Below are 113,513 nucleotides of genomic sequence, written 5' to 3'. Positions count from 1 at the left end.
GTTGCCGCGCACAGCCCGCCAGATGATCTCGGCGATCTCAGCATCGGGGTCGGGCACGGGTTGGACGAGAAGCCTGACCTTCTCGGCGGTCGCGCGCGCCTCCTCCAAGGCTCGCGCGGGCATCGCCGCGACGATCTTCTGCATGGCGCTGCGGGCGTCGCGCGTGAAGAGCACGTGTTCACTGCGGCTAAGAGCGACGGCGACCGCGGCCGCCTCGCGCGGGGTGAAGTTGAGCGGCGGCAGGCTCATCGAACGGTCCAGCGTGTAGCCGCCCGTGCGTCCCTGCTTCGTCGCCAGCGGCACCCCAGCCTGCCCCAACGCGCTCAGGTCGCGCTCGACAGTTCTGACGCTGACCTCGAAGTGCCCGGCCAACTGCCGCGCCGTACGCCCCCGGGAGCCGGCCGCCCTCAGCTCCTCGACCAGGGCGTAGAGCCGGTCGATGCGGTTCATGTTCGGAGTCTAGGGGCGAGCGGGGACAGTCCGATGGGGCCGCTGCGTGGGTCCGATTCCTACGGGCCGGCCCTCGGGGGAGTCGCAGTTGCCTCATTGCGTCTCTTTCTGCGGAGACTTCTGTGGGGTGGACCCGGTAGCAGCGCGATCGCGACCAGCACGGCCAGGACGACGGCCAGGCCGGTGTAACCGATCGCCTCGGTGCGGCCGGCCAGCCACTCTTGGACGGGGGACGCGGCCGAGACCACGGGGTCGGTGCCGGCGCCGGCATGCAGGACCCGGAGCTCCCACACGCCGTACCACGCGACGTATCCGCCAGCGGCGGCGAGCATCAGTCCACCCAGACGGGGTACGACGCTCCCAGCGCGCCGCATCGCGGTCACCAGCTCCCGGCGCGAGAGTGCGACGGACGTCGCCGCAACCCCGACGGTCAGGCCCATGCCCGCGGCGTAGGCGGCGAACAGGACGACCCCGTCGGCCGGGGACCTGGACCGGAAGCTGGTCACCACGACGGCGAGGAACGGGGCGATCGTGCAGCCCAGCGACGCGACCGCGTAAGACACGCCGAACCCCGCCATGGCCGGCCAGCTGGCCACCACCGGCGTGCCCGGCCCGGGCCGGCGGCGGCCGGGCCACGCGAGTGTGGGCAGCGTCCTGCCTGCCAGCAGCCACAGACCCGCCGCGGCCAGCGCCAGTCCCAGCCCCACAGTGAAGCCGGGCAGGAAGGACTGGACCGACGCCGCCACGGGTGCGATCGCGAGCCCGAAGATCAGGAACACGCCCGCGAAACCCAGCGTCAACGCGGTCGTCGCCCGAAGCGCCCGGCCGACCGCAGTCAATCGCGACCGGGGAGGATCACCGAGCACGAACAAGGAGAGATATGCCGGCAGCAACGCGAACCCACACGGGTTGACCGCGGCCACCATCCCCGCGGCCAGGGCGAGCCCGACGGTGCCGGTCGACAGCTCGAGCATCGTCAGTCCGCCAGCCGGGCCACCAGGTCGCCAAGCTCCTCGTTGTCGAGATAGCCCTCGGACATGACCTCACCGTCGGCGTCGATCACCGTGAACGTGCTCTGCGCAGTGACGCGGAAGTGCTGCCAGACCGCGCCCTCAATGTCGACGAGGTGGGTCACGTGCGGAATCTGACCGGCCAGGTCAAGGATCGCGGACTCGCTGTCCAGCCCGCCAACCCCGATCACGGCGACCCGACCGTCGTACTCCTCGGCCAGGTCGGACACGAACGGGCTCTGCGCCCGACAGGTGGGGCACCATGGCGCCCAGAACCACAGCACCGCCGGCTTGCCCTTCAGGCTGGCGCCGTCGAACTCGGAACCGTCGACCGTTGTTCCGCTGAAGTCGAGGTCGGCGACCTTGCCGGTGCCGATCACCTCGGAACCAGGCGCAGGTGAGGAAGACTCCTGGGTCCCGCATGCGGCGAGCAGGAGGGCGAGAGAGGCAACGATCGCGAGTACCCAGCGCATGTATCGAGTCTTACCCATGGCCGGTCGCCCGACTGTGAGCGCCCTTACCGAAACAGTAGGGCTACTCAGCCCGGATCAGGCCAGGGCGATGGCCAGGGCGAGCAGCACGATGCCGGCGATCAGCAGCAGCCAGGCCGCGATCGGCACGTCCGGCCTGCTCCGGGTCGGGTGCTCCTGCACCAGCTTCGGCAGCGCTGGGGTCGGCTCGGGCTCCGGTTCGCGGTTGAGTACGACGGTGTCCGGGTCGTTGTGGGTCGGCGAGGTCGCCGGATGCGCGCTCGCCGACCGGGCGAACGGACCGGTCTCGCCCCACTCCGCCGGCAGTGGCGGCACGTGGTCGAAGACCTCGACGGGGTCGGTCGGGTCGGCACCGTGCTCCAGGCTGCCGGCACCGGACAGGTCCTGCAGCCGGTTGAGGACCTCGTACGCCGAACCCGGCCGGGCGGTCGGGTCGTCGGCGAGCATCTCGTCGACCAGCGTCAGCAGCTCGTCGGAGGCGACCAGGCCGTCCCGGCCGCGGCTCTCGGGCGGCGCGTTGCCGGCCAGCATCTGCCGCATCACCACCCCGAGCGCGAACAGGTCCTGAGCCGGCGCCGGGTCGGCGCCGCGGTAGGCCTCCGGCGACAGGTAGCCGGGGGTCCCGAGCACCGCGTTGGCCATCGTCAGCCGAGGTGCGTCGAACGCGGCGGCGGTGCCGAAGTCACCGAGCCGCAGCCGCGGCCGCTCCCGGCCGGTCGCGTCGAGCAGCAGGTTGCTGGGCTTGACGTCGCGGTGGGCGAAGCCGGCGGCGTGTACGGCGACGAGCGCGTCCGCAGCCTGTCCCGCCAGCTCGATCACCCAGCCCTCCGGCAGCGCGCCGAAGTCGCCGAGCAGCGTGGCCACCGAGCCGCCGCGCACCAGCTCCATCGTGAACAGCACCCGGTCGTCCTCGCCGGTCCAGTTGCGCGGCGCCAGCGTGTGCGGGTGCTGCACCACGCGCTTGGCCTCGCGGATGAACCGGATCAGCGAGTCGGAGTCGCCGGTGCGGAGCACCTTGGCCGCGACGTAGGTCCGGTCGCGGTGGTCCCACGCCCGCCAGACCGTCCCGGAACCGCCGCCGTCGAGGACGTCGATGAGCTCGAAGCGCCCACCCACGATGTCGCCCACGCCGTACCACCCTCGTCGTCAGTCAGCACTTGGACCGTTGGCCAGAATGCCACAGCGTAGAGGGGCGCAGGCACTGGTGGGGTGAGCGGTATGTCCTAGCCGCCGGAGACCTGGCGGAAGTGCTCGACGGCGTCGCGGGTGCGGCCGTTGCCGTAGACCCGCAGAACCTCGGCGAGGGCCGGGTAGTCGGTCGCGAGCAGGTCGGCGGCACCGGCGAGCTCGTCGGCACTCGCGGCCCAGCGCAGCACGTCCTGGACGTTGGTGGCGCCGTCGTGGCGGAGCGCCGCGGTGGTACGGGTCAGCACCTTGCCGGTCGCCTCGGACTCGACGTCGGCGAGGGCCGCGGCGGCGTCCATCCGGCGGGTCCTGACCTCGGGCGCGAGCTGCATCATCCGCTGCAGCCGCTGGACCGCGGAGGGGTTGCCGATCTTGAGCCGGTTGCCGGAGGCGAGCTGGCTGATCATCGGCGCGGAGAGGCCGAGTACCCGCGCGAGCTGGGCCCGGGAGATGCCGAAAGTGTCGGTGAGTTCGTTGACGACGTCGACCAGCGGAGCGCCGTACAGTCGGGCCTGCTCGGCGCGGTTGCGCTCGGCGGGCGACTCTGGGTTGTCGCTCATTGCTCACCTCCGTCTGCATTGGCGTTTCCGGTAGTGAATCACGATAGCCCAGGCGCACGCGGGGTTTGAGGACTTGACGTACGGGAACAACCCCTCTACGTTTACAAATGTAAACGGTTCCAGGCCAAGGAGGATGGTCATGACCACTCGGGTAGCACGGTTGGGCGCGGGGGCGCTGGTCTCCTGGCGGCTGCCGGTCGCCGCGCTGGCACTGCTCGTCGCAGCCTTCGGCGCGATCATGAGCGCGCCGGACAGCGGCGCCGCGACGGCACCTTCCACAGCCGACGAGGGACCAGGCAAGGTGCTGCTGGTGCTCGACTCCTCCGGCTCGATGAAGGCGTCGGCGGGCAGCGGCGAGACTCGGATCCAGGCCGCGAAGAAGGCGCTGCGCCAGGTCGTCGGCGAGATGCCCGAGGACCAGGACGTCGGCCTCCGGGTGTACGGCGCCAAGGTGTTCTCCAAGTCCGACGCCGGCGCCTGCACCGACTCCCAGCTCGTGGTCGAGCCCGGCACCGGCAACCGCAAGCAGCTGCTGACGGCCATCGACACGTACAAGCCGTACGGCGAGACTCCGACCGGCTACGCGCTGCAGGAGGCCGGCAAGGACCTCGGCAGCGAGGGCCGGCGCAACATCATCCTGGTCTCCGACGGCGAGCCGACCTGCGACCCGGACCCGTGCCTGGTCGCCAAGGAGCTCCGCAAGCAGGGCATCAGCATCCGCATCGACGTGGTCGGGCTAGACGTCAACGACGCCGCCCGCAAGGACCTGCAGTGCGTGGCCCGCGCCGGTGGCGGCGTCTACTACGACGTCGACAGCAGCGAGGAGCTCGCCGACTCGCTGAGCGCGGTCGCCAAGCGCGCGGCCCGTCCCTATGAGGCGATCGGTGAGCCGGTCACCGGCACCGAGGACGCGGAGAGCGCGCCCGAGATCACCGCGGGCGACTGGATCGACGCCGTCGACTCGCAGACCCCGGAGAAGCACTACCTGGTCAAGCGGGAGCTGGCGAACTCCACCATCATCGCCAGCGCGGCGTACCGCTCCAGCCAGGCCGGCAACGACCTGATCGACGTCGAGCTGACCACGCCGTCCGGCGAGACCTGCCAGCTCAAGACCGGCGTCTCCAGCGAGGGGAAGCTCACCGCGACCAGCGCGTCCGCTTCGCCGTACACGCTCGCGGAGGAGTGCCTGACCAGCCCCGAGCTGATCCTCGCCGTGAAGTACCGCGGCACCGACTCCGACGGCACCGCCCTGGAGATCAAGGTCAGCGAGCTGGCCGAGGTGGTCGACCCGGAGTCGCTGCCCAAGCCGCGGACGATGACCGACTGGAAGAAGCCGGCGGCGGGCTCTCGGACCGAGGTGACGGGCGGTACGTCGTTCGCGGACGCCGAGCCGATCGAGCAGGGCAGCTTCAAGGGCACGATCGTGCCCGGCGAGACGCTCACCTTCTCGGTCGACGCCGAGTGGGGTCAGCAGGTCGACGCGGCCGTTCACTACCCGCCGCTGCGTGGCGGATACGCCGACGCCGCCGACGGCACCCTTGCCGTCGCCGAGCTGTACGCGCCGAGCCGGGCACCGTCGAGCGTCACCTTCACCACGCCGACCACCAGCAAGGACCGGGTGCTGCTGACCAACGGCCAGACGCTGCTGGAGACCTCGAGCGGGACGGTCGCCTACCAGCGACTGGCAAGCCCGACTGACAACGGCGCCGCGCTCAACGGCTCGTACATCGTCGCGGTCTACCTCCAGGACACCCCGAGGAACGCGTCGGTCGCGGTGCCGTTCGAGCTCGACCTCGCGCTCTCCGGCGACCCGGGCGGCGAGCCGACGTTCAACGAGCAGCCGATCGACGGCGCAACCGAGGACCCGTCGGAGTCGGCGACCGACGAGCCCACCGACGAGCCGTCCGACGACAGCTCGAGTGAGTCATCCGGCAAGGGTGAGGAGGGCGGCGGCATGTCGGGCACCAGCCTGGCGATCGGCGGCCTGGGCCTGGCCGCGCTGGCGGCGGCCGCGTTCCTCTTCCTGCGTCGGCGTGGCGGCGGCGACCCGGCCCAGACCTAGCGCCGTTTCTGCTTCCCTAGGTATGGAGCCCGGCCCGCGCCGGGCTCCATGCTGGGGAGAACCAGGTTTCCCGTCTCGCCATCGCGCACCATTCCCCGGAGGGGGTCCGGGGTGGTGTCCCCCAGCGCGGTGGCGAGTCGGGCTCAACTTCCAGCTATCAGTGCGGCGTACTCGGGCTTGATCACGCCGTCGATGATCGCCAGCCGCTCGTCGAACGGCAGGAAGGCCGACTTCATCGCGTTGATCGTGAACCAGCGCAGGTCGGCCAGCGTGTAGCCGAACGCCTCGACCAGCGCGTGCATCTCATCGGTCATCGAGGTCCGGCTCATCAACCGGTTGTCAGTGTTGACGGTGACCCGGAACCGGAGCTTGGTGAGCAGCCCGATCGGGTGCTCGGCGATCGACTCGGCCGCGCCGGTCTGGACGTTGGAGCTCGGACACATCTCCAGCGGGATCCGCTTGTCCCGGACGTACGCCGCCAGCAGGCCGAGCGTCGGGGTGCCGTCCTCGGCCACGGTGATGTCGTCGACGATCCGGACGCCGTGGCCGAGCCGGTCCGCGCCGCACCACTGGATCGCCTGCCAGATCGACGGCAGCCCGAAGGCCTCGCCGGCGTGGATCGTGAAGTGGGCGTTCTCGCGCTGCATGTACTCGAACGCGTCGAGGTGCCGGGTGGGCGGGAAGCCGGCCTCGGCGCCCGCGATGTCGAAGCCCGCGACGCCACGGTCCCGCCAGGAGACGGCCAGCTCGGCGATCTCCATCGAGTTGGCCTGGTGCCGCAGCGCGGTCAGCAGCTGGCGAACCACGATCCGGCCGCCGCTGGCGGCGACGCCCTCGTTGAAGCCCTCCTGGACGGCGGCCACCACCTCGTCGAGGGTCAGCCCGGTGTCGAGGTGCTGCTCCGGCGCGTAGCGGACCTCGGCGTACACGACGCCGTCGGCGACCAGGTCCTCCACGCACTCGCGCGCGACACGGGTCAGCGCCGGCGCGGTCTGCATCACCGCGACGGTGTGGTCGAAGGTCTCCAGGTAGCGGACCAGCGTCCCGGAGTCCGCGGCCTCCGCGAACCAGGTCCCGAGCGCCTCGGCCTCGGTCTCCGGCAGCTGGTGGCCGCAATCCGCGGCGAGGTCGATGACGGTCTGTGGCCGCAGCCCACCGTCGAGGTGGTCGTGGAGCAGCACCTTCGGCGCCCGGCGTACGGCGTCTCTGCTCGGCAGTGTCTCGGCGCTCATGGGGACATCCTTGCTCACGGTCGGTCGAACCCCGAGGATGGGCGACATGCGCGTCTTCACCACCTTCGACCAGCTCACCGAGGCGGCCGGCACTGACCTCGGCACCAGCGACTGGCTGACCATCGACCAGCGGCGGGTCAACCAGTTCGCCGACGCCACCGGGGACCACCAGTGGATCCACGTCGACGTCGAGCGCGCGAAGGAGGGGCCGTTCGGCGGCACCATTGCCCACGGCTACCTCACACTGGCGCTGGTCCCGTGGCTCGGGAGCCAGGTGTTCACGCTGCAGACGCCGGGCGCCAAGCTCAACTACGGCGTCAACAAGGTCCGCTTCCCGAACCCGCTGCTGGTCGGCAAGCGGGTCCGATCGCACGTCAGCATCGCCACGGTCACCGATATCCCCAAGGGCAAGCAGATGACGGTGCGGCACACCATCGAGATCGAGGGCGAGGAGAAGCCCGCCTGCGTCGCGGAGACCGTCGTACTCCTGCTGCCGTAACTACGGACCGACCGGCCAGGTCCAGTCGGGCACGCCCACCAGGCGGCGCGGGTCCTGGAAGTGGTGACCGATCGAGGTCAGCGACGAGACCGTCACCTGGTCCCCCTCGGTGCGGATCGCGACCAGGTCCGCGGCGCGATCGCCGCGCAACATGAGCCCGTGTACGGCGATCGTGCCGTCGCCCTGGGCACCGATGCTGAGCCACGGCTGGGCCGCCCGGAAGCCCCGCCCGTCGGAGCGGAGTACGTCGATCGTGACGCCGCCGCTCATCGGCCGGATCACGGCCAGGTCGCCCATGCCGTCGCCGCTGAAGTCCGCCGCCGCGACTCCCCAGCCGTGGTCGACCGGCCCCCACGACGCCGGCTTGGCGAGGCCGTTGCGACGACCGCGCAGCACCACCGCGTCGGTCGCCTTCTCCGCGCCGCCCGGAAGCGCGACCAGGTCCGGGACCCGGTCCGCGTCGGTGTCGACCAGCCGGATCGGCGTGGTCGCGGCAGGCCAGCCGAGCCCGGACGCCCACGGCTTGGCGGCCGCAAAGCCGGAACCGCGAGCGACCAGCACCAGTACCTGTGAGCTCGAGGCGTTGCCGGCGAGGACGACGGCGTCGTCCATCCCATCGCCGGTCAGGTCGCCGACCGCGAGCTGCCCGCCGTCGGTGTCGGGCAGCTGTGCCCAGGTCCGGAACGCACTGAACTTGCGTCCCGTGGAGAGCGCGACGGCGACCGTCCGCTTCCCGGCCTGGCTCTCGGCAACCAACACCAGGTCCGCCCGGCCGTCGCCGTTGACGTCGCCGGCGGCGAGCGGACCGTCGGGCACCACGCGTACGCCGTCGGCCCAGGTCGCCGGCTTGCCGAGCTTGGCACCGGCCGCGCGCATCACCTCGACCTGGGCGGTGTCCTCGGATGCGCCGACCAGGGCAGCGACGTCGACCAGGCCGTTGCCGTCGAAGTCGCCCGTCAACAGCCGGCGGTCGACCTGGCCCGCGACCCACTTGGTGCGGTCGACCGGCGTGGTCGGCATCGTGCTGGCGTCCGCGGAGGCGGTCGGGCTCGGCTTGGTGGTCGCCGCGTCGGAGTCGGGGTCGTCGCCGCCTCCGAACAGCAGGGCGCCCAGCGCCATCACGATCACCACGACGACCAGCACGATGCCGGTCGCGGCCGCGGCCAGCACCGCCGTACGGAACCGCGGTCCGCGCTCCCGCTCCACGCCGTACGTCGCGGAGCTGATCCTGACCTCGGGCTGCGGCGGCGGCGCGGGCGGCGTGGGGTCGCCGGGCGCCGGCTCGGGTGCCCAGGAGGGCGGCGCGCTCGGACCGCTCGGCGCGCTGGTGTGGGTCCCGCTGCCGCCGCTGTCACCCGTGCCGCTCGAGCTCTGGGCGGGCAAGGCCGGCGCGGTCGACACCACGCCGAGCCGGCGCGCCATCGAGGCGATGTGCTCCATCTCGGTGCGTACGTCGCCGGCGTCGCTGATCCGGGCCACCGGCTGCTTGGCCATCGCACGGAGCAGGAAGCCGTTGATGTCGCTGCTGACCGGGTCGGTGCCGCTGAGCTGAGGGATCGGCGCGTTGAGATGCTGGAGGGCCTGGTGCGCCTCGTTGCCGGAGTACGGGATCCGCCCGGTCAGCATCTTCCAGACCAGGCAGCCGAGCGCGTAGATGTCGGTGGCCGGGGTCGCGTCGGCGCCCTGACAGCGCTCGGGGGCGAGGTAGGCCCAGGTGCCGGCGATCGAGCCGCCCGCGGTCAGCCGCTCGTCGCCGGTGGTGGCGATGCCGAAGTCGCACAGGTAGGCGTGCGGCTTGCCGTGAATGGTGCGTAGCAGCACGTTGCTGGACTTCACGTCGCGGTGGATCACGCCGGCCTCGTGGGCCTCTCCGAGCGCACTGGCGACCTGGGCCGCGATCGTGCACGCCTTCTCCGGCACCAGCGGTCCGTGCTCGCGCAGGAAGGCGTCGAGGTCGCCGCCGGTGACCAGCTGGGTGGCGATGTAGAGGCAGCCGTCGTGCTCGCCGTACTCGTAGATCTGGATGATGTGCGGGGAGTCGATCCGGGCCATCGACTCGGCCTCGCGGTCCAGCCGCGATCGGTACTCCGGGTCGGCGGCGAACTGCGGCAGCAGCACCTTCAGCGCGACCTCACGGTTGGGACGGGCCTGCGTGGCGGCGTACACCGCTCCCATCGCGCCGCTGCCGAGGAGTCGCTCAAGGCGGTAGCCCGCGAACTCGTCCCCCAGCCCCGGAAGCCCCGCCATGCTCACAAACTAGAGCAAGCGAGGTAACCCTTGCGTCGGGTTGCCGATGATTGTCAGGAGACGCGGTCGACAATCAGCGGTGCCGGTGTGTACGACGCGCCGCCATCAGCCCCGGCGATCGAGCTTGTCGAGATCTCGTAGCCGCCGTCGAGCGACTCAAGCGCTCGGTCGAACCGCTCCGGCTCATCGGTCAGCAGCGTGAACAGCGGCGCGCCCTCGGTGACCTCGTCGCCCGGGCGCGCGTGCCAGACCACGCCCGCGCCGGCCTGCACCGGATCCTCCTTGCGGGCCCGGCCGGCACCCAGCCGCCAGGCGGCCAGCCCGACCGCCATCGCGTCCAGCCGGGTGAGTACGCCGCTGCTCGGCGCGGTCACGACGTGCTGCTCGCGGGCGGTGGGCAGCGCCGCGTCGGGGTCGCCGTCCTGGGCGCGGATCATCGCCTTCCATGCATCCATCGCCGAGCCGTCGGCGAGCTTGTCGGCCGGGTCGACGTCGTCCACGCCGGCGCCCGCCATCATCTCCCGCGCCAGCGCGAGGGTCAGCTCGACCACGTCGGCCGGACCGCCGCCGGCCAGCACCTCGACCGACTCGGCGACCTCGATCCCGTTGCCTGCGGTGAACCCGAGCGGGGTGTCCATGTCGGTCAGCAGCGCGACGGTGTGCACGCCGGCGTCCTTGCCGAGCGCCACCATGGTCTCGGCCAGCTCACGCGCCCGGGCGGCGTCCTTCATGAACGCGCCGCTGCCGACCTTGACGTCGAGGACCAGCGCGCCGGTGCCCTCGGCGATCTTCTTCGACATGATCGACGACGCGATCAGCGGGATCGCCTCGACGGTGCCGGTGACGTCGCGCAGCGCGTAGAGCTTCTTGTCGGCCGGAGCCAGCCCGTCGCCGGCCGCGCAGACCACCGCGCCGACCTCGCCGAGCTGGGCCAGCAGCTCGTCGTTGGACAGCGCGGCCCGCCAGCCCGGGATCGCCTCCAGCTTGTCGAGGGTGCCGCCGGTGTGGCCGAGCCCGCGCCCGCTGAGCTGGGGTACGGCGACGCCGCAGGCCGCGACCAGCGGCGCGAGCGGCAGGGTGATCTTGTCTCCGACCCCGCCGGTGGAGTGCTTGTCGGCGGTCGGCCGGTCCAGGGAGGCGAACGACATCCGCTCCCCCGACGCGATCATCGCCGCGGTCCACCGGGCGATCTCGCGGCGGTTCATCCCGTTGAGCAGGATCGCCATCGCCAGCGCCGACATCTGCTCGTCGGCGACCCCGCCCCGTGTGTAGGCGTCGATCACCCAGTCGATCTGGCTGTCGCTCAGCTCGGCGCCGTCTCGCTTGGCGACTATGACCTCGACCGCGTCGTGCTTGCTCACAGTCAGCACCCTACGTGGAGCCAACTTTGACCGAGCGGTAGCCACGGAGCACGAACGTCCCGCGCGGTTCCGGCTCGCCGACCAGGCCGAGGTCCGGGAACCGCTCGAAGAGCAGGCCGACCGACTCGACCAGCTCCATCCGGGCGAGCGGTGCGCCCAGGCAGAAGTGCAGGCCGGCCCCGAACGCCAGGTGCGGGTTGGGGTCGCGGCGTACGTCGAACGTGTCGGGGTCAGCGAACACCGCCGGGTCCCGGTTGGCCGCCCCGAGGAGCGCGGCAATCTTCTGACCGGCCTCGATCCGCACCCCCCGGACCGTCACGTCCTCGGTCGCGGTGCGCTCGAACAGCTGGAGGGCCGAGTCGTACCGGAGCATCTCCTCGACGGCGAGCGCGGTGTCGGCGCCGGGCCGCAGCCCGTGCCGGAGCATCGCGACCAGGCCGTTGCCGAAGACGTTGACCGACGCCTCGTGGCCGGCGTTGAGCAGGAGTACGACGGACGCGACGACCTCGTCCTCGCTGAGCCGGGCGTCGCCCTCGCCGGCCGCCACCAGATGGCTGACCAGGTCGTCACGCGGGTGATGGGCGCGGTCCCTAGCCAGCTCGCGGACCGACTCGGCGAACTCGGTGGCCGCGCGCACAGCCTCCTCGACCACCTCGGGCGGCGGCGCCGGCTCGTACATCCGCACGATCGCCTGCGACCAGCCGCGGAGCTCCGGCACCAGCGTCGACGGCACGCCGAGCAGCTCGGCGATCACCAGCACCGGCAGCGGCTCGGCGTACTCCGCGAGCACGTCGAACCCGGCCGGGTCCACCTGGTCCAGCAGGTCGGTGGCGAGGGTGACGACTCGCGGTCGGAGCCGCTCCAGGTGGCCGCGGGCGAAGGCGCCAGCGACCAGCCGCCGCAGCCGGGTGTGGTCCGGCGGCTCGTTCTCCATCATCTGGTTGCGGTGCAGCAGGTTGAACGGCTCCAGGTACGCCGCCGGCTCCCGGTCGTGCCAGATCCGGCCGAGCCGCCGGGTCCGGAGCACCTCGCTGGCCGCAGCGTGCGAGAAGGTCAGGAACATCCCGGTCGGCTCGTGCCACGCGACCTCGGCCCGCTCCCGCTCGCGCTCGAAGTGCGGGTACGGGTCGGCGACGACGGCGGGGGCGCTGAGGTCGAGCACTCCGGGCTCAGCGGAGATTCTCGGGACCGAACGCGTCGGGCAGGATCTCGTCCATCCGGCGCACTCCGGATGCGGTCAGCAGCAGCAGGTCGGGCCCGCCGTTCTCATGGAGCAGCTGGCGGCAGCGCCCGCACGGCATGATCAGCTCGGCCTCGCCGTTGACGCACACGAAGTGGGTCAGCCGGCCGCCGCCGGTGAGATGCAGCTGCGACACCAGGCCGCACTCGGCGCAGAGCGCGACGCCGTACGCCGCGTTCTCGACGTTGCAGCCGGCGACCACGCGGCCGTCGTCGACCAGGGCCGCGGCTCCCACGGAGAATCCCGAGTACGGCGCGTAGGCGTGTGTCGCTGCCTCGTTCGCCGCCGCGGTGAGCGCGTCCCAGTCGATCTCGTCGGCCACTAGCCGGCCGATCCCTTGCGATATATCTTCCCGTCGGCCGCTGGCATCCGTAGCCGTTGGGCGGCGAAGGCCAGCACCAGCAGGGTCAGGATGTACGGCGTCATCGAGGTGAAGTCGCGCGGCACGGAGTCGGTGAACGCGAACCACGCCAGGAACAGCAGGCCCGTGGTCCCGAGGACGATCGCCGAGCGGCGCGCGCCGCGGTAGGCCTGCCACGCGGCGTACGCCAGCACGCCGATGGCCACCAGCAGCAGCAGAGCGTGGATGGTTGACGGGTCGCGCAGCCGGAGGCTGTCGGTGTAGCCGAACATCCCGGAGCCGAGCACCACACCCATCGGTCGCCAGTTGCCGAAGATCATCGCCGCCAGGCCGATGTAACCGCGGCCGTTGGTCTGGCCGGCGCTGAAGCCGCTGGCCGCGACCAGCGCAAGGTAGCCGCCGCCGAGACCGGCGAAGGCGCCGGAGATGATGACCGCGACGTACTTGTGGAGCAGCACGTTGACGCCCAGGCTCTCCGCGGCCTGCGGGTTCTCCCCGCAGGAGCGCAGGCGGAGGCCGAACGGAGTGCGCCACAGCACCCACGCCGTCAGCACCACGAGCACCACGGTGATCACGGTCAGGATGGACACGTCGGTGGTGAGGGCGGCGCCGAGCGCAGCGAGGTCGGACACGAGGAACCAGTGCTTGGTGGCCAGGTCGGAGAGACCCTCGGAGACCCCCGGCACGGTGAACGACCATGGGTCGTAGAGCCCGTCCAGCTTGTTGGGGCCACCGGTGCCGCGCTCGGACTTCAGGTCGCTGAAGTAGACCTCGGCGAGGAAGCTCGCCAGCCCCAGCCCGATCAGGTTGAGGGCGACGCCGGACACGATGTGGTCGACGCCGAAGCTGACCGTCGCGATCGCGTGGATCAGGCCGCCGAGGGCACCGAACGCGGCCGCCCCGATGATGCCGGTCGTCGGGCCGTACCAGTAGGTGAAGTACGCCGCGCCCCAGGTGCCGAGGATCATCTGGCCCTCGAGGCCGATGTTGACCACGCCGGCCCGCTCGCTCCACAGGCCGCCGAGAGCGGCGAGCAGGATCGGGCAGGTGGCGAGGATCGCGGCGTGCAGGCTGCCGCGGGAGTCGATCTCGTTGGCGCCGGTCATCACCCGAACGGCCGACACCACGACCACGACGCCGAGGACGACCAGTGCCCAGATCCAGGCGGCGTTGCGGGCCCGGACGAGGCGCTGCACCGGCTCGCTGCCGGATGGCTTGGTGAGCACGCTCATGACGCCACCGCCTCCTCTGGTGTGCCGGGTCTCTGCAGGGCGCGCTGGATCTGCCGCTGCTCGAGCCGCTCACGCCAGCGGCTGACCACCTCGTAGGCGATCACGATGGTCAGCACGATCACTCCCTGGGCGACCAGCACGATGTCCTTGGACACGTCGACATGCTCGAACTCCAGGTCGCCGGCCTGCACGCTCAAGAAGGCGAACAGCACCGCGCCAAACGCGATGCCGACCGGCTGGTTGCGGCCGAGCAGTGCGACCGCGATCCCGGCGAAGCCGAGCCCGGTCTGGAACTGGCTGCCGGAGTAGAAGCTCGCCGTTCGCGACTCGTGGAAGAGCTCGGGCAGCCAGACCAGCCCGGCGACCGCGCCCGACAGCGCCATCGAGATCACGACCATGCGCTTGACGTTGACTCCGGACGCGACCGCGGCGGACTCGTTCATGCCAGTGGCCCGCAGGTCGAACCCGAACCGGGTGCGGTTGATCACGAACCAGAACGCGGCCCCGGCGAGGACGGCCAGGATCGTGAGCGTCCAGATGGCACCGTCGGCGGGCTCGAACGGGGTCCAGCCCGTGAAGGTGGTGTCGGCCTCCAGCGGCGTGGTGCGCCGGTCGTTGCCGATCTCCTGGCCGTAGTTGAGCAGCAGATAGCCGACCAGGAAGCCGGCGATCGCGTTCAGCATGATCGTCGAGATCACCTCGGACACACCACGGGTGACCTTCAGTAGCGCCGGGATCGCGGCCCAGACCGCGCCCGTGACCATCGCGGCCACGATCGCCAGCCCGGCGGTGAACAGGCCCGGCCCGATGGCGGTGCCGGCCACGATCGCCCCGACGTACGACGCCACCCGGTACTGACCCTCGACGCCGATGTTGAACAGGTTCATCCGGAACCCGATCGCCGCCGCCAGGCCGGAGAGGTAGAGCATCGACGCCTGGTTGGTGATGTTGACGATCTCGTCGGCCTCCGGCCACGAGAGCATCACCCGCCAGAAGTCCACGGGCGGACCGCCGACCGCGATGATCACGGCCGAGGTGATCGCCATGGCGGCCAGCAGCGCGGCCACCGGGGCAACCAGCGCGATGCCGACCTTCTTCATGATGTTCACTGCGTCTCCTCGCCGGCCTGCTCGTCGCGGCCGCCGGTCATCGCGGCGCCCAGCTGCTGCGGAGTGACGGTTCGCGGGTCGAACTCGCCGACCAGCTCACCGCGCAGGATCACCGTGATCCGGTCGGAGAGGCCGATCAGCTCGTCGAGGTCGGCCGAGATCAGGAGTACGGCGAGGCCGTTTCGTCGTGCGGTCTTGATGTGGTCCCAGATCGCCGCCTGGGCACCGACGTCGACGCCGCGGGTCGGGTGCGCCGCGATCAGCAGCACCGGGTCGCCGCTCATCTCGCGACCGACGATGAGCTTCTGCTGGTTGCCGCCGGACAGCGCGCGGGCATGGGTCTCCCGGCTCGGGGTTCGCACGTCGAAGGCGGCGATGATCCGGTCGGTGTCGGCGCGGGCGGCGCGCTGGTCGATCAGCATGCCCTTGCTGGACGGCGACCGCGTCTGGTGGCCGAGGACCCGGTTCTCCCACAGCGTGGCGTCCAGCAGCAGGCCGTGCCGGTGCCGGTCCTCGGGGATGAAGCCGATGCCCGCCTCGCGCCGCTCCCGGGTGTCGCGACCGGCCAGGTTGCGGTCCGCGAGCGTGACCTTCCCGGTGGCCTTGCGCATGCCCATGACCGACTCGACCAGCTCGGCCTGTCCGTTGCCCTCCACCCCGGCGATGCCCAGGACCTCGCCCTTGTGAATGGTCAGGTCGATGTCCTTCAGCAGGTGCCGGCCGCGATCGTCGACCAGGGTCAGGTCGGCGACGTCGAGGAGGACCTGGGTGGTGACGGTCGACTCCTCGGTCTCCGGCGACGGCAGCTCCGAGCCGACCATCATCTCGGCGAGCTGGTGCTTGGTGACCGTGCCGGGCTTGGCCTCGCCGACGGTCGTGCCGCGCCGCATCACCGTGATGTCGTCGGCGATCGCGAGTACCTCGTCGAGCTTGTGGCTGATGAACAAGATGGTGTGGCCCGACTCGCGCAGCCCGCGCAGGTTGTCGAACAGCGCGTCGACCTCCTGCGGCACCAGCACCGCGGTCGGCTCGTCGAGAATGATGATCTCGGCCCCGCGGTAGAGGACCTTGAGGATCTCGACCCGCTGCCGCTGACCCACGCCGAGCTGCTCGACGAGCTGGTCGGGGTCGAGGTTGAAGCCGTAGGCGTCCGACAGCCGGCGGATCTCCGCGCGAGCCTTGTCGCCGATGCCGTGCCGGCCCTCGGCGCCGAGGACGACGTTCTCCAGCACGGTGAGGTTGTCGGCCAGCATGAAGTGCTGGAAGACCATCCCGATGCCGGCCTTGATGGCGTCGGTTGGCGAGCTGAAGTTCGCATCGGTCTGGTTGACCGTGATTGAGCCCTCGTCGGCCCGCTGCACGCCGTACAGGATCTTCATCAGCGTGGACTTGCCGGCGCCGTTCTCACCGATCAGCGCGTGCACGGTGCCACGTCGGATGGTGATGTCGACATCGTGGTTGGCCACCACTCCGGGGAACCGCTTGGTCACCCCACGGACCACCACCGCATCGGGTGCGGTCGACGGATCGGCGCCCTTGACGAGCGTTGCCATAGCCCTCCTCAGCTTGCCCGGTTAACTGACGCGAGACGGGCTCGGCCACACGCTATCGCGTGCGCCCGAGCCCGTCTGCGGGAAACGCTACGGCTTGTCCGGAACCGTGACCTCGCCCGACTTGATCTGCTCCTTCGCCTCCTCGAGCTGGGTGGCGATGTCGTCGACGAAGCCGCCGGAGGTGGAGTAGCCGACGCCGTCCACCTTCAGGTCGTAGACCTGGTAGCTGGTCAGCGGGCTGCCGTCGGCGACCGACTGGATCATCGCCAGTGCCGCGACGTCAACGCGCTTGAGCATCGAGGTCAGGATGAACGGCTGCTGGTCCGCCGGGGCCGTGAGGTACTGGTCGGAGTCGACACCGATCGCCCAGTTGCCCTCACCCTTGGCGGCGACGGCCTCGAACACGCCCGAGCCCGAGCCACCGGCCGCGTGGTAGACCACGTCGGCGCCCTTGTCGAGGATGCCGGTCGCGGCGGCCTTGCCACCGGCCGGGTCACCGAAGCCCGACAGGTCGCTCTCCTCGATGTACTGGATCTCGACCTTGACGTTCGGCTTGACCGACTTGGCACCGGCGACGTAGCCCGCCTCGAACTTCTTGATCAGGTCGTTGTGCACACCACCGACGAACCCGATGTGGTCCTTCTGGGTCTTCAGCGCCGCTGCGACACCGACCAGGTAGGAGCCCTCGTGCTCGGAGAAGCCGAGGTAGGCGACGTTCTCGTTGGGCTGGTCGTCAGGGTCGAAGCCGTCGACCACCGCGAAGCTGAGGTCGGGGTAGTCGGGGGCGACCTCGTTCACCGAGGTGCTGTACGCGAAGCCGACGCCGATGATCGGGTTGTAGCCCTGCTCGGCCATCTGGCGCAGCCGCTCGACGCGCGCGGACTCCGGCTCGCCTTCCTCCGCCTCGCCCTCGAAGCAGGTGGCGTCGACCTCGGCGGTGGCCTTCTCGACACCGGCGTACGCCGCGTCGTTGAAGGACTGGTCACCGCGACCGCCCACGTCGTAGGCGAGTCCGACCTTGGGCCCGTCCCCGTCGGCCGACTCGCAGACGCTCCCGCCGCTGCCGGTGTTGTTGCCGTCATCGTCGCCGCCGTTGTCGTCGTCCTGCCTGCCGCAACCGGCGAACGTCAGGGCGAGCACCGCGACGGCTGCTGAGATCTTGGTCATCCGACGCAAGAGAGCCTCCATGTGTTACCAAGGCGCCCGCCAACGGGCGCATGTCGGAGTCACCCTAGTACTCGGCGCGGGGTTTGCCTGGCGTTGCCGCCGAACTGTTACCTGTCGGCCCTTGCGCAGTTCAGGCCGTCGTGGAGGTGGTCACGGCGACCTCCGCGAGCACGCGAGCGCCGATGCCGATGGCCCGCTCGTCGATGCGCAGGTTGCCTTGGTGCAGGTCGTACGTCGGCCCGCCCGGCGTCCGGGTGCCGAGCCGGCCCATCGCGCCGGGCACCCGGTCGAGGTACCAGCCGAAGTCCTCGCCGCCGAGGCTCTGCTGGGTCGAGACGCTGCCCACCTCGCCGAGCACCCGCTGGACGGCTTTGCCGAGGAGGTGGGTGGAGAGGTGCTCGTTGACGACCGGCGGTACGCCGCGGGTATAGGTGATGTCGGCCTTCACGCCGTACGGCCCGATGATCTGCTCGACCAGCTCGCTGACCAGCCGCTCCGCGTCCGCCCAGGCCACCGCGTCCAGCATCCGCACCGTGCCGGCAACCCGGCCGGTCGCCGGGATGACGTTGTGGGCGGCGCCCGCGCGGACCACGCCCCAGACCACGCTCGCGCCCGCGCGCGGGTCGAGCCGGCGGGACAGTATTGCCGGCAGCTCGGTGACCAGCTTGCCGAGCGCGAAGGTGAGGTCCTCGGTGAGGTGCGGCCGCGAGGTGTGGCCACCCGCGCCGGTGAGGTGTACGTCGAGCGCGTCGGCCGCGCCGGTCAGTGGCCCCTCACGCAGGCCCACCTCGCCGACGTCCAGGCTCGGGTCGCAGTGCAGGCCGAACACCCTGCCCACCCCGTCCAGGGCGCCGTTGCTGATCAGGTCCAGCGCGCCGCCCGGCATCACTTCCTCGGCCGGCTGGAACAGCAGCCGGACCCGGCCGCTCAGCAGGCCGCGGTCGTGGACCTCGGCCAGCGCGAGCCCGGCGCCGACCAGCGAGCTGACGTGAACGTCGTGGCCGCACGCGTGCGCCACACCGTCGACGCGGCTCGCCCAGGGGTCGCCGGTCAGGTCGTCGACCGGCAGCGCGTCGAGGTCGCCCCGCAGCGCGACGATCGGGCCGGGGGTCGCGGGATCGCCGATGTCCGCGAGCAGTCCGCTGCGCGGGAGCTTGGTCACCTTCAGCCCCGCCTCGCGGAGCCGCTCACACACGATGCCAGTCGTGCGCTGCTCGCCCCAGCTGAGCTCGGGGTGTGCATGCAGGTCGCGCCGGAGGTCGATCAGCTCGTCGGCGTACTTGTCGACGACGTGCTCGATCAAGCGGGACGCGTCGTCGGGGTGGGCTTCATCGGGAACAAGCGACATGGACATATCAGATCTAGGTTAAGCCAGCCCACCTACGCATCGTGGGTATTGGCGAAGGCTGAGACTAGCGGCGACAGGCCGCGGTACCGAAGAGTATGCCGGTGCAGAGCGTTCGTAACCCTCTACTCTTCGGTACCGCGCGCCGTACCCCGCCGCCACCGACGCCCGGCTCGCTACGCGGCGGTGTTCTGGTTGGTGTCGTTGATCTGCTTGGCGATGCCCTCGTACTTCGCCTGCGCGGCCTGGTCGGCCAGCCCGATGGTCCGGGCCGCGCTCAGCAGCGCCGCACCCGCCTCGTCGAGCTCGGTCGCGGTGTTGCCGAGCAGCCCGATGACGGTCTCCTGAAGGGCCTTGAACTCGGGCTGCGGCCCGTTGAAGCCGACGCCGATCCCACCCGGCCGGTCGAACGACCCTGCCGTGTCCACGCCCAGCTTGGTCCGGGCCAGCCGGAGGTCGCCGGCGATGCAGGGGATCCACTGAGCGGTGATCGCGGCGATGATCTCCGCGGTCACGACCACGTCCTGCTCCTTGCCCAGCACGGTGCCCTCGGCCGCAGCGGGCGGCAGGTCGAAGGCCCCCCGCTTGCTCCCCGCGACCTCGTTGGCCCCCCGGAGGATCTGCTGGAGGAACTCCTCCTGGGTCCGGATGCCCTCGTTCAGCTTCTCGAGCGCCTTCTCGATGTTCGTGCGTACGTCGCGCGGGTGGCCGGCGCCGAGCGGGACCGGCTCCGGCTCCTTCTTCGGCGGGCTCTCGAGCAGGTTCGACCAGGCACCCGCGCCGGCCGCGGTCAGCGCAGCGGTCACGGCAAGCGAGCCGCCCGCGGTCGCGAACGCGGCGACGGCTCCGGCCAAGGCCGCGAACACGGTCACGATGACCTTCGCGTCGACGCCACCACCACCGGTCTTCGGCGCCGAGGCACGCATCGCGTTCAGTCCGTGGTGCCGGATCGAGTCCAGGTCGCGCGAGGTGTTCAGCCAGATCTCCTTCTCGGCCTCGAGCGAGATGGCCAGCACCGAGCCGAGCGCGAACTGGCCCTGGAGCACGGGAGGCAGCGGCGTCACGTAGTTGTCGGAGAAGGCCCGGGCGTAGTTGCCCGCGAGCTGGCCGGTGCGCTTCTCGAGGTTCCCGAGGTCGGCTGTGAGCCGGGCGTTACCGACCTGCAGGTTCGACCCGTTGTCGTCGATCGTGGTGCCGGGTCGGATCTCGTCCGCGCCCTCCTTCGCCCACGAGGCGTTCATCGCCAGCCCGCCCCAGCTGGGCAGGCCCGCGTCCTGCCACTTGCGGAACAGGTCGTCGATCGCCCGCGGCCAGTAGTTGAGGACCTCGCTCTGCAGCCGGGAGAGCATCGACGACGCCTGAGCGGTCAGGTCCTCGTTGTCGACGTTGGGGCTCTTCTCGATCCGCAGGCCCTCCTTGGTCAGGTGGTACTCGTAGTGCGGGTGTACGCCGTTCTTGCTGCTGCCGAACTCCTGCTTGTAGTACGAACCGTTGCCACCGCTCCAGCCACGGTGCTCCATGTCGGCCTTGATCGCCGCCTCGGCGATCTGCTCCTCCATCGAGACGCCACCGCCGCCGCCCTCTTCCGCCATCTTCCGCTCCTACCGAACTCATCGACTCGCTGACGCCAGCCTTCTGCCCGATGATTTGCGATCGCAAACTGAGTACGGGTGCGGGTTTGTGGAGCGGGTCGCGCTGCTATCAGGAGAGGTGTTCGTCGTACGCCGCGAGGATCCGGTCGGCGGCGACGGGAGCGGTGAGGTCGCCGCCGAGTACGGCGGTGCGGACGTCGTCGCGGATGGCGGCGACCGCGGGCGAGCGGCGCAGCCGCTCGGCGAGCTCGTCGCGCACCAGCGCCCAGGTGAACTCCAGCTGCTGGCCGGCGCGCTTGCGGGCCAGGCCGTCGGGGCCGAGGTGGTCGCGGTGAGCGAGCACCCGCGTCCAGACATCGTCGACATGAAGGTCGTGCAGGCCGGAGCAGGTGACGACCGGCGGTGCCCACTCGCTGTGGCCGCGGACCAGCCGCAGCGCGCCGGCGAGGTCGCGCGCCGCCACCTTCGCCTCGGCCTCCCCACCAGCATGGCCGTCGTCGTCCGCTTTGTTGATAGCGATCACGTCGGCGATCTCGAGGATGCCCTTCTTGATGCCCTGCAGCTGGTCGCCGGTGCGGGCGATGGTGAGGAACAGGAAGGTGTCGACCATGCCGGCGACGGTCACCTCGGACTGGCCGACGCCGACCGTCTCGACCAGCACCACGCCGTACCCGGCGGCCTCCAGCACCGACATCGCCTGCGAGGTCGCCCGGGCGACGCCGCCGAGGGTGCCGGCCGACGGTGACGGCCGGATGAAGGCTTTCGGGTCGACCGCCAGCCGCGCCATCCGGGTCTTGTCGCCCAGCACCGAGCCGCCGGTGCGCACCGACGATGGGTCGACCGCGAGTACGCCGACCTGGTGGCCGTCGCCGGTGAGGTGAGTACCGAGGGACTCGATGAACGTCGACTTGCCGACCCCGGGGACGCCGGAGATGCCGACCCGGACCGCGGGCGGCCGCTCGTCGCCGGCGAGCTCGGCCAGCAGCTCGCGCGCCGCCGCCCGGTGGTCGGGACGAGAGGACTCCACGAGCGTGATCGCGCGGGACACCGAGGCGCGATCGCTGCGCCGCAGCCCCTCGGCCAGACCAGCCACGTCGACGGGACGAACCATCAGCTGTGCAGCTGCTTGCTCAGCTTGTCCAGCAGGTCCAGGGCGGAGTCGGCGATCACGGTTCCGGGCGGGAACACGGCCGCGGCGCCCATCTCCTTCAGCGTTGCCACGTCGTCGGGCGGGATCACCCCGCCGATCACGATCATGATGTCCGGGCGGCCGAGGTCGGCCAGCGCCTGCTTCAGCGCGGGCAGCAGGGTCAGGTGGCCGGCGGCCAGCGAGGACACCCCGACGATGTGTACGTCGGCGTCGATCGCCTGCTGGGCGACCTCCTCGGGCGTGGAGAACAGCGGGCCCACGTCGACGTCGAAGCCGAGGTCGGCGAAGGCGGTGACCACGACCTTCTGGCCACGGTCGTGGCCGTCCTGGCCCATCTTCGCGACCAGGATCCGCGGCCGGCGGCCCTCGGCCTCCTCGAACTCGTCGGTGGCCTTGAGCACGGCGGCGACCTTGCTGTCGCCGGCGGAGGCGGACTCGTCGCGGTACACGCCAGAGATCGTACGGATCACGGCCTGGTGCCGCCCGTACACCTTCTCCAGCGCGTCGGATATCTCACCGACCGTCGCCTTCGCGCGGGCCGCGTCGACCGCGAGCTTGAGCAGGTTGCCGTCCAGCGAGCCGCCGTGCACGTGGCCGTCGGCCGCCGACTTGGTCAGCGCCTCCAGCGTGCGCCGTACGTCGTCGTCGCTGCGCTCCTCGCGCAGCCGCTCCAGCTTGGCGACCTGCTGCTTGTAGACCTCGTTGTTGTCGACCTTGAGTACGTCGAGGGGCTCTTCATCTGCGAGCCGGTAGGTGTTGACGCCGATCACCTTCTGGGCGCCGGAGTCGATCCGCGCCTGGGTGCGGGCGGCCGCCTCCTCGATCCGCATCTTGGGGATGCCCTGCTCGATCGCCTTGGCCATGCCGCCGGCGGCCTCGGCCTCCTGGATGTGCGCCCAGGCGCGCTCGGCGAGGTCGTGGGTGAGCCGCTCGACGTAGTAGGAGCCGGCCCACGGGTCGATGATCTCGGTCGTGCCGCTCTCCTGCTGCAGCAGCAGCTGGGTGTTGCGGGCGATCCGCGCGGAGAAGTCGGTCGGCAGCGCGATCGCCTCGTCCAGCGCGTTGGTGTGCAGCGACTGGGTGTGACCCTGGGTCGCGGCCATCGCCTCGATGCAGGTCCGGCCGACGTTGTTGAAGACGTCCTGGGCGGTCAGCGACCAGCCACTCGTTTGGCTGTGGGTGCGCAGGGAGAGCGACTTGGGGTTCTTCGGGTCGAACTCGCGCACCAGCCGCGCCCACAGCGCTCGGGCCGCGCGCAGCTTGGCGACCTCCATGAAGAAGTTCATGCCGATCGCCCAGAAGAAGCTCAGCCTGGGCGCGAAGGCGTCGATGTCGAGGCCGGCTTCGAGGCCGGCGCGGATGTACTCCACACCGTCGGCCAGCGTGTACGCGAGCTCCAGGTCGGCCGTGGCTCCGGCCTCCTGGATGTGGTAGCCGGAGATCGAGATCGAGTTGAAGCGCGGCATCTTCTGCGCGGTGAACGAGAAGATGTCGGAGATGATCCGCATGCTCGGCACCGGCGGGTAGATGTAGGTGTTGCGGACCATGAACTCCTTGAGGATGTCGTTCTGGATGGTCCCGGTCAGTTTCTCGGGAGCGACACCCTGCTCCTCGGCCGCGACGATGTAGAGCGCCAGCACCGGCAGTACGGCGCCGTTCATCGTCATCGACACACTCATCTGGTCCAGCGGGATGCCGTCGAACAACGTGCGGGCGTCGTAGATCGAGTCGATCGCCACCCCCGCCATGCCGACATCGCCCCGCACCCGCGGGTGGTCGGAGTCGTAGCCGCGGTGGGTCGCCAGGTCGAACGCGACGCTGAGGCCCTTCTGACCCGCCGCGAGGTTACGCCGGTAGAACGCGTTGGACTCCTCCGCCGTTGAGAACCCGGCGTACTGGCGGATCGTCCACGGCTGGGTCGTGTACATCGTCGGGTACGGCCCGCGCAGGAACGGCGACAGTCCCGGCCAGGTGTCGAGGGCATCCAGGCCCTTGAGGTGCTCCGGTCCGTAGACCGGCAGGATGTCGATGCCCTCGGGGCTCGCCCAACCGCCGCCGGTTCCTTGGTTTCGAGACGGTTGCTGCGCAACCTCCTCAACCGGCGGTACCAGCGGCAGGTCGGCGAAGCTCTTCGGGACGGTCATGAGAGGTGCTCCCTCGTGCGGGTCAGGAAGGCGAGGGCGTCGACGCCGACGGCGCAGGAGTCGTCGACCGCGATCTCTCCTCGCCCCAAGGATGAAGGGAGTCCGGCCAGGATGATATGCCGGGCGCCGGCGTCGCGGAGGGCGGCGACCAGGTCGCTGCCCCACTCGGCGTACGCCGCGTCGGTGCCGGCGAGGCAGACCACCGCCTGCCCTGAGTACGCCGCAATCACGGCCGCGACGTCCGCGGTGGCGCCCGCCGCGTCGACGGCGATCCCGCCGGCCGCGAACAGGTTGCTGGCGAAGGTCGCCCGGGCGGTGTGGGCGGCGACGGTGCCCATCGTCGCCAGGAAGACAGGGGCGGCGGCCGGCTCGTCGCGGAGCGCCTCGAACGGCGCGCCGTAGCGGCGGACCGCGTCGGCCGCCGGCGTGGCGGCGCGGGCGGGCAGCGCCTCGCCGAGGTTCGGGAACTCACTGACGCCGGTGAGCGGCCGCTTGCGGCGGGCGATCTCCGTGTCACGCCGACTCACAACCTCCGAGATCCGGGCGGCCAGCGAGCCGTCGGCCAGTGCCGCCACGATGCCGCCGGCGGCCTCGATCCGGCCGAACTCGGCCCAGCCAGCGCGGGCGAGGTCGTCGGTGAGTCTCTCGACGGCGTAGGAGCCGCCGGCCGGATCGGCCACCTTGGCGACGTGCGACTCGGCGATCAGCAGCGAGGAGGTGTTGCGGGCGATCCGGCGGCCGAACGCGTCCGGTACGCCGAGCGCGGAGTCGAACGGCAGCACGGTTACCGCGTCGGCCCCGCCGACGCCGGCCGCGAACGCGGCCACGGTGACCCGCAGCATGTTCACCCACGGGTCGTACTTGCTCATCATCGGCCGCGAGGTCACGACGTGCTGGCGCTGGACGCGAGCGTCCTCGGACGCGCTCGACAGCTGGGCCACGCGGGCCCACAGCTGGCGCGCGGCGCGCAGCTTGGCGATGGTCGGGAACTGCTCGGCGGTCGCGGCGTACCGGAACTCGACCAGGCCCAGCGCCTCGTCGACGCTCAGCCCGGAGTCCACCAGCGCCCGCAGGTACGCCGCGCCGACCGCGAGGCTGTAGCCCAGCTCCTGCGCGTCCGAGGCGCCCTGGTCGTGCACCGCGGTGGCATCGACCACAGCGCCGAGACAGCCCGCCTCGCGGGCGAGTCCGACGATCTCGACCAGGCCGTCGGCGAGCGGGTCGGCGCCCAGGTTGGTGCCCTCTGCCGGCGCCACCTCCCGGTCGCGCAGCAGCGCGACGTACGCCTCGGCGGCGGCGACCCGGCCGCCAGATCCAGTCGGAGCGTCGAGCACGACCGGCGCCAGGTCGACGTACACGCCTTCGAGCACGGCCTCCAGATCGGCGGGGCCGAGCCCTTCGCCGAGGGTCAGCCACAGCGAGGTGGCGCCGTTCTCGAGGTCGGCGAGGGCGGCCTGGTTGGCGCTCTTCGGGTCCGGGCCGGCGAGCTGGGGCCGGATGTCCCATCCGGTCTCGGCGTGGCCGGTGACCGGCCCGCGCGCGACGGCGTGCTCCGAGGGGACGCCCAGGGGCGCGACGGTGATGCCGTCGAGCGTCGTGCGCGACAGCTTCTCCCAGACCAGGGAGTCGGGGTCGGTGTCCGTGAGTCGTCCGGACTTGCGCAGCACCGCAGCGGCGATCTTCTCCCAGTCGCTTGCTGCGTGCTGGTCCGCGTCGGACGCCAGCTCCAGACGGTCCAGTTCAGGGCCAGTCATGCTGCGCATGCTAGGAGCCCCAGGAACCCGGGGCCACTCAATGTGATGTTTTCGATCACCACTGCCAGTCCTCGACCGACCGCAACGGCGCGGGCGGCGCGAACTCCTCTCCGTCCGAGAGCAGCGCGCTCAGGGCCACATGGTCGCTCTCCTGGTGCAAGACCATCAGGTCGACCACGCTGTCGTCGTCAATGCTGGCCCGCGCCACCCACATGGTGGCGACGGTCCAGTCGGGGATCGTGAGCCACGTTTCGGCGGGCTGGTACTCGTCCCCCTCGGACCGGGCCACCCGGACCTCGGCACCGTCGTCCCCGTCGACCACCACGGCCAGGTCAGCGCGCCGGTCGCCGTCGAAATCGGTCGTCACGATATGGCTGTCCGGCTGGCGCTCCACGCTCCCCCACAGCTCGCCTTCAGCCAGCTGCCCGCCATCGGCACGGAACACCCACACCTCGTCGGTCTCGGCTGGCAGCGCGACCACGTCACCATCACCGTCACCGTCGACATCGGCGACCCGGATCACGGTCCCTTCGGCCGGCCATTCCGGGTGCCAGGCCTGCGGTTGTGCCTCGCCGTACCCGGCGAGTTCCTCGCTGTAGGTCAGTAGGAACAGCTGCGAGCGGCCGGCGTCGTCGGTCGCCATCGCCACCAGGTCGGCGAAAGCGTCGCCGTTGAAGTTGCCGGCCACCATGGCGACCGAGCCCTCGACCGGGAGTACGCCGACCTCGGCCGCATCACTGAGCCCCGCCGGTCCGCCGGTGTACAGGTAGACCATGCGTTCGCCGTCGCCTCGCCACAGGCCGAGCACGTCGGCGACCTTGTCGCCGTCGACGTCGCCGGCGGTGAGCGCGCCGCCGAGCGGGATCCGGGTGTCCTTCGCCCAGACGCTCGGCGGACCGGACTCGGCGTCGGTGCCGGGCACCAGCATCAGGTCCGACGACCCCTTTCCGGCCGCGACCTGTACCAGCCCATCAGCCTGCTGGTCGCCGTTGAAGTCGCCGGTGGTCAGCCGGTGCGAGATCTGCACCTTCGACCCGCCCGCGGACGGCGGATCTTCGTCGTCTTGGTTCCGGTCGAGCAGCAGCCAGGCGCCGAGGCCACCGACCACGCCAAGTACCGCGGCGAGCGCGAGCGCGATGAAGGTACGCCGCCGGCGGCGACGACGGGGCCGGCCGTCGACGGCTGGTAGCGCCAGGTCCGGGGTGCCGCCGCCGAGCGGGTCGGTGTCCACCTCGGCCGCACCCAGCCTCGGGCTGGACGCCCACTTCGGCTCGGCGTCCGACGGCGGTGGTGCGGTGCGCTTGGCCGGCCGCGCGTGGCCGGCGTCGCCGTGCGCCGCGAGCCGGCCGATCCGCTCCAGCTCCACGCTCGCCGCCGCCGCGTCTGACTCTCGCTCTTCGACCTCCTTGGCCAGCAGGCGGCGGAGCAGAGCGTTGAGCGAGTCGGTCGTCTCGTCATCGTCCGCTGCCATCTGCGGGATGGCGGCGGTCAGGTGCTGCATGGCGACGTGGGCCGGGCTGCCGACGTACGGCGGGCTGCCGGTGAGCAGCTGCCAGAGCAGGCAGCCGAGCGCGTAGACGTCGCTGGCTCGGCTTGCGTCAGCACCCTCGCACCGCTCGGGCGCCAGGTAGGCCCAGGTGCCGGCGACGGCGCCGGTCGTGGTCAGGCCCGGGCCGCCGTCGGTCGCGATCCCGAAGTCGCAGAGGTAGACGTGCGGCCGGTCGCCGCTTCCGCGCAGCAGCACGTTGCCGGGCTTCACGTCGCGGTGGATCACGCCGGCCTCGTGGGCGTCGGCGAGGGCGGCCGCGATCTGGGCGGCCATCAGGCAGGCGGCAGCGACCGGCAGCTCGCCGCGCTCGTGCAGGTACCGGCCGAGGTCGCCGCCGCTGACCAGCTGGGTCGCGATGAACAGTCGGCCCTCGTGCTCGCCGTAGTCGAAGATCTGGATGATGTTCGGCGAGTCGACCCTGGCCAGCGCGGCCGCCTCCCGCGCGAAGCGGGCTCGGTAGTCCGGCGCGTCGGCGTACATCGGCAGCAGCACCTTGAGCGCCACGTCGCGATCGAGGGTGCTCTGGGTGGCGACGTACACCGCGCCCATCCCGCCGCTCCCGAGCGGCCGGCTGATGAGGTAAGGCCCGAACTGGTCGCCGGGCCCTGGCATCGTCGACATGCCGGACAACTTAACGTCCGCGGCCCAGCCCACACCGGCAGACCACGACTTCACCTCTTGTTCGTTATGCGTTGGCGCCCGCGTGGCGACCGCGCACTACCGCGGCCTCACGGTGGGGACAGGGCTTGTCTCCTTATCTGTGGCCGTCGCGAGCGTCGTCCGGCGCGTGCGCTGGCAAGGCGGAGGAGGGAGGCAGGCCGGAGGCCTGGCGACTGACGACAACGCAGCCAGCGTGCGTGCCGGGCGGCGCGCAGCAGGCCAGAGATAAGGAGACAAGCCCTATGGCCCCGCACAAGATCGCGGTCGTCACCGAGTCCTTCTACCCGGCGACCGACGGCACCACCACGACGGTCAAGAACGTCGTGGACCGCCTCATCGACACCGGCCACGAGGTGATGATCGTGGCACCAGGCCCCGGGCTGGCGACGTACCGTCGGAGCACGGTCGCCCGGATCCGGCCGCTCGACAAGCCCGGCGGACAGGTCCGCGACGCGCTCGCGGCGTTCGGCCCGGACCTGGTCCACGTCACCTCCCCCGGCACGCTCGGCCGCAAGGCGCTCAAGCACGCCCGCCGGCAGGGAGTGCCGGCGCTGGTCGTGCAGCAGTCCGAGGTCGCCGAGCTGACCGAGGAGTACTGGCTGCGCAAGGTCGCCGCCCGCTCCGACCTGACCCTGGTCACCTGCCGCTCGATGCAGGCCCGCCTGGACGGGCTCGGCGTGGCCGCTCCGCTGTGGGCTCCCGGGATCAGCGCCACCGCGTTCGGCCCGCAGCTGCGCGACGAGTGGCTGCACGGCAAGTGGTCGCGCAAGCGCTCGCGCGGCGGCCCGCTGGTGGTGATCGGGTACGTCGGCAGCCTGCACAAGCGCAACGGCGTACGCCGCCTGGTCGACGTCGCGAAGGTCCCCGGCGTGCGGCTGGTGGTCATCGGCGACGGGCCGCAGCGCGCCTGGCTGCGCGGCAAGCTGCCGGGCGCGAAGTTCACCGGCGCCATCTCCGGCGGCGAGCTGGCGACCGCGTTCGCGACCTTCGACGTCTTCGTGCACCCTGGCGAGCGCGAGACCGACTGTCACGCGCTGCGGGAGGCGTCCGCGAGCGGCGTACCCGTGGTCGCGCCGGCCGCCGGCGGCACGCCCGACGTGGTCCGGCACGACAAGACCGGCCTGCTCTACGACCCCACCGACGAGCGCGGCCTGCGCCGTGCCGTCGCCGCCCTAACGTCCGACGCCGCCACGCGGACCTCGATGGGCTCCCGCGGCCGTGACCACGTCGCCATCCGCGACTGGCCGACCGCGGTCGACGAGCTGATCGAGACCCACTACCCCGCCGCCGTCGCCCGGCACCACGAGGCCTTCGCACCCGCCGCCGCTGGTTGATCAGCCGCCGAGGGTACGGCGCAGCATCGCGTCGGCGACCGGCGTCGGCAGGTGGTGCAGGAACCGCCGCCCGCGGTCCGGCCGCACCGAGTACCGGCGCCGCGGCCGCGCCGTGGTCGCCGCGGTCCAGATCACCTCGGTGAGCTCGGCCGGGTCGGCCCCGGCGGCGGCACGGCCGGCGAGCCGGGCCGTCCTCGCGGTCAGCGCCTCGAACGGCGAGCCGGGACGCACCGCGGCGTTCAGCGCCTTCGCCGCGCCGCCGGTCAGCTCGGTGCGGAACGGACCCGGCTGGATCACCACCACCGGGACACCGACGAACATCAGCTCCCGGCGGAGCGCATCGCTGTACGCCTCGATGGCGTGCTTGCTCATCGCGTAGGGGCCGTTGAGCGGCAGCGCCCGCTGCCAGCCGACCTCCGAGCTGATATTGAGGATCCGGCCACCACCGGCGCGGAGCAGCGGGAAGGCCGCCTTGTTCACCCGGTAGGTGCCGAGGACGTTGACGTCGAGAACCCGTCGGAGCAGGTCCTCCTCGATCTCCACCAGCGGCCCGACGCCGAGCACCCCGGCGAAGTTGACCACGCAGCCCAGCCCGTCGGGTACGCCGGCGGCGACGGTGTCGATGGCCGCGGACACGCTCGCCGTCGAGGTCACGTCGAGCGTCAGCGGGGTCTGGTTCGGGGCCGGCTCCGGCGGCACCAGGTCGGCGGCGAAGACCTGCCAGCCGCGTTCGGCGAAGACACGGGCCGCAGCGGAGCCGAGCCCGCCGCCGGCACCGGTGATCAGCACCGACCGCGCCTCAGCCCGGATCCACCGATAGGCGCCGTAGCGAGCGTCGCCAGGCGGGTGTGGTGGCAAGGCGGCGGAGCGAAGGCGGGCCGGAGGCCCGTCGAGTCTTCGCCAACGCAGCCAGCGCGCCCGCATGGGGGCGCTCGGTAGGCGGCCATCGGTGGATCCGGGATTAGTCACGAGACCACCGCGCGCACCACTTCGGCGATCGCCGCTTCGGCCTGGTGCGGGTCGCTCTCGCCGAAGACGGTCATCAGGTGCGGCCCGAACACCAGCCAGCCGAACACCACCGACCCCGCCGCGATCGCGGCCGCGCGCCGCTCCTGGTCACCGGTGATCCGCTCGCCGAGCTGGTCGAGGAAGGCGGTGGCGACCGGCATTCGCTCCGCGAGCAGCTCGGGCTCGTCGAGGACGGTGCGCGCCAGGATCCGGAAGTACGCCGGATGCTCACCGAGGATCCGCACCACGTCCGCCGGCGCGACCCCGGGCCGCGCGGCCACGGCCGCCACGGCGGCCGACTCGGTCTCGAGCACCGACCGGACCAGGGCCTGCTTGCTGCCGAAGTGGCGGTGTACCAGCGCGTGGTTGACGCCGGCCCGCTCGGCGATCTGGCGGACCGTCACCTCGCGCGGCCCGCGGTCGGCCAGCAGCTCGACCGCGGCCTGATGGATCGCGGCGGTCACCTGCTCGCGCCCGTGCGGCCGCTCGCTCGTCGTACTCGTCGTCATTGACAGGAGTGTAGTCGCTCGACTACATGTAGTCTGTGGGTTACAAAGCCGGCTTCACCCTTGCCACGGTCGCCGCCGTCCTCGCCTGGGCCAGCGGCGCGCTCGCGACCTGTGCGCTGCCGATCCCGCCCGGTCCCGGAGTGCTGCTGGTCCCCCATTTCGTGGGCGCCGCCGCCGAGCCGCGGCCCGTCGACAGCTACGACGTCCCGCAGCACCCGCACCTGTCCGCCAACGGCACCAGCAACATGCACAACGACCCGTACGCGACCAAGGCGTACGCCGGCCCCGGCCCGCTCGGCCGCGACCCCGAGGTCCGGACCGCGTCGTACGGCATCTCCGAGTGCGCGACTGTCACCTTCGACCGCGCGGGGCGGCTGGTGGCGCTGTGCGGCGACCCGGTCGGGCCGGAGCTGAAGGTGATCGACCCGGACACCCTCGACCAGCTCGCCAGCCACCGGCTCCCTGCCCGGCAGTTCCGGCCCGGGTCCTCACCGCTGTCCGACCTGTGCGGCGGCGCCTACTTCTACCTCGACCAGGCCGACCGGGCCGTGGTGGCCACCACCGACCGGCACATCCGGGTCGTCGCCGAGCAGCCGGGGCCGGAGCTCGTCCCGACCCGCAGCTACGACCTGACCGACGTCGTACCCGAGGACGACTGCCTGATCGCGCTGATGCCGGACTGGGCCGGGCGGATCTGGTTCGTGACCTCGGCCGGCATCGTCGGCAACGTCGACCCGGACTCCGGCACCGCGCGGACGACCACGCTGCCCGGCGAGGGCATCGTCAACTCGCTGTCGACCGACGACACCGGCGGGGTGTACGTCGTCTCCGACCACGCGCTGTACCGCTTCGACGCCGACGGCCCGTCGGGCGCGCCGGCGATCAGCTGGCGCCAGCCCTACGACCGCGGCAGCCGGCAGAAGCCCGGCCAGCTCTCCCAGGGCTCCGGCACCACCCCGACCCTGATCGGCACCGACCTGGTGGCGATCACCGACAACGCCGACCCGCGGATGAATGTCCGGGTCTTCGAGCGCGGCCGGTCCAGCGGCGGCCGGCCGGTCTGCCAGGCAGCCGTCTTCGACGCCGGCACCAGCGCGACCGAGAACTCGATGGTGGCGGTCGGCAACGCGCTGTTCGTCGAGAACAACTACGGGTACGCCGGCCCGCAGTCGACGCTGCTCGGCAAGACCACCGCGCCCGGCATCGCCCGGGTCGACGTCGCGGACGGCGAGTGCCGGGTCGCCTGGACCAACCGGTCCAGCGCACCGACCTCGGTGCCCAAGGCGTCAGCGGCGTCGGGGCTGCTGTACGCCTACACCAAGCCAGCACATCACGCCGGCGTCGACGCGTGGTACCTCACCGCGATCGACCTGCGCACCGGTCGCACCGCGTTCAGCCGGCTGGCCGGCACCGGCCTGCTGTTCAACAACCACTACGCCGCGATCTACCTGGACCCGGCCGGAAGCGCGTACGTCGCCACGCTGGGCGGGCTGGTCAGGGTGCGCGACGGGAACTAGGAGAAGAACACCGACGGCAACAGCTCGGCCGCGGCCGCCAGCGCCTTCTGGTCGTTGTCGAAGACCACGTCGAGGACGACGCTGTCGCCGCCCTTGAAGACGTAGCCCTGCACGCCCGGCCCGGCCTTGCAGACGAACGCGTCGTCACCGGCCTCGACCTCGGTGACCTTGCCCTTGCACTTGCCCCGCGCCGCGGCGGCGTTGCCACCCGTCCCCAGGTTGATGGTGACCGAGCTGTCGGTCATGCCCTCGGTCGGCGTGAACACGCACAGCTCTGGGCTGGCGGTGAGCACGCCCATCGGCCGGCCGAAGACCTTGGTCACCGCGTCGTCGCCGAGCATCGGACAGTCCCCCAGCGGCTCCGGGGGCAGCGTCTCCTCCGGCGTCTTGCTGGTCTTCTTGGTGGGCTTGGGTGTGTCGTCGGTGGTCGGCGAGTCGGATGGGGTCGGCGTGTCCGACTCGGTCGGCGTCTCCGAGGACTCCTCGGCGCGCGGCTCGGGATCGTCGTCGCCCCCACATCCCCCGAGCACGAGTACGGCGGCGGTCAGAGTGGCGATCCAGATGGGCTTCGGCACGGCGTGCAGCCTAACCCGCAGACCCGTGGTTGCTCACCAGACGCCGCGGGCGAGCGGCCCGCGCGTGCGGGCGGTTCGGCCTTGGACGCCTGCGGGCTGCGTCAAGCCGCTTGGCCGCGGCGCGCGCCAACGGCGCGCAACCAACAGCGCTGACCATGCGCGCGACGCGCCGCCGCCGCGCCCGCAGGCGTCCGAGGTCGGACCGCCCGCACCGCACCCACAGCCGCTGGCTGCACGACGGGCCGCCCGCGCACCATCTCGACGACGCTCGCCCACCCGGACGACCGTGTGCCAGCGTCGGCCACCGGTCCGTTCCTCGTCATCGGACCCGGCGGGTGACCTCGGCGGCGTACTCGTCGAGGACCGCGAGCACCTCTGGAGAGCGCCAGAGGGTACGGCGGGGCTTGTGGTGCTGCCGGGCTCGCAGCACCCCCGCCTCGGTGAGCACGGCGAGGTGCCGGTGGGCGTTGGTCTCGCCGACCCCCATCAGCCGGGCAGCAAGGGCCGCGTCGACAACCGGATGGGCGACCAGCTCGTCGAGCAGCCGCCAGGCCGCGGAGTCGGCCCGGAGCGTGAGCCGACCCGACCAGCCGGCCTTGATCTCGTCCAGGCGGCTCCACATCGCCCGGGCATGCTGCACTCCGCGCAGCGAGGAGAGCGCGAACGCCGACACGATCGGCTCCACCGACCCGTCCCGGTAGGCGTCGAGCGCGTCCAGGTAGCCGTCGCGGTCCTGGAGCAGCCCGCCGGACACCGGAATCGTGATGTGGTTGGTAACGCCCTTGGCCCGGAGCAGCGCATGCACGAGTGCGCGGCCGGTGCGGCCGTTGCCGTCGGCGAACGGGTGGATGGTCTCGAACTGGGCGTGCGCGATCGCGGCCTGGACCAGCACCGGCAGGTCGTCGCGGACCATGAATGCGACCAGGTCGTCCAGGCACGGCAGCACGCGTGAGTAGACCGGCGGCACGAACTCCGCGGTGAGCGGCGTACTCCCGGCGCCGCCGATCCACACCGGCTGCCAGCGCAGGCCGACCAGGTGGGGCGCAGCCTCGGCCAGCAGCGTCTTCTGCATCCGCAGGATCGCGTCGACGTCGAGCCGGTCGGCCAGGTCGAGGGCGGCACGCATCGCCTCGCTGTTGGCCGCGATCACCGATGCGTTGCCGCGGCCGGTACCGGTCAGCTCCACCTCAGCGATCGCCCGGGCCGACGCCGTCAGCTCCTCGATCTGCGACGACGACGCGGACTCGCTGCGGAGCAGGATCGCGGCGAACGACCCGACCTCACCCTTGGCCTCGTCGAAGGCCCGCATCTCCGCGACCGCCTCCTCGGCCTGGGCGAGGACCCTTGACGCGACGACCGGGTCGAGCCCGGCGATCTGGGCGGGTACGGCGGCCTGATAGGTCCGCCCGACCGCGGAGCGCTCGGCGCGCGTCGGCCCCACGGCATCGGCTCGTGGTTCCCATACCGCAGGCTCGCTGCCGACCGCAGGCCACATTCGCGCCCCCTCGATGTGATAACGAGACGCGCTTAGATTATCACTTATTCAACTAAGTGATAACTACTTGCTCGGAGCGCGCAGCTAGGGGCCAGAACTGCGCAATTCAGACCTCGGTGCGGCCGTCGTAGTCCTTGGTGCGGATGCCGATCTTGTTGCCGAGCCAGACCAGCGGGTCGAACTTGCGGTCGGCCACGCGCTCCTTCATCGGGATGATCGCGTTGTCGGTGATCTTGATGTGCTCGGGACAGACCTCGGTGCAGCACTTGGTGATGTTGCACATCCCGATGCCCGCCGCCTCCTGCGCGAGCGCCCGCCGGTCGTGGGTGTCGAGCGGGTGCATGTCCAGCTCGGCGTACCGCAGGAAGAACCGAGGCCCAGCAAACGCCGACTTGTTGTCCTCGTGGTCGCGGACGACGTGGCAGGTGTTCTGGCACAGGAAGCACTCGATGCACTTGCGGAACTCCTGGCCCCGCTCCACGTCGATCTGCGCCATCCGGCGCTTGCCGTCGGCGTCGCGCGGCCCGAGCTCGGCGCTCGGCAGCTCCTTGGCCTTCTCGTAGTTGTACGACACGTCGGTCACCAGGTCGCGGATCACCGGGAAGGTGCGCATCGGGGTGACGGTGATCGTCTCGTCCTCGGCGAAGTCCGACAGCCGGCACATGCACATCAGCCGCGGCTTGCCGTTGACCTCGGCGGAGCAGGAGCCGCACTTGCCGGCCTTGCAGTTCCACCGTACGGCGAGATCCCCGGCCTGGGTGCCCTGCACCCGGTGGATCGCGTCCAGGACGACCTCACCCTCGGAGACCTCGACGGGGTAGTCCTTGATCTCGCCGCCGTCCTTGTCGCCGCGCCAGATCCGCAGCTTCAGCTGGTAAGCCATCTCAGCTCTCCTCGAAGTACTTCTTGAGCTCGTCCGGCATCTCCGGCAGTGGCTTCTCGCTCAGCTCCACACCCTCGCCGCTCTCGTTCAGGGTCACGATCAGGTTCTTCTTGCCCCACACCTCGTGGTCGGTCTTGGGGAAGTCGTCCCGGGTGTGGCCGCCGCGCGACTCTTCACGGGCCAGCGCCGCCTTCGCAATCGCCTCGGAGACGATCAGCATGTTCCAGAGGTCGATCGACAGGTGCCAGCCGGGGTTGTACTGCCGGTGCCCCTCGACCACCATCGACCTGGCCCGCTTCTTGAAGGCTTCGATCTCCTGCAACGACTGCTCGAGCTCCTCGCCGTTGCGGATGATGCCGACCAGGTCGTTCATCGACTGCTGCAGGTCGCTCTGGATCGTGTACGGGTTCTCGCCGACCCCCGCCAAAGAATCGGACACAGTGAACGGCGCCAGCGCGTCCACCGAGGCCGCCTTCACGTCGTCCTCGTTGATCGCCGGCCGCGTCTCGCCCAGCGAGTTGGTGTACGCCGTCGCCGCCTCGCCCGCGAGTTTGCCGAAGACCAGCAGGTCGCCGAGCGAGTTGCCGCCGAGGCGGTTGGAGCCGTGCATGCCGCCGGAGCACTCGCCCACGGCGTACAGGCCGGTGACCGCGCTCTCCTGGGTGTCCGGGTCGACCTCGACGCCACCCATCACGTAGTGGCAGGTCGGCCCGATCTCCATCGGCTCGGCGGTGATGTCGACATCGGCCAGCTCCTTGAACTGGTGGTACATCGACGGCAGCCGCTTGCGGATGAACTCCGGCGTACGCCGGGACGCGATGTCGAGGAAGATGCCGCCGTGCGGTGAGCCACGACCGGCCTTGATCTCGGAGTTGATCGCGCGCGCGACCTCGTCACGGGGCAGCAGCTCGGGTGGCCGGCGGTTGTTCTTCTTGTCGTCGTACCACCGGTCGGCCTCCTCGATGGTGTCGGCCGTCTCGGCCTTGAAGAAGTCCGGGATGTAGTCGAACATGAACCGCTTGCCCTCGGAGTTCTTGAGGACGCCGCCGTCGCCGCGCACCGACTCCGTGACCAGCAGGCCCTTCACCGACGGCGGCCAGACCATGCCGGTCGGGTGGAACTGCACGAACTCCATGTTGATCAGGGCCGCGCCCGCACGCAGGGCGAGCGCGTGGCCGTCGCCGGTGTACTCCCAGGAGTTCGAGGTGACCTTGAACGACTTGCCGATGCCGCCGGTCGCGAGGATCACCGACGGCGCTTCGAAGACCACGAACCGGCCGGTCTCGCGCCAGTAGCCGAAGGCGCCGGCCATCTTGTCGCCGTCCTTCAGGAGGTCGGTGACCGTGCACTCCATGTAGACGTCGATGCCGAGCGCGACGGTCCGCTGCTGCAGGGTGCGGATCATCTCCAGGCCGGTGCGGTCGCCGACGTGGGCGAGGCGGGCGTACTTGTGGCCGCCGAAGTCGCGCTGGGAGATCAGCCCGTCGTCGGTGCGGTCGAACAGCGCGCCCCAGTCCTCGAGCTCCTGGACCCGCTCCGGCGCCTCCTGGGCGTGCAGCTGGGCCATCCGCCAGTTGTTGAGCATCTTGCCGCCGCGCATGGTGTCGCGGAAGTGGACCTCCCAGTTGTCCTCCGGCCAGCGGTTGCCCATGGCCGCGGCGATGCCACCCTCGGCCATCACGGTGTGCGCCTTGCCGAGCAGGCTCTTGCAAACCACGGCGGTCTTGGCGCCCGCGTCGTGGGCGGCGATGGCGGCGCGCAGCCCGGCCCCGCCCGCCCCGATCACAACCACGTCGTACTTGTGCCGCTCCAGCCCGCCCTGCTCGTCGCCACTCATCTCGTTACCCGTCATCGGGTGACGGTCGCTCATCTAGAAGAACCTCAGATCATCGATCGTGCCGTTGGCCACCAACATGATGTAGAGGTCGACCAGGGCCACGGAGAACAGGGAGTACCACGCGTACTTGGCGTGATGGGCGTTCTGCTTGGACACCCAGGTCCACATCTTGTAGCGGACCGGGTGTTTGGAGAAGTGCCTGAGCCGGCCGCCGACGGCATGTCGGCACGAGTGGCACGAAACCGTGTAGAGCCAGATCAGGACGACGTTGATCGCCATCAGCACGGTGCCGAGGCCCATATGGCCCCACTCGTGATGCTCGTCGCGGAACGCCAGCACCACGTCGTAGGTGAGTATGGCGGCCACCACGACCGCGGCGTACCAGAACCAGCGGTGCAGGTTCTGCAGGATCAGCGGGAACCGGGTCTCGCCCGAGTAGCCCTTGTGCGGCTCGGCCACCGCGCAGGCCGGCGGGGACAGCCAGAACGCCCGGTAGTAGGCCTTGCGGTAGTAGTAACAGGTCATCCGGAACCCGAGCGGGAAGATCAGGATGAGCAGCGCCGGCGACAGCTGCCACCACGAGAACGGCTGCCCGAAGTCGGACGACCCCTCGGTGCACGAGTCGGTCAAGCACGGCGAGTAGAACGGCGAGAGGTACGGCGACGCGTAGTAGTCAGCGCCGACGAACGCCCGCCAGGTTGCGTAGACGACGAACGCGGAGAACACCAGGAACGTCAGCAGCGGGCTCAGCCACCACCGATCCGTGCGCAGGGTCTTCGCTTCGATCCGGGCCCGGGTCGGACCCCTTACGCCGGTGTCGGTCACCGCCACCTCGTGCACCTCCATGGCTCACCTGTGATCCGGACTGTCGTCCGGGCAATGCAGGGCAGTCTGTCGCCTACATCACAAGAGCGGAAGGGGCCTCGCCGAATTCGCTCGTGGTCATCTGGTCCTACTTGTCGCGGACGCCGACGCCGTCGAAGGCCAGCGCCAGCATCCCCGGCACCTGCTTCGGGCTGATCGGCCGGGTGTGCAGGAACAGCCGGTAGTACAGCGGCGCGTAGAGCAGCTCGACGACGTCGTCGAGGTCGACGTCGGGCCGGAGCTGACCCTCCTTCTGGGCGAGCGCCAGCCGCTCCCGGCAGGCCTGGGCCCGCGGCGCAATGATGCTCTGGAGGAGCGCGGCGGCCAGCTCGGCGTCGTTCTGGGCAGCGGGCAGCAGGCCCTTGGTGTACGGCGCGAACTCATCGCTGACCAGCAGCCGCGCGACCCCGCTCATCTGCTTGGTCAGGTCAGCGACGACGTCGCCGGTCGACGGGAAGTCGGTGACGTCGCCGACGTGCTCGTTGAGCGCCTCGAGGATCACCGCGGCCTTGGACGGCCACCAGCGGTAGATCGTCTGCTTCCCGACCCCGGCCCGGGCGGCGATGCCCTCCATCGTGGTCTTGGGGAACCCGCGCTCCTGGCACAGCTCCATGGCCGCTTCCAGGATCGCGGTGCGGGAGCGCTCGTTGCGGCGGTCGGGGTTCGGCGTACTCATGCACCCCAGGTTACAACAAGACGAGACGGACCGTCTTGACACATTTCGCCAGGCAGGTCTAGCGTCTCGTGACGAGACGATACGTCTCGCTCCGCCACGTAGTTCTGAGTCCAGGAGGGCCCCATGCATGAAGCCTCTATCCGCCGCAACGTCGGCCTGTTCGGGATCGTCGCCAGCGTCATCGTCTTCGCGGTCGTGCCGCTCTACTTCATCTACTCGGGAGCGCCTCCCGACTGGAACATCCTCACCCGCAGTCTGGTCGGGATCACCGGCTGCACGGTGTTCCTGGTGTTCTTCGCCGGGCTGCGCCAGCTCGTCCACCAGGTCGACCCGCCGTCGGACTGGCACGGCAGCGTCCTGCAGATGGCCGGCTCGCTGTGGGTCGCCGTTGTCTACGTCCCACAGTCGATGGAGGTGGGCGCCGCGATCTCCGTGGAACGCGACATCGATACCACCACTGAGGGGCCGTTTGCCGCGGCGCAGTATCTCCTCCAGGGCGGTGTCTCGCGGCTGCTGATGGCGCTGTTCCTGATCACGCTGGCCCTCGTCGTACGCCGCACCGGGATGCTCCCGAGCTGGGTCGCGACCTCGGCGTTCGTGCTCGCGGTGATCAACCTGGCGTTCCTGCCCGCGGTGTTCTTCGGCGACGACGCCGCGGACTTCTACAGCGCGCAGGGCTGGGGCACCACCGCCACCATGGGCGCCCTGTGGAGCCTGTGGGTGCTGGCGCTGAGCATCAGCATCCTGCGCAGCGCGAAGAACGTCTGGCACCTCGAGGCGGCGCCCGCTCCCCGCGAGCCGGCCCACATCGCCTGAGGGCCGACGTGGCCGGGCGGCGGGGCGTGTCCCGGCGTCCCTGGCCGTCGCGGCGCGGCGTCCGGTGCGTGCGATGGCAAGGCGGCGGAGGGAGGCGGGCCGGTGGCCCGTCGACCGACGCCAACGCAGCCAGCGTGCGTGCCGGGCGTCGCGCCGCAGGGCAGGGGCGCCGGGACACGCCCCGAGGGGGCCGCCCGGCCACGAGGCCCTCTCCTGAAACGGCCACGCCGGAGGCCGTCTGATCGATATGATCCGGCGCGTGCGCGAACTCGCTCCCGGGGTGCACCAACTGCTGGGGAAACCGCCCCATTTCGTCAACGCCTATCTCGTGGGCGACGTACTCGTCGACGCCGGTACGCCGGCCTCGCGGCGCCGTATCCTCCGCGACCTCTCGGGCCACAAGGTCTCCGCGCACCTGGTCACCCACGCGCACCCCGACCACTTCGGGTCCAGCGCCGCGGTCTGCGAAGAGCTCGGCGTGCCGCTGTGGACCGGCGCCAAGGACGCCGAGGCGATCGAGACCGCAACGCCGGTGACCGGCCCGGGCCGGATCCCCAAGCTCATGAGCAAGATGCCGATGCCGCCGGCCTGGCAGGTCGGCCGTGGCCTTGCCGAGGGCGACGAAGTCGCCGGCTTCGAGGTGCTGGACACCCCGGGCCACTCCCCCGGCCACATCGCGCTGTGGCGCGAGTCCGACCGGGTGCTGCTGTGCGGCGACGTGTTCATCCGGCTGCCGAAGGTCCGGGAGCCGTGGTCGTTCCTGACCGTGGACATCGCCGAGAACCGCTCCTCGATGCGGCGGCTGGCCGAGCTGCGGCCGGAGCTCGCGCTGTTCGGCCACGGCAAGCCGCTGCGCGATCCGGAGCGCCTGAGTCGCGCCGTACCCTCAGGGTCATGACGGGGACCCTCGAGCGCGAGACCGAGCTCGCGCGGATCGCGGCCGCCCTGGATGCGTCCGCCACCGGGACCGGACAGGTGCTGGTGATCGAGGGCGAGGCCGGGATCGGCAAGACCCGCCTGGTCGAGGAGACCCGGCGGCTGGCGAAGGAGCGCGGCTTCGGCCGGCTGCAGGCCACCGGCGACGAGCTCGAGAGCGCGATGGCGTGGGGCGTGGTCCGGCAGATGGTGGAGCGCTCGATCTCGCGGTACTCGGGAGCCACCCGGGAGGCGATCGTGGCCGGCCCGACCGGCAACGCGCTCTCCGCGCTCGACACGGCGCCGGCCGGTCCGGGCGCCGGCGACGCCGAGGTGGCCCGCACCCTGCACGCGCTGTGGTGGGTCGCGGTCGACCTCTCCTCGACCCGGCCGCTGCTGATCACCGTTGACGACGCGCAGTGGTCCGACCCGCCGTCGCTGGGCTTCCTCAACTACCTCTCGCGCCGGGTGGCCGACCTGCCGATCGCGTTGGTCGTGGCGACCCGGCCGCCGGCGGACCGCACTGGCGCGCTCGCGGAGCTGACCTCGTCGCGCCACGCCGAGCTGCTGCTGCCGCGGCCGCTGACCCGGGCGGCGGTCGAGGCGTTCGGGGCGGACCGCGGTACGCCGCCGCACGAGGCCGTGATCGCGGCGGTCCACCTGGCGTCCGGCGGCAATCCGTTCCTGACCAGCGCCCTGCTCGACGAGCTGGTCGCGACAGGCCATCCGCTCGACGACCCGGCGTCGGCGATCGCCGTACGCGGGCTCGGGCCGACGACGGTCTCCCGCGCCCTGCTGAGCCGCCTCACCCCGGACGCGCTCGCGCTGGCTGGTGCGGCGGCGGTGCTCGGACACGGGCACGGGTACGACGCACTGCTGGCCGGCGAGCTCGTCGAGCTACCGCCCGACCGGCTGCAGGAGGCGCTGGACCGGCTGGTCGCCGACAACGTGCTGATCCGCCAGCGCACCCTGGCCTTCGTCCATCCCGTGATCCGCGAGGCCACGCTGGCGGCGCTGGGGCCGGTCGAGACCGCCCACCTCCATGCCCGGGCCGCCACGACCCTGCACGCCGGGCGGGCTCCGGCGGCCGTGGTCGCCGCCCATCTCGCCTTCGCGCCGGCCGGCAGCCTGGCGGAGGCGGCCGACCTACTCCGTGAGGCCGCGGTCCTCGCGACCGCGGCCGGCGACCATGCCACCGCGGCCCGGCACCTCGAACGGGCCACCGCCGAGCAGCCCGACGACCAGACACTCGCGGCCGAGCTCGGCCGAGCCCAGCTCCGAGCCGGCGACGTACGCCGCGCCCGGCCGATCCTGCGCAGCGCCGCGGTCGAACACGACGATCCGCTCGAACGCGCCCGGCTCCACGGGCAGGCCGCGTCGGCCACCGCCGTACTCGACGGCGGTGCGGCGGCAGTCGCCGAGCTGACCGACCTGCTCGCTGGGATGCCGGCCACCCTCGACCCGCCGCGGCTGGTGCTGGAGGCGCGGCTGGGCGTGATCCGCTCGTTCCTCCCGGAGGAGCGCCGTACCGCCGCCGCCCGGTTGCGGGACTTCGCCCACCTGCCCGGCACCAGCCCCGACGAGCGGACGCTGCTGGCGCTCTCGGCCCAGCGCGGCCGCTATGAGGCCGACCCGCACGACGAGGTGGCCCGGCTCGCGGCTCGGGCGCTGTCGGAGGGCGCGCTCTTCGACGACGCGTCCGGGAGCATCGAGGGCATGGTCGGCTGGGTGGTCGCGGTGATGTCACTGGTCGCCGCCGACGGCGTCGCGATGGCCGGCGCCGAGATCCGCCGGGCCCGGGAGCGGGTGCAGCGGCACGGCTCGCCGGTGGAGTTCGCGATGGTCGCCAACACCGCCCAGTACCTGGCCTGGCGCCTCGGCGACGTCGCCGGCGCCGAGGTGGAGTCCGACAGCGCGCTGGCCGCCGTCGAGCCGGAGGACAACTCCTCCCACGTCGTGGCGCTGCGGGCGACGGCCGCGCACTTCGGCGCGCACGCCGCCCTGGAGCGCGGTGAGGTCGCCCTGGCCCGGCGCTACCTGGACGACTTCGACCGGCGCTGCGGGCAGGCGAGCGCGGTCATCCCGGCGATGTGGCTGCTGGAGGCCAAGGGCCGCACCGCGCTGGCCGAGCAGGACCCGACTGCCGCCCGCGCGGCCGCGCAGCAGCTGCGGAAGGCGACCGAGCAGGCCGGGCTCGACCCCGCGAGCGTGCCGTGGCGATGGAGTGCCGCGCTCGCCGCGCTCCGGCTCGGCGACGAGGACGAGGCGCGCACCCTCGCCGAGGAGCAGGTCGAGCTGGCGCACCGGTGGGGCGCCCCGACCGATGTGGGCGCGGCGCTGCGGCTGCGCGGCATGGTCAGCACCGGTGAGCCGGCCAGCCAGGTCAAGGCCTTCGAGCAGGCCGTGGACTGGCTCGAGATGTCCCCGAGCCGGCTCGACCTCGCGAAGGCGCTGGTCGACCTCGGCGAGTGCTACCGGGTGACCAGGCGGCGGACCGACGCACGCGACGTGCTCGTGCGCGGCGGCGAGCTGGCCGCGGACTGCGGATCCCGGGTGCTGCGGGACCGCGCCGCCGACGCCCTCGAGGCGATCGGCGACCGGCCGCGCCGGACCCTGGCCGTCGGCCCGGACGCGCTGACCGCGAGCGAGCGCCGGGTCGCGGACCTCGCGGTCGGCGGCCGTACCAACCGCGACATCGCCCAGGAGCTCTTCGTCTCCCCGAAGACCGTCGAGAACCACCTCGGCCGGATCTACACCAAGCTCGGGATCGCCGGCCGCCGCGAGCTGGTCGACGCCCTGTCCTGAGCCACCGCGCTCGGAGAAAGGTCGGTGGCTCCTCGGCAGGTGGCTCACGTACTGTCGGCGGGCTCCCCACGCCTTCGGAGGCCTTCGCATGCCCGATCCTGAGCTCACCCACGAGCAGGGCCACCTCGCCGCGTCCCGGCAGGCGCTGGCCCGGATGCGGGCGAAGACGGAGAGCATGGACGCGTCGGCGGCCGGCGACTGGGTGAGCCGGCAGTTCCTGGAGTCGGCGATCTACCGCCGGATGAAGGCGCTCGAGGACGACCCGACCGTGCCGCTGTTCTTCGGCCGCCTCGACTACGCCGCGGGCGAGGACTTCTACGTGGGCCGCCGCCATGTCACCGACGAGCTCGGCGACCCGATGGTGGTTGACTGGCGCGCGCCGATCAGCCTGCCCTTCTACCGGGCACAGGCGAAGGCGCCGATGGGCGTCGCCCGGCGCCGGCGGTTCGGGTTCCAGACCGGGATGCTGACGGCGTACGAGGACGAGCGGCTCGACCGGCCGCGCGACGAGGAGTACAGCCGGATCCTCGAGGAGGAGATCGAGCGTCCGCGCGTCGGCCCGATGCGCGACATCGTCGCCACCATCCAGCCCGAGCAGGACGTGATCGTCCGCGCCGACCTGACGGAGTCGGTGCTCGTGCAGGGCGCACCCGGCACCGGCAAGACCGCCGTCGGCCTGCACCGGGCGGCGTACCTGCTCTACACCCACCGCGACCAGCTCACCCGCCAGGGCGTCCTCGTGGTCGGGCCGAACGCGAGCTTCCTGCGCTACATCGGCGACGTGCTGCCTGCCCTCGGTGAGATCGACGCGCGGCACTCCACGATCGAGGACCTGGTCGCCGAGCGGGCGCCGATCCGCGGCACCGACGATCCGGCGGTGGCCACGCTCAAGGGTGACGCGCGGATGGCCGAGGTGCTGTCGCGGGCGATCTGGGGCTCGGTGCGGCAGCCGAACGAGCCGCTGGTGGTGCCCCGTGGGTCGGCCCGCTGGCGGGTGCCGGCGTACGAGATCGAGGAGATCCTCGCGTCGCAGAAGAGTCGCGGCGTCCGGTACGGCGCCGCGCGGGCGATGCTCGCACAGCGGTTCGCCCACGCCGTACTCGTGAAGATGGAGCTGGCCGGCAACTCTCCTGACGACCGGGTGCAGGATGCGGTGGCGCGCAGCCGCCCGGTGAAGGCGGCGGTCGACGAGGTCTGGCCGCGGGTGTTGCCCGCCCGGATCGTGAAGCAGCTGCTGACCGAGCCGGACTTCCTGGCGACTGCCGCCGACGGGGTGCTGTCCCCGGAGGAGCAGGCTCTCCTGCTGCGCGACCGGCCGAAGCGCTCGCTCGCCGACGCGGTGCTCGTCGACGAGGCGGCCGATCTCGTCGAGCGCACGCCGAGCCTCGGCCACGTCGTCGCCGACGAGGCCCAGGACCTGTCGCCGATGATGCTGCGGGCGGTGGGCAGGCGGTGCTCGACCGGTTCGGCCACCGTGCTCGGAGACCTGGCGCAGGCGACCACGCCGTGGGGTGCCCGCTCGTGGGAGGCGGCGCTGGGCCACCTCGGACTGAGACACCCCGGCAGGGCCGCGCACATCGAGGAGCTCACGCAGGGGTTCCGGGTGCCCGGCGCGGTGATCGAGTACGCCGCGCGGCTGCTGCCCGTGATCGCGCCCGAGCTCCGGCCGCCGACGTCGTTACGACGCACGCGCGGTGAGCTCCGCTTCGAGACCGGGCTCGACCTGACCGGGGCGCTGGCCGAGGAGCGGATCGGGTCGGTCGGGGTGATCGCTCCGGACGCGCTGGTCCCGCGGTTCACGCGGTGGCTGGAGGGCCGACAGATCGCCCACCAGGTCCTCGGCGTCGACGAGCCCGCGCTCGACAAGCAGGTCGACCTGGTGCCGGCGTCGCTCGCCAAGGGCCTGGAGTTCGACCACGTCGTGCTGGTCGAGCCCGCGGACATCGTCGACCAGGAGGCCGACCGGATGACCGGGCTGCGGCGGCTCTACGTGTGTCTCACCCGGGCGGTCACCAGCCTCGTCGTACTCCATGAGCGCGAGCTGCCGCCCGAGCTCGGCGCGTCCTGAGCACCTCGGGTGGTCGAAGTCGTCAGCCGACGGGAGGCGCCGCCTCGAACCAGTTGAGGCCCTCCACGAACTGGAACGTCGACGCTTCGTACTCGGGGCCGAGCAGCCGCCAGTAGGTGTGCACCTGCCAGGACGCCGGCTCGGTCTCGGTCGCCTCGGTCTTGCGGTTGATCTGCATCCGGTAGAGCGTGACCGTCTCGTAGCGGACGGCGGACTGCGTGCTCAGGTAGTCGCCCTGGCCGTGGTCACCGGCGCGGCCCGGGTCGGCGAGCGTGAGCTCGACCTTGCCGCTGCCGAGGTCGCCCTTGGCCGACACGACGGTGACGATGTGGCCGCCGCCGCGGGTCACCGACTTGTCCGCGTTCTGGGTGTAGCGGCCGTACCAGATCTGCACCGGCGCGTGCTGCAGCCGCTTGGCGATCTCGTAGCCGAACTCCGGCGTGGAGTCGGTCGAGATGCCGCCGGTCTCGGCGTGCCAGCCCTGGTTGCGGGCCTGGCTCGTGGCCTTCTTGAACGCCTCGCGAAGCCCGGGCGAGGTGGTGCTGCCGCCCTCGGGCGCCATCCCGGCCGCCCAGCCGAGCCAGCCCAGCCACGCGGTGACCTCGTCCTGGTCATTCGGGTCGTAGGGGTCGTACGTCGTCAGCGGCTGGCCGTTGTCGACGATCTTGCTCTTCAGGCCGCGGTGCTCCTCCAGGTAGTGGAGGACGTTGTAGAGGGAGCCAGGACCGCAGTTGCTGCGTTGCCGTTCTTCGGCAGGTTGACCCGGAACTGGTCGACGTCGGTGACGTCGCACAGCTTGACGTTGTAGCTGGCGCCCGCGGTGTCGCCGACCTCGCTGCAGACGTTGCCGATCACCACGCCGTCGGCGCTGGCCTGGGTGGGGGCCAGGACGCCGGCGGTCAGGGCCGCGGTAGCGGTGAGGATGGCGATCTTCGCGAAGCGGTTCATGGTCTTTCCTTTGCCGTGGGAGGACCCGGCTCCGATGCCGGTGACCTGATGCCTCAAGCCTCTGGCGTACGGCGGGAAAGGGCATGAGGGGTGATCCCTCAACCTGCGGCGTGGGGGTGTCCTGGGGTGCTCCGTTCGCTCAAGCCACCGTCAGACCCGCTCCGCGAGAGTGACGGCGAAGTCGCCATCCGGGTCGGTCCAGAGTTTCCGCACGGCGAGTCCGGCGTCGGCGAGCTCCCTCCGGATGCCGTCGGGCCGGAACTTCGTGGAGATCTCCACCCGGATCTCCTCGCCGCACGCGACGTCGAAAACCACGTCGGCGCCGGGGATCGACACCCGCTGTGGCATCTCAGCCCGTAGCCGGAGGTCCATCCGGTCCATTCGCGGATCCCAGAAGGGCACGTAGGAGAAGGCATCGGTGTCGAAGTCGGCGCCGAGCGACTCGTTGAGCACCTTCAGGCAATTGCCGATGAACGCCTCGGTCACTCGTCCGGGGTCGTCGTACGCCGCGATCAGCCGGTCGCTGCTCTTGACCAGATCCGTGCCGAGCAGCAGCCAGTCGCCCGGCTCCAGGGAGTCGACCAGGGCACCGAGGAAGGCCGCCCGCTCCTCGACGTACAGGTTGCCGATGGTGCCGCCGAGGAACGCCACGACCCGCCGCCCACCGCGCGGCAGGTGGCCGAGGTGGAGCGTGAAGTCACCGACGACGCCCTGCACCTGCAGGCCCGGGTAGGTCTTCGACAGCAACTCGGCGGCCGAGCGAAGCGTGCCCTCGGACACGTCCACCGGAACGAACGTCTCCAGGGTGCCGCCGGCCCATAGCGCGTCGAGCAGCATCCGGGTCTTGTCGCTGGTCCCGCTGCCCAGCTCGACCAGCATCGACGCCCCCGTCAGCTCGGCGATGTCGGCGGCGTGAGCCTGCAGGATCGAACGCTCGCGCTCGGTCGGGTAGTACGCCGGCAGCCGGGTGATCTGGTCGAAGAGGTCTGAGCCGCGGTCGTCGTACAGCCACTTGGGCGGCAGCGTGCGCGGCTGCTGGGAGAGCCCGCGGCGGACGTCGGCGACCAGGCTGGTGGCTGCCCAGTCCGGATCAAGGAGCACCTCGACCTCGGGCTGACGCACCGTGGTCATGCGGCGTCCGTCCCACGTCGGGAGCCGACTCCGCCGTCGGCCAGGCGCACCCCGGAGAGTGCCCAGCGGGCGCCGGGCGGGAAGAAGTTGCGGTACGTCGCCCGCGCGTGGTCGGGCGGCGTCAGCGCGCAGCCGCCGCGCAACACCATCTGGCCGGACATGAACTTGCCGTTGTACTCGCCGATCGCACCGTCAGGCGGATGGAAGCCCGGGTAGGCGTGATAGGCCGAGGAGGTCCACTCCCAACAGTCCCCGAACGCCTGCCGCAGCCGGCCTGCCGCGGCCGGCCCGGCCGCGCGCGGGTGCCAGGTCTCGGTGTCGGCGAGGTTGCCGCCCGCGCCCTCGGCGGGCACACCAGCCCCGTCGATCACGGCGTGCTCCCACTCGGCCTCGCTCGGCAGCCGCTTACCGGCCCAGCTCGCGAACGCCTCCGCCTCGTAGAAGCTGACATGGCTGACCGGGAGGCCGGGATTGACCGGCCAAGTGCCGTTGAGGGTGTGCTCGAACCAGCGGCCGTCGACCTCGGTCCAGTAGAACGGCGCCCGCCAGCCCTCCGCGTTGACCTTCGCCCAGCCGTCGGAGAGCCAGAACTCGTGACGTCGGTAGCCGCCGTCGGCCATGAACTCCAGCCACTCGCCGTTGGTCACCAGCCGGTCGGCCAGTCGGTACGGCTCCAGCCACACCTGGTGGCGGGGCAGCTCGTTGTCGAAGCAGAAGCCGTCCCCCTCGTAGCCAAGCTCCACCAGGCCGCCCTCGACGTCCACCCAGCCGAGCTGGTCGGACTCGGCCGGCTCGCCGGGCCGCCCGGCATACACCGGGCGCATCGGGTTCAGCGACAGCACGTGCTTGATGTCCATCAGCAGCAGCTCCTGGTGCTGCTGCTCGTGGTGGAAGCCGAGCTCGATGGTGGGCAGCAGCTTGTCTAGGGTGCCGCCGTCGAGCGCGGCGACCAGGTCGCGGAACCGCTCGTCGACGTTGGCGCGGTAGCTCCCCACCTCGGCCACACCCGGCCGGCTGACCAGGCCGCGGTCGGGACGCGAGTACCGCGGCCCGACGGTCTCGTAGTAGCTGTTGAACAGAAACGGGTAGTGCTCATCGAACGGCTTGTGGCCTGGTTCGTGATCGGCCAGCACGAACGTCTCGAAGAACCAGGTGACGTGGGCGCGGTGCCACTTGGTGGGCGAGACGTCGGGCATGGACTGCACGGTCTGGTCCTCCGGCGACAGTGGCGCCGCCAGGGTCTCGGTGTGGGCTCGGACCTCGTCGTACCGCTGGATCAGCGTCTCGCCGTCCCAGCCTGAACCCCCCTGCGAACTCATCGAGCCAGCCTCCTCGGCGCGCTCCGCGCGGGGCACCCTGCCCGGTCGCGACAACACGGCCTCGAGCCTAGGGAGCACCACCGACAGTTCTGAGGTGTTCACGGCCGACGTCATCAACCGGTAAGGATCCGTTCGGCAGGATGTCCGGTGTGATCGACGTCGATGCGGAGCGCGCCCGGACTCCGGGCTGCCTCGACCACGTCTTCCTGGACAGTGCGGGCTCCTCGCTGCCGCCTCGGAGCGTGGTCGACGAGATGGTGGCTCATCTGCGGCGGGAGGCCGAGGTCGGCGGCTACCGCGCCGCCGCCGAGCGGTCCGCCGATCTCGCCGCGCTCCCCGCCCTGGTCGGCCGCCTGCTCGGCGCCGAGCCGGAGACGATCGCCCTCACCGACAGCGCGACCCGGGCCTGGAACCAGTTCATGACCGCACTCCCGTGGCGCGAGGGCGACCGGGTGCTGATCTCTGGTACCGAGTACGCCAGCAACGCGATCGCACTGCTACAGCGGGTCCGCGCGGATGGCGTCTCGGTCGAGGTCGTGCCGTCCGACCCGCTCGGGCGGATCGACCTCGAGGCGCTCGAGCGCGCCCTCGACGAGCGGGTGCGGCTGGTGTCGGTCGTGCACGTGCCGACCAACCGCGGCCTGGTCAACCCGGTGCGCGAGGTCGTGGATCTTGCACACCGAACGGGAGCCCTGGTGCTGCTCGATGCCTGCCAGTCGATCGGTCAGCTCGCCATCGACGTTGCCGACCTCGGCGTCGATGGGCTCTCGGCGACCGGCCGCAAATGGCTGCGCGGCCCCCGCGGGACCGGCGTCCTCTACGTGGCGCCACACCTGCTCGACTCCCTCGAGCCGCTCGCCGCCGACATGCGTGGCGGTACCTGGTCCGGCGAGACGGCGTACTCACTCCGGCCGGATGCCGCGCGCTTCGAGCTCTGGGAGTACGACGTCGCGGCCCGGCTGGGGCTCGGTGCCGCGGTCGCGCACCTCCTCGATCTCGGGGTCGCGGCCGTCGAGAGCGCGGTCCGGGCGCGGGCCGCTGGGCTGCGCGACCGGCTGCGCGGGCTTCCCGGGCTGGTGATCCACGACGTACCCGAGAGCGACGGCCCGGGCGGGATCGTCGCCTTCACCCTCGCTGGAGTCGAGGCCCCGGAGGCCAAGGCGCGGCTGGCCGACGCCGGCGTCACCGTGAGCGTCAGCCACCGCGAGTCCACGAGGCTGGACATGGCCGCCCGCGGGCTGGCCGGGCTGGTCCGCGCCTCGCCGCACTACTTCAACTCCGACGCCGACCTGGACACCGCCGCCGACGCGGTACGACGCAGCGGTGTGACGAGCCGGTAACAGGGGATATCTCACAGTCCTGATGGCGCCCGCGCGTCTCGGGCAGCGATACGGTTCCTTTGTGGCAACCCCGACTCTCGTCAAAGGCAGCCGGTCCACGCGATCCACGATCGCGCTGAAGCTCCTGATGGCCGTCACCGGCCTGATCTTCATCGGCTACGTGCTTCTGCACATGTACGGCAACCTCAAGGCGTTCTCCGGGCACGACGCGTTCAACGAGTACGCCCACCACCTGCGGACCTTCGGGGAGCCGATGCTCCCCCACGAAGGGCTGCTGTGGATCATCCGCGTGGTGCTCCTGGTCTCGGTCATCCTGCACGTCTACGCCGCGGTGATGCTGTGGCGGCGGGCGCAGAAGGCCCGGACCGTGAAGTACGTCGTGAAGAAGCACACCGGCGCGATCTTCGCGAGCCGGCTGATGCGCTGGGGCGGCGTGACGCTGCTGCTGTTCGTGATCTGGCACCTGCTGAACTTCACCGTCGGCAAGGTCAACGTGAAGACCGGCGAGACCGGCGACGCGGCGGGCGACCCCTTCAACCTGCTGGTGGACAGCTTCGACACCTGGTGGCTGACGCTGATCTACCTGGTCGCGATGGCGATGCTCGGCGCCCACCTGCACCACGGCATCTGGAGCGCGGCACAGACCCTCGGCTTCGCCGGGAACGCGCAGGCCCGCTGGTTCTGGCGCAAGGTCGCGTTCACGACCGCGCTGGTGATCACGGTGGGCTTCGCGCTCGTGCCGGTCTCCGTCCTCGTCGGCATCATCGAGAAGTAAGGGCCCTCCATGACCAACGACATGCCCGACACCACGCTGGCCGCGGACCCCTCCCCCGACGCTCCCGGTGACGCGACCGACGACGCGGTCGGCTACTACACGCCCGGCGACCCGATCCGCGACACCAAGGCCCCGGAGGGCCCGATCGCGGAGCGCTGGCAGACCCGCAAGTTCGAGGCCCGGCTGGTCAACCCGGCGAACCGCCGCAAGCTGTCGGTGATCATCGTCGGCACCGGCCTGGCCGGCGCCTCCGCCGCCGCGACGCTCGGCGAGGCCGGCTACGAGGTCAAGTCCTTCTGCTACCAGGACTCCCCGCGCCGCGCCCACTCGATCGCCGCCCAGGGCGGCATCAACGCGGCCAAGAACTACAAGGAGGACGGCGACTCGGTCCACCGTCTCTTCTACGACACCGTCAAGGGCGGCGACTACCGCTCGCGGGAGTCCAACGTCTACCGGCTGGCCGAGGTGTCGACCAACATCATCGACCAGTGCGTCGCTCAGGGTGTGCCCTTCGCCCGCGAGTACGGCGGCCTGCTCGACAACCGCTCCTTCGGCGGCGTCCAGGTCTCCCGGACCTTCTACGCCCGTGGCCAGACCGGCCAGCAGCTGCTGATCGGCGCCTACCAGGCGCTGGAGCGGCAGGTCGCGGCCGGCACCGTCACGACGTACACGCGCCACGAGATGCTGGAGCTGATCGTTGTCGACGGCAAGGCGCGCGGCATCATCGCCCGCGATATGGTCACCGGCGAGGTCCAGACCCATCTCGCCGACGTCGTGGTCCTCGCGAGCGGCGGCTACGGCAACGTCTTCTACCTGTCGACCAATGCGATGGGCTGCAACGTCACCGCCACCTGGCGGGCGCACCGCAAGGGCGCCTATATGGCCAACCCGTGCTACACCCAGATCCACCCGACCTGCATCCCGGTGTCCGGCTCGCACCAGTCGAAGCTGACGCTGATGAGCGAGTCACTGCGCAACGACGGCCGGATCTGGGTGCCGAAGAAGAAGGCCGACTGCGCCAAGGACCCGCGGGAGATCCCCGAGGAGGACCGCGACTACTACCTGGAGCGGATCTACCCGTCCTTCGGTAACCTGGTCCCCCGCGACATCGCCTCGCGCGCCGCGAAGTACCAGTGCGACGACGGCCGCGGCGTCGGCCCCGAGGTCGACGGCGTACGGCGTGGTGTCTACCTCGACTTCGCCGACGCGATCGCCCGGCTCGGCCGGGACGCGGTCGAGGAGAAGTACGGCAACCTCTTCGACATGTACGCCCGGATCACCGGCGAGGACCCGTACAGCTTGCCGATGCGGATCTACCCGGCCGTGCACTACGTGATGGGCGGTCTCTGGGTCGACTACGACCTGCAGTCCACGATCCCCGGGCTGTTCGTGACCGGCGAGGCGAACTTCTCCGACCACGGTGCCAACCGGCTCGGCGCGTCCGCGCTGATGCAGGGGCTGGCCGACGGCTACTTCGTGCTCCCGCACACCATCCGCGACTACCTCGCCGACGGGCCGTTCGAGAAGTTGGCGGCCGACCACCCCGCCGTACTCGAGGCCGAGCAGTCGGTGAAGTCGCGGATCGACCACTTCATGACCGTCGGCGGCAGCCGGTCGGTGGACAGCTACCACCGCGAGCTCGGCCACATCATGTGGGAGTACTGCGGGATGGAGCGCTCCGAGGACGGCCTGAAGAAAGCCATCGACCTGATCCGCACCCTCAAGGACGACTTCTACCGCAACGTCAAGGTGCTCGGCACCGCGGACTCGCTGAACCAGTCGCTGGAGAAGGCCGGCCGGGTCGCCGACTTCTTCGAGCTCGGCGAGCTGATGTGCATCGACGCGCTCAACAGGCGCGAGTCCTGCGGCGGCCACTTCCGGGCCGAGTCGCAGACCGAGGACGGCGAGGCGCTGCGCCACGACGACCAGTTCGCGTACGTCGCGGCGTGGGAGTTCGGCGGGGACGACGAGCAGCCGATCCTGCACAAAGAAGACCTGGTCTACACCGCCATCGAGATGAAGCAGCGGAGTTACAAGTGAAGCTCACCCTCAACATCTGGCGGCAGGCCAGCGAGGCCGACAAGGGTGCGATGCACACCTACGACCTCGACAACGTCTCGCCGGACATGTCGTTCCTCGAGATGCTCGACGTCCTCAACGAGGAGCTGAACGCCAGCGGCGAGGAGCCGATCGCGTTCGACTCCGACTGCCGCGAGGGCATCTGTGGCATGTGCGGGCTGATGATCAACGGCGAGCCGCACGGCCCCGAGGTCACCACCACCTGCCAGCTGCACATGCGCTCGTTCAAGGACGGCGACGAGATCACCATCGAGCCGTGGCGCTCCTCGGCGTTCCCGGTGGTCAAGGACCTCTGCGTCGACCGCTCGTCGTTCGACCGGATCATCCAGCAGGGCGGCTACATCTCGGTCAACACCGGCTCGGCCCCCGAGGCGCACTCGATCCAGGTCCCGAAGGAAGCCGCCGACCGCGCCTTCGACGTCGCCACCTGCATCGGCTGCGGCGCCTGCGTCGCCGCCTGCCCCAACGGCTCGGCCTCGCTGTTCATGGGCGCCAAGATCACCCACCTCGGCGAGCTGCCGCAGGGCCAGGCCGAGCGCGACACCCGCGTGGTCAACATGGTCGGCCAGCACGACCACGAGGGCTTCGGCGGCTGCACCAACATCGGCGAGTGCACCGCTGCCTGCCCCAAGGAGATCCCGCTCGACGTGATCTCCCAGCTCAACCGGGACCTACGTATGGCGATGAAGCACGGTCACTAGCTGCTGCTAGCCCGCAGGCGGCTGCATCACGTCGTCCGGCTCCTCGGCCTCGACGTTCTCGTTGTAGTCGGTGAAGGTGAACGAGCCGGGCTCATCACCGCCCTTGCCCTCCATCTTGAGGACGTGGTGGTCGCCGTCGGTGGCGATGGAGACGATGGTGGTCTCCTTTTCGTCCTTGGAGATCAGCTCGATCGCGTCCTCGCCGTCGACCTCGGTGGTGTCGCCCTTCGTCACCTCGCGGTCCTCGTCCACGTCCTCGAACTCCTCGAGGAACTTGTCGAGGTTGCAGAAGTTGTCGGTCTGCTCGACGGGCTGCTCGATCCACTTGTCGGCCATCAGGGCGACCTGGGCGGGGTCTGTCTGGCCGGTCGAGGTCAGGAGTGCTTCGTCGGCCTTGAAGAAGGACTTCTCGCCCTTGACCACGATGAAGTCGGCGGTGCCGCCGGACCGCTTGAGCGTCCCTACGCAGTCGCCGTCTTCGTCCATCGAGAACTTCAGCTCGGACTCGCCGCCGTCCTGATCGATCGTTCCGGCCATGGTGAACGCCGAGACGTCCTTCATGTCCTCGATGGTGGCGTCCTTGATCTCGTCGGCGGACTTGTCCGCGAACGAGCTGCAGCCCGTCATCAGCATCGCCGTGGCTAGGGTGGCCAAGCCGGCCATCACGCGCCTGGACGTTGTCATCGTTGCTCCTGCTGCTCGTCTGTGGTGGGTCCGGATCTGCGAAGTCTCACACACCGGTTCTGGTGGGGTGGTTTCGGCAAGCCGCGGCTACGGCTTGGGGAGCTCGAAGACGTCATCCGGCTCCTCGGCTGCGACGTCCTCGTCGTAGTCGCTGAGCAGCATCGATCCCGGCTCGTCGCCGCCCTTGTTCGCGACCTTCAAGATGTAGTGCTTGCCGTCGACGGCGACCCATACGGTCGTGGTGCCGCCGTGGTCCTTCTTGTCGACGAGCGCGATCGTCTCATGGCCGTCGATCTCTGCCGGGTCGCCCTTCTCGGCGTCCACCTGCTCGCCGTCGTCCTCCGCGAACTCGTCGAGGAAGCCGTCGAGGTCGCAGAAGCTCTTGGTCTTGGCGACGTCGTGCTCGACCCACCGGTTGGCGAGCAGGTCGACCATCTCGTCGTTGTCGGACGTCGCCTGCCGGAGGTAGGACTCGTTCGCCTTGAGGAAGGCCTTGTCGCCCTTCACGACGATGAAGTCGGCCGCTCCGCCACCCTCCGGCCGCATCGTCACCAGACAGTCGCCCTCGTCGTCCATCGAGGCACGCACGTCGATGCCGTTGAGCGTGCCCTCCATGGTGAGTGCGGTCGCGTCCTGCATGTCCTTGCGGACAGCCGCCTCGATCTCGTCCGCGGACTTGTCCGCGAAGGAGCTACAGCCCGCCAGTGCGAGCGTGGCCACGGCACACGTGGCACCCGCGACCCATGGTGCGGTCATCTGTCGTTCCAAACTGTGTTGTCAGCCCTCGGCCGGCGCTCGGCGAGTCTCGCGGAGCGCGCGCCACCCTAGCGCGCCAAGCACCCCCGCGATCAGGAAATTGACGACAATTAGGACAGTATGTGCGATCCAGTAGCCGGCGGCCCGGTCCTCGCCGTCCTGGGCGGCCTGGATCAGGTTCATTGCGAGGTTACCGAAGGTGATCACGTTCCAGACCGCGACGGCGAGCAGCAGATAGGCGTGCTTGCGTTCGAACCTCACGAGGCGACACTCTCGCACACGGTGACTAGACCACTAACGTGGGCGCGATGAAGATCCCGATCTCAACGACGCGTTGAAACTCGTCGCCTGAGTAGGGCGATCACCGCGACCGCGGCCGCGCCGCCGGCCGCGAACGCCTTCGCGAGGGCGCCGGTGCTGGCCGCGCCAGTCGCTGCGCCTGGGGTCTTCCGGAGGTCGACCCGGTTCCGGGCAGCCTTTGCCGCGGCGGCCGCCTCCTCCTTCTCCCGCAGCTCCCGAGCACTCTCGCTTGTGTGACTCCAGGCCGCGGCGTACATGACGACCCGGGAGAAGTAGTAGATCCAGACCACCAGGATCAGCGCGATGCCGAAGGCCTGGAAGGCCGGCTGGTGCTTGGTGGAGGCCAGCAGGTAGCGCGAGAGCTGCTTGAGGATCTCGAAGCCGACCGCGCCGAGCAGGGCGCCGGACCAGAGCGCGCGCTTGGGGGTGTGCGGCTTGGCGAGCAGCCGGAACAGGGCGAAGAACAGCAGCATGTTCGCGCCGAGGCCGACCAGCACGCTGACCGCGTTCAGCAGTGGTGACAGCTCGCGGCCGAGGCCGACCAGCTCGAGGATGTCCTTCGAGAAGCCAGTGACCACGCCGGACACCGCGACGCTGACGATCAGGGTAACGCCGATCATGGCGAGCGAGATCAGGTCGCGGAGCTTGCCGGCGAACGGGTTGGGCTGCTCGCGCTGCGGCAGCTCGAACATCACCAACAGCGCGTCGCGCATGCTCGACAGCCAGCCGAGGCCCGAGTAGAGAACGACCACCAGGCCGACGCTGGCGATGCCCGGCGCCGCGTCCTGGATGTCGGCGAGCTTGATCTGGCCCGGGTCGTTGCCGACCATGCCCGGCAGCACCTCGTTGATGGCGTCGACCAGGTCCTGCTCGGCCTCCGGGTAGATCCGCGCGACGTACCCGATCACCGCGAAGGCGAGGGCCAGGATCGGGAAAAAGGAGAGGAAGCCGAAGTAGGTCACCGCTCCGGCCTGCAGGTTGCCCTTGACCGCGGAGTAGTGCCGGACGGTGCGGACCAGGTGGTCGAGGAACGGGCTGCGCGCCCGGGCCGACGTCAGTCCCGAGTTGAGTCGATCCTTGAGCGAAGGCACTGCCCTACAGACACACCCTTAGGTCACGGCCGGTATCTGCAGCGGGAAGCTGCGGGTGGGCTGCCAGCCGACCTCGTCGTCGTGGACGTACAGGTGGAACTCGCTGGCCTCGAAGATGCACTCGAAGGCACGCAGCTCGGCGAACGCCCGGTCGAGCAGGTCGTCGGTCAGGTGGTGGGCGATCGTGACGTGCGGGTGGTAGGGGAAGTCCAGGTCGGTGGCGAGCGGCCCGGTGCGTACGACGTTGGCCAGCTGCTCACACTCGGAGATCCCCTGCACCACGCAGACGAACACGACCGGGGAGACCGGCCGGAACGTCCCGGTGCCGCTCAGGTGGATCTGGAAGCCGGCGCGCTTGCCGGCAGCCTCCTCCAGGTGCTTCATCACGGCCGGCAGGTCCGCGTCGTCGATATCGGTCGGCGGCACCAGCGTGATGTGGGTGGGAATCATGGCGGCCGTGTGATCGCCGATGGACGTGCGATAGTCCTGCAGCTCCCGGGCCCAGGGCTCCGGGATGGCGATCGCGACACCGATGGTGGGCACGGCCTGACCTTACTGGGTCCTGGCGACGGCGAAGCCGACCCGGTCATAGACGTCCCGAAGCGTCCGCTCGGCGACGGCGTTGGCGCGAGCGGCGCCGTCGTCGAGGATCGCGTCCAGCTCGTCGCGGTTCTCGAGCAGCTCGAGGGTCCGCTCGCGGAACGGGGTCACGAACTCGACGACGACCTCGGCGAGGTCGCGCTTGAGGTCGCCGTACCCCTTGCCGTCGTAGGTCTTCTCCAGGTCCGGGATGCTCCGGTCGGTGAGCGCGGAGTAGATCGTCAGCAGGTTGGAGACGCCGGGCTTGGCCTCCTCGTCGAACCGAACCACGGTGTCGGAGTCGGTCACCGCCGAGCGGATCTTCTTGGCGCTGGCCTTGGGCTCGTCGAGCATCTCGATGATGCCGGCCGGCGAGGACGCCGACTTCGACATCTTCGCGGTCGGCTCCTGCAGGTCGAGGATCTTCGCGGTGGCCTTGAGGATGTACGGCTCGGGGAGCCGGAACGTCTTCTTGTAGCGGTGGTTGAACCGCTGCGCGAGGTCGCGGGTGAGCTCGAGGTGCTGGCGCTGGTCCTCGCCCACCGGGACGTAGTGCGGCCGGTAGAGCAGGATGTCGGCGGCCTGCAGGATCGGGTAGGTGAACAGGCCGACGCTGGCCGCGCCCTCCCCGCCCTTGGCGGACTTGTCCTTGAACTGGGTCATCCGGCGCGCCTCGCCGAAGCCGGTCAGGCACTGCAGCACCCACGCCAGCTGGGCGTGCGCCGGAACCTGGCTCTGCACGAAGATCGCGGACCGGGCCGGGTCGACGCCCATCGCGATCAGCTGCGCCGCGGCACGGCGTACCCGGTCGCGCAGCTGCTTGGGGTTCTGCTCGACGGTGATCGCATGCAGGTCGGCGATGAAGAAGAACGGCTCGTGGTCCTCCTGGAGCTGCACCCACTGCCGGGTCGCGCCGAGGTAGTTGCCGAAGTGGAACGAGTCGGACGTCGGCTGGATACCCGAGAGCACCCGGGGCCGCGCCGGGCCGGAGGCAGCGGCGGAAACCGCGACCTCGGGAGCGGTCGTGGTGGACATAGGCGGCATTGTGTCAGCACGGCTTTCGGCGATCCGGACGGGACCGGACATAACCAGGGGCAACCAAACGGCCACGACGTGCGTCTGCTCTAGCGGGAGGGTCACGATTTGGCCGTGGTTCACCCGATCCCGCGCCGCTGTCGGCGGCACGGTCTAGGTTCTGAGCACTGATGGGGAGGACGGCGCCGATGCTGGGGACATTTCCGGAGAGATTGCCGGTGAAGCTGCGGGTGGCTGGTTGGGGGTTGGTCGCGGCGACGCTGGCGGTCACCGGTGCGCACGGCATGGCGCCGGAGGCACCGGTCGACGACCCGGTCCGGCAGGTCGCGGACGGTGACCTGGGCCGCTGGAGCGTGCTGAAGACCGCCGATGACACGTGGACCGTGACCTGGCGGTCGCCGTCGCGGCTGCCGGTGACCGGTGACCGGCCGCGGATCGTCGCCGGTGCCGAGCCGGTCGGGACGCCGGCCGAGGACACCAACCCACGCACCGTCGTCGCCGTGGTGTACGCCGAGACCGCGCCAGACCCGGCCGCGCTCGACGTCGTACTCTCCGGCGACCGACTGGACGAGCCGGGATCCGACCTGGCCCGTCGGGCCGTCGGCGCGGGCGAAGCCGCTCCTCGGCCCGCGGCCGAGGCAGCGCCGGTCGACCCCGGCGTCCCAGGCAACCTCCCGATCACCACCAGCAACTACACGCTCCCCGGCATCCAGCTCGGCGGCATGCCCGAGAAGGTCGAGATGGTCGGCCACGTCGTCAAGCCGGCCGCGTCCGCCGCGAGCGACGACCATCCGCTGGTGCTGTTCCTGCACGGGCGCCACGAGTTCTGCTACCAGCCGAAGGGCGGGGCGACCGAGGGCGGCGGCGGCGACGGCTGGCCGTGTGAGAACGGTCTGAAGCCGATCCCCAGCCAGCTCGGCTACGACTACGCCCAGCGGCTGCTGGCCAGCCAGGGCTATGTGACGGTGTCGATCGCCGCCAACGGCATCAACGCCCAGGACTACCGACTGGCCGACGGCGGCGCGCAGGCCCGCGCGACCCTGGTCCGGCGGCACCTCGACCAGTGGGCGAAGTGGGCCGGCAGCACCCACAAGGTCGACCTCTCCAAGGTGATCCTGGTCGGCCACAGCCGCGGTGGCGAGGGCGTGGCCCGGGCGGCCCTGACGATCCCGCTGAGCGCGCCGTACCGGATCGCCGGCCAGGTGTTGCTGGCGCCGACCGACTTCAGCCGGCAGACCTCGCCGTACGTCCCGACCGCGACCGTGCTGCCCTACTGCGACGGCGACGTCTCCGACCTGCAGGGTCAGTTCTTCACTGACCGCGCCCGCGACCTCGACAGCCGCGACACCTCGCTCAAGAGCTCGGTGATGGTGATGGGCGCCAACCACAACTTCTTCAACACCGAGTGGACGCCCGGGATCTCGGCGGCGCCGTCGTTCGACGACTGGTTCGGCCCGCCGACGGCGCGGTGCGGCAGGAAGCACCCGGACCGGCTCTCCGCCGCCGAGCAGCGCGCGGTCGGCAAGTCCTACATCGCTGGCGCCGTCCGGCTGATGACCAAGGGCGACGAGTCGGTGCTCCCGCTGTACGACGGCAGCCCGGTACGGGTGCCGTCGGCCGGCAACGCCGACGTCCGCACCCACGCGATCGGCGCGGGCCGGCGGCTGGTTCGCCCGGGTGGCTCGGTCGGGCTGACCGAACCGGTCTCCGCAGACACCGGTATCTGCAGCGGCGTGGCCGACTTCCCCGGCAGCCTGCGGATCTGCGGCCGGCTGCCATCGTTCGGGACGCCGCACTGGCCGTTCCGGGTCGAGGGCGTCCCGGCGCAGAACGCGTTCGAGATGAGCTGGAAGCGCTCGGGCGCTCGCGGCGGGCTGGCGCTGACCAACCCCCTCGACCTGAGCGCCTCGCCACAGCTCGACCTGCGCACGGTCGTCGACCCGACCTTCGGCAACGTCCGGCTCCGGGTCCGGCTGCACGACACCGCCGGCAAGACCGCGCTGGTCACGCCCGCCAGCGGTGCGGTCGTGCCCGCCATGCCACGAGACGACGGTCTGATTCCCAAGCTGTGGGCGCAGACCGTCCGGGTCGACACCGCCGGTGTGACCGGGATCGACCTGGCCCACATCGACCGGATCGAGCTGGTCGGCGACAGCACGGACGGCCGGATCTGGGTGCTGGACGCGGCCGCCGCGCCGGCGCAGCTGCCCGCCGTACCCGAACTGCGGGCGCCGGTGGTCGAGCTCGGCTCGGCGACGGTGACCGAGGGCAACGGGATCTCGATTGCCGTCGCCAAGATTCCGTTCACGGTCCGGGGCACGGTCACCAAGCCCGCAAAGTTCGTCGTCGTCGGCGTCGACTACTCGGGGCGCGGGACCAAGATGCAGCGCATGGTCGTCGACATCGCACCCGGGCAGAGGTCCGGCTTCGTGCGCTGGGGGTACCTGCCCAACCGCATCGACGACCTGCCGGTGCGGCCACTCCTGCTGACGGCGTTCGGGCTGAGCGGGTCGATGCCGAGCGACTACCTCGGCTCGTTCAAGATCACCGACGACGACCCGGCGCCGAAGGTCACCGCCACCGCGCCGAAGCAGGTTCGCGAAGGTGGCAGCGTGAACGTGAAGGTCAAGCTCAGCCGCGTCGCCGGCTACGACATGGTGGTCCGCATCGTCCCGGTCGCGGGGCGAGTGTCGGTGCCGCGGGCCCGGTATCACGACCTGCCGAAGTCCTTCATCGAGCGGGTCATGTACCCACCGCCCAACCCCGAGGTGCGTCTGCACAAGAAGCCGTTCACGATGGTCGACTTCGTGATGGCCGGCCGTTCGGAGATCACGATGCGGATCCCGATCGCTCGCGACGGACGCCGCGAGGGGCGCGAGGCGATGACCCTGAAGATCATCGCCGGCAACAAGGTGATCGGCACCCGGACGGTGTTCATCGAACCGTCCCGATAGGGCAGGATCTCGCGGATCCTGGGACCGCTCACGGTCGGGACTACTAAGGTCCCGACCGTGGGCGATCCAGCAACGGTGGCCGACGTCGTCGAGCGGATTCGCGAGATCGACGCGGAGCTGCCCCCGCGCGACGGGGTCGGCGTGTTCAACCGCGTCTACCTCCGGGTGACCGAGCTGGTCATGGCTCGGCTCGCCGAAGGCGGGTTCTTCCGCGACGACGAGTTCATGGCGAGTCTCGACGTCACCTTCGCCGACCTCTGGTTCACGGCGTACGACGCCTCGCCGCGGCGGATGCCGAAGGCGTGGGCGCCGCTGTTCGAGGCCCGCGACGAACGCGGCGTGCTCCCGATCCAGTTCGCGCTCGCCGGGATGAACGCGCACATCGAGCACGACCTCGCCGTCGCGGTCGTGCGCACCTGCCAGGCGCACGGCCGCAGCCCGACCAGCCCGGGCGTGCACCACGACTACGAGCAGGTCAACGACCTGCTGGCCGGCGTCGAGGCGGAGATCCGTCGTTCGTTCCTCACCGAGGTCGGGCACGCGGTCGACGACCAGCTGCTCCGACCGGTCGCGCACCTGGTGAGCTCATGGAACATCGACAAGGCGCGCGACATCGCCTGGGTGAACGCGCTCGCGCTCTGGGAGCTGCGCCGGGTCGACTTCCTCTTCGACCGCTACGCGGGCGCGCTGGCGCACAGCGTCGGGATGGGCTCCCGACTTCTGCTCACCGACGTGCTCCCAGACCGCTGAGGCTTCCCTGTCTCAGAGCGCGGCAAGCGCCTCGTTGAAGGTCGCGGACGGCCGCATCACGGGCGCGGCCTTGTCGTCGTCGGGCTGGTAGTAGCCGCCAAGGTCGACCGGCGACCCCTGGACCCCGATCAGCTCGTCGTTGATCTTCTGCTCGTTGCTCCGCAGCGCCTCGGCAAGCGGGCCGAACGCGGCCGCGAGCTCGACGTCCTCGGTCTGCTTGGCCAGCTCCTCGGCCCAGTAGAGGGCGAGGTAGAAGTGCGAGCCGCGGTTGTCGATCGAGCCGACCCGGCGCGCCGGGGACTTGTTCTCCAGCAGGAAGGTGCCGGTCGCCCGGTCGAGGGTGTCGGCGAGGACCTGGGCCCGCGCGTTGTCGGTGGACTGCGCGAGGTGCTCGAAGCTGGAGGCCAGCGCGAGGAACTCGCCGAGGCTGTCCCAGCGCAAGTAGTTCTCCTTGACCAGCTGCTGGACGTGCTTGGGCGCGGACCCGCCGGCGCCGGTCTCGAACAGGCCGCCGCCGTTGATCAGCGGCACGATCGACAGCATCTTCGCACTGGTGCCGAGCTCAAGGATCGGGAACAGGTCGGTGTTGTAGTCACGCAGCACGTTGCCGGTGACCGAGATCGTGTCCTCGCCCTTGCGGATCCGGTCGATCGAGAACTTGATCGCGTCGACCGGGGCCATAATCTCGATCTGCTGGCCGTTGGTGTCGTGCTCGGTCAGGTACTTCTTGACCAGGCCGATCAGGTTGGCGTCGTGCGGCCGGGTCTCATCGAGCCAGAACACCGCGGGCGATCCGGTGGCGCGGGCACGGGTGACCGCGAGCTTCACCCAGTCCCGGATCGGGACGTCCTTGGTCTGGCAGGCGCGCCAGATGTCGCCGGCCTGGACGGCGTGCTCGAGCAGCGCCGTACCCGACTCGTCGACGACGCGGACGGTGCCGTCTGCGGGGATCTCGAAGGTCTTGTCGTGCGAGCCGTACTCCTCGGCGGCCTGCGCCATCAGGCCCACATTCGGGACCGAGCCCATGGTGACCGGGTCGTAGGCGCCGTTGGCGCGGCAGTCGTCGAGGACGGCCTGGTAGATCCCGGCGTACGACGAGTCCGGGAGTACGGCGAGGGTGTCGGCCTCCTGGCCGTCCGGGCCCCACATGTGGCCGGAGGTGCGGATCATCGCTGGCATCGAGGCGTCCACGATCACGTCGGACGGCACGTGCAGGTTGGTGATGCCCTTGTCGGAGTCGACCATCGCGACCCGCGGACCGTCCTCGAGTCCCTTCTTCACCGCGGCCGCGATCGCCTCGCCCTCGGGCAGGGCGGCCGATGCGGTAAGCAGGTTGCCGAGGCCGTCGTTCGGGGAGATGCCGGCCTCGGCCAGCACCTCGCCGTACTCCTCGAACAGCACGGGGAAGAAAGCACGCACGACGTGGCCGAAGATGATCGGGTCGGAGACCTTCATCATCGTGGCCTTGAGGTGCACCGAGAAGAGCACGTCGTCGGCCTTCGCCTTCGCGATCTGCGCGGTCAGGAACTCGCGCAGCTTGGCGACGCTCATGAACGTCGAGTCGACGACCTCCCCCTCGAGCACCGGTACGCCGTCCCGAAGAACCGTCGTAGTGCCGTCGGTGGCGACGTGCTCGATCCGCAGCGAGCCGGCCTTCTCCACGATCACCGACTTCTCGTTGGAGCGGAAGTCGTCGTGGCCCATGGTCGCGACGTTGGTCTTGTTGTCCGGGCTCCAGGCGCCCATCGAGTGCGGGTTCTTCCGCGCGTACTCCTTGACGCTCGCGGGGGCGCGCCGGTCGGAGTTGCCCTCGCGCAGGACCGGGTTGACGGCGCTGCCCTTGACCTTGTCGTAGCGGGCCCGGATCTCCTTGTCCTGCTCGGACTCGACCTCGTCCGGGTAGTTCGGCAGGTCGTAGCCTGCCCCCTGCAGCTCGGCGACGGCCGCCTTGAGCTGCGGGATCGAGGCGCTGACGTTGGGCAGCTTGATGATGTTGGCCTCGGGCGTCTTCGCGAGCTCACCGAGCTCGGCCAGAGCATCACCGATCTGCTGCTCCGGGGTCAGCCGGTCCGGGAAGCTTGCGATGATCCGGCCCGCGAGCGAGATGTCACGGGTCTCCACCTCGACGCCTGCCTTGGCGGCGTACGCCTGAATGATCGGCAGGAAGGAGTAGGTCGCCAACAGGGGCGCCTCGTCGGTGTGGGTGTAGATGATCTTGGCCATGTGGCGGCGACTCCTCGTCGATCTGCGGCTGCGAAGATTGCTTGACGTCAAGATACCTGACGCCGCGATGGTCCTACCCTCGCACCCGGTCCCAGCAGCGGCAACGACGTCCCGACACACTCCTCGCCTACGGCGGGGCCGTGACACGCCACGGTGGGACGGCGCTAGAGTGCTTGATGGCCCGGCACGCGGGCTGCTCACCTCGAAGGAGGCTTTCTCGGCCATGTCTGACACAACCACCACCGACGCGACGCCACCCACGTTGGTGCAGAAGCTCGCCGCGGAGGCGCTGGGCACCTTCGTACTGGTGTTCTTCGGCGTTGGTACCGCGATCATCAGCGACGGCAACTATGTCGCGATCGGCTTGGCGTTCGGCCTTGCCGTGCTCGTCATGGCCTACGCGTTCGGCAGGATCTCGGGCGGCCACTTCAACCCCGCCGTGAGTATCGGCGCCGGCTTGAGCGGTCGCCTTGCCTGGCGTGAGGTCGGTCTCTATGCAGGTGCGCAGGTTGGTGGCGCCATCCTCGGCGGGCTCGTCCTGTGGATCCTGATGCACGGCTTTGATGGCTTCGACTCGGAAGGCGCCTTCGGTCAGAACTTCTTTGGCGATAGCGCCCCAAGCGGTGCACCTGAGTTCGCATTCTGGGCTGCGTTCTTGCTTGAACTGGTGCTCACGGCGGTCTTCGTCTACGTGATCCTCGCCGTCACCGACAAGCGAAATGAGCACGCCGCGTTCGCTCCACTCACCATCGGTCTTGCGCTGGCGATGATTCACTTTGCAAGCATGGGCGCCACCGGCACATCGGTGAACCCCGCTCGCTCAATCGGCGCGGGCGTGTTCGCCGGCAGCGATGCGATCATCCAGCTCTGGCTCTTCATCCTGGCGCCGGTCGTCGGCGCCGCGGTGGCTGGCTTCACCTACCCGCTGATCTTCGGCCGTGACGCTGACCCGGTGCCCGGCTCGGGCCTGACGCTGAGCAAGCCGGCGGGTCAGCAGGGCTACCAGCAGCAGTGGCAGGGCGGCCAGCAGGGCCAGCTCCCGCAGGGCCAGTGGGACCAGCAGGGCTACCAGCAGGGCCAGCAGCAGTGGCCCCAGCAGGGCCAGCAGGACCAGCAGCAGTGGCCCCAGCAGGGCGACCAGCAGTGGCAGCAGGGCCAGCACGCCGCGCAGCCCGAGCAGCAGCAGTGGGGCCAGCAGGAGCAGCAGTGGCCCCAGCAGCCCGAGCCGCCGACCCAGCACCAGCAGCAGTGGGGTCAGCAGCAGCAGGGCTACCAGCCACCGGAGGACGACGGCCGGACCCAGATCCGCCCGGACGGCCAGTAACACCCGGTACGACGCACAGCACGCAGACCGCCGGTCAGTCGCGAGACTGACCGGCGGTTCGCATTTCGACCAGCTCGATCTCGACCTCGTCGGCCGACTCAAGCACCAGCCCGACCCCGCGGGCGTAGTAGCTCTCGCCCTCGACGTCCGGCGACATCGCGCTGGTGTCCTCGGTCTGGAGCGCGTCGTCGTACGAGCCCGCGGGTACGGCGACCTCCGCGTCCAGCGCGACCACTGACGACCGGTCCGCCGCGACACCAGGGGCGAGCTCGTGCTGGTAGCCGTCGCCCACCCGCGGCTTGCCCAGCATCACCACGCCGGCCAGCGCGCCTTCGGCGCCGGCCCGCCAGGAGACCGTCACCGCCAGATTCGCCGAGCGGAGCTCCTTGGTCTCCTCGCCGAGCTTCCAGACGTTGCCGGCGCGATCCTGCGCGAACCACTCCGACGCGTCGAGCAGCACCTGGCCGCTGCCGTCGCGCTCGACGCTGCGCACCGCGGTCGCCTCGATCCCCGCGATCTCGGTGGGGGAGTCGGCAACGGTGACGGTGCGGGATCCGGTGTCGCCGGCGCCGCGGACGTCGTACTCCCAGGTGGTGCCGGGCGTGAGCGGCAGCCAGGGGTTGTCGATGCCGGCGCGGAAGTCGGCCGGGTCCGCGCTGGGCGTCGGGATCACCAGCCCGTCGACGCCGGACGGACCGCTCTTGGGCGGCGCCGCTCCGCACCCGGCCACGGCGGCCATGGACACGAGCAGTACGACGGAGCCGGCGCGGCGCAGGAGCATGGCCGCCAGCATCCCACCTCGGCCTACCCGCACTCGTCGCCCCTCCCCGGCGCGACTAGAGTCATGGCCGATCACCCACACCGCAAGGAGTCCTCGTGAGCAACACCCCTCTCAAGGTGGCCGTCACCGGTGCCGCCGGCCAGATCGGCTACAGCCTGCTGTTTCGTCTCGCGAGCGGAGCGCTGCTGGGCGCCGACCGCCCGATCGAGCTCCGCCTGCTCGAGATCACCCCGGCGCTGAAGGCGCTGGAGGGCGTCGTGATGGAGCTCGACGACTGCGCGTTCCCGGGGCTCGCCGGTGTGGAGATCGGCGACGACGCGAACACGATCTTCGACGGCGCCAACCTCGCCCTGCTGGTCGGCGCGCGGCCGCGCGGCCCGGGCATGGAGCGCGGTGACCTGCTGTCGGCCAACGGCGCGATCTTCACCGCCCAGGGCAAGGCCCTCAACGAGGTCGCTGCCGACGACATCCGGATCGGTGTCACCGGCAACCCGGCCAACACCAACGCGCTGATCGCGATGACCAACGCGCCCGACATCCGGCGCGAGCGGTTCTCCGCGCTCACCCGCCTCGACCACAACCGGGCGATCTCGCAGCTCGCTGCCAAGACCGGCGCCGCGGTCACCGACATCAAGAAGATGACGATCTGGGGCAACCACTCCGCGACCCAGTATCCCGACATCTTCCACGCCGAGGTCGGCGGCAAGAACGCCGCCGAGGTCGTCAACGACCAGGCCTGGCTCGAGAGCGACTTCATCCCGACCGTCGCGAAGCGCGGTGCGGCGATCATCGAGGCCCGCGGCTCCTCCTCGGCCGCCTCCGCCGCGTCGGCGACCATCGACGCCGCCCGTGACTGGTTGCTCGGCAGCGCCGAGGGCGACTGGGTGTCGATGGCGGTCGTCTCCGACGGCTCGTACGGCGTACCCGAGGGCCTGATCTCCTCGTTCCCGGTCACCACCAAGGACGGCAACTGGGAGATCGTTCAGGGCCTGGAGATCGACGACTTCTCCCGCGGCCGGATCGACGCCTCCACCGCCGAGCTCGAGGACGAGCGCAAGTCGGTCACCGAGCTGGGACTCATCTGACGCAGCCGACAGATTCGCCAGTGCCTGGTGACACCTTCTCCGCCCTGCCGAAACTTCGGCAGGGCGGAGCGCATTTCGCCAGGTACCTGGCGCGAAACCACCCCCGCCCGCTACGACTGGTCGGGGATGGTGAGCGCGAGGAAGATCAGCAGGACGCCGGCGAAGATGAGCAGGAAGATGTCGAGGAGCTTGCGGCGTACTCGGAGCATGCCGGCGTTGTCGTCGGACAGGACGCCTCGGGCGGCGGCGGCGGCGAGCATCGCGCAGCCGATCCAGACGACACCCTGACGCCAGGCGCCGGTGGCGGTGATGCCCAGACCGGCCAGGGTGGCAATCAGGACGCCGATGTACACGACTCCGCCCAGCGTCGACGGGTAGCGGCGCTCGGAGGGGGTCGGAGCCACCTCCGGGATGCCGTCGCCGTACGGCGAGATCACCGGCTGGTCGACCGGCTTGCCCAGCGAGACGCCCTCCGGCTGGCCCTCCGGAATCGGAGGCGGCTCGGCGGGCAGGGACTCGGACAAGCTGCTCAACCCAGCGCCTTCTCGGCGATCGACACGATGTTGGACAGCAGCATCGCGCGGGTCATCGGGCCGACCCCGCCGGGGTTCGGCGACACCCAGCCGGCGACGTCCCAGACGTCGGCGGCGACATCGCCGGCGAGCTTGCCGTCGACCCGGGAGACTCCCACGTCGAGCACGGCGGCGCCCGGCTTGACCATGTCGCCGCTGATGATGCCCGGGACGCCGGCGGCGGCGACCACGATGTCGGCCGATCGGACGTGCGCTGCGAGGTCGCGGGTGCCGGTGTGGCACAGCGTGACGGTGGCGTTCTCCGAGCGGCGGGTCAGCAGCAGCCCGAGCGGCCGCCCGACGGTGATGCCACGGCCGACCACGACCACGTCGGCGCCGGCGATCGGCACCTCGTGGCGGCGCAGCAGCTCCACGATCCCGGCCGGAGTGCACGGCAGCGGCGCGTCGTTGCCGAGCACCAGCCAGCCGAGGTTGGTCGGGTGCAGGCCGTCGGCGTCCTTGGCCGGGTCGATCAGCCCGAGAACCCGGTTCTCGTCGCGCCCGCGCGGCAGCGGGAGCTGGACGATGTAGCCGGTGCAGGCGGGGTCGGCGTTCAGCCCGAGTACGGCCTCCTCGATCTCCTCCTGCGACGCCACCTCGGGAAGGTCGACCCGGATCGACTCGATGCCGACCTCGGCGCAGTCCTTGTGCTTGCCGTTGACGTACCACCGCGACCCGGGGTCGTCGCCGACCAGCACCGTGCCGAGCCCGGGGACGACGCCCCGATCCCGGAGCGCCGCGATCCGGGCCTTGAGCTCGTCCTTGATCGCCGCCGCGGTCGCGGTCCCGTCCAACTTCTGCGCAGTCACGCGCACATCCTAGGAGCACGCGTCAGCCCAGCGTGCACCCCGACGTCGGCAGGGTGCGTACGGCGGGGCGCGCGGCGCCGTCGTAGATCGCGAGCAGCAGCCGCTGCGGGCAGCGGATGAGGCCGTCGCCGGTCCGGATCTCGACGTGCAGGTGCGGCGTGTTGGTGCCGGTATTGCCGCTGCGGCCGACGAGCTGCCCGGCCGGGACCGACACACCGTTGCCGACCGAGCGGCTGGTCAGGTGGCAGTAGACGATCCGGTCGTTGTTGCCGAGGTTGAGCCGCAGGCCGGTGCCACAGCTGGCGGTTTCGATGTCCTGGGTGGTGGCCGGCAGCATCTCGTAGACCGGGTGCCCGACGGCACCATCAGGTCGATGGCCGGGGTGCTGTTCCAGTGCGGCTGGGCGTAGTCGTTGCGCGGGGCGGTCGAGCGCGGGAGGCCCCAGTTCTTGGGCCCGCAGTGCCCTAGGCGAGCGTCTTGGCCGGCTCCGGCGCCGCGCCCGCCCGGTCCAGGTACCGCTGGGCGGAGCGTGCGGCCGGGTGCGAGATCGCCGCGGCCAGGCAGGCGATCGCCGCGATCAGCGCCCACCCGGGCGTTCCCCACTCCAGCGCGAGAAAGGTGTAGAGGGCCGGGAAGATCACGGGCTCGATCTGGTACCCCAACCCCCACACGCCCTGGTAGTCGCCGAGCCGGCGGTGGTCGGAGAGCTCGGAGGTGAGCCCCCAGTCGGAGGCCGACTGCCAGAGCTCGGCGCCGGTGATCGTGACGTGTCCGGCCCAGATCAGCAGGATCGAGACCCAGCCGACGGTCTCGTGGGTGACCGAGATGATCGCGCAGGAGGCGACGAAGCACACCGCGCTACGGCGTACCGCCCGCATCGAGCCGGCCACCGTCTCCGAGCCTCGGGCCGCGCGCACTTGGAGCAGGACCGCCATCACCGTGTTGGTGCCGAACAGCCAGGCCAGCACCGTGTGCGGTGCGTCGGTGCGCTCGACCAGCCACAGCGGGACGACGACGTTGAGCAGGACCTGGTTGGAGCTGAGTACGCCGTTGCACAGGGCGAGCGTCACGAACCCGCGGTTGCGGATCGCGCTGGGCACCGCCGCGTTGTCCTGAGGCCCGGCCTCGGCGGCCTCTTCTGCTCGCTGCGGCAGCTCCGGCAGCCGGCTCACCATCAGCGCGTTGACCAGCAGCAGCACCCCCGTCAGCAGCGGTACGCCGATGATCGCCGCGTCGGTGCCGATGCCGAGGGCAACGCCGCCCGCACCGGCGCCGAGCGTGTAGCCGACGTTGCGCGCCGAGCGCATGTAGGCATTGGCCCGGACCCGCACCTCGCGTGGGAAGACCGCGATCCGGTACACGTTGCGGCCCGAGCGGGCCGCGGTCTCGACCGAGGCCAGCACCGACAGCATCGCCACGAAGGTCCAGAAGCCGCCGATGAAGGGCCAGGCGAAGTACAGCGCCGCCTCGATCAGCGAGGTCACCACCCACAGCGGCTTGGCGCCGACACGGTCGGCGAGCCGGCCGAGCGGCAGGGTCAGGATCAGGGTGACCGCGCCGGCCACCGACATGCCGAGACCGACCTGGGCGCCGGTCAGCCCGACGATCTGAGTGAAGAACACCGCCGTACCGGTGAGGAATGACCCGGTGGCGAACGCGGAGAGGACGCACTGGAGGGCGAGATCGCGCTCCAACTTGGTGGGTGGCAGGGCAGCGCGGAGCAGTCTCATGGTCCGCTCATTCTTCCGAATGCCGGCGCCATGCACCGAACGATTTTCGGCAATCGGACGGTGACGTGCGACTCCTTCGAGCTTCGCTCAGTTAGTGCGCGAAGTGGCGGGTCCCGGTGAAGTACATCGTGACGCCGGACGCCTGCGCCGCCGCGATGACCTCCTCGTCCCGGATCGAGCCGCCGGGCGCGACCACGGCCGAAACTCCCGCGTCGAGCAGGATCTGCAGCCCGTCGGCGAACGGGAAGAAGGCGTCGGACGACGCGACCGACCCGGCCGCCCGCTCCCCCGCTCGCGACACCGCGAGCTGGCAGGAGTCGACCCGGTTGACCTGGCCCATCCCGACGCCGACCGACGCGCCGCCGGACGCGAGCAGGATCGCGTTGGACTTGACCGCACGGATCGCCCGCCAGGCGAACTGGAGGTCGGCCAGCGTCGACTTCGACGCCGCCTCCCCCGCCACCAGCCGCCAGCGCGACGCGTCGTCGCCGGTCGGGTTTCCGTCCTTGTCCTCGCCTTCCGCCGCGATCGTGTCGCGGACCTGCATCAGCAGTCCGCCGGAGATCGGCCGGGTCTCGGCGCCGCCGCGCTGTGGTGCCGCCACCTTGAGCAGCCGCAGGTTCTTCTTCGTGGTCAGCAGCTCGAGCGCGTCGGCGTCGAAGTCGGGCGCGACGACCACCTCGGTGAAGATGTCCTTGACCGTCTCCGCCATCGCCAGCGTCACCGGCCGGTTGGCCGCGATGATGCCGCCGTACGCCGACACCGGGTCGCAGGCGTGCGCCTTGGCGTGCGCGTCCGCGACGTCGGTGCCGACCGCGATCCCGCATGGGTTGGCGTGCTTGATGATCGCCACCGTGGGCTGGTCGCCGTGGTCCCAGGCGGCCCGCCACGCGGCGTCCGCGTCGATGTAGTTGTTGTAGGACATCGCCTTGCCGCCGAGCAGCTCGCCCTGGGCGAGGCCGGGTGCAGGCTGGAAGCCGTTGACGTAGAGCGCGGCCGGCTGGTGCGGGTTCTCGCCGTACCGCAGGGTCGCGGCGCGGTCCCAGGTCGCGCCGACCCACGCTGGGAAGCCGGTGCCTGCCGAGGAGTCGGTGAGCACGTTGCCCATCCAGGACGCCACGTGTACGTCGTACGTCGCGGTGTGCACGAACGCCTCGGCCGCCAACGCCTGTCGCTCGGCCAGCGTGAAGCCACCCTCACGCGCGGCCCGCAGCACGTCGTCGTACCGCGCCGGCGAGGTGACGATCGCGACCGAGGGGTGGTTCTTCGCGGCCGCGCGCACCATCGACGGCCCGCCGATGTCGATCTGCTCGATCACCTCGTCCTGAGAGGCGCCCGACAGGACCGTCGCCGTGAACGGGTAGAGGTTGGAGACCACCAGGTCGAACGGTTCCACGCCCAGCTCCTCGAGCTGGGACACGTGAGCGGGCAGCCGGCGGTCGGCGAGGATGCCGGCGTGCACCTTCGGGTGCAGGGTCTTGACCCGGCCATCGAGGCACTCCGGGAAGCCGGTCAGATCCTCGACCTTGGTGACCGGGACGCCGAGCGACTCGATCAGCTTCGCCGAGCCGCCCGTGGAGACCAGCGCGACACCGGCCTCGTGCAGACCCTTGACGAGCGCGTCCAGGCCGCTCTTGTCGTAGACGGAGACGAGCGCGCGCTTGATCGCGATCCTGTCGTTCATGGTGTGCCGAACCGCACTTTCCTGTCGGTGATGGTGAATCCTTCTCGGGCCATCCGGCCCACGAACTCGGTGAGCATCGCCCGCTCGGCGACCTTGATCCGCTCGTGCAGGGTGTCGACCGAGTCGTCGTCGAGCACGGGTACGGCGCTCTGGGCGACGATCGGCCCGGTGTCGACGCCGGCGTCGACGACGAACAGCGTGCAGCCGGTGACCTTCACGCCGTACGCCAGCGCGTCGGCCGGGCCGTGCATGCCGGGGAACGACGGCGACAGCGCCGGGTGGGTGTTGACTGTGCGGCCGCCGTAGCGGGCGATGAAGTCCGGCCCGACCAGCTTCATGAAGCCCGCGAGCACGACCAGGTCCGGGTCGAACGCCGCCACCTTGTCGGCCAGAGCGTGGTCCCAGTGCTCGCGCGAGGTGTAGTCCTTGACCCGCGCCACGAACGTCGGCACGTCGGCCTTGTCCGCCCGGGCCAGCCCTTCGATGCCGTCGCGGTCGGCACCGACGGCGACCACGCGGGCGCCGTACGCCGGGTCCGCGGTCGCGTCGAGCAGCGCCTGCAGGTTGGTGCCGCCGCCGGAGACGAGGACGACGAGGCGCGCGGGGGCGCGGTCGGTTCGGGGGGTTGGCACGGGCGGAGTCTAGGCCATGTCTGCTCGCCTCTGGCCGTTCGCGGCGCGGCGTCCGGCGCGTGCGCTGGCAAGGCGGAGGAGGGAGGCGGGCCGGTGGCCCGTCGACCGACGACAACGCAGCCAGGGTGCGTGCCGGGCGGCGCGCAGCAGGTCAGAGGCGAGCAGACATGGCCTGGATCACTCGGCCCGTGCGGCCCGCCAGCGCTGCACCGCGACCATGGCCACGCCGCCGAGCAGGCCGCCGATGCCGAAGGCGGTGATGCCGTGGACGAGTACGTCGAAGGCGAACGGCGACACGTCGGCCATCCGGCCCGGGCCGGCGGCGCCGCCCGCCACCGCGGCGACGATGCCGAACACGATGCCGGCGAGCACGCCGCCCGCGCAGCCGCGCAGGGCGGCCTGCTGCCAGTCCAGGGTCGGGTGCTTGAGGTGGTCGAGGGCAGCCGAGACCGCCGCGACCAGGAACGGCAGCGCCACCAGCGAGACCGTCCAGGCGCTGGTCGGGCCCTCGTCGGGCAGCGCGGCCAGCAGCGGGAACATCGGCACCGGGCCGAGCGCGACCAGGGTCGGCGAGACCACGGTGCTGGTGCCGACACTGAAGCCTGGCCCGAGCAGATAGGCGCCGGAGAAGGCGATCGCGTTGGGCGTCACCAGCGCGGTCAGCAGTGTGAAGATCGCCGCATCGCCGGGGTTGGTGTGCAGCCGGGACAGCACATTGGCGGCGGTTCCGAAGTCGAGCACCAGTGAGACCGCGAGCGCCGAGGCCGACAGCGCAACGAATCCGAGCACGATCCCGGAGCAGGTCGACAGCGCGGCCCGCACCGGCAGCGGGACCAGCGCGGTCCAGACCGCGGCCCGGCCGGAGCCGATCGCGATCGCCGGCGCACCGACCACCAGGCACAGCCCGAGCGACCAGGCGACGACCCGGCCCAGCGATGGCTGCGCCTCCGGCGTCGACGCGATCACGACGGTCAGCACGGCGACCATGACGTACCCGGCGGCGAACACCGCCGTCGCGACCAGCACCGTCCAGTCCCGCTCGCCGTCGGCCAGCCGGTCGGCGTCCGGCCCGTGCCCGGACACCGCGTCGCCCAGCTTGTGACCGAGCCGCCAGATCGTCCACGCGAACACCAGCGTCAGGCCCAGCGGTACGACGGTGATCACCGCGCCCTGCACCTGCAGCCCGGAGCCGTGGCCGAGCAGCCACCCGAGAGCTGCGACCCGGAGCCCGTCGCTCGGCGTACCGTGCGCTCCGGCGTCGGCCGCGAACCAGCCGACCACGCCGATCGCGAGGCAGACCAGGAGGGTGCCGCCCGCCGAACTGGCGCCAGCAAGAGTGGCTAGCAGAACCAGCGGTCGGCGTGGAGAATCGGACGTTATGGACGAATCGGACGACGCCGCAGAGGGGCTCGAGGGACCGGATAGCAGCGAGGTCATGACCCCTCCATCATCGCCTGCCCGGTCGAGACGATGCCGTTCCCACGCCGATCGGCTTGTACGGTGGTGGGCGTCATGAGGAACCCCGATCAGTTCGACGACTTCTACAAGTCTGCACGAGACCGACTCCTCATGCAGACCTACGCCCTGACCGGCGACCTCCCCGCGGCCCGCGCCGGGGTGCGCGACGCGTTCGTCGAAGCTGCTCACCACTGGCGCAAGGTGACCCACTCCGGCACGGATCCGGAGGACTGGATTCGCCCGGTCGCCTGGCGCAACGCGGTCCGCAAGCACAGCGCCCGGATCTGGCACAAGGACAAGGCTCTCGACGAGTCGCTGGCCGCGACCTTCGAGTCCCTCGGCCAGCTCTCGCTGCAGCAGCGCAAGATCCTGCTGCTGCGCCACCTGGTCCGGCTGCACATCAGCGACATCGCCCGCGAGGTCGGCCAGTCCCAGCGGGTCGTCGAGCAGGAGCTCGACGAGGCGACCGAGCGGTTCGAGAACCACCGCGGCGAGCCCGCGCTGACCCTGCCGGCCCTGCTCTCCGGGCTGACCCAGCGCGGCGAGGGCACCCAGCTCCCCCGGCCCACGATCATCCGGCGCTCCGGCTCCGCCCGCCGCCGCGTGCACACCGTGGTCGGCGTATTCGCGGGGCTCGCAGTGCTCGGCGGCGCCGGCGTCGTAGTGACCCAGGACGACGGCGACTCCGCGTCGCTGGCCGGCGAGCGGCTGATCGGCTCGCCGACGCCGGGCCCGGCCAAGGCGTCGGTCCCGCAGCCCGAGCTGGACTCCGAGCAGCTGCTCGAGCCGAGCCAGGTCGACCGGCTGGCCCCGTCCAACGCGTGGGGTACACCGACGACCGCCAGCAACACCGACGAGCGGTCGGCGAGACTGCCCTGCCGGCAGTCGCGGTTCGCGGATGCCATGGCGAAGTCTTCGCTGATCCGCAGCTTCCCGGGCAAGTCGACCAAGAACAAGCCGGCCGCGTCGGTCACCCAGATCTCGGAGCTGTCGGCCTCCGAGAAGGCGGCCGAGACGGGCTTCAACCGGACCGTCTCCTGGTACGCCGCCTGCGATGAGTCGCAGGTGCAGCTGATCTCCACCCAGTCGGTCAAGGGTGTCGGCGACGAGGCGATGATCTTCGCGCTCCGGTCCTGGCGGCGCCCAACGACGACGTACTCGGTCGGGATCGCGCGCACCGGTCGAGTGACCACCACCACCTTCGGCAAGCTCCCCGGCGCCGGCTCGGCGGCGATGGGGCCGATGTCGTTCGTGCTGTCCGCGTCGATCAACCGGCTCTGCGGCGAGCCGGGCACCGGCACCTGCGCGGGATCGCCGAAGATCCGGCAGATCCCGCCGCTGCCGATCGGTGAGGAGCCGGCGCTGCTGTCCGAGGTCGACCTGCCCCGGGTCGAGGACGTCGGCTTCCCCTGGTACGGCACCGATCCGAGCAAACCCACCAAGAACCCCGGCCTCTCGTCGTGGGCGCGGTGCGACAAGACGAGCTTCGCCAAGAAACCGGTGAAGAACGGCATTACCCGGACGTTCCTCATCGACAAGCGAGCCAAGCTCAGCATCCGGTTCGGAATCGACGAGACCATCGGCGTCCTACCCAGCTCGGGCGCGGCCAAGAACTTCGTGCGCCGGATCAAGGGGAAGCTGGAGAGCTGCGAGGACAGAGACGCCGGAATGACGGTCGTGTCCGGGCCGAGTCTTCCAGGGCGCAAGCGCGAGGTCGTGACCTGGGAGCTCGAGACCGAGCTGGACAAGGAGACCGTCGGCTCGCTGATGGGCGTCATCCGCAAGGGACGGGTGGTCGCCCAGATAGGTTTCGTCTCCGCACCCCGGGCCAGCCTCACGCCCGACGACTTCGAGGCGCTGATGAAGCGGGCTCTCGACCGCATCTCGGTGATGCCGGAGGCGAAGGGCTGACGCCCCGCATTTCTGGCCGCGGCATGCAACCGTAGGACCTGGCCGCGCGTATCCACCCCGACCGGCCCTACGGTGGGCCGGCCGAACAGGGGGCGAGTCGATGGACGAACGAGAGTTCGACGACTTCTACGCCGCGTCCTTCCGACGGCTCACCGGCCAGCTCTACGCGATGATCGGGGACCGCGACGAGGCGCAGGAATGCGTACAGGAGGCGTTCGTGCGCGCATGGGCGCACCGCCGAAAGCTGGACCGGGCCGAGCATCCCGAGGCGTGGGTGCGGACCACGGCATACCGGCTGGCGGTGAGCCGCTGGCGACGTACGACGCACGCCCGGAAGCCGGCTGACCGGGCACTCGGCGCGGCGGCGTACACCTCGGCACCGTCCGAGGCACACGTCACCCTGGTGACTGCCCTCCGGCAGCTGCCCGAGGACCAGCGCCGGGCGCTGGTGCTGCACCACCTCTGCGACCTGCCGGTCCGGGACGTGGCGGCTGAGGTCGGCGCTCCCGAGGGCACCGTCAAGGCCCGCCTCTCGCGCGGCCGGACCGCCCTCGCTGCGCTGCTCGGCGCACCCGATACCACCCCGCCCAACTGGAACGGCCAGGAAGGAGCGAGCCATGTCTGACCGCGACCCGATCCGCGACCTCGAGAACTTCTCCCTCGAAGGAGACCCCGTGCACCCGCTCCCCGCCTCCGAAGTACGGCGCCGCGGCGACCGCCTGCGTCGCCGGCGGCAGGGCCTGGTCGCCGTCGCCGCCGCTGCCGCGGTTGCCGTGATCGCCACCTCGACCGTGGTCGCCGCACAGAACCTCACCGGCGGCGACACCCAGCCGGCACCCGAGCCATCGCCATCCCCGGACTGGCTGGACCGCATCCCCGATGACTTCCCGCTTGCGCAGGGCTGGCCGAAGCCGGGCCTGTCCGGTGGTGGCGAGTCCACCAGCGTGCCGGGTCGAGTCGTCGGCCCTGACCGGAACGTCGACCCGCTCAGGCTGTACGCGTGCGCCGATGAGGTCGGGGTGGCCAACCCGGCGGACCGGCTGACCGCAGCGATCGAGCAGTTTGAGTTCCGCATGCGGGAGGTCCGGCTCTTCGCCGACGACACGACGGCGCAGGCACACCTCGACTCGATGCGGGAGGCCTATCAGGCGTGCCCGCGTCAGGACACCGGCGGTGGTACCGCCTCCCTGCACCAGGTCAACGACCTGGACGGCGGCGAAGATGCCTTCGAGGTCGAAACCACCTACGACGACAACGGCGACCCGGCCAACTCCCTCAGGGTGCTGCATGTCGTCCGCGTCGGGAACGCCGTGTTCCTCGACGATGGCAGTTCCAGCGATCAGGACATCGACGTGCACCAGCTGGCCGCGGAACATCGCGCCCAGCTGGATCCTCCGCTCGGGGCCATGTGCGTCTTCGCCGCCGAACCGTGCGCACAGGAGGCGCCGAGCAGCGAGCCGCCCGGAGACGCCCGGACCGACATTCCGAAGGACTTCCCCATCGGCGTCGATCTCGAGGCCACCGACGCCGACAGCGAGATCATCGGGCCGAGCGCGACCGCTCGGGGCGTCAACGAGCTGGACCTCTGTGGCACGTCGCTGCGCCCCTCGGGGCACGTCGGCAGGCTGGCGACGACGTACACCGCTCCGGAGTACGCCGACTCCCGGGAGCTGGTCACCTTCCCCAGCGTCGATGCCGCTGTCGACTATCTCGCCGGCCTGCGGGCCGCGGTCAGCGACTGTCCGGACACCGGGCAGGGACGGACGATCACACCGTTGGAGGCGGACACCGGCTATGACGACTCGGTCACCTTCGCGCTGAGCGACCAGGAGCAGGGCCTCGGCGCCGAGACCTACCAGGTGGTGCGGGTCGGCAATGCCGTCCTGCTTACCGACGAGTCGACCCACGGGACGCTGGACTCGGCCCGGCGGGACCTGCCGGTGCGCACCGCGCTCGCCGGCAAGCTGATCCCGCACATGTGTGTGTTCACCGAGGCAGGCTGCTGACGGAGAACTTATTCTCCGCAGCGGGCGTCTTCCTACCCGAGAAGCGCTAGCCGAGCGACGAGCGAACAGCGAATGAGGGAATACATGGAAGAGCAAGCCACCGACGGGCCCGGGCCGCGCATTCCGCGCCGCCGTACCGTCATCGCCCTGGTCGTGGTCGCGGTCCTCGGCGTCCTGCTCGGCACCGGGTACGCCGTCGCCACCGGGTTCGACAACGGCGAGAAGTCGCCCAGCGACGCCAGCTCGAACGACGACCCCGAGCAGGAGCCGACCGACGAGCAGACCGAGGAGCCCGCCGACGAGCCGGAGCCGTCGAAGTCGGAGAGCGAGTCACCCGAGGCACCGGAGACCAGCGAGCCGACCGAGGAGCCCACCGACGAACCGACCGCGAACAAGGTGCTGATCGAGGACCACCTGGTCACCGCCGACAGCCTGCCGAAGGTCCCGGGCCTGGCCGCCTGGAAGAGGGTCGACCCCCAGGAGATTCCCACCCTGAGCTGCCAGGGCGACTGGCTGAAGTCCCTCGACCCGGCCGAGATGGTGTCGGCCGAGTTCAGCGCCGCGATGCCAGGGACCGAGGACCTGGGCGGCCAGGTCAACGTCGCGGTGATGGAGTTCAGCGACATCGAGCTGGCGGGCGCGCAGTACCAGACCCTGCTCGGCTGGCTGGAGAGCTGCCCGGCGACGCACTCCGATGTCGGCTCCATGCCGCCGTCGGTCACAGAGCCGGCCAAGCCGGTCAGGATCACCAACGGCCCGGACGTCGCGGACGCCCACGAAGCCCACCGCTCGGTCGTCAACGTCTGCCTCGACGGATGCGACGGGTCGATGATCGAGTACGAGACGATCGCCCACCTCGGCAACCGTGTGGTGGTGGTGTCGTACGCCGAAGGGACCTGGGCCACCTCCGACGGACAGGCCGCGAGGGCGAAGGAGGCCGGCGAGGCTGCGGTTGGCGCCGGGATGTGGGACTTCCACTGATCCTTGAGGGTCAGCGGGGTGTGTGCCAGATGAGGTATCGGTAGTTCGCCCGGATCGTCTTCACCTCGAGCGCTGCCCCGTTCGCCGCCCGTAGCCGGAACGCTGTGTAGGGCCGACGGACCGGGAAGTCGCTGATGTCGAAGGCACGACAGACGGTGCGAGCACCGCCGCTCGAGACGAGACCCCGGTCGCGCCACGAGCGCTGCGTCGGCAGCAGGCAGTGCTGGCGGATGGTGCCTCGACCGCCGCGCGGCGCCAGGTCTGCGGCCACGTCGATCGAGAAGATGGAGTCGAAGTTGTTGCTCTGCCACGACGGCACCGGCACCGCGAATGTCTGCCGGACGACATCGGCTGTACCTCCGCACCGCGCGCCCGCCACCATCCAGATCGACCCTGGCTTGCCCGACGGCCCTGGGCTCCAGGTGCGGGAGCAGCGACCGACCGCAGACTGACGACGCAGGAGGGCCGCCTTCGGCTTGATGGCGACGGTCTTGGAGACCATCCGTAGCTCTTGGATGTAGACGCTGCCGAGCGGCACGGTGATCAGCCGTCCCCAGCTGTTCGGCATGACCATCCGCGCCTGGTAGATACCAGGCTGAAGCAGGTGGTTGTTGTCGCCGTACGGATGCACCTCGTGGTTGTAGATCGCACCACGCGGACACGACAGGTCGATGTCTCGGTCACATCTGTGCGTCATCGACTGATGCCGGACGTCCCGCCCGGCGGAGTTCCGCAGGATGAAGCGGGTCTGCTCACGTGGATCGGGGAAGCCGCCGACGGCAAACCGCGCCATCACCCATTCGTAGGGCCGGACGACGCGCTCCGCCTTGTAGATCCGGGGCAGCGGATCGGCGGCCGGCCGGTTCACGACCTCGATCGGGACCTCGGACTCGCCGGACATCGAGAGGTCGCCCTTGTGCACGGTCGTCTTGAACACCAGCCGGTAGGTCCCGTCGGGGATCCCGCTCGGCGCGTGGTTCCCCGGGTCGACGGTGACCCAGGAGTCATAGGTGTCGGCAGGCACTGCGTGCACGGGCCCGGCGAGGACCTGTCCGGCCTCGGTCTGGATCTGCCACGTCTGGTCGAAGTCCAGCCCCTCCCACCACCCCCGAGCCCCGACGCGCTGCGCTCCCGTCCACCATGTCGAGTTCATGGTGAACGGCATGGTGTTGCTCCAGTCGGTGGGATCGGGTCTCTCCAGGCTGGGGCTGAACTCGATCGTGCGGAACCAGGTGACGTTCTTCGCTGCATCCGCTGCCTCACAGTACGAGCTGTCTTCGGTCACGGCGCTGCAGCGCCGAACCTCGACGTCGTTGTACCCCTCCGTGCCCGTCAGCACGTCGGAAACGTCGGTCGCCACGCCGTTCGGCAGCTCACTGCGGCGACCTTCACTGATTGCCAGCATCCGGCCGCCGCCGTCGTTGTCCGCGCGGGCGGTCAGCTGCTCGTGCGCCAGCAGGAGCACCCCGTCGGGCTTGGTGATGGTCGCGCTCGACGCGGCGGTCTGAGTGATGGCGTGGTCGGCGGAGGCCAGCGTCGCCGAGCAGGACGCTACCTCCGCCGTCTGGCAGCCGAGAGCCTGGAAGCGGGCGATAGTGCCCTCACCGATGCCCCAGGTGGGAACGGTCACGTTGATCGGCTCCCCGGTGTTGGGAACCGGGTCGCCACCGATCACGCTGGCCGACGACGGCGGGACCCAGGCGTGATCCTTGAGCACCAGCCGCACGCGCACATAGGGCGCAGTGGCCGGATCGGTGGCGACAGTGACAACCGTGTCCCCGGACGGTGCCTCAGGAACGGTGAGAACTGTCTCGGCCTGAGCGGGCGATGCGGGCAGGCTGAGGAGCCCGACCACCAGCGCGGCAGCGGCAGCGGACGTCGTACGACGAAGCATGGGACTCCCCCCGAAGTGGGCGCACGACGCACCCGACCGGCGGCATCGTATGTCACCTCCACACAAAGAGACGGCCCCCGGCGAAATCGCCGGGGGCCGCCTCTTTGACTGGGGGTACTGCGTCAGCTTCCCTGAAGGATCTCGCGCATCAGGGCGGCCGTCTCGGACGGCGTCTTGCCGACCTTGACGCCCACGGCCTCGAGGGCCTCCTTCTTGGCCTGCGCGGTGCCGGACGAGCCGGACACGATCGCGCCGGCGTGACCCATGGTCTTGCCCTCCGGCGCGGTGAAGCCCGCGACGTAGCCGACGACCGGCTTGGTCACGTTGTCCTTGATGTACGCCGCGGCGCGCTCCTCGGCGTCGCCGCCGATCTCGCCGATCATCACGATCGCGTCGGTCTCTGGGTCGTCCTGGAAGGCCTGCAGCGCGTCGATGTGGGTGGTGCCGATGATCGGGTCACCGCCGATGCCGACCGCCGACGAGAAGCCGAAGTCCCGCAGCTCGTACATCATCTGGTAGGTCAGCGTGCCCGACTTCGACACCAGGCCGACCCGGCCGGCCTTGGTGATGTCGGCCGGGATGATGCCGGCGTTGGACTTGCCGGGGCTGATGATGCCGGGGCAGTTCGGACCGATGATCCGGGTGGTGCCCTTCGCCTCGGCGTACGCACGGAACTCGGCGGTGTCGTGGACCGGAACGCCCTCGGTGATCACGATCGCCAGGCCGATGCCCGCGTCGACCGCCTCGATGGCGGCCGCCTTGGTGAAGGCCGGCGGCACGAAGAGGACCGACACGTCGGCACCGGTCTTCTCCATCGCCTCGCCGACCGAGCCGAAGACCGGGATGTCGGTGCCTTCGATGGTGACCGTCTCGCCCGCCTTGCGCGGGTTGACGCCGCCGACGATGTTGGTGCCGGAGGCGAGCATCCGCGTGGTGTGCTTCATGCCCTCGGAGCCGGTCATGCCCTGGACAATGACCTTGCTGTTCTCGTTGAGGAAGATTGCCATGTCTCTCAGTCCTCTCAGGCGCCAGCGTGCGCGAGTTCGGCGGCCTTGTCGGCCGCGCCGTCCATGGTGTCGACCAGGGTCACCAGCGGGTGGTTGGCCTCGTTGAGGATCCGCCGGCCCTCCTCGACGTTGTTGCCGTCGAGGCGCACGACCAGCGGCTTGTTGGCCTCGTCACCGAGGGTGTTCAACGCGCCCACGATGCCGTTGGCAACCGCGTCGCACGCGGTGATCCCGCCGAAGACGTTCACGAACACCGACTTGACCTGCTGGTCGCCCAGGATGATGTGCAGACCGTTGGCCATCACCTCGGCCGACGCGCCGCCACCGATGTCGAGGAAGTTCGCCGGCTTCACGCCGCCGTGCTTCTCACCGGCGTACGCGACCACGTCGAGCGTCGACATCACCAGGCCGGCGCCGTTGCCGATGATCCCGACCGAGCCGTCGAGCTTGACGTAGTTGAGGTCCTTCTCCTTGGCCTCGAGCTCCAGCGGGTCCTCGTCCTCGGTGAGCTCGAACGCCGCGTGGTCCTCGTGCCGGAACTCGGCGTTGCCGTCGAGGGAGACCTTGCCATCAAGCGCCTCGAGGCTGCCGTCGGCGAGCTTCACCAGCGGGTTGACCTCGACCAGCGTGGCGTCCTCCTTGATGAAGACGTCCCACAGCTTCTTGATCAGGTCCTTGGCCTGGTCGGCGACCTCGGCCGGGAACCGGGTGGCGGTGACGATCTCGGCGGCCTTGGCGTCGTCGACGCCGGTCTGCGGGTCGATGGAGATCTTCGCGACCGCGTCCGGGTTCTCGACGGCGGTCACTTCGATCTCGACGCCGCCCTCGATGCTGGAGATGCAGAGGTAGTTGCGGTTGGCGCGGTCGACCAGGAAGGAGAAGTAGTACTCCTCCGCGATGTCGGCGGCCGGCGCGATCAGCACCCGGTGCACGGTGTGGCCCTTGATGTCCATGCCGAGGATCTCCTCGGCCTTGGCCACCGCCTCCTGCGGGTCGGCGGCCAGCTTGACGCCGCCGGCCTTGCCGCGGCCACCGATCTTCACCTGCGCCTTCACGACCACGCGGCCACCGTTGGCCTCCGCCGCCGCAGCAGCGTCCTCGGCCTTCGTGATCACCGTGCCAACCGTCACCGGCACGTTGTGCTTGGCGAAGAGCTCCTTCGCCTGATACTCCATCAGGTCCACGACACCCAGGTCCTTTTCAAGTTCGTAACAGTCCGGGAATTCCGCTGGTCATTCCTTGGGGCACCCTAGACCTGTACGCCGCCCAAAGCCGAGTCGGTCCCACGCTCTGGGGCTCGACGTGACGCACGCCACGACGCCGATGGGTTACGGCACGGTCCGCCAAACCCAGTAGACGAACCTGACTCGGAGTGACCGCAGGTCGAGGGTCGCTCCGTCGCGTACTCGTGCCCGCACTTCGACGGTCTGCCCGCGCGGGTCGCGAGACCCGTTGTAGATGGTCTCGTCGGCGGTGTGCCAGCCAACGCCATTCCAGAAGTGGACGCGTGCACCCCAACTGGTTCCGATGGCACTCAGGCGTGAGTGAGCCTCTCCTCGCCACCCGGCCTTCGCCGCGCCGTACACGCCCACCTCGTAGCCGCCGAACCGCTCGTACCCCGCCGTCACTCGGGGGACCTTCACCACGAAGTTCTGGCGAGCCTGGTCGCGCGTGCCGGCGGCGTTGTCGCATCGGCTCAGTGAGAGCAGGCCGACCGATCCGGGCCAACGGTGTGGACCGGGAGAGCGGACCGCGGAGCAGGCGCCGGCGAATCGGGTTCCGGCCTTTCGGGCGCTGGTAGCGGTGAGTTGCACGGTCCGGCGGACGGGGTCCACATCCTGAACGTAGACCTTGCCCAGCTGCTTTGTCATAGGCCGACCCCAGCTGTCAGGCAGCGTGAGCTCGGCCGTGTACGTGCCTGCGTCGCGCGAATTGAAGCTGAACATGGAGATGTTGGGCCGCCAGATCGGGTTGGTGCAGGTGGTTAGGCCGGCACACGGGTTCCACAGATCGTCAGTGAAGACGACGCGCCCGGCCCGGTTGCGGATCCGGAGCGTTCCGCCGGCTGTACCCGGGTAGCCCTGCACACTGAAACGTGCCGAGGATCCAAACTCGTGGCGCGTCCCGGGCCTCAGGATCCGCTGAGCGAACAGCAGCTTCGGGTTGTCGGCTGGCGGGTCGTTGACGATGGTGATGTGCCTGTCGAGCGAACCGGTCTTGACGATGTCTCCGCGGGTAACGGTCGCGGTAAGCCTCAGCACGTAGTTGCCGTCGGGCAGCACTCCGTTTGTCTCTTTGCCGGGGCTCACATCGAACTCCGATTCGCGGTCGGTCTCGCCGTCGACCACCTGAACCGGACCAGCCACCCGCTCGCCATCACCGTCAAGGAGCTCCCACGAGAGGTCATAGGGCAGGCGTTCCGCGTAGGTGACTGCCTCGTAGGTCCGGGTCGAGCCGGACCACGTGGGGTTTACGGTCAGTGGCCCGTCGCCTTGGTCGCTTCGCAGGATCCACGCCATCGGACGGCCGATGAAGGAAACCGGCGTCAGGGCTGCTGGCTCGCAGTAGACAGACCTGTTGGTCAGCGCCGAGCAACGGCTTACGCCAATCTCTCCGTCGCCCGCCTCAGACTCTGGGAAGGCGAGGAACTTTGTTCGCACGCCGGGGGTAAGCGTCTGGTACCAGCGCGATCCTTCGGCCCACGGGTAGTAGTCCGCCTTGACGACACCGCCATCGCTGTTGTGCGCGGTGATGAAGACGTCGTCCTCGGGATGGAAGATCGGCTTGGCGTCCGGAAGTTCGACCGTCGCGGTCGCCGGTGCGGCCTGGGTGACAATGCGGGTCTGCTGCGCGAGCGCGCTGGCACAGGTTGCGGGGTCGGCCGTCGTGCAGCCCAGCAGAATGAAGGTGACGGTTCTGTTGTGAAGGCCCCAGGTCGGCACTGTGATCTCGACCGGCACGCCTGGGTTAGCGACCGGTGCAGGATCGATGCCGTCGTACGGCGCTGTTGGCGCACTGCCGAGGATCGCCTGCACCTGGAGGTAGGGGGCTGCGACTAGATCGACCGTCGCGGTGACGGTGACATCGCCAGTGGGCGACTCCGGGACCGACAAAGTGGCGTCGGCCGCCTGGGCCGGCGCGCTGATGACGGCGGCGAGTGAGGCCGCGAGAGTGAGGGCAGCGAGCGCTGCGGTACGCCGGAGCATGTGAGGGTCCCCCGTGGTGACAACCGAATGAGAATGAGCCGCTTCCGAGTCAGCGCGCGTGGATCATATGTCGCCCGTGCCGGCCGCGCAGACGAACCTGCAGCCAAACCTAAATGTCGGCGGCTGGGCCTAGCGTCTGGGGACATGGCACGCACCGTCTACTACACGGCGACTTCCCTCGACGGCTTCATCGCCGATGCCGACGGGTCGCTCGACTGGCTGCGGGCGGTGCCGCACGCGGAGGACGACGACTCGTGGGAGGAGTTCATCGCGGGAGTCGGCGTGCTCGTCATGGGGGCCACGACGTACGCCGACGCCATCGCCGACAACGAGCTCGAGACCCGGCCGGAGCAGTGGCAGGAGTGGTACGGCGACCGGCCGACCTGGGTGTTCACCCATCGCCGGCTGCCGGCGGTGGCCGGCGCCGACATCCGGTTCGCCGAGGGCGACGTGCCGGCGGCCCATCGCGAGATCGTCGCCGCGGCCGGAGACCGCGACGTCTGGCTGGTCGGCGGCGGCGACCTGGTGGGGCAGTACCTCGACGCCGGTCTGCTCGAGGAGGTGGTGCTCAGCGTCGTGCCGGCGATCCTCACGGGCGGTACGCCGGTGCTGACCCGCCGGCTCACCTCGGAGCGGCTGACGGTCCGCGAGGTCCGCCAGCTCGGTCAGCGGGTCAGAATGTCATTCACCGTGAACGGCTGATCAGCAGTCACGACATGGACCGCGACGTCGGCTGCGTCGTACTCGGCCAGCGCCGCGGTCAGCTCCTCGGCAGCGGCAGGATCGTCGGCCACCAGCACGACCGCATCCGCGTCCTCTTGTACGGCGATCGCGGCAGTCTGAGCGGCGGTGGCGACCTCGCCGGCGTACACGACCTCGTGACCGGCGTCCCGCAGAAGGCGGGCAACTTGGGCATCGTACGCTGGTTCGGACATTTGCGACACGCCGAATACGACCCGCAACATGAGAAAAGACCCTAGCTTTTCCGGGGTTGAAAGGATGATTTATGCGGCATCCCACGCCTGAGGCCGCTGAAACAGGCGCTCGCGGGGACACGTCATCCACATTTTCGCTGGAAGAGATTTCGGAACCCGTGATCCATCCGTTACAGTCGGGCTTCGCTGTCACATCCCCCAACAGCTGAGGTTCACGCATGGGCAACCACCGAGCGGAACGCCGCGGCTCACGCCGTAGCTCGCCGGAGAGGCTCCAAACCGCAAGCACCACCACCACAAGAAGCGCCACAAGAAGCACCGCAAGCTCCACCAGCACCGCAGGCAAGCGCAAGGCCGTCAAGCACTCCGCACCTCGCGGACCCCTTTTCACCGTCCCCTCCACCCCGATCCTCGCCGGCGTCGCCGCGCTTGCGGTCGCTGCAGGTGGAGCCGTGACCGCCGCCGGATCACCCGGCTTCGCCGACGACCAGTTCCGCTACAACTCCAGCGCCAGCGCCCTGAGCGGCGTCGACGGGACCGCCAGCGTGGGCGACCTCGGCGACCGCGACATCGTCAGCCGTGACTCGGAGCGTGACGCGCTCGAGGATGCCAACGACAGCAAGGTCCAGGAGGAGACCGAGGCACAGGCCGAGCAGCGCAACCAGGCGCTGGAGTCGATGGCCCGCTCCGCCGAGCAGACAGCCGCCGAGCTCAAGAAGAACGCGTGGGGCCTGCCGGTCGACAGCTACCGGCTCACCAACACCTTCGGCCAGGGAGCGTCCTACTACTCCTCCGGCTACCACACCGGCCTCGACTTCGCCTGCGACTACGGCACCCCGATCAGGGCGGTCGCGAACGGCGTGATCACGTTTGTCGGGTACGACGGCGCCTACGGCAACAAGACCGTGATCACGCTTGAGGACGGCACCGAACTCTGGTTCGCGCACCAGTCGGCGTTCGAGGCCGAGGAGGGCGAGGAGGTCCGCGTCGGCGACATCATCGGGTACGTCGGCTCGACCGGTAACTCCTTCGGCGACCACCTCCACCTCGAGGTCCGTCCCGGTGGCGGTGACCCGGTCGACCCTGCCGACGCTCTCGCCCAGCACGGCATCGACGTCTACAGCTGAGCCGGTCCACCCCGCTCCGCCCCTGAAGCAGACGCCTCAGAGCTTCTCCACTGGCGCGTAGCGGAGCAGTAGCCGCTTCACGCCTTCCGACCCGAAGTCGATCGACGCCACCGCCTTGTCCGCGGCACCCTCCAGCGTCACGACGGTGCCCATCCCGAACGAGTCGTGCAGCACCCGGTCTCCCGGCTCGAGCGATGGGATCGGGCGGGACTTCTTCGCCTTCGCCGCCGCATCGGCGCGCAGCGCCGCCGACGAGAAGTTGCGGCGGCCGGCCGCGGTCGGCGTACCGAACCCACCGCCCGACGCCCGCGATCCCGAGCCCAGGTCCGGCCGGTCCCAGACCGCCTGCGCCGCCTGGGTACGCCGCCAGTCGACGAGGTCGATCGGCAGCTCGTCGAGGAATCGCGACGCCGGGTTGTGTGACGGCGCGCCCCAGGCTGACCGGATCACCGCCCGCGAGAGGTAGAGCCGCTCGCGTGCCCGGGTGACGCCGACGTACGCCAGCCGCCGCTCCTCCTCCAGCTCGTCGTTGCCGAGGGTCCGGGCGTGCGGGAACACGCCGTCCTCCATCCCGGAGAGGAAGACCACCGGGAACTCCAGGCCCTTCGCGGTGTGCAGCGTCATCAGCGTGACCACACCGGTGTCGTCGCCCTCGGGCGCATCCGGGATCTGGTCGGTGTCGGCGACCAGCGCCACCCGCTCCAGGAAGTCGGGCAGCCCGGGCGCGACGATCCCGGCGTCGACATCGGCGGGGTCGGCGGACGGACCCGCCACGGGATCGTCGGAGAACTCGCGGGCCACGGCGACCAGCTCGGCGAGGTTCTCCACCCGGGTCTCGTCCTGTGGGTCGTCGGAGGCCTCCAGCTCGACGAGGTAGCCGGACCGGTCCAGCACCGACTCCAGGATCACGTCGGCCCGCTCGCCCGCGGCCACCATCTGCTGGAGCTCCTCGACCAGCGCCACGAAGGCCTGGATGTTCTTCAGCGACCGGGTCGCCAGGCCGGGCGCCTCGTCGGCGCGCTGCAGCGCCTCCCAGAACGTCTGCCCGTCACGCGAGGCGAGCGCCTGCACACAGGCCTCGGCACGCTCACCGATGCCGCGCTTCGGGGTGTTCAGCACCCGACGCAGCGAGATCTCGTCGGCCGGGTTGGCCAGCATCCGCAGGTAGGCGAGTGCGTCGCGCACCTCGCGGCGCTCGTAGAACCGGACTCCGCCGACGACCTTGTAGGGCATACCGACCCGGATGAACACCTCCTCGAACACCCGGCTCTGAGCGTTGGTCCGGTAGAAGACCGCGACATCGGCGGGCTTCACGCCGGCATCGTCGGTCAGCTTGTCGATCTCCTCGGCCACGAACCGGGCCTCGTCGTGCTCGTCGTCGGCGACGTACCCCACGAGCAGCTCGCCCTTGCCGGCCTCGGACCACAGCCGTTTGGGCTTGCGGTCCTTGTTGTGGCCGATCACCGAGTTCGCGGCGTCCAGGATGGTCTGGGTCGAGCGGTAGTTCTGCTCGAGCAGGATCGAGGTGGCGTTGGGGAAGTCCTGCTCGAAGTCGAGGATGTTGCGGATGTTGGCGCCGCGGAAGGCGTAGATCGACTGGTCGGCGTCGCCGACCACCATCAGCTCGCTCGGCTCGACCCGCTCGCCGTCAAGGTCCTCGGGGTTCTCGGCACAGAGCTGGTGGATCAGCGCGTACTGCGCGTGGTTGGTGTCCTGGTACTCGTCGACCAGCACGTGCCGGAACCGGCGCCGGTAGGTCTCGCGCACCTCCGGGAAGGCCTGGAACAGGTGCACCGCGGTCATGATCAGGTCGTCGAAGTCGAGCGCGTTCGCCTCGCGCAGCCGCTGCTGATAGAGCTTGTACGCCGCGGCGTAGGTCTCCTCGGTGCGGTTGCGCGGCTCCTTGCCGGCCTCCTCCGGGTCGCGCAGCTCGTTCTTCTGGGTGGACACCCAGTTGAGGACGGCCTTCGGCTGGTAGGTCTTCGGGTCGAGGCTCAGGTCGTTGCAGACCAGCGTCATCAGCCGCTTCTGGTCGGCGGCGTCGTAGATCGAGAAATTGGACTTGAAGCCGAGTTTGTCGATCTCCTTGCGCAGGATCCGCACGCACGCCGAGTGGAACGTCGAGACCCACATGATCCGCGCCCGCTTGCCGACCAGGTGCTCGACCCGCTCCTTCATCTCGGCCGCGGCCTTGTTGGTGAAGGTGATAGCCAGGATCGAGCCGGGGTGAGCCTTGCGCTCCGAGATCAGCCAGGCGATCCGGCGGGTCAGCACCCGGGTCTTGCCGGACCCGGCTCCGGCGACCACGAGCAGCGGCGTACCCGCATGCATCACGGCCGCCTGCTGAGGCTCGTTGAGCCCCTCCAGGAGCTCCTCGCGCGACGGCCCGCGGCGCTTGGTCTCGGGCTTCTCGGGGGCAGCGACTGACTCCAGGCCAGGGATCGGGAACGGCGTACTCATCGTGCCTACAACCCTACGGCCCGGCACCCCCAGAACCCGCGTCCGAGGTGCGGCCTCCTACGTGTGGGCGGGTGCCCAGAAGACGGCGACGGCGACGTTCGCGATCGAGAGCGCGAGCAGCGCCCAGTAGAGGCCGTCGGGGATCTTGGGCTTGCGGGTGTTGATCATGACCAACACCAAGACGACCAGGCCGATCGCGAACTTCACGCCGATCTTGGCGTGGTTGACATCAGCATCGTCGGCCTCGAGTACGCCGACCAGCAGCAGCCCGGCGAGGAACGCCGTACCGGCGCCGTCACGCATCGGGCCGTTGACCTTCTTCTCGGCCTCGCGCCCCTGCACCAGCAGGCCGCCGATCAGGGCCGCGAAGCCGAGGATGTGCAGGAAGAGCAGGACGAGGCGCAGGGTCTCCATGGACCCGAAGCGTAGGGGTGGGAACCCCCCACGTCGAGAGATGAGGGATCACCCCTCATGCGTCGCATGGCCCCCGAGACCGAGAGTTGAGTCAACGCCGGATCCGCCGGCACCTTTCACTCGGATCACAAGGAGCCAGCCATGTTCCGCAAGCAGATCGCCGCAGTCCTCGGTACCACCGCTCTCGTCGCGTCCGTCGCCCTCGCCGGGTCCACGGGCTCGGCCCAGGCCGCCCCGGACAACTGGAACACCATGACCATGGTCAACGCCATCGACGACGAGCTATCGGGCAACGTCGTCGGCTACTCGTTCTCGATCGCTCGGGACGGCCAGGTGGTCTACAGCAACGGCCACGGCAAGGCGCGCAACAACGCGGACGGCAACGGCCGCACCACGATCGACATCATGAGCGCCACCAAGAACTTCACCGCCATCTCGATTCTCGACCTGCTCCACCGCAAGGGCCTGACGCCCTCCGCGAAGGTCGCGCCGTACCTGCCGTTCGGGTGGCCGCGGGACGCCAGCTGGAACGAGGTGACGTTCCAACAGCTGCTCAACCACACCTCGGGTCTGGGCCAGCAGCCGGTCGACGCCAACTTCACGCAGGCCGAGAGGGACCAGTGGGGCACGCTCAACGACGGCGTCCAGTTCGCGATGACCAAGCCGCTGGTGGTGGGGTCCCCCTGGGACTACACCAACATGAACTACGCCACGCTCCGGATCGCGCTGGTGGGCCTATGGAAGTCCCTCGACCCGGCCACGTCCGGCTGGATGAAGGTGGCGGACTCCGGTGACGTCGCGCTGAAGTACCTCAACGGCCGCTTCTTCACCCACTGGGGGATCGACCTGGCTGCCTGTGGGCCGGCCGACGTGAACACCGCCGCGAAGGCCTACGACATCTTCAACAAGTCGGAGCCGGGCGTCGCCAACATGCTCCTGGGTGAGGACCTGCAGGCCTGCGCCGGTCACCGCGGGCTCTGGATCTCCGCCGTCGACATGACGCAGTTCCTGGCCAAGGTGCAGAACGGCGGCATCCACCCCACCGTCCGCAACTGGCAGAACGACCTGGAGCTCGGCTGGGAGCGCGGCTCGAACAACGGCTACAACTACCACGGTGGTGACCGGGTCGGGACCTACCAGGTGCACACCTGCGTCGCCAGCTTCCCGGGCAACATCCAGGCCTCGCTGATCACCAACAGCGGCAACCTGACCAACCGGAGCGCCTGCCGGGTGCTGATCGACTCCTACAAGAAGGGCGCCGGGATCCCGTAGCCGCCCTGCCCGACTGAAGGCTCCTCTACGTCTAGAGGAGCCTTCGGTCATTTGCCGCACCCTCGGCAGGCCCCTAGAGGAGCCTGCGGTCATTGGCCCACCGCGTCAGTTCGTGGCGGGAGGAGAGCTGCAGCTTGCGGAGCACCGAGCTCATGTGGGTCTCGACGGTCTTGATCGAGATGAACAGCTCCTTGGCGACTTCCTTGTAGGCGTAGCCGCGGGCGATCAGCCGCATCACCTCGCGCTCCCGCTCGGTGAGCCGGTCCAGGTCCTCGTCGACGGCGGCGACGTCGATGGAGCCGGCGAAGGCGTCCAGGACGAAGCCGGCCAGCCGCGGCGAGAAGACCGCGTCGCCCTCGGAGACGCGCTGGATCGCTGCGATCAGCTCCGGGCCGGTGATGGTCTTGGTGACGTAGCCGCGGGCGCCGCCGCGGATGGTGCCGATCACGTCCTCCGCAGCATCGCTGACAGACAACGCGAGGTACCTCGGTGACCCAGACGTCGCGGCGCTAGGCGACGCGGCGGCTCTTCGCATCACCTCGACCCCGCCGCCGCCGGGCAGGTGCACGTCGAGGAGTACGACGTCGGGCTGGTGCTGCTGGACGGCGGCCACCGCGGTGTCGACGTCGGCCGCCTCGGCCAGTACCTCGACGGCATCGCCCAGCTCGGCGCGGACGCCGGCGCGGAACATCGCGTGGTCGTCGACCAGCACGACGCTTACGTTCTGCCCAGCCTTCTGGTCAGTCATCGCTCTCCTCCTCCAGCGGCATGTGCAGCCGGACCTCGGTGCCTTCGCCGGGCGCGGAGCGCACCTCCGCGGTACCGCCGTGTCGTTCCATGCGGTCGATGATGCTCCTACGGACACCGAACCGGTCATCGGCCACGGCGTCCAGGGTGAATCCCACCCCACGATCTCGCACGAACACGTCGGCCGCCTTCGGCGACACCTCGGCGTACACGTCGATCAGATCGGCACCGGCGTGCTTGGCGGCGTTGGTGACGGCCTCGCGGGTCGCGTTCACCAGCGGCCGCAGCGCCTCGCTCGACGGCCGGTCGCCGACAGTGACCACCTGCACCTTCACCCCGTGGCCGTCCTCCACCTCCGCGGCGACGGCCCGCAGCGCGGAGGCGAGGGTGGTCGCGTCGGTCGACTCCTCGGCGTACAGCCAGGCGCGCAGGTCGCGCTCCTGGGCGCGGGCGAGGCGGGCGACGGTGGGGCCGTCGCCGGCATTCTTCTGGATCAGCGCCAGGGTCTGCAGCACCGAGTCGTGCAGGTGGGCGGCCATGTCGGCGCGCTCCTGGCTGCGCACCCGCTCGGCCCGCTCGGAGGTCAGGTCGCTGGCCATCCGGAAGATCCAGGGGCCGACGCTGATCGCGAGGCCGGCGATGCCCAGGCCGGTGGCGAGGAGCACGTCGCGCGCCACCGACAGCTCGCCGGCCTGCAGCGAGAACACCAGCAGCGCGGCGAAGATCAGCACCAGACCGGCACCGACCCGGGCGTACGACGCCCAGCCGCCGCTGCCGAAGACCGCGCGGACCGGGTCCAGCCCGCCGGTGCCGTCCAGCCACCGCTCGCGCTGGGCCTCGTCGGCCTGGCGCCACAGCAGGGTCACGCCGACCACGCCGAGCAGCACCGGCCAGAACAGCGCGCCGCGCCCGAAGAGCGCCTCGATCATGAAGATCAGGCCCAGGCCGAGGGCGCCGAGGGCGATCGCCGGGCCGACGTCGACCAGCCGGCGGGCAGGGCCGGGCCGCTTGCCGGTGCGGGTGGCGCTGGCCAGGCCCGGCGCCTGGTCGTCGAAGCGGGTGTCGGCGGGCAGCACCATCCAGAGGCCGGCGTACAGGCCGACGCCGACGCCTCCGATCACCGCCAGCAGCACGAACGCGGCACGCACCCAGGCGACGGGCAGGGCAAGGTGCACCGCGAGACCCGATGCCACCCCGCCGACGATGTAGTCCTGGGTGTCTCGGGTCGCCCGGCGGACATCGGTGGGGCGCGCAGCGGTACTCATCGTGGCACCAATCGTCACACAGCGGCCGGGCTCGCTCCATGAGGCGTGACCCCTACCGGACCCTGAGTCGGCAGTGGTCGGCTTGTCCGGGAATCAGGGTGCTCCCCGATGGTTCCGGAGCCGGTACGGCGTCACGCTGGGTGTATGACGACAACACCTCCCGACGCCGCCCCCGCCGGCCCGCCCGGCGCACCGGGCGGTCATGGGTCTGGACCTCGGGTCAGCCGCGACGAGATGCGCGACCTCGCGCAGATCCGCCGCAGCAGTACCGACAAGCACGTCGCCGGCGTTGCCGGCGGCCTGGCCCGGCATCTCGACATCGACCCGGTGATCCTGCGCGTCGCCTTCGTGGTGCTCGCCCTGTTCGGCGGCTCCGGCCTGGTTCTGTACGCCGTGTGCTGGGTGCTCATTCCCGAGGAGACGACCGACCGGGCGCTGATCGACCTGGACGCCCGGACCCGGACCGCGGCGCTGCTCGGCATCGGCATCATCGCCTGCCTGATGCTGGTCGGTGGGTCGTGGGGGTTCTGGGACTTCCCGTGGCCGCTGGTGATCATCGGCGTGATCGTTTACCTGCTGATCAACAGGCGCAATCGCCGCGAGTCGGTGCCGCCGGGGCCGCCGGGCTTCGTGCCTCCGGTTCCTCCGGGGACCCAGGGCGCCGCACCGGGCTACCCGGTGTCGCTCCGCAAGGCCGGCCCGGCTCCGGCGTACGGACCGCCGACGTACGGGCCGCCGACGATGACCTACGGGCCGTCGCCCACCGCGCCGTACCAGCCCCCGCTGCCGCCGCGCCCGTCGTACCCGGTGCGGCCACCCAACCCGCGCAAGCGCGGTCCGATCCTGTTCTGGTTCGCGCTCGCGCTGCTGGCGCTGGCCGAGGGCCTGCTCGGCTTCGCCGACCTGGCCGGCCTCGACGTGACCGCATCGGCGTACCTCGCACTGGCGGTGGGCGTGTTCGGTCTGGTGCTGGTGATCGGCGCCTGGTGGGGCCGCTCCGGCGGGCTGATCGCACTCGGGCTGCTGACCGCGGTGGCGCTCGCCGGGGTGACCGCGGTCGAGCGGGTGGACGCGCAGGACGAGCGGGTCGTGCCGACCACCGCCGACGACGTCAACAGCGAGTACTGGCGGATCGCCGGCGACCTCGAACTGGACCTCACCCGGGTCACAGACCCCGAGCACCTCAACGGCCGGCAGCTGACGCTGGCCATCGCCAGCGGGAAGCTGCGGATCGTGGTGCCCGACGATGTCTCCGTAACCGTGGACGCCGAGGTGACCGTGGGCGGCACGATCGAGACGTTCGGGGCGCACGAGGAAGGCTCCGACATCCACGTGGACGACGGCGTCGACGGAGGTGTCGGCGCCCCCGAGCTGGACATCGACGCCTGGGTGGGCCTCGGCGAGATCGAGGTCGTCCAGCGATGAACGCAGCAACGAAGGAGAACCTGATGGATGACGCCACCGCCGTACCGTCCCGGTTCCGGGCCGGCTGGCACCCCACCAACGTTGGCCACCTGGTGATGGGCGTTGCCTTCCTCGGCATCGTCGGCATCTGGGCGCTGGTCGTCAGTGAGACCGTCACCGGCGAGGACATCCGCTGGCTGCTGCCGATCCCGTGGGTCGTTGCCGGACTGGCCGGGCTGCTGGTGATCGCGTTCAGCGGCCGGCGCCGGCCGGCGCCGCAGCCGGCCGCGGTGACAACGCGAGCCGAAGAGCCGCAGACCGAACCAGAGACCGACGACGACGACGACAACACCCGGATCATCGACACGGAGGAGAACTCATGAGCTACGCATCCACACCCCAGCCGGCAGCCGGCCCCAAGCGGCTAGCGCGCCGCAGCGACAACGCGATGATCGGCGGCGTCTGCTCCGGCGTGGCGAACTACCTCGGCGTCGACGTCACGCTGGTCCGGGTGCTGACCGTGCTCGGCGTGGTCTTCGGGCTCGGCAGCGTTCTGGTCGCCTATGTGATCGCCTGGATCCTGCTCCCCCAGAACTGATGTCAAGATAGGGCGCATGCCTCGGGTTTGTACCTTTTATCCCTTTCTGTTCGCCGCCGCACTGATCCTTGGTGCGGCGGCGACCGCATGTGACGCGCAGGGTGACGATGACGCGGTCGAGCCCGGCGAGGTGATCGAGGCGGGCGGTCCGAGCGTCGTGACCGGCACCGAGACCAAGGTCCGGGTGCCGACCGGCCAGCTCACCATCACGGTCGGCAACCCGGTCTCCGAGGTCGATCCCACCGAGACCGCGGACGTCACCGCACGAAGCGCGTCGAGCGGGGACAGCCTGGTGGGCGTCGTCCTGGAGTGGGACGGCGGCAAGAGCGTGCCGGACTGGCAGGAGCCGCTGCTGCCGCCAGGGACCATAGACCCGGTCGTCACCGTGGTCGCCGGCAACCATCGCACCGAGGTCGACGCGCCCATGCTGCCGCTGGCGGCGGCGTACTTCGTCGGCGTCGAAGGCGGGGCCGAGCCGGCGATCGAGATCGAGTTCGACGGCGTGACCCAGACCGTGGACGCCACCGGCAAGCGCGACGCCGGCGACGCGGCCGGCCTGTACGACGAGGCGACCGCGGCGGCCCCGGCGGAGACCCGCTGCGACACCGAGCGGCTCGAGGGTGGCGTCACCGCGGACATGACCTGCGCCTGGGGCGTGGGCGCGATGGCGTACGTCGTCGACGCCGGCTGGGCGCCGCACGCCGGCGTCTGGACCGTGGCGAGCATCCGCTCCAGCTACGACAGCCTGACCGTGACCGCGGACGGCGAGTCGCCGTCGTACACCGTGACCGGTGTCGACGACGCGTCGACGCTGGCCGGCAAGCGGGCCAGCGGCATGGTCATCCGCAGCGACCGGACCGACGGGTTCGACGGCGCCCTGGTCTTCGAGCCATTCATCAGCGAGGCCGACCTGGAGATCGTGCAGCGGCTCGACAGCGCGATCCGCAGCGGCGACTCGGGTCCGGAGACCAAGGACTTCGTGTTCCGGCGAACGGTGACCGTCGGCGGCTGACGCCGATCAGGTCCGCTCGGGCGGCGCCTTCGCAATCTGCTCTGCGGTCTTCGATATCGCCAGGGCGTACGGCGCCAGGAAGGCCGCCAGCAGGCAGACGAGGAGCTGAATTCCGATGTAGGCGCCTGGACGGGGCACTACCAGGGCGGCTACCGCCACGACGACGCCGACGAGGAAGCCGATGCCGCCCAGCTGCCGCGCGGGACGGGCGTTCGTCCGCACCCGCAGGAACGCCGCCAGCATGGTCACTTGGACGGCGATCTCGATGATCAGCAAGACCGCCATCCAGGCGAAGGTCGACCGCCGGTCGGAGTCCGACGTACCGGAGCGCGCCACCAGCGTGACGGCGACCAGGACGGCCAGCAGGACGGCGCCGCCCCCGAGCGCAATCAGCAGCGCCCGCTCGCTGCGTGGCCTGGTGCTCGCCATCAGATCGCAGACGCCGGCCAGCCGTTGGGGTAGTCCGCGCTCTCGCCCTTGAGGGTGTTGAACGTCGTGGCGGACGTGGACAGCGCGCCACGAAGGACGAGGGTGCCGGTGATGATGGCTCCGATGCAGACCACGACGGCCACGATCACCGTCGGCGGCACGGCAGGAAGGCCGAGGATGCTGACCGCCTCACCCGTGGCGGTGACGATTCCGATGATCATCACGCCGATGGCGACGACCAGAGCCCCCCAGAAGATGTAGATCGCCGTTGCCGCGGAGTCGAGGGCAGGCTGGATCTTGTCGGTGAAGGTCGCCTTGATGCCCTTGAGCGCGGCCTTCTGGTCGGCCAGCGCCTTGACGTAGGCGTCCTTGGCCGTGCCGCTCCACTTGTCGGCGTCGTCGGTCTGGAGGGTGCCCTCGTTGGCGGTGGCTACCTCGGTGTTGGTCTTCGACCCGACCTTCTCCCAGTCGTCCTTCGCATTGTTGAGCTCCCATGGCACGCCGAGGTTGGACACGATCTTGACGATCAGGTCCCAGAACTCGCCGAGCTTCTCGATGGCCTTGTCCCAGAGCGTCTTGAACTTGTCGACGGCCCATTCGAGCCAGCCGGGGACCTTGGACAGCAGTCCGTTGATCTTGTCGACGAGGGCGTTGACCTTGTCCTCGACCTTCTGCAGCAGCTCGTTGATCTTCTGGATCGTGGGGTGCATGTCGCCTTCTCTCTACGTGTGTGGGTGGTCGGACCGTGGTCGGCGGGTCAGATGACCGGCTTCCACTTGCTGGCGATCTTGTCCTTGGCGGCCTGATCGGTGCCTTCGTAGGTGACGCGGATCGCTTGCAGGGCGTCGCCCACCTTGTCGGTCTCCGTCACTCCGGCCTTGAGGATCGTCTCGATGTGCGAGCGCATCGCCTCGTAGTTCGTCACGGTGTCCACCAGGTAGCCCATCCACGAGAACTCGCTGGTCAGCTGGAGCTTGGCCACGATGTCGACACACTCCTGCAGCTTGGTCGAGGTGTCGTGCCATTCCTTGGCGTCATGGGTGAGGGCATCCAATGAGGCTTGCAGGGTCATCGGTCGTTCCTATCGCTGGTTCGGGCCGCGGTTAGCGGCCGGGCTTGGGGGTCGTGTTGTTGCCGAGCAGGGACTGGTACGCCGCGAGTCCGGTCGCGTCCATGATCGAGGCGAGTCCGGAGGCAGCCGCCTGGTCCAGCGCGGCTCGGATCGCCTGCGTGATCTCCCGGCTGAGGTTGACCTCGTGTGCGGTCGCGAGCCACTTCGGGTTGATCGACACCGCGGTGACACTGCTCTCGCCGGTGACCGTCGCGGTGACTCGGCCCTTGCCACTGCGGCCGACGTACTCCTGCGTGCCGTGCGCGTCGACGAGGGCCTCAGCGCGGTCGAGCCCGGCCAGCATCTCGTTCAACAAGTCCATCGTCTGCGCCAGCGAGGCGTCGGCCCGCTCGCCCGACTGGGCCTGAAGATTCTTGGAGAGCTGCTCGACCCGCGGGTCGAGTCCGGCCGGCCGCGCCGTGAACGACTCTGTCTCCTCGACATCGGACTGCACCTCGGCGTACTGCTCCATCCGCTTGCCGGCCGCGTTCGCGAGGGCCATCAGGACCGCGCTCCCCAGCTCCTCGGCCGAGATGCGGCTGCGCCAGCCCGGGTTGACAGTTGCGGACTGGAACGACCCGGTCTCCGAGAGCTTGACACTCACGCTCGCGGTCTCGTCGGCACCCTGCACCGGACTCAGACGCCGCGAGGTCTCCTCGGCTTGTTGTTGCAGGACATCGAGCTCCTCACGAAGCTCGTTCAGGTCGTCCACCAGCTCGCTCATGATGTCCTCTCGGTTCGCTGCCAACGTGGTCTTAACTTCCCTCACGTCCCGCTACCAAACGTCACGCCCCGGTACCAAACGCATTTCGGGACAGAATGACAATATTCGCAAACGCGAATGGCCCGGCGGGAAGCCGGGCCATCTGAGCGAGCTGGGTCAGTCGTCGAGCCAGTCCTGACGCGCGTCGACGGCGGTGTCCGGGTGGTCGGCGAACATGCCGTCCACGCCGGCGTCGAGGAACGCCTGCACCTCCGCGCGGGAGTTGCCCTTGGCGATCGGGTTGGTCCCGATCCGGAAGTTGGTCGCCATGAACTGGTTCTCGTCGCGGATCGTCCAGACGTGCACGATCAGGTCGCGGGCGTGGGCGTCGTCGACCAGCGTCGACGGCGCACCGGTCGCGCCGGTGGCCGGGTCACGGGGCAGCACCAGGTCCTTGTTGGCACCGATGCCGTCGGCGTACTCGGAGATCCAGCGCAGCCCGGCCGGGGTGAGCAGGTCCTTGTAGGTCCGCGGGTCACCGGCCGCGACCAGGTCGTACGGCGCGCCGCTGCTGTTGACGAGCTGGACGATCTGGAGCCTGGTCTTGCCTGCCAGCTCGCGCAGGTTGCCGGTCTCGAAGGACTGGATGAAGACCTTGTCCCGCTTGCTGTCCAGGCCGTTGCGCTTGAGCGTGCGCAGCAGCGGCTCCTCCAGCGAGAGCCCGATCGAGTCGAAGTAGGTCGGGTGCTTGGTCTCGGGGTAGATGCCGATCTTGCGCCCGGCCCGCTTCGACTCGCGCTTCACCAGGTCGATCACCTCTTGCAGGGTCGGGACCTCGAACCGGCCGTCGTACCGGGTGTTGTCGGGACGCACCAGCGGCAGCCGCTCCTTCGCACGCAGTGTCTTGAGCTCCCGGAGGGTGAAGTCCTCGGTCCACCAGCCGGTGACCTTGACCCCGTCGATGACCTTCTCCTTCTTGCGCCCGGCGAACTCCGGGTGGTCGGCGACGTCGGTGGTGCCGCCGATCTCGTTCTCGTGGCGCGCCACCAGGACGCCGTCCTTGGTGGAGACCAGGTCGGGCTCGACATAGTCGGCGCCGAGGCGGATGGCGAGCTGGTACGCCGCCAGGGTGTGCTCGGGTCGGTAGCCGGAGGCGCCACGGTGGCCGATGACGATCGGCTTGGTGTGGTGGAGGGCGGCGGACTTGGCGCTGTCGCTGGCGGCCGGGGCGGCGGTGGCCTGCGGGGCGAGCAGCATCGGGGCGGCAAGGGAGAGTGCCGCTGCGGCGGCGACTCGAGTGATGGTCAGCATGGGCCCGAGCCAAGCGGCATCGGGTGACATCGGCACCGAGCCCGGGTGAACCGCGGGTGACGGGGGTCCACGCTGTTCGCCAACCGTGATAGACCGGAGGTATGCAGCCGACACCACCCGGCTGGTACTGGGACCCGGGCAACCGTCCGGGCCTGTTCCGGTGGTGGGACGGCCACGCTTGGTCCGGCGAGCTGACGCCGGATCGCAACGACCCGCCGCCCCACCCGCCCGACCTGCCCGCGCCGGACGTCGACGGCCGCTACCGGGCCGGCGGGTTGTCAGTGCCGGCGCTGCCCGATCCGTGGCGCCCGTGCCCGGGGTACCCCGACATCGACGGCGTGCAAGGGCAGGAGGTCGTGGTCGGCAAGACGCCGCGCGGTCCCTACCTCGGTGCGATCTTCATTGGCGGCCTGCCCGCCTCGACCGAGTACGCCGGGCACCTCGACACCGCCGGGCTGGCGTTCGCCGACGCCATGCTGCACACCTACTATCCGCACGAGCGCCCGCACGACGCGCTCGCGCCCGAGCCGGCGACCGTCGACGGTCACGCGGCCTGGCGGCTCGCCGTACCGCTCGACGTCGACGACCCGGCCCTGTCGTTCACGACCGAGGAGGCGCTCTTCGTCCTCGTGGACGTCGACGCCGCCCGCCCCGGCGTGCTGTTCGCCAGCCTGCCGGGAGTCGCCGGCGTACCGTCCGCGGACGAGGTCTTCACGTCGCTGACGGTGTCTCGGGCTGCCTCGGACTGAGGGCCTATTTACAGACTTACGTGGTCACCGTCGGCGTTTGGTTGCGGTCCAACTCAGTGTCGGCGCCTATTCTTGCGCGTAACTGTGGTCAACGTTCTGTGGTTGCGGTCCATTAGTTTCTGCGGTGGAATCGGATATCGCCGTTGGGCATTCGCTCTACTGAATAGCGATTGTCGTGGGCTCGGTGGTGATGGTGTGAACAGAGGAGTACGCCGTCGGCGAGGTTGGTCTTTCCGCCTTTTGACCACGGCTCCCAATGATGCGCTTCACACCACGACGCCGGGATCGTGCAATTCTCGCCACGACACCGCTGGTCTCGGAGTCGCATGGCCTTGTGCTGGGCTCTTGAGAAGAGTCGGCGGGTGCGGCCGAAGTCGAGGATCTCTGACCTCCCGCCGAGCACCACCGGCACGATCTGCGCGGTGCAGGCCAGGCGGCGGGCCTCGGAGGCGGTGATCTTGTCGTCGGTGCCAACCAATCCGGCGGCCGCGAGGTCGCGGGCCAGCGCGTCGTGGCTGATGGTGACCATCACCGTGGTCGCGTCGCCGCCGTGCGCCGGGAGCCTGGCTGGGTCGAGGTGCTCCAACAGGGCGCAGAACGCCTGACCGCGCGCCCGGTGCTGCGGTGCAGAGTTGGCCTGCTGGCGAGGTGAGGTGAAGGCGTCCAGGTAGGTCACCAGCCGCGTCGCCGCGGCATCCGGCAGGATTCCGGACAGGCGGGTGGTGCCGTCTCCACGCCTGGTCAGCGTCAGGCTCGCGGTCTCCCAGGCCCGTTCTTCCTCTCGCTGCAGCTGCTTGGCCTCCTCGGCTTCGCCGACCTCAGGCGCGATCACGTCCAGAATCCGCCGCCCCAGCACCCGCAGTTGGTCCGGCCGATACTCCTTGGCTGCTTCGACCAGATGGTCCTCGGCCTGCACCAGCAACGCTGGGTCGAGATCGCCCGGGAGTTCGTCCAGCGCCCGCGCGATCACCTTGGCTTGGGCTAGGTTCACCGCGCCAGCCGCGATACCGGCGGCGAGTCGGGTCCAGCGGGTGTCGAGGGCGGTCGCCAGATGCTGCTCGGCTCGGCATGCTTGCGGGCTGTCTTGGGTCTGGTGGGCCAACCAGGCGGCCACGTCTCGGGCGCCGGTCTCGACGGCGACATCGTCCGCCGAGGCCATGATCCGTAGCCGCAGCGCGGTCAGTTGGACCTCTAGCCGGGACAGCGCGAGGAGCGCGTCGGCCTTGTCGCCGGTCCGCATGAAAGCGGGATCAACCTCGACAACTTCACTCAATGCAGCCTCAATAGCGGCAGCACAGGCGAGTACCGGATGCGGTGAATTGACGAGCATTCCTCCGGCACCTCCCCCATGGTGTACCGACGATGACTGACTACGTCAACAGTACATACGTTCGAGCGATAGTCAAAGGTTTGGGAACCGCAACCACAGACCGTTGACCCGAACAAACCGTAAGCCGAAAAGCGGCCGAACCAAGTACCGCAACCAACCGCCGACGGTAACCACGTAATTCTGCAAATGAAGCCCCAGCCCGAAACAACCCGGACAACAAAAGACTCAGGCAGCCTGGTCGCGAACAGCGAGCACCACATCAGGGTGGTCGGTGATTAGCCCGTCCACGCCGGCATCGAGGAATGCCTGCGCCTCCGCGGCCAGCGCACCGTGGTCCTCCGGGTCGTCACCGTTGCGGTGGTTGGTCGGCAGGAAGTGGTTCTCGGCGCGCAGGGTCCAGACGTGCACGGTCAGCCAGCGGCGGTGCGCGTCGCGGACCAGGCGGGACGGGCGGCCGATCATGCCGTCGGCGTCGCGCGGCAGCACCAGACCCTTGTGGGCGCCGATGCCGTCGGCGTACTCGTCGATCCAGGCGAGGCCGTCGGGCGTGGCCAGGTCGGCGTACGTGCGCGGGTCACCGGCCGCGACCAGGTCGGCGGGGCGCTTCCCGGACGACTCCAGCAGCTGTACGACGGAGACTCGCAGCCGGCCGGACAGGCGCCGCAGCACCGTCGGCTCGAACGACATCACCGTGACCCGCGACCGCGGGTGGTCCACCTCGTGCCGGCGCAGGTCGGCGAGCAGGGGCTCGTCGACGGGCAGCCCGATCGAGTCGAAGTACGCCGCGCTCTTCAGCTCCAGCATCACGCCGACCTGCCGGCCGCGGCGCGCGGACTCGGCGTGCACCATCGCGAGCACCTCGTTCAGTGACGGCACACCCGCCTGCCCGTCGTACGACGCGCTGTCCGGCCGCATCCCGGGGAGCCGCTCGCGTGCCGCCAGGTGCTTGAGCTCGGCGAGAGTGAAGTCCTCCACGAACCAGCCGGTGTGACGGGCGCCGTCCACGACCTTGGTCGTCTTGCGATCGGCGAACTCCGGGTGCAAGGCGACGTCGGTGGTGCCGGTGATCTCGTTCTCGTGGCGGGCGACCAGGACGCCGTCCTTGGTCGGGACCAGGTCGAGCTCGATGTCGTCGGCGCCCATCCGGATCGCGGTCCGATAGGCCTCGAGGGTGTGCTCCGGCCGATAGCCAGAAGCGCCCCGGTGGGCGACGACCGCCGGGGTGACCACGAGACTCGCGGTCCGCTGCCTAGCCTGACGGGGCAGGACGAGCGTGGAGGGAGGAGCCACGGCTCACATGCTTGCGACGCCGATCGCCGCGCCGGTGACCTCGAAGTAAATGGCGCATGAGCGTTCGGCGGCCGCATTGGCGAGCGGAACTTTCTTCTTGACCGGCGGCATCCAGAGAAGATTTTCCGGAGTTACCTCTATTGCCGTGCCGATCTGTAGGCACTAAGAAGTGCCCACCATCAAACTCGGGAGGGTCCCTTGAAACGCTTTCGTGTTCTGCTATCGGCAGCCGTGTGCATCGCCGCCGCCACCCCCATCGCCCTATCAAGCTCAGCGCAGGCCGCCGCCTATACCGACCAGCCGCTGACCCCCGCCACCCAGCTCGCGCCGAAGTCCGAACAGGCCACGCCGCACCGCGGCAAGACCGTCGTCGGTGAGCTCCGCACCGTCGACAGCTCGCTCTCATACGCCGTCAACGGACGCCGCCAGGTGATCACTCACCCGGGCGCGCAGTACATCAAGGTCCACTTCGACTCGCTCCGGCTGGCCCCGGGCGAGTCGGTCACGGTCGCCAGCGAGGACGGCGCCGAGTCGTACACCTACCGCAGCGACCCGACCAAGGCCGGCGCCCGCGGCAACGCGGGCTACACCACCGACGGCAGCGCCGGCTTCTGGGCGATGTCGATCGACGGCGACACGGCCGTGGTCACCCTGCGCACCGCCAAGACCTCCGGCGGCACGGTCGCCACGATCGACCGGTTCTGGCGCGGCTACACCGAGGCCGAGATCGACGCCCACAACCCGGCGATCGAGAGTGTCTGCAGCACCGATGCCCGCCGCGACGTCGTCTGCTACCAGTCCAGCCACCCGACCGAGTACGCCAAGTCGCGTGCGGTCGCGCGGATCCTGTTCAACGGCAGCGCCCACTGCACCGCGTGGCGGGTCGGCAACACCAACCGGATGCTGACCAACAACCACTGCACCGGCAGCCAGGCCGACCTGAACAACCAGGAGATCCAGTTCGACTACCAGTGCGCGACGTGCGGCGGCAACAACCCCGGCGCCGGCACCAAGGTCACCGGCGACACGATGCTGGAGACCAGCGGCGACGGCGGATCCGGGCTCGACTACACCGTGTTCTCGGTCGACAACTTCGACACGATCACGTCGTTCGGCACGCTCTACCTCGACCCACGCGCACCGGTCGCGGGCGAGCGGATCTACATCATCGGCCACGGTGACGGCGACCCGAAGGAGCTGTCGCTCTACAACAACACCCAAAACGACCCGAACGACGTCTGCAAGGTCAACAACGCAACCACGCCGGGTGCGACGCACAACTTCGACTACATGTGCGACACCTCGGGCGGCAGCTCGGGCTCGCCGGTCTTCTCCGCGGACCACAAGGTGATCGGCCTGCACCACCTAGGCGGATGCCCGAACGAGGCGGCCAAGATCAGCCTGGTGTACGCCCAGATCTCGGACCTGATCGACAACACGCCGCCGACCGGCCAGAACGACTTCTCGGTCGGTGTCTCCCCGTCGTCCGGCTCGGTGACCGCGGGCTCGTCGGTGTCGACCACCGTGTCGACCGCGACGATCGCCGGCAACGCGCAGTCGGTGGCGCTCTCCGCGACCGGCCTGCCGACCGGCGCGACCGCGACGTTCAACCCGACCACGGTCACCTCGGGTGCCTCGTCGACGCTGAGCATCGCGACCACCTCCGCAACCCCGGCCGGCAGCTACCCGATCGCGGTCAAGGGAACGGCCACCTCGGGCAGCAAGACCGCGACGTACACGCTGACGGTCAACGGCCCGTCGACCCCGGGCTGTGACGGTACCAACGGCACCGACGTCGCGATCACCGACAACGCCACGGTCAGCTCGTCGATCCCGATCTCGGGCTGCGCCGGGAACGCGTCGGCGACGGCCACGGTGGCGGTGACCATCCAGCACACCTACATCGGCGACCTCAAGGTCGACCTGGTGGCGCCGGACGGCACCGTCTACGTCCTGCACAACCGAACCGGGGGCAGCGCCGACAACATCAACCAGACCTACACGGTCAACCTGTCGAGCGAGGCCGCCAACGGGACCTGGAAGCTGCAGGTCAACGACAACGCGTCGCAGGACACCGGCAAGATCGACACCTGGACGCTGAAGACCGGTGGCGGCGGTACGACGCCGTCGTGCCAGCCGCAGACCAACGGCACCGACGTGGCGATCACCGACAACGCCACGGTCAGCTCGTCGATCACCATCGCCGGCTGCACCGGCAACGCGTCGGCGACCTCGAAGGTAGCGGTCACCATCCAGCACACCTACATCGGTGACCTCAAGGTCGACCTGGTGGCGCCGGACGGCACCGTCTACGTCCTGCACAACCGGACCGGCGGCAGCGCCGACAACATCAACACCACCTACACGGTGAACCTGTCGTCGGAGGCTCGGAACGGCGCCTGGAAGCTGCAGGTCAACGACAACGCCGCCCAGGACACCGGCAAGATCGACACCTGGACGCTCACGCTCTGAGTTGTCGGTCAGTTTCACTAGGTACCTTGTGAAACTGTCCCTGCCCGTCGGAAGTATCCGACGGGCAGGGACAGTTTCGAGCGGGCGGTGGCGAGGTCCAGAATGGCCACCATGGAGCTGACCTACCTGCCCGCGCTCGAGCATCCCGAGATCGTTGCCACCCCGGTCGCCGCGGCCCTGGCCGACTGGCCGCAGGCCGCCGAGGTGCAGGTCGCCGAGATCGACCCCGAGCTTGCCGACACCGCGGCGATGACCGAGGCGTACGGCTTCACCCTCACCCAGAGCGCCAACTGCGTCGTGGTGGCCGGCAAGCGGGACGGGGAGGAGCGGGTCGCGGCGTGCATCGTCCGCGCCGACACCCGGGCCGACGTCAACAACCTGATCCGCAAGACCTTGGGCGTGCGCAAGGCGTCGTTCCTGTCGATGGACCGGGCGGTCGCCGAGTCCGGGATGGAGTACGGCGGGATCACGCCGGTCGGGCTGCCGGAGCAGTGGCGACTGCTCGTGGACGCGCGGGTGGTCGACATCGAGCTCGCGATCATCGGCAGCGGCGTACGCCGGTCCAAGCTGTTCCTCCGCGGCAAGCTGCTCGCCGAGCTGCCTCGGGCCGAGGTGGTCGAGGGCCTTGCCAACTGACCGGCGCGAGACCAAAGACGAACGGCTCGACCGCAACTGGAACGAGCTGCTCCAGGAGATGCGGGTGATGCAGACCGGCGCCCAGCTGATCGCCGGCTTCCTGCTGACCCTGCCCTTCCAGTCGGCGTTCTCGGACCTCGACGACGCCCAGCGCTGGCTCTACCTCGGGCTGGTGATCCTGGCCGGCGTCACCACCGCGCTGATCATGGTCCCAATCGCCGTGCACCGCCGGTTGTTCGGACGCGGCGTCAAGGAGCGGTTGGTGCTGACCGCGCACCGACTGGTGACCGTCGTACTCACCGCGATCGGGCTGCTGATCGTCGGCATCACCACCCTGATTTTCGACGTCGTCGTCGACCGGACCGCGGCGTACATCGCGGGCGGCTCGATGCTGCTGACGGTGCTGGCGCTGCTGGTAGTGGTGCCGCTCGCCGTCGGCGGCGACGAATAGCTATCGGTGGGTGCGGGCGACCCAGTCGGCGAACGCGGTCAGGTAGGCGGCCAGGAAGTCCCGGGTCGCATCGTTGACCAGCGTCCCGGACTCGTCGAACAGGCCCGCCGCGCCGCCGACGTACGCCTCGGGCTGCTGCATCGTGGGCATGTCCAGGAACACCAGCGACTGACGCAGGTGATGGTTGGCTCCGAACGCCCCGATCGCGCCCGGTGAGACGCTGACGATGCCCGCCGGCCGCCCCTTCCAGGCGCTGGTCTGCTTGGGCCGCGAGCCGATGTCGATGGCGTTCTTGAGTACGCCGGGCACCGAGCGGTTGTACTCCGGCGTCACGAACAGGACCGCGTCCGCGGCCCGGATCTCCTCCCGGAACGCGCGCCACTCCGGCGGCGGCGACGCCTCGAGGTCCTGGTTGTAGAGCGGCAGCGTCCCGATCTCGACAAACCGCGGCTTCAGGCCATCCGGCGCCAGCTCGTGCAGCGCCTCGGCGACCTTCATGCTCAGCGACTCGCGGCGCAGGCTGCCGACCAAGGTGGCTACGTCTGTCACGGCTCCACTGTGTCAGTAGCCGTCAGGCCCGTCGATCTCGTCGGACCAGCTGTCGCGATCGCCCCACTCGTGCTCGTCGTACGACGAGTCCTCTGCGAACCGAGCCCGGTCGGCCTCGTCTCGGGTGGGCGCACCACAGGGCCAGATCAGCATGATCTGGCCGTAGTCGGGCTCGCGATGGCGGGCGTAGAGACGCACGCCCCAGCGTCCGGGCGCCGTGGTCAGCGGGTCCGGCACTCCGCGCGGCAGCTGTCCGCTGCCATCCAGGAGACGCAGCGGCCGGTCGGCCTCGATCTCGCACTCCACGACCGCGTCGGCGTGCCAGGTCTGGTCGCCGGGGCTGTGCTCGCGGACCTCTACGGAGACGTCGGTGATGCCCCGCAGCCCGACAGCGACGCCGAGGACACCAGTACCCGGGATCAGGGCCGGGGCCTCCGACCCCGGCTCAGGCGCGGCTGCCGAACCCCGCCAGCGCAGCTCGAAATGGCCGGCCGGCACCTTGACCGGACCGAACCAGCTCCGCGGCTCGCCCTCGGAGTACGGAACAACCGGGACTCCGGTGACCTCGTCCCAGCGCGGCCCTTCGCCTGCCGGCCGCGACGGCGCATCCGCGGGCCAGACCAGCACGAGGTGCTCCTCGAGTGCAGTCGCGACGTACGCGTCGTCGCGGACCTTGGCCTCACCGCGCGCGTGTAGGCGCAGATGATGGCGGCCGGCCCTGACGACGTCACCGCTGGGCGGATCGCTCGGCGCGTATTCCCAGCTGCACACCTGCAGGGACTCCGGAGCATCGAGCGTGACCTCGCTGACCCGCTCCCACTCCGACTGCCACGACTCCTCCTCGACGCCGGGCGCGTGGTCGCCGACCAGCACGCGAAGGCTGATCGGTCCGGATTCCGTGAAGGTGTTGACCACCGCGCGCCCTCCGACGGCAGAGATCGTGCCGAGATCCCCGAACTCTGGCTCGTCGACGTCGTCCTCGCCGGTGAACCAGTAGTGGTGGTACATCACGTCGACGTTCACCATGTCGTCCCGCTCGGTCCGCTGAGGTGCTCGCGGAACCAGGTGGTGATCTCGGCGACGGCCGGGCCGACGTACTCGGGGACGTCGTACAGGTCGATGTGCAGCTTCGCGGGCAGCCAGACGTCCCGCTTCGGCGAGCCGGCACGGGCGAACGCGGCGCGCGCCTGGTCAGGCGTGCAGTAGTCGTCGGCCTCGCCGTGCACCATCAGCCACGGCGTCGGCGAGATGAAGTCGCCGGCGCCGCCGAGGTCGACGGTGACCAGCTCGTAGATCGAGGCGGCGGTCAGCTGGTTGACCCAGCCGGGGCTGGCCGACCGCTCGGTGCCGTAGTACGCCGCCGGCTCCTCGCCCTGCATGACGGTGCCGTCGTGCGGGCCGCCGTCGACCGCGTTGAGGTACGCCGGACCGACGGCGTCCTCGGTCGCCTCGAGCTGGGCGGTGAGCAGCGAGCGGTAGCCGTCGCCCATCCCGGCCTGCATGCCGCGCGGGTCGTTGTAGCCGCCGGCGACCGTGGCCAGCGCGCAGATCCGCGGGTCGAAGGCGGCGGCGCGGAGCGCGTAGCCGCCGCCGAGGCAGACGCCGACGCAGCCGATCCGGTCGCGGTCGACCTCGGGCTGGGAGCGCAGGAACGACACCGCATCGCGCAGGTCGTGCAGCTTGCCGTGCGGGTCCTCGTGCTGGCGCGGCTCGCCCGCGCTGGCACCGAAGTTGCGGTGGTCGAAGGCGAGCGTCGCGAAGCCGGCGGCGGCCAGCTTCTCGGCGTACAGGCCCGCCACCTGCTCCTTGACGCCCGACAGCGGTCCGGTGAGCACCACGCCGGGGAACGGCCCGGCGCCGTCGGGCACCCGAAGCACCCCGCTCAGCCGCACCCCATCGCTGACGAACTCCACCGCGCGAGTCACGCCACGACGGTAGCGCTCACCTCAAGCCCGAGTCCGTACGCTGGCGCCATGACGAGCGACGAGACAGCGGTGACACTTCGTCCGGCGCGGCCCGAGGACGTCGCGCCCCTGGCCGAGCTCTGGTACGCCGGGTTCGTCGACGGCCATGTCGGGCACGTGCCGGAGGCGCTGGTGGAGGTGCGGACCAGGGAGTCGTTCGACGACCGGGTAACCGCCGCGCTCGACCACACCACCGTCGCCGAGGTAGCCGATGAGATCGCCGGCTTCGTGATGGTCGTGGGCGACGAGGTCGAGCAGGTGTACGTCGGCCGCGACCACCGCGGAACCGGCGTCGCCACCGTGGTCCTCGGCGAGGGCGAGCGGCTGGTCGCCCAGAACGGCCACGCCGAGGCCTGGCTGGCCGTCGCTACCGGCAACGCCCGGGCTCGCCGGTTCTACGAGCGCCGCGGCTGGACCGACGGCGGCGCCTTCGACTATCCGGCGAACACCCAGATCGGGCCGGTCCCCGTGCCCTGCCACCGCTACGTGAAGGCCGTCCGGCCCGGCTGACCGTGCGCGCGACGCGCCGCCGCAGCGCCCGCAGGTGTTCGAGGCCGGGCCGACCGCGCCCAACCGGCGTACCCGAAAACCTGTGGAGTGAGACACGGCTGTCTCCGTAGCGTTGAGGGGTGCGCAAACTCCCCCTCGACAACCCCGGGACCGCCGACCACAGGTCGCCGGTCCGGTTCCTGTGGTGGATGGCGAAGGGACAGTGGCACACCCTCGTTGTGGGCATGACCTTCGGCATCATCTGGATGTCGACCCTCGCGGTGATGCCCGCTGTGATCGGCCGCGCGATCGACCACGGTGTCGCGGCGCGCGACGGTGACGAGCTGCTGAAGTGGACCGGCGTGATGCTGGCGATCGGCCTGGTGCAGGCCGCGGCCGGCATCATGCGGCACCGGTTCGCGGTCACCAACTGGCTCACCGCGGCCTATCGGCTGGTGCAGGTCACCGGCCGTCATGCGGTCCTGCTCGGTGGCACCTTGCCGCGCAAGGTCTCGACCGGTGAAGTGGTCGCGATCGGCACCAGCGACCTTTCCCACGTCGGCCAGATCATGGACGTGCTCGCCAGGTTCGCTGGCGCGATCGCGTCGTTCTTCCTCGTGGCGGCGATCCTGCTGCAGACCTCGGTCGCGCTCGGGCTCGTCGTACTCCTCGGTGTGCCGTTCCTGATGCTGGCGGTCGGCCCACTGTTGCGGCCCCTCCAGCGCCGCGGCGCCCGCCAGCGTGAGCTGATGAGCGACCTGTCGAACACCGCCAGCGACATCGTCAGCGGCCTGCGGGTGCTCCGTGGCATCGGTGGCGAGTCTGTCTTCCTGGACCGCTACCGCCGCGAGTCGCAGCGCACCCGCCGCGCGGGCGTGGCCGTCGCCAAGGTGCAGTCGGTGCTGGACGCGCTGCAGGTGCTGCTCCCCGGCGTGTTCGTGGTGCTGGTGGTCTGGCTGGGCGCGCGGTACGCCGTGTCCGGGCGGATGACGGCGGGCGAGCTGGTCGCCTTCTACGGCTACTCAGCGTTCCTGATGATCCCGCTGCGGACCTTCACCGAGTTCGCCAACAAGGCGATCCGGGCCACCATCTCAGCCCGCCGGGTCTGCCGCGTGCTCGCGCTCACGCCCGACGTGGTCGATCCAGCCGACCCGGCGCCGTCGCCGCCGCTCGGCTCCGATCTGTACGACGCGCGCACCGGGCTGCGGGTGGCGCCTGGGCGGCTCACCGCGATCGTGTCGGATGACCCGGACGCGTCCGCTCACCTGGCCGACCGGCTCGGCATGTTCGCCGGAACGATCGATGACGACGTCCGCCTGGGCGGCGTGCCGCTCCCCCGGCTCACCCGCACCGAGGTGCGCGGGCGGATCGTGGTGTCCGACACCGGAGCCGCCCTGTTCAGCGGCCGCTTGGGCGACGGCCTCGACGTGCGGGGCGGCGGTGACCTCGACGCGGCGCTGCAGACCGCCTCGGCCGAGGACGTGCTCGAAGCGCTGCCCGACGGGCTGGACGCGGAGGTCGCCGAGCGCGGCCGGTCGTTCTCGGGTGGCCAGCGGCAGCGGCTGGTACTGGCCAGGGCGCTGGCGACCGATCCCGAGATCCTGGTTCTGGTGGAGCCGACCAGCGCGGTCGACGCCCACACCGAGGCCCGGATCGCGCGCCGGCTGACGAAGCACCGGGCCGGCCGGACCACCGTGGTCACCAGCACCAGCCCGCTGATGCTGGACGCCGCCGACACTGTCGCGTTCCTGGTCGGCGGCCGGATCGCGGCCACCGGCAGCCATGCCGACCTGCTGGCCGGCGACCCGGCGTACCGCGCCGTGGTGACCCGTGAGACCGAGCTCGAGGAGGCGAGATGAGCACCAGCCTGCCGGTGGCCGACAGCCGTTCGGTCCGCCGCTACGCGCGCGACCTCGCGCGCCGGCACCCGCGGATGCTGTACGGCGCCCTGGCGCTGCACATCGCCGCCGCGGTGGCCGGTCTGGCCGCGCCGCGGCTGCTCGGCGAGCTGGTCGGCGCGGTCGAGGCGGGCACCACCACAGCCCACGTCGACCGGGTGATCATGCTGCTCGCAGGGTTCCTGCTGCTGCAGACGGTGCTGACCCGCTACGCGCGCTACGTCTCGCAGACGCTGGGCGAGGAGGTGCTGGCCGAGCTGCGCGAGGACTTCGTGGAGAACACGCTCGCGCTGCCGGTCGGAGTGGTCGAGTCGGCCGGCTCCGGCGATCTGCTCACCCGCACCTCCCGTGATGTCGACCAGCTCGGATGGTCGGTGCGGTGGGCGCTGCCGGAGTGGACGATCGCGCTGGTCACCGCGGTACTGACCTTCGCCGCGGCGGTTTCGGTCGGCTGGTGGGTAGCGCTGCCGTGCCTGCTCGGCGTACCGCCGCTAGTGATTGGCCTGCGCTGGTACCTCGCGCGCGCCAAGGACGGCTACCTGCGCGAGTCCGCGACGTACTCCCAGATCAACGCCCGGCTCACCGAGACCGTCGAGGGTGCCCGCACCATCGAGGCGCTCGGGCTCGGTGGTGAGCGGGTGACCGCGATCGACGACGACATCAAGGACTCGTACGACGCCGAGCGCTACACGCTGCACCTGCGGACGGTCTTCTTCCCGTCCATGGAAATCTCGTACCTGCTGCCGACCGTGGCCACGCTGCTGTTCGGCGGCTGGCTCTACACCCGCGGCGACGCGTCGCTGGCCGAGGTGACGGCGGCGACCCTGTACGTGCAGATGCTGATCGACCCGGTCGACCGGCTGGTCGCGATCCTCGACGAGCTGCAGATGGGCGCGGCGTCACTGGCCCGCCTGCTCGGCGTCGCGCAAGTGCCGGACGACCGAGAGGCGACCGGCGCGCAGCCGCTCGACGAGAAGCTCTCGGCCGACGACGTGCGGTTCTCGTATGTCGAGGGGCGCGACGTGCTGCACGGCGTCTCGCTGGATGTCGGTGTGGGTGAGCGGATCGCGATGGTCGGGCCGTCGGGTGCCGGGAAGTCGACACTCGGGCGGCTGCTCGCCGGCATCCACCCGCCGCGAGCCGGCTCGGTCACCGTCGGCGGCGTCGGCCTCACCGAGCTGCCGCTTTCCGATCTTCGGGGACACGTCGCCCTGGTGACCCAGGAGCACCACGTCTTCGTCGGCACCATCCGCGAGAACCTCGCCCTCGCCGCGCCTCCGGGTGCCGGAGACGACTCGATCTGGCAGGCGCTCGCGGCGGTGGATGCCGACGAGTGGGTGCGCGCGCTGCCCGACGGGCTGGACGAGGTGGTCGGCTCGGGCGGCCGGGTCCTGACTGCTGCGCAGGCGCAGCAGGTAGCGCTCGCCCGGCTGGTGCTGGCCGACCCGCACACGCTGGTGCTCGACGAGGCGACCTCGCTGATCGACCCGCGCGCGGCTCGGCATCTCGAGCGCTCGCTGGCCGCCGTACTGTCCGGGCGGACCGTGATCGCCATCGCGCACCGGCTCTTCTCGGCCCACGACGCCGACCGGGTCGCGGTCGTCGAGGACGGCAAGATCGCCGAGTTCGGCTCCCACGACGAGCTGGTCGAGGCCCGTGGCTCGTACGCCGCCCTCTGGGACTCCTGGCACGGCAAGTCGTAACCAGCCCGGGAGGTCGGGCAGTTTCACTAGGTACCTAGTGAAACTGCCCCTCCCCGTCGGAAACTTCGCGTGGGCTGGGACAAATTCACTAGGTACCTAGGGCGAGTTCGGGCGGTCAACGCAACAAGAGGTCTTGGATGGCCTCTGAGGGGCGAGCGTAGTCGAGGCGTTTGCGGGGCCTGTCGTTGAGTTCG

General features: G+C 70.3%; 99 protein-coding genes (1 of these 99 running past the window's edge). 34 read left to right on the top strand and 65 right to left on the bottom strand.

Going from position 1 to position 113,513, the window contains the following annotated elements; translation table 11 throughout:
- From DDV73_RS25620 to DDV73_RS25600, 5 genes are all read right to left on the bottom strand, one after another.
- Positions 1–450: the 5' portion of a helix-turn-helix transcriptional regulator gene (locus DDV73_RS25620; RefSeq protein ID WP_109510107.1), read on the bottom strand. The gene continues 366 nt to the left of window position 1, outside the view; 450 of the gene's 816 nt are visible here — the first part of the coding sequence; it begins with the start codon at positions 448–450; its stop codon lies off the left edge, out of view.
- 59 nt (positions 451–509) lie between these two features.
- Positions 510–1,424 (bottom strand): cytochrome c biogenesis CcdA family protein, encoded by a 915-nt coding sequence (locus tag DDV73_RS25615; protein ID WP_109510106.1) that lies wholly within the window; start codon positions 1,422–1,424, stop codon positions 510–512.
- A gap of 2 nt (positions 1,425–1,426) precedes the next feature.
- On the bottom strand, positions 1,427–1,933 hold the full coding sequence (locus tag DDV73_RS25610; protein WP_161962536.1) for a TlpA family protein disulfide reductase: 507 nt from the start codon (positions 1,931–1,933) through the stop codon (positions 1,427–1,429).
- A 75-nt stretch (positions 1,934–2,008) separates the two neighbouring features.
- Positions 2,009–3,079: a serine/threonine-protein kinase gene (locus tag DDV73_RS25605; RefSeq protein WP_109510104.1), complete on the bottom strand. Its 1,071-nt coding sequence runs from the start codon at positions 3,077–3,079 to the stop codon at positions 2,009–2,011.
- A 95-nt stretch (positions 3,080–3,174) separates the two neighbouring features.
- Positions 3,175–3,696, bottom strand: a complete 522-nt coding sequence (locus tag DDV73_RS25600; RefSeq protein WP_109510103.1) for a helix-turn-helix domain-containing protein — start codon at positions 3,694–3,696, stop codon at positions 3,175–3,177.
- Positions 3,697–3,835: 139 nt separating this feature from the next.
- On the opposite strand from DDV73_RS25600, the gene DDV73_RS25595 reads away from it, so the two are divergent.
- Complete coding sequence (locus DDV73_RS25595; protein ID WP_161962535.1) at positions 3,836–5,758, top strand: vWA domain-containing protein; 1,923 nt, start codon at positions 3,836–3,838, stop codon at positions 5,756–5,758.
- Positions 5,759–5,901: 143 nt separating this feature from the next.
- Here DDV73_RS25595 and DDV73_RS25590 read toward each other — a convergent pair whose 3' ends face one another.
- A complete protein-coding gene (locus tag DDV73_RS25590; RefSeq protein ID WP_206051096.1) occupies positions 5,902–6,990 on the bottom strand; it encodes an adenosine deaminase in 1,089 nt (362 codons plus the stop codon).
- Positions 6,991–7,036: 46 nt separating this feature from the next.
- On the opposite strand from DDV73_RS25590, the gene DDV73_RS25585 reads away from it, so the two are divergent.
- The gene (locus DDV73_RS25585) at positions 7,037–7,489 is read left to right on the top strand and encodes a MaoC family dehydratase (RefSeq protein WP_109510100.1); all 453 of its coding nucleotides are present in this window, start codon (positions 7,037–7,039) and stop codon (positions 7,487–7,489) included.
- Here DDV73_RS25585 and DDV73_RS25580 read toward each other — a convergent pair whose 3' ends face one another.
- The 14 genes from DDV73_RS25580 to DDV73_RS25515 all read right to left on the bottom strand — a co-directional run bounded on the left by DDV73_RS25580 (position 7,490) and on the right by DDV73_RS25515 (position 27,914).
- On the bottom strand, positions 7,490–9,736 hold the full coding sequence (locus DDV73_RS25580; protein WP_109510099.1) for a protein kinase domain-containing protein: 2,247 nt from the start codon (positions 9,734–9,736) through the stop codon (positions 7,490–7,492).
- A gap of 53 nt (positions 9,737–9,789) precedes the next feature.
- On the bottom strand, positions 9,790–11,097 hold the full coding sequence (locus DDV73_RS25575; protein ID WP_109510158.1) for a thymidine phosphorylase: 1,308 nt from the start codon (positions 11,095–11,097) through the stop codon (positions 9,790–9,792).
- Between the two features lie 10 nt (positions 11,098–11,107).
- Complete coding sequence (locus DDV73_RS25570) at positions 11,108–12,259, bottom strand: cytochrome P450 (protein WP_240617480.1); 1,152 nt, start codon at positions 12,257–12,259, stop codon at positions 11,108–11,110.
- A gap of 7 nt (positions 12,260–12,266) precedes the next feature.
- Positions 12,267–12,659 (bottom strand): cytidine deaminase, encoded by a 393-nt coding sequence (locus DDV73_RS25565; protein ID WP_206051095.1) that lies wholly within the window; start codon positions 12,657–12,659, stop codon positions 12,267–12,269.
- A complete protein-coding gene (locus DDV73_RS25560) occupies positions 12,659–13,930 on the bottom strand; it encodes an ABC transporter permease (protein WP_109510097.1) in 1,272 nt (423 codons plus the stop codon). Before DDV73_RS25560 ends, DDV73_RS25565 begins: the two co-directional genes overlap by 1 nt.
- Complete coding sequence (locus DDV73_RS25555) at positions 13,927–15,030, bottom strand: ABC transporter permease (RefSeq protein WP_109510156.1); 1,104 nt, start codon at positions 15,028–15,030, stop codon at positions 13,927–13,929. The genes DDV73_RS25560 and DDV73_RS25555 overlap by 4 nt, the downstream gene beginning before the upstream one ends.
- A 5-nt stretch (positions 15,031–15,035) precedes the next feature.
- The gene (locus tag DDV73_RS25550) at positions 15,036–16,592 is read right to left on the bottom strand and encodes an ABC transporter ATP-binding protein (protein WP_109510096.1); all 1,557 of its coding nucleotides are present in this window, start codon (positions 16,590–16,592) and stop codon (positions 15,036–15,038) included.
- A gap of 87 nt (positions 16,593–16,679) precedes the next feature.
- The gene (locus tag DDV73_RS25545) at positions 16,680–17,759 is read right to left on the bottom strand and encodes a BMP family lipoprotein (protein ID WP_206051094.1); all 1,080 of its coding nucleotides are present in this window, start codon (positions 17,757–17,759) and stop codon (positions 16,680–16,682) included.
- Positions 17,760–17,889: 130 nt separating this feature from the next.
- Positions 17,890–19,107 carry an amidohydrolase gene (locus tag DDV73_RS25540; protein ID WP_109510155.1) on the bottom strand — a complete coding sequence of 406 codons (1,218 nt, stop codon included), beginning with the start codon at positions 19,105–19,107 and terminating at the stop codon, positions 17,890–17,892.
- 173 nt (positions 19,108–19,280) lie between these two features.
- Positions 19,281–20,696 carry a hypothetical protein gene (locus DDV73_RS25535; RefSeq protein ID WP_109510094.1) on the bottom strand — a complete coding sequence of 472 codons (1,416 nt, stop codon included), beginning with the start codon at positions 20,694–20,696 and terminating at the stop codon, positions 19,281–19,283.
- Between the two features lie 109 nt (positions 20,697–20,805).
- Positions 20,806–21,807, bottom strand: a complete 1,002-nt coding sequence (meaB, locus tag DDV73_RS25530) for a methylmalonyl Co-A mutase-associated GTPase MeaB (protein ID WP_109510093.1) — start codon at positions 21,805–21,807, stop codon at positions 20,806–20,808.
- Complete coding sequence (gene scpA / locus DDV73_RS25525) at positions 21,807–23,990, bottom strand: methylmalonyl-CoA mutase (protein ID WP_109510092.1); 2,184 nt, start codon at positions 23,988–23,990, stop codon at positions 21,807–21,809. Before scpA ends, meaB begins: the two co-directional genes overlap by 1 nt.
- Positions 23,987–25,744: a methylmalonyl-CoA mutase family protein gene (locus DDV73_RS25520; RefSeq protein ID WP_109510154.1), complete on the bottom strand. Its 1,758-nt coding sequence runs from the start codon at positions 25,742–25,744 to the stop codon at positions 23,987–23,989. Before DDV73_RS25520 ends, scpA begins: the two co-directional genes overlap by 4 nt.
- Positions 25,745–25,799: 55 nt before the next feature.
- A complete protein-coding gene (locus DDV73_RS25515; RefSeq protein ID WP_109510091.1) occupies positions 25,800–27,914 on the bottom strand; it encodes a protein kinase domain-containing protein in 2,115 nt (704 codons plus the stop codon).
- Positions 27,915–28,195: 281 nt separating this feature from the next.
- Here DDV73_RS25515 and DDV73_RS25510 point away from each other — a divergent pair, with 281 nt between their 5' ends.
- Entirely contained in the window at positions 28,196–29,287 is a 1,092-nt protein-coding gene (locus DDV73_RS25510; RefSeq protein ID WP_109510090.1) for a glycosyltransferase, read from the top strand.
- Here the strand turns inward: DDV73_RS25510 and DDV73_RS25505 are convergent, their stop codons facing one another.
- Positions 29,288–30,076, bottom strand: a complete 789-nt coding sequence (locus DDV73_RS25505; RefSeq protein ID WP_206051093.1) for an SDR family NAD(P)-dependent oxidoreductase — start codon at positions 30,074–30,076, stop codon at positions 29,288–29,290.
- Positions 30,077–30,252: 176 nt separating this feature from the next.
- A complete protein-coding gene (locus tag DDV73_RS25500) occupies positions 30,253–30,804 on the bottom strand; it encodes a TetR/AcrR family transcriptional regulator (RefSeq protein ID WP_109510088.1) in 552 nt (183 codons plus the stop codon).
- Between the two features lie 35 nt (positions 30,805–30,839).
- Between DDV73_RS25500 and DDV73_RS25495 the strand changes: the two genes are divergently transcribed.
- Entirely contained in the window at positions 30,840–32,321 is a 1,482-nt protein-coding gene (locus DDV73_RS25495; RefSeq protein WP_206051092.1) for a PQQ-binding-like beta-propeller repeat protein, read from the top strand.
- Here the strand turns inward: DDV73_RS25495 and DDV73_RS25490 are convergent.
- The 6 genes from DDV73_RS25490 to DDV73_RS25465 form a co-directional block, all read right to left on the bottom strand.
- Positions 32,318–32,896 (bottom strand): hypothetical protein, encoded by a 579-nt coding sequence (locus DDV73_RS25490; RefSeq protein WP_109510087.1) that lies wholly within the window; start codon positions 32,894–32,896, stop codon positions 32,318–32,320. The genes DDV73_RS25495 and DDV73_RS25490 overlap by 4 nt on opposite strands.
- Before the next feature lie 319 nt (positions 32,897–33,215).
- Positions 33,216–34,337 (bottom strand): Fic family protein, encoded by a 1,122-nt coding sequence (locus DDV73_RS25485; protein ID WP_154402912.1) that lies wholly within the window; start codon positions 34,335–34,337, stop codon positions 33,216–33,218.
- Between the two features lie 160 nt (positions 34,338–34,497).
- Positions 34,498–35,274: a succinate dehydrogenase/fumarate reductase iron-sulfur subunit gene (locus DDV73_RS25480; protein ID WP_109510085.1), complete on the bottom strand. Its 777-nt coding sequence runs from the start codon at positions 35,272–35,274 to the stop codon at positions 34,498–34,500.
- 1 nt (position 35,275) lies between these two features.
- Entirely contained in the window at positions 35,276–37,144 is a 1,869-nt protein-coding gene (locus DDV73_RS25475; protein ID WP_206051091.1) for a fumarate reductase/succinate dehydrogenase flavoprotein subunit, read from the bottom strand.
- Positions 37,145–37,957, bottom strand: coding sequence for a hypothetical protein (locus DDV73_RS25470; RefSeq protein WP_109510084.1), 813 nt, complete (start codon positions 37,955–37,957; stop codon positions 37,145–37,147).
- Positions 37,958–38,063: 106 nt separating this feature from the next.
- On the bottom strand, positions 38,064–38,651 hold the full coding sequence (locus tag DDV73_RS25465; RefSeq protein WP_161962534.1) for a TetR/AcrR family transcriptional regulator: 588 nt from the start codon (positions 38,649–38,651) through the stop codon (positions 38,064–38,066).
- Positions 38,652–38,774: 123 nt separating this feature from the next.
- Here DDV73_RS25465 and DDV73_RS25460 point away from each other — a divergent pair, with 123 nt between their 5' ends.
- The 4 genes from DDV73_RS25460 to DDV73_RS25445 all read left to right on the top strand — a co-directional run bounded on the left by DDV73_RS25460 (position 38,775) and on the right by DDV73_RS25445 (position 45,255).
- Entirely contained in the window at positions 38,775–39,467 is a 693-nt protein-coding gene (locus tag DDV73_RS25460; RefSeq protein WP_109510082.1) for a hypothetical protein, read from the top strand.
- A gap of 259 nt (positions 39,468–39,726) precedes the next feature.
- Positions 39,727–40,365: an MBL fold metallo-hydrolase gene (locus tag DDV73_RS25455; protein WP_109510152.1), complete on the top strand. Its 639-nt coding sequence runs from the start codon at positions 39,727–39,729 to the stop codon at positions 40,363–40,365.
- Positions 40,362–43,187, top strand: a complete 2,826-nt coding sequence (locus tag DDV73_RS25450) for a helix-turn-helix transcriptional regulator (RefSeq protein WP_109510081.1) — start codon at positions 40,362–40,364, stop codon at positions 43,185–43,187. The genes DDV73_RS25455 and DDV73_RS25450 overlap by 4 nt, the downstream gene beginning before the upstream one ends.
- Before the next feature lie 88 nt (positions 43,188–43,275).
- On the top strand, positions 43,276–45,255 hold the full coding sequence (locus DDV73_RS25445) for a HelD family protein (protein ID WP_109510080.1): 1,980 nt from the start codon (positions 43,276–43,278) through the stop codon (positions 45,253–45,255).
- A 22-nt stretch (positions 45,256–45,277) separates the two neighbouring features.
- On the opposite strand, the gene DDV73_RS25440 is transcribed toward DDV73_RS25445, so the two are convergent.
- The 3 genes from DDV73_RS25440 to egtB all read right to left on the bottom strand — a co-directional run bounded on the left by DDV73_RS25440 (position 45,278) and on the right by egtB (position 48,653).
- Complete coding sequence (locus DDV73_RS25440) at positions 45,278–46,048, bottom strand: hypothetical protein (RefSeq protein WP_154402911.1); 771 nt, start codon at positions 46,046–46,048, stop codon at positions 45,278–45,280.
- Between the two features lie 305 nt (positions 46,049–46,353).
- Positions 46,354–47,334: an L-histidine N(alpha)-methyltransferase gene (gene egtD / locus DDV73_RS25430; protein WP_109510077.1), complete on the bottom strand. Its 981-nt coding sequence runs from the start codon at positions 47,332–47,334 to the stop codon at positions 46,354–46,356.
- Positions 47,331–48,653: an ergothioneine biosynthesis protein EgtB gene (gene egtB / locus DDV73_RS25425; protein WP_109510076.1), complete on the bottom strand. Its 1,323-nt coding sequence runs from the start codon at positions 48,651–48,653 to the stop codon at positions 47,331–47,333. Before egtB ends, egtD begins: the two co-directional genes overlap by 4 nt.
- A 140-nt stretch (positions 48,654–48,793) precedes the next feature.
- Here egtB and DDV73_RS25420 point away from each other — a divergent pair, with 140 nt between their 5' ends.
- The 4 genes from DDV73_RS25420 to DDV73_RS25405 all read left to right on the top strand — a co-directional run bounded on the left by DDV73_RS25420 (position 48,794) and on the right by DDV73_RS25405 (position 53,548).
- Entirely contained in the window at positions 48,794–49,993 is a 1,200-nt protein-coding gene (locus DDV73_RS25420) for an aminotransferase class V-fold PLP-dependent enzyme (protein WP_206051090.1), read from the top strand.
- A gap of 61 nt (positions 49,994–50,054) precedes the next feature.
- On the top strand, positions 50,055–50,768 hold the full coding sequence (locus tag DDV73_RS25415) for a succinate dehydrogenase cytochrome b subunit (protein WP_109510075.1): 714 nt from the start codon (positions 50,055–50,057) through the stop codon (positions 50,766–50,768).
- Positions 50,769–50,789: 21 nt separating this feature from the next.
- Positions 50,790–52,808, top strand: coding sequence for a fumarate reductase/succinate dehydrogenase flavoprotein subunit (locus DDV73_RS25410; protein ID WP_109510150.1), 2,019 nt, complete (start codon positions 50,790–50,792; stop codon positions 52,806–52,808).
- Positions 52,805–53,548 carry a succinate dehydrogenase/fumarate reductase iron-sulfur subunit gene (locus DDV73_RS25405; protein ID WP_109510074.1) on the top strand — a complete coding sequence of 248 codons (744 nt, stop codon included), beginning with the start codon at positions 52,805–52,807 and terminating at the stop codon, positions 53,546–53,548. The genes DDV73_RS25410 and DDV73_RS25405 overlap by 4 nt, the downstream gene beginning before the upstream one ends.
- Before the next feature lie 6 nt (positions 53,549–53,554).
- On the opposite strand, the gene DDV73_RS25400 is transcribed toward DDV73_RS25405, so the two are convergent.
- The 6 genes from DDV73_RS25400 to trpS form a co-directional block, all read right to left on the bottom strand.
- On the bottom strand, positions 53,555–54,232 hold the full coding sequence (locus tag DDV73_RS25400; RefSeq protein ID WP_154402910.1) for a hypothetical protein: 678 nt from the start codon (positions 54,230–54,232) through the stop codon (positions 53,555–53,557).
- An 87-nt stretch (positions 54,233–54,319) separates the two neighbouring features.
- Complete coding sequence (locus tag DDV73_RS25395; RefSeq protein ID WP_154402909.1) at positions 54,320–54,988, bottom strand: hypothetical protein; 669 nt, start codon at positions 54,986–54,988, stop codon at positions 54,320–54,322.
- A gap of 21 nt (positions 54,989–55,009) precedes the next feature.
- Positions 55,010–55,249, bottom strand: coding sequence for an SCO4848 family membrane protein (locus DDV73_RS25390; RefSeq protein WP_109510071.1), 240 nt, complete (start codon positions 55,247–55,249; stop codon positions 55,010–55,012).
- A 62-nt stretch (positions 55,250–55,311) separates the two neighbouring features.
- Positions 55,312–56,379, bottom strand: coding sequence for a YihY/virulence factor BrkB family protein (locus tag DDV73_RS25385; RefSeq protein WP_109510070.1), 1,068 nt, complete (start codon positions 56,377–56,379; stop codon positions 55,312–55,314).
- A gap of 18 nt (positions 56,380–56,397) precedes the next feature.
- Entirely contained in the window at positions 56,398–56,922 is a 525-nt protein-coding gene (locus DDV73_RS25380; RefSeq protein WP_109510069.1) for a 2'-5' RNA ligase family protein, read from the bottom strand.
- Positions 56,923–56,931: 9 nt separating this feature from the next.
- Complete coding sequence (gene trpS, locus DDV73_RS25375) at positions 56,932–57,993, bottom strand: tryptophan--tRNA ligase (protein WP_109510068.1); 1,062 nt, start codon at positions 57,991–57,993, stop codon at positions 56,932–56,934.
- Between the two features lie 188 nt (positions 57,994–58,181).
- Here trpS and DDV73_RS25370 point away from each other — a divergent pair, with 188 nt between their 5' ends.
- A complete protein-coding gene (locus tag DDV73_RS25370) occupies positions 58,182–60,947 on the top strand; it encodes an alpha/beta hydrolase (RefSeq protein ID WP_154402908.1) in 2,766 nt (921 codons plus the stop codon).
- A gap of 57 nt (positions 60,948–61,004) precedes the next feature.
- Positions 61,005–61,697, top strand: coding sequence for a DUF5995 family protein (locus DDV73_RS25365; protein ID WP_109510066.1), 693 nt, complete (start codon positions 61,005–61,007; stop codon positions 61,695–61,697).
- A gap of 12 nt (positions 61,698–61,709) precedes the next feature.
- Here the strand turns inward: DDV73_RS25365 and DDV73_RS25360 are convergent, their stop codons facing one another.
- Entirely contained in the window at positions 61,710–63,920 is a 2,211-nt protein-coding gene (locus tag DDV73_RS25360) for an NADP-dependent isocitrate dehydrogenase (RefSeq protein WP_109510065.1), read from the bottom strand.
- A 169-nt stretch (positions 63,921–64,089) separates the two neighbouring features.
- Here DDV73_RS25360 and DDV73_RS25355 point away from each other — a divergent pair, with 169 nt between their 5' ends.
- Positions 64,090–65,244, top strand: a complete 1,155-nt coding sequence (locus tag DDV73_RS25355) for an aquaporin (RefSeq protein ID WP_240617479.1) — start codon at positions 64,090–64,092, stop codon at positions 65,242–65,244.
- 34 nt (positions 65,245–65,278) lie between these two features.
- Here the strand turns inward: DDV73_RS25355 and DDV73_RS25345 are convergent, their stop codons facing one another.
- Positions 65,279–66,025: a hypothetical protein gene (locus tag DDV73_RS25345; protein WP_154402907.1), complete on the bottom strand. Its 747-nt coding sequence runs from the start codon at positions 66,023–66,025 to the stop codon at positions 65,279–65,281.
- A 95-nt stretch (positions 66,026–66,120) separates the two neighbouring features.
- On the opposite strand from DDV73_RS25345, the gene DDV73_RS25340 reads away from it, so the two are divergent.
- Positions 66,121–67,110 (top strand): malate dehydrogenase, encoded by a 990-nt coding sequence (locus DDV73_RS25340; RefSeq protein WP_109510063.1) that lies wholly within the window; start codon positions 66,121–66,123, stop codon positions 67,108–67,110.
- Between the two features lie 110 nt (positions 67,111–67,220).
- Here DDV73_RS25340 and DDV73_RS28305 read toward each other — a convergent pair whose 3' ends face one another.
- The 7 genes from DDV73_RS28305 to DDV73_RS25305 form a co-directional block, all read right to left on the bottom strand.
- Positions 67,221–67,643: a DUF3017 domain-containing protein gene (locus DDV73_RS28305; protein ID WP_161962533.1), complete on the bottom strand. Its 423-nt coding sequence runs from the start codon at positions 67,641–67,643 to the stop codon at positions 67,221–67,223.
- The gene (locus DDV73_RS25330) at positions 67,640–68,491 is read right to left on the bottom strand and encodes a bifunctional methylenetetrahydrofolate dehydrogenase/methenyltetrahydrofolate cyclohydrolase (protein ID WP_109510061.1); all 852 of its coding nucleotides are present in this window, start codon (positions 68,489–68,491) and stop codon (positions 67,640–67,642) included. The genes DDV73_RS28305 and DDV73_RS25330 overlap by 4 nt, the downstream gene beginning before the upstream one ends.
- Before the next feature lie 22 nt (positions 68,492–68,513).
- A complete protein-coding gene (locus DDV73_RS25325; protein WP_276310147.1) occupies positions 68,514–68,885 on the bottom strand; it encodes a M23 family metallopeptidase in 372 nt (123 codons plus the stop codon).
- A 70-nt stretch (positions 68,886–68,955) separates the two neighbouring features.
- The gene (locus DDV73_RS25320; RefSeq protein WP_109510059.1) at positions 68,956–70,221 is read right to left on the bottom strand and encodes an MFS transporter; all 1,266 of its coding nucleotides are present in this window, start codon (positions 70,219–70,221) and stop codon (positions 68,956–68,958) included.
- Between the two features lie 91 nt (positions 70,222–70,312).
- On the bottom strand, positions 70,313–71,905 hold the full coding sequence (gene purH, locus DDV73_RS25315; RefSeq protein ID WP_109510058.1) for a bifunctional phosphoribosylaminoimidazolecarboxamide formyltransferase/IMP cyclohydrolase: 1,593 nt from the start codon (positions 71,903–71,905) through the stop codon (positions 70,313–70,315).
- The gene (purN, locus tag DDV73_RS25310) at positions 71,902–72,537 is read right to left on the bottom strand and encodes a phosphoribosylglycinamide formyltransferase (protein ID WP_109510057.1); all 636 of its coding nucleotides are present in this window, start codon (positions 72,535–72,537) and stop codon (positions 71,902–71,904) included. Before purN ends, purH begins: the two co-directional genes overlap by 4 nt.
- A 177-nt stretch (positions 72,538–72,714) precedes the next feature.
- Positions 72,715–73,818 (bottom strand): cell division protein PerM, encoded by a 1,104-nt coding sequence (locus DDV73_RS25305; protein ID WP_240617477.1) that lies wholly within the window; start codon positions 73,816–73,818, stop codon positions 72,715–72,717.
- A 231-nt stretch (positions 73,819–74,049) separates the two neighbouring features.
- Between DDV73_RS25305 and DDV73_RS25300 the strand changes: the two genes are divergently transcribed.
- The 4 genes from DDV73_RS25300 to DDV73_RS25285 all read left to right on the top strand — a co-directional run bounded on the left by DDV73_RS25300 (position 74,050) and on the right by DDV73_RS25285 (position 78,893).
- A complete protein-coding gene (locus DDV73_RS25300) occupies positions 74,050–75,906 on the top strand; it encodes a sigma-70 RNA polymerase sigma factor region 4 domain-containing protein (protein WP_154402906.1) in 1,857 nt (618 codons plus the stop codon).
- 100 nt (positions 75,907–76,006) lie between these two features.
- The gene (locus tag DDV73_RS25295; RefSeq protein WP_109510054.1) at positions 76,007–76,531 is read left to right on the top strand and encodes an RNA polymerase sigma factor; all 525 of its coding nucleotides are present in this window, start codon (positions 76,007–76,009) and stop codon (positions 76,529–76,531) included.
- Complete coding sequence (locus DDV73_RS25290; RefSeq protein ID WP_109510053.1) at positions 76,524–77,912, top strand: hypothetical protein; 1,389 nt, start codon at positions 76,524–76,526, stop codon at positions 77,910–77,912. Before DDV73_RS25295 ends, DDV73_RS25290 begins: the two co-directional genes overlap by 8 nt.
- A gap of 84 nt (positions 77,913–77,996) precedes the next feature.
- Entirely contained in the window at positions 77,997–78,893 is an 897-nt protein-coding gene (locus tag DDV73_RS25285) for a hypothetical protein (protein WP_109510052.1), read from the top strand.
- 10 nt (positions 78,894–78,903) lie between these two features.
- Here the strand turns inward: DDV73_RS25285 and DDV73_RS25280 are convergent, their stop codons facing one another.
- From DDV73_RS25280 to DDV73_RS25265, 4 genes are all read right to left on the bottom strand, one after another.
- Positions 78,904–80,787 carry a hypothetical protein gene (locus DDV73_RS25280; protein ID WP_154402905.1) on the bottom strand — a complete coding sequence of 628 codons (1,884 nt, stop codon included), beginning with the start codon at positions 80,785–80,787 and terminating at the stop codon, positions 78,904–78,906.
- Between the two features lie 122 nt (positions 80,788–80,909).
- Positions 80,910–81,794 carry a succinate--CoA ligase subunit alpha gene (gene sucD / locus DDV73_RS25275; protein ID WP_109510050.1) on the bottom strand — a complete coding sequence of 295 codons (885 nt, stop codon included), beginning with the start codon at positions 81,792–81,794 and terminating at the stop codon, positions 80,910–80,912.
- 14 nt (positions 81,795–81,808) lie between these two features.
- Positions 81,809–82,978, bottom strand: coding sequence for an ADP-forming succinate--CoA ligase subunit beta (sucC, locus tag DDV73_RS25270; RefSeq protein ID WP_109510049.1), 1,170 nt, complete (start codon positions 82,976–82,978; stop codon positions 81,809–81,811).
- A 144-nt stretch (positions 82,979–83,122) separates the two neighbouring features.
- Entirely contained in the window at positions 83,123–85,000 is a 1,878-nt protein-coding gene (locus DDV73_RS25265; RefSeq protein WP_109510048.1) for a hypothetical protein, read from the bottom strand.
- 144 nt (positions 85,001–85,144) lie between these two features.
- On the opposite strand from DDV73_RS25265, the gene DDV73_RS25260 reads away from it, so the two are divergent.
- Complete coding sequence (locus tag DDV73_RS25260) at positions 85,145–85,702, top strand: dihydrofolate reductase family protein (protein WP_109510047.1); 558 nt, start codon at positions 85,145–85,147, stop codon at positions 85,700–85,702.
- Here DDV73_RS25260 and DDV73_RS25255 read toward each other — a convergent pair.
- Positions 85,666–85,935 (bottom strand): hypothetical protein, encoded by a 270-nt coding sequence (locus tag DDV73_RS25255; protein ID WP_109510046.1) that lies wholly within the window; start codon positions 85,933–85,935, stop codon positions 85,666–85,668. The two genes, DDV73_RS25260 and DDV73_RS25255, sit on opposite strands and share 37 nt — an antisense overlap.
- Positions 85,936–86,387: 452 nt before the next feature.
- Between DDV73_RS25255 and DDV73_RS25250 the strand changes: the two genes are divergently transcribed.
- Positions 86,388–87,062, top strand: coding sequence for a M23 family metallopeptidase (locus DDV73_RS25250; protein ID WP_206051089.1), 675 nt, complete (start codon positions 86,388–86,390; stop codon positions 87,060–87,062).
- Positions 87,063–87,098: 36 nt separating this feature from the next.
- Here DDV73_RS25250 and pcrA read toward each other — a convergent pair whose 3' ends face one another.
- Together pcrA and DDV73_RS25240 are read right to left on the bottom strand one after the other, a co-directional pair.
- A complete protein-coding gene (gene pcrA, locus DDV73_RS25245) occupies positions 87,099–89,522 on the bottom strand; it encodes a DNA helicase PcrA (protein WP_109510044.1) in 2,424 nt (807 codons plus the stop codon).
- A gap of 57 nt (positions 89,523–89,579) precedes the next feature.
- Complete coding sequence (locus DDV73_RS25240; protein ID WP_109510043.1) at positions 89,580–89,936, bottom strand: hypothetical protein; 357 nt, start codon at positions 89,934–89,936, stop codon at positions 89,580–89,582.
- Positions 89,937–90,077: 141 nt separating this feature from the next.
- Between DDV73_RS25240 and DDV73_RS25235 the strand changes: the two genes are divergently transcribed.
- Positions 90,078–91,208: a serine hydrolase domain-containing protein gene (locus tag DDV73_RS25235; RefSeq protein WP_109510042.1), complete on the top strand. Its 1,131-nt coding sequence runs from the start codon at positions 90,078–90,080 to the stop codon at positions 91,206–91,208.
- A gap of 73 nt (positions 91,209–91,281) precedes the next feature.
- Here DDV73_RS25235 and DDV73_RS25230 read toward each other — a convergent pair whose 3' ends face one another.
- Positions 91,282–91,956 carry a LuxR C-terminal-related transcriptional regulator gene (locus tag DDV73_RS25230; protein ID WP_109510041.1) on the bottom strand — a complete coding sequence of 225 codons (675 nt, stop codon included), beginning with the start codon at positions 91,954–91,956 and terminating at the stop codon, positions 91,282–91,284.
- A complete protein-coding gene (locus DDV73_RS25225) occupies positions 91,949–93,220 on the bottom strand; it encodes an ATP-binding protein (protein ID WP_109510040.1) in 1,272 nt (423 codons plus the stop codon). Before DDV73_RS25225 ends, DDV73_RS25230 begins: the two co-directional genes overlap by 8 nt.
- 144 nt (positions 93,221–93,364) lie before the next feature.
- Here DDV73_RS25225 and DDV73_RS25220 point away from each other — a divergent pair, with 144 nt between their 5' ends.
- Genes DDV73_RS25220 through DDV73_RS25205 form a run of 4 tightly spaced genes read left to right on the top strand, consistent with a single transcriptional unit; the run spans position 93,365 to position 96,234 of the window.
- Positions 93,365–94,645 (top strand): PspC domain-containing protein, encoded by a 1,281-nt coding sequence (locus DDV73_RS25220; protein WP_161962532.1) that lies wholly within the window; start codon positions 93,365–93,367, stop codon positions 94,643–94,645.
- 23 nt (positions 94,646–94,668) lie between these two features.
- A complete protein-coding gene (locus DDV73_RS25215; protein WP_154402904.1) occupies positions 94,669–95,007 on the top strand; it encodes a hypothetical protein in 339 nt (112 codons plus the stop codon).
- The gene (locus DDV73_RS25210; RefSeq protein ID WP_109510037.1) at positions 95,004–95,222 is read left to right on the top strand and encodes a PspC domain-containing protein; all 219 of its coding nucleotides are present in this window, start codon (positions 95,004–95,006) and stop codon (positions 95,220–95,222) included. The genes DDV73_RS25215 and DDV73_RS25210 overlap by 4 nt, the downstream gene beginning before the upstream one ends.
- Positions 95,223–95,238: 16 nt before the next feature.
- Positions 95,239–96,234 (top strand): hypothetical protein, encoded by a 996-nt coding sequence (locus DDV73_RS25205; RefSeq protein WP_109510036.1) that lies wholly within the window; start codon positions 95,239–95,241, stop codon positions 96,232–96,234.
- A gap of 6 nt (positions 96,235–96,240) precedes the next feature.
- On the opposite strand, the gene DDV73_RS25200 is transcribed toward DDV73_RS25205, so the two are convergent.
- From DDV73_RS25200 to DDV73_RS25180, 5 genes are all read right to left on the bottom strand, one after another.
- Positions 96,241–96,663, bottom strand: coding sequence for a hypothetical protein (locus DDV73_RS25200; protein ID WP_109510035.1), 423 nt, complete (start codon positions 96,661–96,663; stop codon positions 96,241–96,243).
- Positions 96,663–97,373 (bottom strand): hypothetical protein, encoded by a 711-nt coding sequence (locus DDV73_RS25195; RefSeq protein ID WP_109510034.1) that lies wholly within the window; start codon positions 97,371–97,373, stop codon positions 96,663–96,665. Before DDV73_RS25195 ends, DDV73_RS25200 begins: the two co-directional genes overlap by 1 nt.
- Before the next feature lie 47 nt (positions 97,374–97,420).
- Positions 97,421–97,735, bottom strand: coding sequence for a hypothetical protein (locus DDV73_RS25190; protein ID WP_109510033.1), 315 nt, complete (start codon positions 97,733–97,735; stop codon positions 97,421–97,423).
- A gap of 31 nt (positions 97,736–97,766) precedes the next feature.
- Positions 97,767–98,498 carry a YbaB/EbfC family nucleoid-associated protein gene (locus tag DDV73_RS25185; RefSeq protein ID WP_109510032.1) on the bottom strand — a complete coding sequence of 244 codons (732 nt, stop codon included), beginning with the start codon at positions 98,496–98,498 and terminating at the stop codon, positions 97,767–97,769.
- Positions 98,499–98,654: 156 nt separating this feature from the next.
- Entirely contained in the window at positions 98,655–99,788 is a 1,134-nt protein-coding gene (locus DDV73_RS25180; RefSeq protein WP_109510031.1) for a glycerophosphodiester phosphodiesterase, read from the bottom strand.
- 101 nt (positions 99,789–99,889) lie between these two features.
- Between DDV73_RS25180 and DDV73_RS28945 the strand changes: the two genes are divergently transcribed.
- A complete protein-coding gene (locus tag DDV73_RS28945; protein WP_206051088.1) occupies positions 99,890–100,537 on the top strand; it encodes a DUF2510 domain-containing protein in 648 nt (215 codons plus the stop codon).
- A gap of 112 nt (positions 100,538–100,649) precedes the next feature.
- On the opposite strand, the gene DDV73_RS25170 is transcribed toward DDV73_RS28945, so the two are convergent.
- Positions 100,650–101,777, bottom strand: coding sequence for an HNH endonuclease signature motif containing protein (locus tag DDV73_RS25170; RefSeq protein ID WP_240617476.1), 1,128 nt, complete (start codon positions 101,775–101,777; stop codon positions 100,650–100,652).
- Between the two features lie 315 nt (positions 101,778–102,092).
- Entirely contained in the window at positions 102,093–103,157 is a 1,065-nt protein-coding gene (locus tag DDV73_RS25165) for a glycerophosphodiester phosphodiesterase family protein (protein ID WP_240617475.1), read from the bottom strand.
- A 231-nt stretch (positions 103,158–103,388) separates the two neighbouring features.
- Between DDV73_RS25165 and DDV73_RS25160 the strand changes: the two genes are divergently transcribed.
- From DDV73_RS25160 to DDV73_RS25150, 3 genes are all read left to right on the top strand, one after another.
- Positions 103,389–105,629 carry a proprotein convertase P-domain-containing protein gene (locus tag DDV73_RS25160; RefSeq protein ID WP_206051087.1) on the top strand — a complete coding sequence of 747 codons (2,241 nt, stop codon included), beginning with the start codon at positions 103,389–103,391 and terminating at the stop codon, positions 105,627–105,629.
- Positions 105,630–105,740: 111 nt separating this feature from the next.
- Positions 105,741–106,265 (top strand): YbaK/EbsC family protein, encoded by a 525-nt coding sequence (locus DDV73_RS25155; protein WP_420818489.1) that lies wholly within the window; start codon positions 105,741–105,743, stop codon positions 106,263–106,265.
- On the top strand, positions 106,255–106,716 hold the full coding sequence (locus DDV73_RS25150) for a DUF6328 family protein (protein ID WP_109510028.1): 462 nt from the start codon (positions 106,255–106,257) through the stop codon (positions 106,714–106,716). The genes DDV73_RS25155 and DDV73_RS25150 overlap by 11 nt, the downstream gene beginning before the upstream one ends.
- On the opposite strand, the gene DDV73_RS25145 is transcribed toward DDV73_RS25150, so the two are convergent.
- From DDV73_RS25145 to DDV73_RS25135, 3 genes are read right to left on the bottom strand one after another with little or no spacing between them, the layout of a single operon-like run.
- Positions 106,717–107,265: an NADPH-dependent FMN reductase gene (locus DDV73_RS25145; RefSeq protein ID WP_276310144.1), complete on the bottom strand. Its 549-nt coding sequence runs from the start codon at positions 107,263–107,265 to the stop codon at positions 106,717–106,719. It abuts the gene before it with no gap.
- 12 nt (positions 107,266–107,277) lie between these two features.
- The gene (locus DDV73_RS25140; protein WP_109510027.1) at positions 107,278–108,291 is read right to left on the bottom strand and encodes a hypothetical protein; all 1,014 of its coding nucleotides are present in this window, start codon (positions 108,289–108,291) and stop codon (positions 107,278–107,280) included.
- Entirely contained in the window at positions 108,285–109,190 is a 906-nt protein-coding gene (locus DDV73_RS25135) for an alpha/beta hydrolase (RefSeq protein WP_109510026.1), read from the bottom strand. Before DDV73_RS25135 ends, DDV73_RS25140 begins: the two co-directional genes overlap by 7 nt.
- A gap of 48 nt (positions 109,191–109,238) precedes the next feature.
- Here DDV73_RS25135 and DDV73_RS25130 point away from each other — a divergent pair, with 48 nt between their 5' ends.
- The 3 genes from DDV73_RS25130 to DDV73_RS25120 all read left to right on the top strand — a co-directional run bounded on the left by DDV73_RS25130 (position 109,239) and on the right by DDV73_RS25120 (position 113,319).
- Positions 109,239–109,739, top strand: a complete 501-nt coding sequence (locus tag DDV73_RS25130) for a GNAT family N-acetyltransferase (protein WP_109510025.1) — start codon at positions 109,239–109,241, stop codon at positions 109,737–109,739.
- 119 nt (positions 109,740–109,858) lie between these two features.
- Complete coding sequence (locus DDV73_RS25125; RefSeq protein WP_206051086.1) at positions 109,859–111,577, top strand: ABC transporter ATP-binding protein; 1,719 nt, start codon at positions 109,859–109,861, stop codon at positions 111,575–111,577.
- The gene (locus tag DDV73_RS25120; RefSeq protein ID WP_109510024.1) at positions 111,574–113,319 is read left to right on the top strand and encodes an ABC transporter ATP-binding protein; all 1,746 of its coding nucleotides are present in this window, start codon (positions 111,574–111,576) and stop codon (positions 113,317–113,319) included. Before DDV73_RS25125 ends, DDV73_RS25120 begins: the two co-directional genes overlap by 4 nt.
- Positions 113,320–113,513 lie beyond the last annotated feature (194 nt).

Origin of the sequence: Nocardioides speluncae (assembly GCF_003121585.1) — a bacterium.
Taxonomy (GTDB): domain Bacteria; phylum Actinomycetota; class Actinomycetes; order Propionibacteriales; family Nocardioidaceae; genus Nocardioides; species Nocardioides speluncae.
The sequence above is the reverse complement of the archived record's forward strand: the minus strand, read 5'-3'. Positions and strand labels throughout refer to the sequence as shown.

What these genes read in the sequence shown, in the direction of transcription:
- DDV73_RS25615 (WP_109510106.1), bottom strand. Translation starts at nt 1,424, where the DNA reads ATGCTCGAGCTGTCGACCGGCACCGTCGGGCTCGCCCTGGCCGCGGGG.
- DDV73_RS25610 (WP_161962536.1), bottom strand. Translation starts at nt 1,933, where the DNA reads ATGCGCTGGGTACTCGCGATCGTTGCCTCTCTCGCCCTCCTGCTCGCC.
- DDV73_RS25600 (WP_109510103.1), bottom strand. Translation starts at nt 3,696, where the DNA reads ATGAGCGACAACCCAGAGTCGCCCGCCGAGCGCAACCGCGCCGAGCAG.
- DDV73_RS25595 (WP_161962535.1), top strand. Translation starts at nt 3,836, where the DNA reads ATGACCACTCGGGTAGCACGGTTGGGCGCGGGGGCGCTGGTCTCCTGG.
- DDV73_RS25590 (WP_206051096.1), bottom strand. Translation starts at nt 6,990, where the DNA reads ATGAGCGCCGAGACACTGCCGAGCAGAGACGCCGTACGCCGGGCGCCG.
- DDV73_RS25585 (WP_109510100.1), top strand. Translation starts at nt 7,037, where the DNA reads ATGCGCGTCTTCACCACCTTCGACCAGCTCACCGAGGCGGCCGGCACT.
- DDV73_RS25580 (WP_109510099.1), bottom strand. Translation starts at nt 9,736, where the DNA reads ATGGCGGGGCTTCCGGGGCTGGGGGACGAGTTCGCGGGCTACCGCCTT.
- DDV73_RS25560 (WP_109510097.1), bottom strand. Translation starts at nt 13,930, where the DNA reads ATGAGCGTGCTCACCAAGCCATCCGGCAGCGAGCCGGTGCAGCGCCTC.
- DDV73_RS25555 (WP_109510156.1), bottom strand. Translation starts at nt 15,030, where the DNA reads ATGAAGAAGGTCGGCATCGCGCTGGTTGCCCCGGTGGCCGCGCTGCTG.
- DDV73_RS25550 (WP_109510096.1), bottom strand. Translation starts at nt 16,592, where the DNA reads ATGGCAACGCTCGTCAAGGGCGCCGATCCGTCGACCGCACCCGATGCG.
- DDV73_RS25545 (WP_206051094.1), bottom strand. Translation starts at nt 17,759, where the DNA reads ATGACCAAGATCTCAGCAGCCGTCGCGGTGCTCGCCCTGACGTTCGCC.
- DDV73_RS25540 (WP_109510155.1), bottom strand. Translation starts at nt 19,107, where the DNA reads ATGTCGCTTGTTCCCGATGAAGCCCACCCCGACGACGCGTCCCGCTTG.
- DDV73_RS25535 (WP_109510094.1), bottom strand. Translation starts at nt 20,696, where the DNA reads ATGGCGGAAGAGGGCGGCGGCGGTGGCGTCTCGATGGAGGAGCAGATC.
- meaB (WP_109510093.1), bottom strand. Translation starts at nt 21,807, where the DNA reads ATGGTTCGTCCCGTCGACGTGGCTGGTCTGGCCGAGGGGCTGCGGCGC.
- scpA (WP_109510092.1), bottom strand. Translation starts at nt 23,990, where the DNA reads ATGACCGTCCCGAAGAGCTTCGCCGACCTGCCGCTGGTACCGCCGGTT.
- DDV73_RS25520 (WP_109510154.1), bottom strand. Translation starts at nt 25,744, where the DNA reads ATGACTGGCCCTGAACTGGACCGTCTGGAGCTGGCGTCCGACGCGGAC.
- DDV73_RS25515 (WP_109510091.1), bottom strand. Translation starts at nt 27,914, where the DNA reads ATGTCGACGATGCCAGGGCCCGGCGACCAGTTCGGGCCTTACCTCATC.
- DDV73_RS25510 (WP_109510090.1), top strand. Translation starts at nt 28,196, where the DNA reads ATGGCCCCGCACAAGATCGCGGTCGTCACCGAGTCCTTCTACCCGGCG.
- DDV73_RS25500 (WP_109510088.1), bottom strand. Translation starts at nt 30,804, where the DNA reads ATGACGACGAGTACGACGAGCGAGCGGCCGCACGGGCGCGAGCAGGTG.
- DDV73_RS25480 (WP_109510085.1), bottom strand. Translation starts at nt 35,274, where the DNA reads ATGGCTTACCAGCTGAAGCTGCGGATCTGGCGCGGCGACAAGGACGGC.
- DDV73_RS25475 (WP_206051091.1), bottom strand. Translation starts at nt 37,144, where the DNA reads ATGAGCGACCGTCACCCGATGACGGGTAACGAGATGAGTGGCGACGAG.
- DDV73_RS25470 (WP_109510084.1), bottom strand. Translation starts at nt 37,957, where the DNA reads ATGGAGGTGCACGAGGTGGCGGTGACCGACACCGGCGTAAGGGGTCCG.
- DDV73_RS25465 (WP_161962534.1), bottom strand. Translation starts at nt 38,651, where the DNA reads ATGAGTACGCCGAACCCCGACCGCCGCAACGAGCGCTCCCGCACCGCG.
- DDV73_RS25460 (WP_109510082.1), top strand. Translation starts at nt 38,775, where the DNA reads ATGCATGAAGCCTCTATCCGCCGCAACGTCGGCCTGTTCGGGATCGTC.
- DDV73_RS25450 (WP_109510081.1), top strand. Translation starts at nt 40,362, where the DNA reads ATGACGGGGACCCTCGAGCGCGAGACCGAGCTCGCGCGGATCGCGGCC.
- DDV73_RS25445 (WP_109510080.1), top strand. Translation starts at nt 43,276, where the DNA reads ATGCCCGATCCTGAGCTCACCCACGAGCAGGGCCACCTCGCCGCGTCC.
- egtD (WP_109510077.1), bottom strand. Translation starts at nt 47,334, where the DNA reads ATGACCACGGTGCGTCAGCCCGAGGTCGAGGTGCTCCTTGATCCGGAC.
- egtB (WP_109510076.1), bottom strand. Translation starts at nt 48,653, where the DNA reads ATGAGTTCGCAGGGGGGTTCAGGCTGGGACGGCGAGACGCTGATCCAG.
- DDV73_RS25420 (WP_206051090.1), top strand. Translation starts at nt 48,794, where the DNA reads ATGTCCGGTGTGATCGACGTCGATGCGGAGCGCGCCCGGACTCCGGGC.
- DDV73_RS25410 (WP_109510150.1), top strand. Translation starts at nt 50,790, where the DNA reads ATGCCCGACACCACGCTGGCCGCGGACCCCTCCCCCGACGCTCCCGGT.
- DDV73_RS25400 (WP_154402910.1), bottom strand. Translation starts at nt 54,232, where the DNA reads ATGACAACGTCCAGGCGCGTGATGGCCGGCTTGGCCACCCTAGCCACG.
- DDV73_RS25395 (WP_154402909.1), bottom strand. Translation starts at nt 54,988, where the DNA reads ATGACCGCACCATGGGTCGCGGGTGCCACGTGTGCCGTGGCCACGCTC.
- trpS (WP_109510068.1), bottom strand. Translation starts at nt 57,993, where the DNA reads ATGTCCACCACGACCGCTCCCGAGGTCGCGGTTTCCGCCGCTGCCTCC.
- DDV73_RS25370 (WP_154402908.1), top strand. Translation starts at nt 58,182, where the DNA reads ATGCTGGGGACATTTCCGGAGAGATTGCCGGTGAAGCTGCGGGTGGCT.
- DDV73_RS25360 (WP_109510065.1), bottom strand. Translation starts at nt 63,920, where the DNA reads ATGGCCAAGATCATCTACACCCACACCGACGAGGCGCCCCTGTTGGCG.
- DDV73_RS25345 (WP_154402907.1), bottom strand. Translation starts at nt 66,025, where the DNA reads ATGCTCCTGCGCCGCGCCGGCTCCGTCGTACTGCTCGTGTCCATGGCC.
- DDV73_RS25320 (WP_109510059.1), bottom strand. Translation starts at nt 70,221, where the DNA reads ATGAGACTGCTCCGCGCTGCCCTGCCACCCACCAAGTTGGAGCGCGAT.
- purH (WP_109510058.1), bottom strand. Translation starts at nt 71,905, where the DNA reads ATGAACGACAGGATCGCGATCAAGCGCGCGCTCGTCTCCGTCTACGAC.
- DDV73_RS25300 (WP_154402906.1), top strand. Translation starts at nt 74,050, where the DNA reads ATGAGGAACCCCGATCAGTTCGACGACTTCTACAAGTCTGCACGAGAC.
- DDV73_RS25295 (WP_109510054.1), top strand. Translation starts at nt 76,007, where the DNA reads ATGGACGAACGAGAGTTCGACGACTTCTACGCCGCGTCCTTCCGACGG.
- DDV73_RS25290 (WP_109510053.1), top strand. Translation starts at nt 76,524, where the DNA reads ATGTCTGACCGCGACCCGATCCGCGACCTCGAGAACTTCTCCCTCGAA.
- DDV73_RS25285 (WP_109510052.1), top strand. Translation starts at nt 77,997, where the DNA reads ATGGAAGAGCAAGCCACCGACGGGCCCGGGCCGCGCATTCCGCGCCGC.
- DDV73_RS25280 (WP_154402905.1), bottom strand. Translation starts at nt 80,787, where the DNA reads ATGCTTCGTCGTACGACGTCCGCTGCCGCTGCCGCGCTGGTGGTCGGG.
- sucD (WP_109510050.1), bottom strand. Translation starts at nt 81,794, where the DNA reads ATGGCAATCTTCCTCAACGAGAACAGCAAGGTCATTGTCCAGGGCATG.
- DDV73_RS25265 (WP_109510048.1), bottom strand. Translation starts at nt 85,000, where the DNA reads ATGCTCCGGCGTACCGCAGCGCTCGCTGCCCTCACTCTCGCGGCCTCA.
- DDV73_RS25260 (WP_109510047.1), top strand. Translation starts at nt 85,145, where the DNA reads ATGGCACGCACCGTCTACTACACGGCGACTTCCCTCGACGGCTTCATC.
- DDV73_RS25255 (WP_109510046.1), bottom strand. Translation starts at nt 85,935, where the DNA reads ATGTCCGAACCAGCGTACGATGCCCAAGTTGCCCGCCTTCTGCGGGAC.
- pcrA (WP_109510044.1), bottom strand. Translation starts at nt 89,522, where the DNA reads ATGAGTACGCCGTTCCCGATCCCTGGCCTGGAGTCAGTCGCTGCCCCC.
- DDV73_RS25240 (WP_109510043.1), bottom strand. Translation starts at nt 89,936, where the DNA reads ATGGAGACCCTGCGCCTCGTCCTGCTCTTCCTGCACATCCTCGGCTTC.
- DDV73_RS25235 (WP_109510042.1), top strand. Translation starts at nt 90,078, where the DNA reads ATGTTCCGCAAGCAGATCGCCGCAGTCCTCGGTACCACCGCTCTCGTC.
- DDV73_RS25230 (WP_109510041.1), bottom strand. Translation starts at nt 91,956, where the DNA reads ATGACTGACCAGAAGGCTGGGCAGAACGTAAGCGTCGTGCTGGTCGAC.
- DDV73_RS25225 (WP_109510040.1), bottom strand. Translation starts at nt 93,220, where the DNA reads ATGAGTACCGCTGCGCGCCCCACCGATGTCCGCCGGGCGACCCGAGAC.
- DDV73_RS25220 (WP_161962532.1), top strand. Translation starts at nt 93,365, where the DNA reads ATGACGACAACACCTCCCGACGCCGCCCCCGCCGGCCCGCCCGGCGCA.
- DDV73_RS25215 (WP_154402904.1), top strand. Translation starts at nt 94,669, where the DNA reads ATGGATGACGCCACCGCCGTACCGTCCCGGTTCCGGGCCGGCTGGCAC.
- DDV73_RS25210 (WP_109510037.1), top strand. Translation starts at nt 95,004, where the DNA reads ATGAGCTACGCATCCACACCCCAGCCGGCAGCCGGCCCCAAGCGGCTA.
- DDV73_RS25205 (WP_109510036.1), top strand. Translation starts at nt 95,239, where the DNA reads ATGCCTCGGGTTTGTACCTTTTATCCCTTTCTGTTCGCCGCCGCACTG.
- DDV73_RS25200 (WP_109510035.1), bottom strand. Translation starts at nt 96,663, where the DNA reads ATGGCGAGCACCAGGCCACGCAGCGAGCGGGCGCTGCTGATTGCGCTC.
- DDV73_RS25195 (WP_109510034.1), bottom strand. Translation starts at nt 97,373, where the DNA reads ATGCACCCCACGATCCAGAAGATCAACGAGCTGCTGCAGAAGGTCGAG.
- DDV73_RS25190 (WP_109510033.1), bottom strand. Translation starts at nt 97,735, where the DNA reads ATGACCCTGCAAGCCTCATTGGATGCCCTCACCCATGACGCCAAGGAA.
- DDV73_RS25185 (WP_109510032.1), bottom strand. Translation starts at nt 98,498, where the DNA reads ATGAGCGAGCTGGTGGACGACCTGAACGAGCTTCGTGAGGAGCTCGAT.
- DDV73_RS25180 (WP_109510031.1), bottom strand. Translation starts at nt 99,788, where the DNA reads ATGCTGACCATCACTCGAGTCGCCGCCGCAGCGGCACTCTCCCTTGCC.
- DDV73_RS28945 (WP_206051088.1), top strand. Translation starts at nt 99,890, where the DNA reads ATGCAGCCGACACCACCCGGCTGGTACTGGGACCCGGGCAACCGTCCG.
- DDV73_RS25170 (WP_240617476.1), bottom strand. Translation starts at nt 101,777, where the DNA reads ATGCGGACCGGCGACAAGGCCGACGCGCTCCTCGCGCTGTCCCGGCTA.
- DDV73_RS25155 (WP_420818489.1), top strand. Translation starts at nt 105,741, where the DNA reads ATGGAGCTGACCTACCTGCCCGCGCTCGAGCATCCCGAGATCGTTGCC.
- DDV73_RS25140 (WP_109510027.1), bottom strand. Translation starts at nt 108,291, where the DNA reads ATGGTGAACGTCGACGTGATGTACCACCACTACTGGTTCACCGGCGAG.
- DDV73_RS25130 (WP_109510025.1), top strand. Translation starts at nt 109,239, where the DNA reads ATGACGAGCGACGAGACAGCGGTGACACTTCGTCCGGCGCGGCCCGAG.
- DDV73_RS25120 (WP_109510024.1), top strand. Translation starts at nt 111,574, where the DNA reads ATGAGCACCAGCCTGCCGGTGGCCGACAGCCGTTCGGTCCGCCGCTAC.